Source organism: Pseudomonas sp. BF-RE-25 (assembly GCF_019956105.1).
In the GTDB taxonomy this organism is placed as follows: domain Bacteria; phylum Pseudomonadota; class Gammaproteobacteria; order Pseudomonadales; family Pseudomonadaceae; genus Aquipseudomonas; species Aquipseudomonas migulae.
In genome coordinates, this window is sequence record NZ_JAHBDB010000055.1 from 56,627 (window position 1) to 170,356 (window position 113,730).

111 protein-coding genes and 2 pseudogenes (2 of these 113 only partly in view) are annotated in these 113,730 nt (G+C 58.7%); 58 read left to right on the forward strand and 55 right to left on the reverse strand.

Features of this window, described 5'->3' with window-relative positions; genetic code table 11:
- Together KGB24_RS22405 and KGB24_RS22410 are read right to left on the reverse strand one after the other, a co-directional pair.
- Positions 1-250, reverse strand: partial view of a DUF2790 domain-containing protein gene (locus KGB24_RS22405; protein WP_008033362.1) — the 5' portion only. 29 nt of this gene lie to the left of the window's left edge; the window shows 250 of its 279 coding nt (coding positions 1-250); it begins with the start codon at positions 248-250; its stop codon lies off the left edge, out of view.
- Between the two features lie 374 nt (positions 251-624).
- Positions 625-966: a hypothetical protein gene (locus tag KGB24_RS22410; RefSeq protein WP_223416297.1), complete on the reverse strand. Its 342-nt coding sequence runs from the start codon at positions 964-966 to the stop codon at positions 625-627.
- A 214-nt stretch (positions 967-1,180) separates the two neighbouring features.
- On the opposite strand from KGB24_RS22410, the gene KGB24_RS22415 reads away from it, so the two are divergent.
- From KGB24_RS22415 to KGB24_RS22455, 9 genes and pseudogenes are all read left to right on the forward strand, one after another.
- Positions 1,181-1,456, forward strand: a complete 276-nt coding sequence (locus tag KGB24_RS22415) for a metal/formaldehyde-sensitive transcriptional repressor (RefSeq protein ID WP_008033367.1) — start codon at positions 1,181-1,183, stop codon at positions 1,454-1,456.
- Positions 1,457-1,472: 16 nt separating this feature from the next.
- Complete coding sequence (dmeF, locus tag KGB24_RS22420; RefSeq protein WP_223416296.1) at positions 1,473-2,387, forward strand: CDF family Co(II)/Ni(II) efflux transporter DmeF; 915 nt, start codon at positions 1,473-1,475, stop codon at positions 2,385-2,387.
- Between the two features lie 39 nt (positions 2,388-2,426).
- Positions 2,427-2,783: a hypothetical protein gene (locus tag KGB24_RS22425; protein ID WP_223416295.1), complete on the forward strand. Its 357-nt coding sequence runs from the start codon at positions 2,427-2,429 to the stop codon at positions 2,781-2,783.
- Positions 2,784-2,785: 2 nt separating this feature from the next.
- Positions 2,786-2,968: a DUF1289 domain-containing protein gene (locus KGB24_RS22430; RefSeq protein WP_008033373.1), complete on the forward strand. Its 183-nt coding sequence runs from the start codon at positions 2,786-2,788 to the stop codon at positions 2,966-2,968.
- Positions 2,969-3,474: 506 nt separating this feature from the next.
- Positions 3,475-3,651: pseudogene (locus tag KGB24_RS22435) on the forward strand (ubiquinol oxidase subunit II); the annotation flags it as partial.
- Positions 3,652-4,288: 637 nt separating this feature from the next.
- The gene (locus KGB24_RS22440; protein ID WP_223416294.1) at positions 4,289-5,440 is read left to right on the forward strand and encodes an efflux RND transporter periplasmic adaptor subunit; all 1,152 of its coding nucleotides are present in this window, start codon (positions 4,289-4,291) and stop codon (positions 5,438-5,440) included.
- Positions 5,437-6,123: an ABC transporter ATP-binding protein gene (locus KGB24_RS22445; protein ID WP_223416293.1), complete on the forward strand. Its 687-nt coding sequence runs from the start codon at positions 5,437-5,439 to the stop codon at positions 6,121-6,123. The genes KGB24_RS22440 and KGB24_RS22445 overlap by 4 nt, the downstream gene beginning before the upstream one ends.
- A complete protein-coding gene (locus KGB24_RS22450) occupies positions 6,123-7,334 on the forward strand; it encodes an ABC transporter permease (RefSeq protein ID WP_317846469.1) in 1,212 nt (403 codons plus the stop codon). Before KGB24_RS22445 ends, KGB24_RS22450 begins: the two co-directional genes overlap by 1 nt.
- Positions 7,334-8,530 carry an ABC transporter permease gene (locus KGB24_RS22455; protein WP_223416291.1) on the forward strand — a complete coding sequence of 399 codons (1,197 nt, stop codon included), beginning with the start codon at positions 7,334-7,336 and terminating at the stop codon, positions 8,528-8,530. The genes KGB24_RS22450 and KGB24_RS22455 overlap by 1 nt, the downstream gene beginning before the upstream one ends.
- Before the next feature lie 55 nt (positions 8,531-8,585).
- On the opposite strand, the gene KGB24_RS22460 is transcribed toward KGB24_RS22455, so the two are convergent.
- The 13 genes from KGB24_RS22460 to KGB24_RS22520 form a co-directional block, all read right to left on the reverse strand.
- On the reverse strand, positions 8,586-9,281 hold the full coding sequence (locus tag KGB24_RS22460; protein WP_317846468.1) for a tRNA (adenine(22)-N(1))-methyltransferase: 696 nt from the start codon (positions 9,279-9,281) through the stop codon (positions 8,586-8,588).
- Between the two features lie 161 nt (positions 9,282-9,442).
- Positions 9,443-9,901, reverse strand: coding sequence for a MarR family winged helix-turn-helix transcriptional regulator (locus KGB24_RS22465; protein WP_008033385.1), 459 nt, complete (start codon positions 9,899-9,901; stop codon positions 9,443-9,445).
- 223 nt (positions 9,902-10,124) lie between these two features.
- Positions 10,125-11,522: an MFS transporter gene (locus KGB24_RS22470; protein ID WP_008033386.1), complete on the reverse strand. Its 1,398-nt coding sequence runs from the start codon at positions 11,520-11,522 to the stop codon at positions 10,125-10,127.
- 574 nt (positions 11,523-12,096) lie between these two features.
- Positions 12,097-13,080 carry a GlxA family transcriptional regulator gene (locus KGB24_RS22475; protein ID WP_223416289.1) on the reverse strand — a complete coding sequence of 328 codons (984 nt, stop codon included), beginning with the start codon at positions 13,078-13,080 and terminating at the stop codon, positions 12,097-12,099.
- A 114-nt stretch (positions 13,081-13,194) separates the two neighbouring features.
- Complete coding sequence (locus tag KGB24_RS22480; RefSeq protein WP_223416288.1) at positions 13,195-14,193, reverse strand: 4-hydroxyproline epimerase; 999 nt, start codon at positions 14,191-14,193, stop codon at positions 13,195-13,197.
- A 12-nt stretch (positions 14,194-14,205) separates the two neighbouring features.
- Positions 14,206-15,057, reverse strand: coding sequence for an ABC transporter permease (locus tag KGB24_RS22485; RefSeq protein WP_192415871.1), 852 nt, complete (start codon positions 15,055-15,057; stop codon positions 14,206-14,208).
- Positions 15,054-15,902, reverse strand: coding sequence for an ABC transporter permease (locus KGB24_RS22490; RefSeq protein ID WP_223416287.1), 849 nt, complete (start codon positions 15,900-15,902; stop codon positions 15,054-15,056). The genes KGB24_RS22485 and KGB24_RS22490 overlap by 4 nt, the downstream gene beginning before the upstream one ends.
- Positions 15,899-17,017 carry a glycine betaine/L-proline ABC transporter ATP-binding protein gene (locus tag KGB24_RS22495; RefSeq protein WP_008033396.1) on the reverse strand — a complete coding sequence of 373 codons (1,119 nt, stop codon included), beginning with the start codon at positions 17,015-17,017 and terminating at the stop codon, positions 15,899-15,901. Before KGB24_RS22495 ends, KGB24_RS22490 begins: the two co-directional genes overlap by 4 nt.
- 74 nt (positions 17,018-17,091) lie before the next feature.
- Positions 17,092-17,940 (reverse strand): glycine betaine ABC transporter substrate-binding protein, encoded by an 849-nt coding sequence (locus KGB24_RS22500; RefSeq protein WP_008038804.1) that lies wholly within the window; start codon positions 17,938-17,940, stop codon positions 17,092-17,094.
- Positions 17,941-18,012: 72 nt separating this feature from the next.
- Positions 18,013-19,359, reverse strand: coding sequence for an NAD(P)/FAD-dependent oxidoreductase (locus KGB24_RS22505; RefSeq protein ID WP_223416286.1), 1,347 nt, complete (start codon positions 19,357-19,359; stop codon positions 18,013-18,015).
- Positions 19,356-20,873, reverse strand: a complete 1,518-nt coding sequence (locus KGB24_RS22510) for an aldehyde dehydrogenase (protein WP_223416285.1) — start codon at positions 20,871-20,873, stop codon at positions 19,356-19,358. Before KGB24_RS22510 ends, KGB24_RS22505 begins: the two co-directional genes overlap by 4 nt.
- The gene (locus tag KGB24_RS22515; protein WP_223416284.1) at positions 20,866-21,777 is read right to left on the reverse strand and encodes a dihydrodipicolinate synthase family protein; all 912 of its coding nucleotides are present in this window, start codon (positions 21,775-21,777) and stop codon (positions 20,866-20,868) included. The genes KGB24_RS22510 and KGB24_RS22515 overlap by 8 nt, the downstream gene beginning before the upstream one ends.
- Positions 21,774-22,487, reverse strand: coding sequence for a GntR family transcriptional regulator (locus KGB24_RS22520; protein WP_008033405.1), 714 nt, complete (start codon positions 22,485-22,487; stop codon positions 21,774-21,776). Before KGB24_RS22520 ends, KGB24_RS22515 begins: the two co-directional genes overlap by 4 nt.
- A gap of 414 nt (positions 22,488-22,901) precedes the next feature.
- On the opposite strand from KGB24_RS22520, the gene KGB24_RS22525 reads away from it, so the two are divergent.
- The 5 genes from KGB24_RS22525 (at position 22,902) to KGB24_RS22545 (ending at position 29,103) form a co-directional block, all read left to right on the forward strand.
- Entirely contained in the window at positions 22,902-23,840 is a 939-nt protein-coding gene (locus KGB24_RS22525; protein ID WP_192415860.1) for a LysR substrate-binding domain-containing protein, read from the forward strand.
- 138 nt (positions 23,841-23,978) lie between these two features.
- Entirely contained in the window at positions 23,979-25,235 is a 1,257-nt protein-coding gene (locus KGB24_RS22530; protein WP_223416283.1) for an aromatic ring-hydroxylating oxygenase subunit alpha, read from the forward strand.
- A gap of 3 nt (positions 25,236-25,238) precedes the next feature.
- On the forward strand, positions 25,239-26,387 hold the full coding sequence (locus KGB24_RS22535) for a 2Fe-2S iron-sulfur cluster-binding protein (protein WP_411736632.1): 1,149 nt from the start codon (positions 25,239-25,241) through the stop codon (positions 26,385-26,387).
- A 139-nt stretch (positions 26,388-26,526) separates the two neighbouring features.
- Positions 26,527-27,432 (forward strand): alpha/beta fold hydrolase, encoded by a 906-nt coding sequence (locus KGB24_RS22540; protein ID WP_223416282.1) that lies wholly within the window; start codon positions 26,527-26,529, stop codon positions 27,430-27,432.
- A 183-nt stretch (positions 27,433-27,615) separates the two neighbouring features.
- Positions 27,616-29,103 carry a sensor histidine kinase gene (locus KGB24_RS22545; RefSeq protein WP_223416281.1) on the forward strand — a complete coding sequence of 496 codons (1,488 nt, stop codon included), beginning with the start codon at positions 27,616-27,618 and terminating at the stop codon, positions 29,101-29,103.
- Here KGB24_RS22545 and KGB24_RS22550 read toward each other — a convergent pair whose 3' ends face one another.
- The gene (locus KGB24_RS22550; protein ID WP_223416280.1) at positions 29,104-29,802 is read right to left on the reverse strand and encodes a response regulator; all 699 of its coding nucleotides are present in this window, start codon (positions 29,800-29,802) and stop codon (positions 29,104-29,106) included.
- Between the two features lie 513 nt (positions 29,803-30,315).
- Between KGB24_RS22550 and KGB24_RS22555 the strand changes: the two genes are divergently transcribed.
- Both KGB24_RS22555 and KGB24_RS22560 read left to right on the forward strand, forming a co-directional pair.
- Positions 30,316-30,717, forward strand: a complete 402-nt coding sequence (locus KGB24_RS22555; RefSeq protein ID WP_223416279.1) for a GFA family protein — start codon at positions 30,316-30,318, stop codon at positions 30,715-30,717.
- A 246-nt stretch (positions 30,718-30,963) separates the two neighbouring features.
- Positions 30,964-31,545: a hypothetical protein gene (locus KGB24_RS22560; RefSeq protein ID WP_223416278.1), complete on the forward strand. Its 582-nt coding sequence runs from the start codon at positions 30,964-30,966 to the stop codon at positions 31,543-31,545.
- Positions 31,546-31,764: 219 nt separating this feature from the next.
- Here KGB24_RS22560 and KGB24_RS22565 read toward each other — a convergent pair whose 3' ends face one another.
- A complete protein-coding gene (locus KGB24_RS22565; protein WP_008038831.1) occupies positions 31,765-32,193 on the reverse strand; it encodes an Rrf2 family transcriptional regulator in 429 nt (142 codons plus the stop codon).
- A 141-nt stretch (positions 32,194-32,334) separates the two neighbouring features.
- Between KGB24_RS22565 and KGB24_RS22570 the strand changes: the two genes are divergently transcribed.
- The gene (locus KGB24_RS22570; protein ID WP_223416277.1) at positions 32,335-33,222 is read left to right on the forward strand and encodes an NAD(P)/FAD-dependent oxidoreductase; all 888 of its coding nucleotides are present in this window, start codon (positions 32,335-32,337) and stop codon (positions 33,220-33,222) included.
- 44 nt (positions 33,223-33,266) lie between these two features.
- Here KGB24_RS22570 and KGB24_RS22575 read toward each other — a convergent pair whose 3' ends face one another.
- Complete coding sequence (locus KGB24_RS22575) at positions 33,267-34,223, reverse strand: AraC family transcriptional regulator (protein WP_223416276.1); 957 nt, start codon at positions 34,221-34,223, stop codon at positions 33,267-33,269.
- Between the two features lie 198 nt (positions 34,224-34,421).
- Between KGB24_RS22575 and KGB24_RS22580 the strand changes: the two genes are divergently transcribed.
- The 3 genes from KGB24_RS22580 (at position 34,422) to KGB24_RS22590 (ending at position 36,477) form a co-directional block, all read left to right on the forward strand.
- Complete coding sequence (locus tag KGB24_RS22580; RefSeq protein WP_223416275.1) at positions 34,422-35,375, forward strand: diiron oxygenase; 954 nt, start codon at positions 34,422-34,424, stop codon at positions 35,373-35,375.
- Positions 35,376-35,447: 72 nt separating this feature from the next.
- Positions 35,448-35,870: an MAPEG family protein gene (locus tag KGB24_RS22585; RefSeq protein WP_008033431.1), complete on the forward strand. Its 423-nt coding sequence runs from the start codon at positions 35,448-35,450 to the stop codon at positions 35,868-35,870.
- A gap of 187 nt (positions 35,871-36,057) precedes the next feature.
- The gene (locus KGB24_RS22590) at positions 36,058-36,477 is read left to right on the forward strand and encodes a hypothetical protein (protein ID WP_008033437.1); all 420 of its coding nucleotides are present in this window, start codon (positions 36,058-36,060) and stop codon (positions 36,475-36,477) included.
- A 41-nt stretch (positions 36,478-36,518) separates the two neighbouring features.
- Here KGB24_RS22590 and KGB24_RS22595 read toward each other — a convergent pair whose 3' ends face one another.
- Positions 36,519-36,821, reverse strand: coding sequence for a helix-turn-helix domain-containing protein (locus tag KGB24_RS22595; RefSeq protein WP_223416274.1), 303 nt, complete (start codon positions 36,819-36,821; stop codon positions 36,519-36,521).
- A gap of 7 nt (positions 36,822-36,828) precedes the next feature.
- On the opposite strand from KGB24_RS22595, the gene KGB24_RS22600 reads away from it, so the two are divergent.
- Positions 36,829-36,921, forward strand: coding sequence for a hypothetical protein (locus tag KGB24_RS22600; protein ID WP_317851196.1), 93 nt, complete (start codon positions 36,829-36,831; stop codon positions 36,919-36,921).
- Between the two features lie 199 nt (positions 36,922-37,120).
- Positions 37,121-37,234 (forward strand): annotated as a pseudogene (locus KGB24_RS29480) (hypothetical protein); the annotation flags it as partial.
- A gap of 23 nt (positions 37,235-37,257) precedes the next feature.
- Here the strand turns inward: KGB24_RS29480 and KGB24_RS22605 are convergent.
- The 3 genes from KGB24_RS22605 to KGB24_RS22615 form a co-directional block, all read right to left on the reverse strand.
- Positions 37,258-39,144, reverse strand: a complete 1,887-nt coding sequence (locus KGB24_RS22605; protein ID WP_223416273.1) for an LTA synthase family protein — start codon at positions 39,142-39,144, stop codon at positions 37,258-37,260.
- A 277-nt stretch (positions 39,145-39,421) separates the two neighbouring features.
- Positions 39,422-40,213 carry a type I methionyl aminopeptidase gene (map, locus tag KGB24_RS22610; RefSeq protein WP_223416272.1) on the reverse strand — a complete coding sequence of 264 codons (792 nt, stop codon included), beginning with the start codon at positions 40,211-40,213 and terminating at the stop codon, positions 39,422-39,424.
- Positions 40,210-40,476: a ParD-like family protein gene (locus tag KGB24_RS22615; protein WP_223416271.1), complete on the reverse strand. Its 267-nt coding sequence runs from the start codon at positions 40,474-40,476 to the stop codon at positions 40,210-40,212. Before KGB24_RS22615 ends, map begins: the two co-directional genes overlap by 4 nt.
- A 553-nt stretch (positions 40,477-41,029) precedes the next feature.
- Here KGB24_RS22615 and KGB24_RS22620 point away from each other — a divergent pair.
- From KGB24_RS22620 to arsH, 3 genes are all read left to right on the forward strand, one after another.
- Positions 41,030-41,329: a hypothetical protein gene (locus KGB24_RS22620; RefSeq protein ID WP_223416270.1), complete on the forward strand. Its 300-nt coding sequence runs from the start codon at positions 41,030-41,032 to the stop codon at positions 41,327-41,329.
- Between the two features lie 282 nt (positions 41,330-41,611).
- Complete coding sequence (locus KGB24_RS22625) at positions 41,612-42,082, forward strand: arsenate reductase ArsC (protein WP_008033448.1); 471 nt, start codon at positions 41,612-41,614, stop codon at positions 42,080-42,082.
- An 11-nt stretch (positions 42,083-42,093) separates the two neighbouring features.
- Positions 42,094-42,786 carry an arsenical resistance protein ArsH gene (arsH, locus tag KGB24_RS22630; RefSeq protein ID WP_008033450.1) on the forward strand — a complete coding sequence of 231 codons (693 nt, stop codon included), beginning with the start codon at positions 42,094-42,096 and terminating at the stop codon, positions 42,784-42,786.
- A gap of 107 nt (positions 42,787-42,893) precedes the next feature.
- Here the strand turns inward: arsH and KGB24_RS22635 are convergent, their stop codons facing one another.
- Complete coding sequence (locus tag KGB24_RS22635; RefSeq protein WP_192228256.1) at positions 42,894-43,355, reverse strand: hypothetical protein; 462 nt, start codon at positions 43,353-43,355, stop codon at positions 42,894-42,896.
- Between the two features lie 358 nt (positions 43,356-43,713).
- Between KGB24_RS22635 and KGB24_RS22640 the strand changes: the two genes are divergently transcribed.
- Positions 43,714-44,454, forward strand: a complete 741-nt coding sequence (locus KGB24_RS22640) for a Mut7-C ubiquitin/RNAse domain-containing protein (protein WP_223416269.1) — start codon at positions 43,714-43,716, stop codon at positions 44,452-44,454.
- Between the two features lie 545 nt (positions 44,455-44,999).
- Here KGB24_RS22640 and KGB24_RS22645 read toward each other — a convergent pair.
- The 5 genes from KGB24_RS22645 to KGB24_RS22665 form a co-directional block, all read right to left on the reverse strand.
- Positions 45,000-45,869, reverse strand: coding sequence for an SGNH/GDSL hydrolase family protein (locus KGB24_RS22645; RefSeq protein ID WP_008033460.1), 870 nt, complete (start codon positions 45,867-45,869; stop codon positions 45,000-45,002).
- An 803-nt stretch (positions 45,870-46,672) separates the two neighbouring features.
- Positions 46,673-48,091: an efflux transporter outer membrane subunit gene (locus tag KGB24_RS22650; protein ID WP_223416268.1), complete on the reverse strand. Its 1,419-nt coding sequence runs from the start codon at positions 48,089-48,091 to the stop codon at positions 46,673-46,675.
- Positions 48,088-51,282, reverse strand: coding sequence for an efflux RND transporter permease subunit (locus KGB24_RS22655; protein ID WP_008033464.1), 3,195 nt, complete (start codon positions 51,280-51,282; stop codon positions 48,088-48,090). The genes KGB24_RS22650 and KGB24_RS22655 overlap by 4 nt, the downstream gene beginning before the upstream one ends.
- 12 nt (positions 51,283-51,294) lie before the next feature.
- Positions 51,295-52,539 carry a multidrug efflux RND transporter periplasmic adaptor subunit MexE gene (mexE, locus tag KGB24_RS22660; protein WP_223416267.1) on the reverse strand — a complete coding sequence of 415 codons (1,245 nt, stop codon included), beginning with the start codon at positions 52,537-52,539 and terminating at the stop codon, positions 51,295-51,297.
- 140 nt (positions 52,540-52,679) lie between these two features.
- Positions 52,680-52,958, reverse strand: a complete 279-nt coding sequence (locus KGB24_RS22665; protein ID WP_008033468.1) for a LysR family transcriptional regulator — start codon at positions 52,956-52,958, stop codon at positions 52,680-52,682.
- A gap of 172 nt (positions 52,959-53,130) precedes the next feature.
- On the opposite strand from KGB24_RS22665, the gene KGB24_RS22670 reads away from it, so the two are divergent.
- On the forward strand, positions 53,131-53,697 hold the full coding sequence (locus tag KGB24_RS22670) for a TetR/AcrR family transcriptional regulator (protein WP_223416266.1): 567 nt from the start codon (positions 53,131-53,133) through the stop codon (positions 53,695-53,697).
- A gap of 28 nt (positions 53,698-53,725) precedes the next feature.
- Here the strand turns inward: KGB24_RS22670 and KGB24_RS22675 are convergent, their stop codons facing one another.
- The 3 genes from KGB24_RS22675 to KGB24_RS22685 all read right to left on the reverse strand — a co-directional run bounded on the left by KGB24_RS22675 (position 53,726) and on the right by KGB24_RS22685 (position 54,964).
- Positions 53,726-53,911: a hypothetical protein gene (locus KGB24_RS22675; protein ID WP_008033472.1), complete on the reverse strand. Its 186-nt coding sequence runs from the start codon at positions 53,909-53,911 to the stop codon at positions 53,726-53,728.
- Between the two features lie 102 nt (positions 53,912-54,013).
- On the reverse strand, positions 54,014-54,208 hold the full coding sequence (locus KGB24_RS22680) for a hypothetical protein (protein WP_008033474.1): 195 nt from the start codon (positions 54,206-54,208) through the stop codon (positions 54,014-54,016).
- 291 nt (positions 54,209-54,499) lie between these two features.
- Positions 54,500-54,964, reverse strand: coding sequence for a nuclear transport factor 2 family protein (locus tag KGB24_RS22685; RefSeq protein WP_008033476.1), 465 nt, complete (start codon positions 54,962-54,964; stop codon positions 54,500-54,502).
- A 94-nt stretch (positions 54,965-55,058) separates the two neighbouring features.
- On the opposite strand from KGB24_RS22685, the gene KGB24_RS22690 reads away from it, so the two are divergent.
- Positions 55,059-55,466 (forward strand): winged helix-turn-helix transcriptional regulator, encoded by a 408-nt coding sequence (locus KGB24_RS22690; RefSeq protein WP_008033478.1) that lies wholly within the window; start codon positions 55,059-55,061, stop codon positions 55,464-55,466.
- Between the two features lie 9 nt (positions 55,467-55,475).
- Here the strand turns inward: KGB24_RS22690 and KGB24_RS22695 are convergent, their stop codons facing one another.
- The 3 genes from KGB24_RS22695 to KGB24_RS22705 are packed head-to-tail and all read right to left on the reverse strand — an operon-like array spanning position 55,476 to position 57,611.
- Entirely contained in the window at positions 55,476-56,453 is a 978-nt protein-coding gene (locus KGB24_RS22695) for a saccharopine dehydrogenase family protein (RefSeq protein ID WP_223416265.1), read from the reverse strand.
- The gene (locus tag KGB24_RS22700) at positions 56,450-56,851 is read right to left on the reverse strand and encodes a VOC family protein (RefSeq protein WP_223416264.1); all 402 of its coding nucleotides are present in this window, start codon (positions 56,849-56,851) and stop codon (positions 56,450-56,452) included. Before KGB24_RS22700 ends, KGB24_RS22695 begins: the two co-directional genes overlap by 4 nt.
- A 16-nt stretch (positions 56,852-56,867) precedes the next feature.
- On the reverse strand, positions 56,868-57,611 hold the full coding sequence (locus KGB24_RS22705; protein ID WP_223416263.1) for an SDR family NAD(P)-dependent oxidoreductase: 744 nt from the start codon (positions 57,609-57,611) through the stop codon (positions 56,868-56,870).
- Between the two features lie 136 nt (positions 57,612-57,747).
- Here KGB24_RS22705 and KGB24_RS22710 point away from each other — a divergent pair, with 136 nt between their 5' ends.
- Positions 57,748-58,641 carry an AraC family transcriptional regulator gene (locus KGB24_RS22710; RefSeq protein ID WP_223416262.1) on the forward strand — a complete coding sequence of 298 codons (894 nt, stop codon included), beginning with the start codon at positions 57,748-57,750 and terminating at the stop codon, positions 58,639-58,641.
- Positions 58,642-58,673: 32 nt separating this feature from the next.
- On the opposite strand, the gene KGB24_RS22715 is transcribed toward KGB24_RS22710, so the two are convergent.
- Positions 58,674-61,697 (reverse strand): FAD-binding and (Fe-S)-binding domain-containing protein, encoded by a 3,024-nt coding sequence (locus tag KGB24_RS22715; protein ID WP_223416261.1) that lies wholly within the window; start codon positions 61,695-61,697, stop codon positions 58,674-58,676.
- Between the two features lie 156 nt (positions 61,698-61,853).
- Here KGB24_RS22715 and KGB24_RS22720 point away from each other — a divergent pair, with 156 nt between their 5' ends.
- The gene (locus KGB24_RS22720) at positions 61,854-62,747 is read left to right on the forward strand and encodes a LysR substrate-binding domain-containing protein (protein WP_223416260.1); all 894 of its coding nucleotides are present in this window, start codon (positions 61,854-61,856) and stop codon (positions 62,745-62,747) included.
- A gap of 685 nt (positions 62,748-63,432) precedes the next feature.
- On the opposite strand, the gene KGB24_RS22725 is transcribed toward KGB24_RS22720, so the two are convergent.
- Genes KGB24_RS22725 through KGB24_RS22745 form a run of 5 tightly spaced genes read right to left on the reverse strand, consistent with a single transcriptional unit; the run spans position 63,433 to position 68,145 of the window.
- The gene (locus KGB24_RS22725) at positions 63,433-63,891 is read right to left on the reverse strand and encodes a metallophosphoesterase family protein (protein WP_223415529.1); all 459 of its coding nucleotides are present in this window, start codon (positions 63,889-63,891) and stop codon (positions 63,433-63,435) included.
- A gap of 41 nt (positions 63,892-63,932) precedes the next feature.
- Positions 63,933-65,057, reverse strand: a complete 1,125-nt coding sequence (locus KGB24_RS22730; RefSeq protein WP_223415528.1) for an agmatine/peptidylarginine deiminase — start codon at positions 65,055-65,057, stop codon at positions 63,933-63,935.
- Between the two features lie 23 nt (positions 65,058-65,080).
- The gene (locus KGB24_RS22735; protein ID WP_192415795.1) at positions 65,081-66,178 is read right to left on the reverse strand and encodes an extracellular solute-binding protein; all 1,098 of its coding nucleotides are present in this window, start codon (positions 66,176-66,178) and stop codon (positions 65,081-65,083) included.
- Position 66,179: 1 nt separating this feature from the next.
- A complete protein-coding gene (aguB, locus tag KGB24_RS22740) occupies positions 66,180-67,088 on the reverse strand; it encodes an N-carbamoylputrescine amidase (RefSeq protein ID WP_223415527.1) in 909 nt (302 codons plus the stop codon).
- Positions 67,089-67,092: 4 nt separating this feature from the next.
- Entirely contained in the window at positions 67,093-68,145 is a 1,053-nt protein-coding gene (locus KGB24_RS22745) for an agmatine/peptidylarginine deiminase (RefSeq protein ID WP_223415526.1), read from the reverse strand.
- Between the two features lie 134 nt (positions 68,146-68,279).
- On the opposite strand from KGB24_RS22745, the gene KGB24_RS22750 reads away from it, so the two are divergent.
- Positions 68,280-69,134, forward strand: coding sequence for a LysR substrate-binding domain-containing protein (locus tag KGB24_RS22750; RefSeq protein WP_223415525.1), 855 nt, complete (start codon positions 68,280-68,282; stop codon positions 69,132-69,134).
- 91 nt (positions 69,135-69,225) lie between these two features.
- Complete coding sequence (locus KGB24_RS22755; RefSeq protein WP_192228278.1) at positions 69,226-70,119, forward strand: LysR family transcriptional regulator; 894 nt, start codon at positions 69,226-69,228, stop codon at positions 70,117-70,119.
- Here KGB24_RS22755 and KGB24_RS22760 read toward each other — a convergent pair.
- From KGB24_RS22760 to KGB24_RS22780, 5 genes are all read right to left on the reverse strand, one after another.
- Positions 70,107-71,279 carry a cupin domain-containing carboxymuconolactone decarboxylase family protein gene (locus KGB24_RS22760; protein ID WP_223415524.1) on the reverse strand — a complete coding sequence of 391 codons (1,173 nt, stop codon included), beginning with the start codon at positions 71,277-71,279 and terminating at the stop codon, positions 70,107-70,109. The genes KGB24_RS22755 and KGB24_RS22760 overlap by 13 nt on opposite strands.
- A gap of 13 nt (positions 71,280-71,292) precedes the next feature.
- Positions 71,293-72,348 carry an alpha/beta hydrolase gene (locus KGB24_RS22765; RefSeq protein ID WP_223415523.1) on the reverse strand — a complete coding sequence of 352 codons (1,056 nt, stop codon included), beginning with the start codon at positions 72,346-72,348 and terminating at the stop codon, positions 71,293-71,295.
- 60 nt (positions 72,349-72,408) lie between these two features.
- Positions 72,409-73,503 carry an alpha/beta hydrolase gene (locus KGB24_RS22770; RefSeq protein ID WP_223415531.1) on the reverse strand — a complete coding sequence of 365 codons (1,095 nt, stop codon included), beginning with the start codon at positions 73,501-73,503 and terminating at the stop codon, positions 72,409-72,411.
- Positions 73,504-73,750: 247 nt separating this feature from the next.
- Positions 73,751-74,131, reverse strand: coding sequence for a RidA family protein (locus KGB24_RS22775; RefSeq protein ID WP_008027160.1), 381 nt, complete (start codon positions 74,129-74,131; stop codon positions 73,751-73,753).
- 39 nt (positions 74,132-74,170) lie between these two features.
- On the reverse strand, positions 74,171-75,142 hold the full coding sequence (locus KGB24_RS22780) for a GNAT family N-acetyltransferase (RefSeq protein WP_223415522.1): 972 nt from the start codon (positions 75,140-75,142) through the stop codon (positions 74,171-74,173).
- 207 nt (positions 75,143-75,349) lie between these two features.
- Here KGB24_RS22780 and KGB24_RS22785 point away from each other — a divergent pair, with 207 nt between their 5' ends.
- The 17 genes from KGB24_RS22785 (at position 75,350) to KGB24_RS22865 (ending at position 96,785) form a co-directional block, all read left to right on the forward strand.
- Entirely contained in the window at positions 75,350-76,660 is a 1,311-nt protein-coding gene (locus KGB24_RS22785; RefSeq protein WP_032832474.1) for a flavin-containing monooxygenase, read from the forward strand.
- 21 nt (positions 76,661-76,681) lie between these two features.
- The gene (locus KGB24_RS22790) at positions 76,682-77,098 is read left to right on the forward strand and encodes a RidA family protein (protein ID WP_008038953.1); all 417 of its coding nucleotides are present in this window, start codon (positions 76,682-76,684) and stop codon (positions 77,096-77,098) included.
- 121 nt (positions 77,099-77,219) lie between these two features.
- Positions 77,220-77,897, forward strand: coding sequence for a DUF1028 domain-containing protein (locus KGB24_RS22795; RefSeq protein ID WP_223415521.1), 678 nt, complete (start codon positions 77,220-77,222; stop codon positions 77,895-77,897).
- Complete coding sequence (argE, locus tag KGB24_RS22800) at positions 77,894-79,045, forward strand: acetylornithine deacetylase (protein ID WP_223415520.1); 1,152 nt, start codon at positions 77,894-77,896, stop codon at positions 79,043-79,045. Before KGB24_RS22795 ends, argE begins: the two co-directional genes overlap by 4 nt.
- Before the next feature lie 487 nt (positions 79,046-79,532).
- Positions 79,533-80,948: a purine-cytosine permease family protein gene (locus KGB24_RS22805; RefSeq protein ID WP_223415519.1), complete on the forward strand. Its 1,416-nt coding sequence runs from the start codon at positions 79,533-79,535 to the stop codon at positions 80,946-80,948.
- 589 nt (positions 80,949-81,537) lie between these two features.
- Positions 81,538-82,848, forward strand: a complete 1,311-nt coding sequence (locus KGB24_RS22810; protein ID WP_223415518.1) for a nucleotide sugar dehydrogenase — start codon at positions 81,538-81,540, stop codon at positions 82,846-82,848.
- A gap of 57 nt (positions 82,849-82,905) precedes the next feature.
- Positions 82,906-84,387: a glycosyltransferase family 2 protein gene (locus KGB24_RS22815; protein ID WP_192228287.1), complete on the forward strand. Its 1,482-nt coding sequence runs from the start codon at positions 82,906-82,908 to the stop codon at positions 84,385-84,387.
- A gap of 64 nt (positions 84,388-84,451) precedes the next feature.
- Positions 84,452-85,666, forward strand: a complete 1,215-nt coding sequence (locus KGB24_RS22820; RefSeq protein ID WP_223415517.1) for an alginate biosynthesis protein Alg44 — start codon at positions 84,452-84,454, stop codon at positions 85,664-85,666.
- Entirely contained in the window at positions 85,663-87,063 is a 1,401-nt protein-coding gene (locus KGB24_RS22825; protein ID WP_223415516.1) for an alginate biosynthesis protein AlgK, read from the forward strand. The genes KGB24_RS22820 and KGB24_RS22825 overlap by 4 nt, the downstream gene beginning before the upstream one ends.
- 41 nt (positions 87,064-87,104) lie before the next feature.
- Entirely contained in the window at positions 87,105-88,493 is a 1,389-nt protein-coding gene (locus tag KGB24_RS22830; protein WP_223415530.1) for an alginate export family protein, read from the forward strand.
- A gap of 83 nt (positions 88,494-88,576) precedes the next feature.
- Complete coding sequence (gene algG, locus KGB24_RS22835; protein ID WP_223415515.1) at positions 88,577-90,091, forward strand: mannuronan 5-epimerase AlgG; 1,515 nt, start codon at positions 88,577-88,579, stop codon at positions 90,089-90,091.
- An 11-nt stretch (positions 90,092-90,102) separates the two neighbouring features.
- A complete protein-coding gene (locus KGB24_RS22840) occupies positions 90,103-91,500 on the forward strand; it encodes an alginate O-acetyltransferase AlgX-related protein (RefSeq protein WP_223415514.1) in 1,398 nt (465 codons plus the stop codon).
- Positions 91,500-92,612, forward strand: coding sequence for a mannuronate-specific alginate lyase (locus tag KGB24_RS22845; RefSeq protein WP_223415513.1), 1,113 nt, complete (start codon positions 91,500-91,502; stop codon positions 92,610-92,612). Before KGB24_RS22840 ends, KGB24_RS22845 begins: the two co-directional genes overlap by 1 nt.
- Before the next feature lie 105 nt (positions 92,613-92,717).
- A complete protein-coding gene (locus KGB24_RS22850; RefSeq protein ID WP_223415512.1) occupies positions 92,718-94,139 on the forward strand; it encodes a mannose-1-phosphate guanylyltransferase/mannose-6-phosphate isomerase in 1,422 nt (473 codons plus the stop codon).
- A gap of 119 nt (positions 94,140-94,258) precedes the next feature.
- Positions 94,259-94,891 carry a CGNR zinc finger domain-containing protein gene (locus KGB24_RS22855; protein ID WP_223415511.1) on the forward strand — a complete coding sequence of 211 codons (633 nt, stop codon included), beginning with the start codon at positions 94,259-94,261 and terminating at the stop codon, positions 94,889-94,891.
- A 112-nt stretch (positions 94,892-95,003) separates the two neighbouring features.
- Positions 95,004-95,879, forward strand: a complete 876-nt coding sequence (locus KGB24_RS22860; protein ID WP_223415510.1) for an alpha/beta fold hydrolase — start codon at positions 95,004-95,006, stop codon at positions 95,877-95,879.
- A 612-nt stretch (positions 95,880-96,491) separates the two neighbouring features.
- A complete protein-coding gene (locus KGB24_RS22865; RefSeq protein WP_223415509.1) occupies positions 96,492-96,785 on the forward strand; it encodes a fructose-bisphosphate aldolase in 294 nt (97 codons plus the stop codon).
- Positions 96,786-97,110: 325 nt separating this feature from the next.
- On the opposite strand, the gene KGB24_RS22870 is transcribed toward KGB24_RS22865, so the two are convergent.
- Positions 97,111-97,428: a hypothetical protein gene (locus KGB24_RS22870; protein ID WP_223415508.1), complete on the reverse strand. Its 318-nt coding sequence runs from the start codon at positions 97,426-97,428 to the stop codon at positions 97,111-97,113.
- A gap of 97 nt (positions 97,429-97,525) precedes the next feature.
- Here KGB24_RS22870 and KGB24_RS29305 point away from each other — a divergent pair, with 97 nt between their 5' ends.
- Entirely contained in the window at positions 97,526-97,909 is a 384-nt protein-coding gene (locus KGB24_RS29305; RefSeq protein WP_317846495.1) for a hypothetical protein, read from the forward strand.
- Positions 97,910-97,999: 90 nt separating this feature from the next.
- Here KGB24_RS29305 and KGB24_RS22880 read toward each other — a convergent pair whose 3' ends face one another.
- The 5 genes from KGB24_RS22880 to KGB24_RS22900 all read right to left on the reverse strand — a co-directional run bounded on the left by KGB24_RS22880 (position 98,000) and on the right by KGB24_RS22900 (position 103,935).
- A complete protein-coding gene (locus KGB24_RS22880) occupies positions 98,000-98,446 on the reverse strand; it encodes an NUDIX hydrolase (protein ID WP_223415507.1) in 447 nt (148 codons plus the stop codon).
- Positions 98,447-98,559: 113 nt separating this feature from the next.
- Positions 98,560-99,108: a cupin domain-containing protein gene (locus KGB24_RS22885; RefSeq protein ID WP_007946335.1), complete on the reverse strand. Its 549-nt coding sequence runs from the start codon at positions 99,106-99,108 to the stop codon at positions 98,560-98,562.
- 372 nt (positions 99,109-99,480) lie between these two features.
- Positions 99,481-100,764: an NAD(P)/FAD-dependent oxidoreductase gene (locus KGB24_RS22890; protein WP_008027204.1), complete on the reverse strand. Its 1,284-nt coding sequence runs from the start codon at positions 100,762-100,764 to the stop codon at positions 99,481-99,483.
- 52 nt (positions 100,765-100,816) lie between these two features.
- Positions 100,817-102,307 (reverse strand): aldehyde dehydrogenase, encoded by a 1,491-nt coding sequence (locus KGB24_RS22895; protein WP_223415506.1) that lies wholly within the window; start codon positions 102,305-102,307, stop codon positions 100,817-100,819.
- 251 nt (positions 102,308-102,558) lie between these two features.
- Positions 102,559-103,935, reverse strand: coding sequence for a glutamine synthetase family protein (locus KGB24_RS22900; protein ID WP_008027208.1), 1,377 nt, complete (start codon positions 103,933-103,935; stop codon positions 102,559-102,561).
- Positions 103,936-104,207: 272 nt separating this feature from the next.
- Between KGB24_RS22900 and KGB24_RS22905 the strand changes: the two genes are divergently transcribed.
- From KGB24_RS22905 to KGB24_RS22925, 5 genes are all read left to right on the forward strand, one after another.
- Positions 104,208-104,969, forward strand: coding sequence for a gamma-glutamyl-gamma-aminobutyrate hydrolase family protein (locus tag KGB24_RS22905; RefSeq protein WP_008027209.1), 762 nt, complete (start codon positions 104,208-104,210; stop codon positions 104,967-104,969).
- Between the two features lie 348 nt (positions 104,970-105,317).
- Positions 105,318-106,460, forward strand: coding sequence for a polyamine ABC transporter ATP-binding protein (potA, locus tag KGB24_RS22910; protein ID WP_008027211.1), 1,143 nt, complete (start codon positions 105,318-105,320; stop codon positions 106,458-106,460).
- Positions 106,461-106,489: 29 nt separating this feature from the next.
- Entirely contained in the window at positions 106,490-107,371 is an 882-nt protein-coding gene (locus KGB24_RS22915; RefSeq protein WP_162130729.1) for an ABC transporter permease subunit, read from the forward strand.
- A complete protein-coding gene (locus KGB24_RS22920) occupies positions 107,368-108,252 on the forward strand; it encodes an ABC transporter permease subunit (protein ID WP_008027215.1) in 885 nt (294 codons plus the stop codon). The genes KGB24_RS22915 and KGB24_RS22920 overlap by 4 nt, the downstream gene beginning before the upstream one ends.
- A 171-nt stretch (positions 108,253-108,423) precedes the next feature.
- Entirely contained in the window at positions 108,424-109,521 is a 1,098-nt protein-coding gene (locus KGB24_RS22925) for a polyamine ABC transporter substrate-binding protein (RefSeq protein WP_223415505.1), read from the forward strand.
- Positions 109,522-109,768: 247 nt separating this feature from the next.
- On the opposite strand, the gene thpR is transcribed toward KGB24_RS22925, so the two are convergent.
- On the reverse strand, positions 109,769-110,308 hold the full coding sequence (thpR, locus tag KGB24_RS22930) for an RNA 2',3'-cyclic phosphodiesterase (RefSeq protein ID WP_223415504.1): 540 nt from the start codon (positions 110,306-110,308) through the stop codon (positions 109,769-109,771).
- A 60-nt stretch (positions 110,309-110,368) separates the two neighbouring features.
- Here thpR and KGB24_RS22935 point away from each other — a divergent pair, with 60 nt between their 5' ends.
- On the forward strand, positions 110,369-110,563 hold the full coding sequence (locus KGB24_RS22935; protein ID WP_008027221.1) for a hypothetical protein: 195 nt from the start codon (positions 110,369-110,371) through the stop codon (positions 110,561-110,563).
- 13 nt (positions 110,564-110,576) lie between these two features.
- On the opposite strand, the gene KGB24_RS22940 is transcribed toward KGB24_RS22935, so the two are convergent.
- Together KGB24_RS22940 and KGB24_RS22945 are read right to left on the reverse strand one after the other, a co-directional pair.
- Positions 110,577-110,930: a DUF1428 domain-containing protein gene (locus KGB24_RS22940; RefSeq protein ID WP_223415503.1), complete on the reverse strand. Its 354-nt coding sequence runs from the start codon at positions 110,928-110,930 to the stop codon at positions 110,577-110,579.
- Between the two features lie 20 nt (positions 110,931-110,950).
- Complete coding sequence (locus KGB24_RS22945; protein WP_223415502.1) at positions 110,951-112,018, reverse strand: hypothetical protein; 1,068 nt, start codon at positions 112,016-112,018, stop codon at positions 110,951-110,953.
- A 393-nt stretch (positions 112,019-112,411) separates the two neighbouring features.
- Here KGB24_RS22945 and KGB24_RS22950 point away from each other — a divergent pair, with 393 nt between their 5' ends.
- Positions 112,412-112,672, forward strand: a complete 261-nt coding sequence (locus tag KGB24_RS22950) for a hypothetical protein (RefSeq protein ID WP_008027230.1) — start codon at positions 112,412-112,414, stop codon at positions 112,670-112,672.
- A 16-nt stretch (positions 112,673-112,688) separates the two neighbouring features.
- On the opposite strand, the gene KGB24_RS22955 is transcribed toward KGB24_RS22950, so the two are convergent.
- A complete protein-coding gene (locus KGB24_RS22955) occupies positions 112,689-113,579 on the reverse strand; it encodes a LysR family transcriptional regulator (RefSeq protein WP_223415501.1) in 891 nt (296 codons plus the stop codon).
- A gap of 135 nt (positions 113,580-113,714) precedes the next feature.
- Between KGB24_RS22955 and KGB24_RS22960 the strand changes: the two genes are divergently transcribed.
- On the forward strand, positions 113,715-113,730 hold the 5' end (the start) of the coding sequence (locus KGB24_RS22960) for an MFS transporter (RefSeq protein ID WP_223415500.1). The gene runs 1,403 nt beyond the window's last position; the window shows 16 of its 1,419 coding nt (coding positions 1-16); its start codon is at positions 113,715-113,717; its stop codon lies off the right edge, out of view.

Below are 113,730 nucleotides of genomic sequence, written 5' to 3' on the forward strand. Positions count from 1 at the left end.
TTGCGCCCCATTCGAGGAAACGGATCTTGTGAACCTCACCCAGGCTGTCTTCATAGACCAGGGTCACCGGTACCACGCCTGTCTTGTTGGATGTATCAGTGCGCTGCAGTACCCGCTTCACATCGATTTCCATACCGTAGTGGTAATCGACGGCTGAGACATGCGCGCCGGGTTCTTGCAGGCCGTTCTGGTCGAAGACAGTTGGCGCGAGACTGGAAATCACGGCACTGACAATTGTGGCCATGTTCATAAGGCTATACCTCCACTGAAGTTCTCTTAACGAGGACTTAATGTGACACGTGATCAAAGTGAAGTTCACTTCACCGCGACGAACGCGCCGATCTGAGTCGCCTGTAGTGGCTTCAGGCCCCTAGCAATTCCCCGCGCTTGACGCCTTACGACCATTCGTCCATTAAACGCCGTATTTGTTGGGCCAAACGGCATTTTTGAGTGAGGTCATAACATGTTATGACGGATTTTCGAGCAAGATTTCACGTGCTGGCTGTGACGGCACATGGACCGAAAACGTCTGCGAGCCAGGGTGAGAAATATCGGGTATTGGCCGATTTCTGCCGTCCATGACTGACCGAAATCGGCCAGTTTCCGCCGTTCGAGCGTCCAGGTTCAGTACTTGATATCCCGGGCTTTTTGACGTCCTTCCTGCTTCGTTTGTCGCTTGTCTTGTCGGCAACCGGGATTGCTCTTGGCATCGGCCGCTCGACAATCCTGTTTCGTCTCACGCGCACCCTGGCGCGTCTCCTGCCTGACATCGCGCGCGGAACGACGCGTCTCGGCTCGTTCGGTGGCCGCCCAAGCTGCCCCGTTCGCCACCAGAAGAAAAATCATGGCTACCCAACCAAACGTCCTGTGCTTTCTCATAATCTGATCTCCAGGAACTCGATGTCGGAATTTAAGTACAGCTGATTTCCAGACGTCCCGCAGGCTGAGGAACTGCCATTCATCCAAGCGATATCCATTGCTCGAGTCCAAGGGGGCAGCTGGTGAGCATCAGTGTCGATGGTGAACGGCAACAATCAGCCAGAAGCGCTCATTCCAGGTCCTCTCGATTGCCCCCTCGCAAATTCCTGCCAGGGGTTATAGATGCCCTCTCCGCCCCTGACATTGCATAGGTATAGGGGTATGCCTATCATGCACAATACATAGGTAGGGGGGGTATCCCATGGGCCATATTGCAGCAAACAAAGGCGATCTTCTCAAACGCGTAAAACGTATCGCCGGGCAAATCCAAGCCGTTGAACGGGCATTGGAATCGGATCTCGATTGTGCCAAAACACTGCACCTTGTTGCCGCCACTCGCGGAGCCATCAACGGTTTGATGGAGGAAATCATCGAGGACCACGCGCGGGAGCATGTCGCGAACCCTGCTCTCAGCGAAGAGGAGCGAAACAAGGGCGTCGAAGAACTTCTTGAGGCCATTCGCCGTTACTCCAAGTGAACGCAGGTACACACTCATGAGCAGCTCCAACATCAACTACACACACGACCACATGTTCCTTGGCTCAGCGCACGACGAAAACGCCAAGCGTACGCTTTGGGTTGTGATACTGACCGTTGTGATGATGGTCGGCGAGATCACCGCCGGGTATATGACGGGCTCGATGGCGTTGCTGGCCGATGGCTTTCACATGGCAACCCATGCCGGCGCATTGGGCATCGCGGCGGCCGCTTATGGATACGCAAAACGCCACGCTTTCAGCCAGCGCTACAGTTTCGGTACCGGAAAGGTTGGAGACTTGGGCGGGTTCGCCTCGGCGCTGATTCTCGGTATGGTCTCCCTGGGAATTGGCGTTGAGTCCGTCATACGTCTCTTGCAGCCAACGGAAGTTCAGTTCGGCACCGCTACGCTCATCGCGATTGCCGGCTTGATCGTCAACATTGTCAGCGCCCTGCTGCTGGGTCACGGGCATAGTCATGGGCACGATCACGATCATGGCCATGACCATCATGGGAACGACAACAACCTGAAATCGGCCTACGTCCACGTCATCGCGGACGCGCTGACTTCGGTTCTGGCCATTGCTGCACTGCTCGCCGGCCGGTATCTCGGTTGGGTGTGGCTGGACCCGGTCATGGGCATTGTCGGCGCTATCGTTATCGCGCGCTGGGCGTGGATCTTGATGGGGGTCACCGCAGGTGTACTGCTGGATCAGACAGACGCACACGTTGCCGAGGAAATCCGTGAACGGGTTGAGAAACCTGGGGATGCCACCATCACCGACTTGCACGTCTGGCGAGTTGGACCGCAAGCTCATGCGGCCATCGTCAGCGTCCTTGGTGAAGCCACTGCGAACGCCGACAGCATTCGTGAACGTCTGAAGCCGGTTCATGAAGTCAGCCATCTGACGGTCGAGTTTCGACCGGCCTGATTCAGCGCCTCCCCTCCACTGCCTCCAAAGGAAACCGTAATGCCCCCAGGGAAACGTGAACTGGCGCGGATCGAACGCCGATTGATTGCCACGCTCACTGATGCGTGCGAAACAGCAAAAGGTGAAATCAAGGGTTTTACCTGGCTCACCCACATCACTGACCTGAGCGCATTGGCTGAAACCCTGAAGGTGATCTGGGTGTTCGAAACCCTGGCTGACAAAAAGCTCGCCCAGGTTAACGCGAAGACGCGCATCTTTGAGTTGACGGCCATCGCCTTGAATGAGGCCAACATCAATCTGAGCCCTTCAGACCTCAATGTCCGCTTTGACTCCGAGGAAGAATGCCAGCGCACTCACGGTGGTGATTGGCAGAAGCGCCTGGCCAAGGGTTATTGACGATGGCTAAAGAAATCGAAAACCCCTGCATCTCGGTTTGCCAACTGAGTGGCGATCTGTGTGTGAGTTGTGGGCGGAGCAAGGAAGACATCAGAAAGTGGAAACGCATGAAGCGGCCTGAAAAAATGGCCGCTGTGCAACGGGCGAATGTGCGCTTGAAAGGGCTGAAGAAAGCGCAGGGGTAGTCGCTTGAACTGGATGACTACATTGGGTCGTTGGCTACTCCTCGCGATAGGTCGCTACGATCTCCATAAATGGGGAATTACACCCACGCAACCGGGCGTTTACCACCTGATTTGAGGATTATTCCCCACTCACCTTTTCTCTAACTCGAAACGCCCGGAAGCAGTTTATTAATTAAGTTGAACTTTTTTCGCTCTATTGAAATGGCTCATTAGTTGCACCGCCCCCTCGTACCCGCAATAGCTGTCGTCCCGGACATCATGCAGACGACAGGGCTTGCCAGATTCGGCATGACGGGAGGGGTGAAAAATGAAACGCGCGACACCACCATGCCGCTCCGTCGCCTTTCTGCTCGGGTCAAGCCTGCGCTGTCCGATGCGCCTTACCCTGACCACCGCCAACGCCATGCCGCTGGATGATTTCGGTCCGCCACCACCGACGGCCCCTTCGGCATCTACTAACCCGCCGGCCGCCCCCAAGGCCGCGCCGGATGCCTTGCTGACCTTGCTGGCCGGACATCATCCCGCCATCCGTCAGCCTGCGGGCGGCGACATCACCGGCCACCAGTTAGCTGTTCGTCTTGATTGGCACACTGTTCATCCTGCCGGTGATTCTGATGTACACCTTCAGGAGCTATTGGGTGTTCTGCGCAAAAGTGAGGATTGGTGATGTCTTCCACTGTTAAATCAATTGCTCGAATCACGAATAGGCCGATACCCCGTTATAAGCAGGTCGCTCATTTGAGCCTAATGTTTATAGCGTTGCTGATTATGTTGGCGTTGAGTACTTTCGTGGCGATGGAGTTGCCCCTCGGAACGCTCTGACGGTGGATGAGGCCGATCGCCCTCCGGACTGAACCACAGTGTTACCCGTAACGACCCGAACCGAAGTGAGAAAATCCCCCTTCGCTCAACCAGAAAGCCCTCACACTTGAGCCGAGTGCGGGGGCTTTTCTTCGAGCACGAAAACCAGTCGCGCCTACCCGGTCTACCTAGACCTGCGTCACTAGTTTGAGACCTTGAGTCCAACACGCAGCTATCGGCCAATTTGAGCCAATGCTGACCGACAGCCTGGGCTGCTTGAAGACATTCGGGTATGAGCAAAGCGTGGCACAGTTTCCGGGGATATTTCGACGTCGTAGCGTCGTCGCGGCAAGGAGTTTTATTGAGTTGCCACGGCTGGGGAATAGCTGTTGCGAGAGAAATAAATCTCATTCGCCATTTTTCTGACGTTCGTCTGAAAATCGTCGGATAAATGGCGCTTCGCGTTGAGCTTTTACCTTCCTGACCTAGGCTCAAGCCATGTGGGAGGAGGTGCAGTCCATGCGCAAATTATTGATTGGCTCGTCGATGCTGGCCTGTCTGATGGTGCTTGGCGGCTGGTTGAGTCGACCACAGCCGTTGCCGGTCAGGCTGCTAGAGGTTGAGCGGGGGCCGGTGGAGACGCTGGTGGCCAACACTCGCGCGGGTACGCTGAAGTCCTGTCGACGCTCGCATCTGTCCTTCAATGTCGGCGGCCAGGTTGCCGAGTTGCTGATCGGCGAGGGCCAGCGGGTTCAGCCGGGTCAGGTGCTCATGCGCCTGCGACAGGACGAGCAACAGGCCCGGCTGCAGGAGGCCGAGGCGCGGCTGGAGGCCCAACGCAACGCCCGCGAACAGCGCTGCCAGCAGGCTAATCTGGACCGGCGCGACCTCGATCGCCTGGGCCTTCTGGCCGACCGCAAGTTGGTTGCCGCCGATCGCCTCGATCAGGCCGAGACCAAGGCTCACCTGGCGAAGCTGATGTGCAGTGCCACTGCCGTGCTGATCCGCGAGGCCGACGCCAGCCTGCAGTTGCAGCGTTCACTGCTGGAGCAGACGACCCTGCGTGCGCCATTCGCCGGCATAGTCGCAGAAATCAACGGCGAACTCGGCGAGTTCGTCACCCCTTCGCCGCCGGGTATTCCCACGCCGCCGGCGATCGACCTGATCGACGACAGCTGCCTGTATGTCGAGGCGCCGATCGATGAGGTGGACGCTGCCCGGGTTCGCCCCGGAACCGCCGTGCGGATTAGCCTGGATGCCTTCCGTGGCCAGCATTTCGCCGGCCGCGTCAGCCGCATCGCGCCCTATGTGCGTGAACTGGAGAAGCAGGCGCGCACCGTCGATGTCGAGGTGCGCTTCGACCAGCCGCCGGCCGATCTGGTCCTGCTCACCGGCTATAGCGCCGATGTCGAGATCCTCTTGGAGCAGCGCGCACGTGCTTTGCGCATCCCCACCGAGACCCTGCTGGAGGGGCAGCACGTGCTGCGATATGACCCGACCGCCCGGGTGTTACGCGAGGTGGAGGTGCAAACCGGGTTGAGCAACTGGCGCTGGACCGAGGTGCTCGCAGGGCTGGACGAGAACGCGCGGATAGTCGCCAGCCTCGAGCAGGAAGGGCTCAAGGACAACGTGGCTGTGATCCCGGTGGATGCGGCGGAGACTGAGCAATGATCCGTCTGCGCGGCGGTAGCCGCAGTTTCCAGTTGGGCGAGCAGCAGGTGATGGGGCTGGACGGCCTGGATCTGGACATCGCCGCCGGTGACTACATGGCGGTGATGGGCCCGTCGGGCTCGGGCAAGTCGACCCTGCTGAACATCCTCGGTTTGCTCGATGCGCCGAGCGCCGGCGAATACTGGCTGCAGGGCGAGGCCACGGCGACGCTGAGCGAGGCGCGGCGCGCCCAATTGCGCAGCCAACTGATAGGTTTCGTGTTCCAGTCCTACCACCTGATCGCACGGCTGACGGTGCTGGAAAACATCGAGCTGCCAATGGTCCTCGCCGGCATCGGCGCGGCGCAACGGCACAAGCGCAGCAGCCAATTGGTGGCGCGCCTGGGGTTGGGCGATCGCATTGCCCACCGCCCGGCCGAGCTGTCCGGTGGTCAGCGCCAGCGCGTCGCCATCGCCCGGGCGATGGTCATGCAACCGGCGCTGTTGTTGGCCGACGAGCCCACCGGCAATCTCGATAGCCAGGCCGGTGCCGAGGTCTTCAGCCTGCTGGAGGAGCTCAACGGCGAGGGCCTGACCCTGATAGTGGTGACCCACGACGCCAGCCTGGGCGCCCGCGCGCAGCGCCAGTTACACATGCGTGACGGGCGAATCCACACTGCTGCGCCGCAACGGGCGCTAACCTGATGCGCGCTGCCGATGCCCTGGGCTTCTGGCTCGGCGCCTTGCGTGGGCATCGCTCGCGCAGCCTGATGCTGCTGCTGGCCATCGCTATCGGGGTGGTTGCGGTCAATCTGCTCACCGGTCTCGGCGCGGGTGCGCGGGCCTTCGTCCTGAACGAGTTCTCGCTGCTCGGGCGCGACATCCTTATCGTTTTCCCGGGCCGCAAGGAAACCACGGGGCGCTTGCCGCCGCTCACCGGCCTGACGCCGCACGAGTTGACCTTGCAGGACGTCCAGGCCATCACCCAGTTGCCGGGCATCCGCCGGGTCGCGCCGCTGCAGGCCGGGCAGATGGAGGTGATAGTCGGCAACCGCAATCGTGAGGTACTGACCCTGGGCACCACCCGGGACTTCTTCGCCATTCGCCAACTGACGGTCGTCCAGGGCCAACCCCTGCCGGCGCTGGACCCTGAGCAGGCCGAGGCCGTCTGCGTGATCGGCGGCAAACTCCGGCGCGAGCTATTCGGTGCGCGCCCGGCCCTGGGTGAATGGTTGCGCGCCGGCGACCGGCGCTTCCGGGTGGTCGGCATCCTCGGTGAGCGGGGCGAATCCCTGGGGATGGATTTCGCCGAGATGTTGATCATCCCGGTGGCCAGTGCCCAGGCCTTGTTCAATCGCGAGGGGTTGTTGCGGGTGTTTGTCGAGGTGCGTGGTCCGGGCTTTCTCGACCGTAGCAAGCGGCTGATACTCGCCGCGCTCAAGGAGCGCCACGAGGGTAAGGAAGACATCACCCTGATCAGTCAGGACAGCCTGCTCAGCGCCTTCGACGACATACTCGGGGTGCTGACCCTGGCGGTCGCCGGGATTGCCGCGATCAGCCTGCTGGTGGCAGGCATCCTGATCATGAACGTGACCTGGATTGCGGTGAGCCAGCGCAGCGCCGAGATCGGCCTGCTCAAAGCCATAGGTGTGACGGCGGCGCAGCTGCGCCTGCTGTTCCTCGGCGAGGCGGCGCTGCTCGCCCTGACAGGGGCGCTAGCGGGGCTACTTCTGGCCGAAACCTTGCTCTGGCTGGGGCGCCTGGCGTTCGATCTGCCGCTCTATGCACCCTGGTGGGCGCGGGCTAGCGCGGTGCTGCTGGCACTCGGCACGGCGCTGCTGTTCGCCTGGCTGCCGGCCGCTCGGGCCTCGGCGCTGGAGCCGGTGGCGGCGCTGCGCCCGCCGGGAGCGCACTGATGCGCTGGCGAGATGGTTTCCGGCTGACCAGCTCGGCGCTGACCTGTCGCCCCTTGCGCAGCCTGCTGACCCTGCTCGGGGTAGCGATCGGGATAGCCGCTGTGGCGCTGCTCACGGCCATAGGCGAAGGCGCGCGCGGCTATGTGCTGGAGAACTTCTCGCAGTTTGGTACGCGGATCATCACCGTGCGCCCGGGCAAGACCCAGACCAGCGGCCTCGGCGGTCTGCTCGGCAGCGTACGGCCACTGACTATCAGTGATACCGACGCCCTGCGGCGCTTGCCACATGTCGAGGCGGCGGTGCCGATCATTCAGGGCAGCGGGGATATCCAGTTCGGTCAACTGAGCCGACGCAGCGACATTCTCGGTGGCGGCCATCAGATGGCGCAGGCCTGGCGCATGCAGCTGAGCCTGGGCGAGTTCCTGCCCGTGGCCCGTGACGGTCGTTCGCCGCCCTATGTGGTGCTCGGCCATCAGCTGCGTGTCGAGCTGTTCGGTGCACGCAATCCGCTGGGCGAGCTGATCCGCGTCGGCGGCGTGCGTTTCCGGGTGATCGGCGTGATGGCGGAGAAGGGCCAGTTGCTCGGCTTCAACCTCGACGATATCGCCTACATCCCGGTGGATTGGGCAGAAAGCCTGTTCAACCACACCGGGGTGGTCAAAGTCCATGTGGTGTTCGGCGCCGGCACCACTTCTCGGGCGTTGAGCCGGCAGATTCGCCAGGTGCTCGGCGAACGGCACGGCGTGGAGGACTTCAGTCTGAGCACCCAGGACGACATGCTGCGCAGCTTCAACCGCGTTCTCGGCACCCTGAGCCTGGCCATCGCTGCCTTGGGGGGCATTTCCCTGTTGGTCGGCGCCGTCGGCATTCTCACCATCATGACTACCACTGTGGGCGAGCGCACGGCGGAAATCGGCCTGTTGCGGGCGATTGGTGCCAGCCCGCGGCAGGTGCTCGGGCTGTTTCTCGCCGAAGCGACGCTGCTGTCCCTGGCCGGTGGTCTACTTGGTCTGCTGTTGATGGGCCTCCTGCTCGGACTACTGCATCTGGCCATGCCGAGCCTGCCCTTGGCGCTGCAGCCGCTGTTTCTGCTGCTGGCGCTGCTGCTGGCGGCGGTGCTCGGCATTCTCGCCGGCTTGGCTCCGGCACTGCGGGCGGCCCGCCTGCATCCGGTGGCGGCTCTGCGCAGTGAATAGCGGCCAGGTCAATGAGCCTGACGGGCTAACTTGCGTACAAACCCCAGAAACGTACTCAAGCCAGCAACTCACTAATCCACCGCGCCTGCCGGGCAACATCCTGCACCTTCTCCTCAGGCACAGCCTGCCGCGCGCGGGCGAACTGGGTCAGGGTCTGTTGCTTGTGGCGCAGGATGCGCTGCCATTTGACCAGGAACGCCGGGGTGCGTGCCTGCATCTGCAGCGGGCCGAAGTACAGTTCTTCGGCAGTGTACGTCACCGGTCCGGCGCGCTCGGCGACGATGATTTCGTAGTCGAAACGGTTTTCGCGCAGCACTTCTTCGCAGAGGATGCGGTAGCCATTTTCCATCAGCCATTGGCGCAGTGGCTGTTCGCCGCCGTTGGGCTGCAGGATCAAGCGTTCCTGGCCGCTCAGTTGCGCCTTGCCGCTGTCGAGGATGTCGCGGATCGTCTCGCCGCCCATGCCGCAGAGGCTGATCGCGGTGATCCCGTCTCCCGGTTCGATTGCCGCCAGGCCATCGGCCAGGCGCACGGTGATGTGCTGGTCCAGACCGTTTTCGCGCACGGTGCGTTCGGCCGAGTGGAACGGCGTCAATGCCACCTCGCCCGCCACCGCCGACGCGATGGCGCCACGGCGCATCAACGCCACCGGCAAATAGGCATGATCCGAGCCGATATCGGCCAGGCGCGCACCGGCTGGCATATGCGCAGCCACACGCTCCAGGCGCATGGACAATGTCTGTTCGTTCAACTGCAGTTCCTTTTCACCACGGATGTCCGGCACCGTTGGCATAAGTGCGAGCCGCACATGATGCTTGGTGAGGGTGGCAGGGTAAAGCGCCGGCGCGGGTTGTGTGATGAACTGCCTGTCGTCTTGCCTTCGGGTAGACAGGCTCGAACGGTTGAATCGCCCTACTCCCGGTCTTTCGTCGTACGGATGAGGTTGCCCCGTAACTTGACGATTGCCTGCTGCAATTGCACGAAGTCGTCGGCATCCAGACCGGTTTGCGGGAAGCCGTCTTCGGAGAGACCTTCACGCAATTTTCGCCCCTCTTTTGTGAGGCTGATCCGCACCTGGCGTTCGTCTTCCGGATCGCGCTGGCGCAGCACATACCCCATGGCTTCCAACTTCTTCAGGATCGGAGTGAGGGTGTTGGATTCCAGGAACAGTTTTTCGCCGAGGCTACCAACGGTCTGGTTGTCTTCCTCCCACAGCGCCACGAGGGTGATGTATTGCGTGTAGGTGAGTCCGAGCCGTTCGAGCATTGGCTTGTAAGCCTTGCCGAAGGCGAGGTTGGAGGAATAGACCGCAAAACACAGGAAGTCGGAAAGTTTCAGGTCGAGGGCGGATGTCTTTTCAGTGGGTTTCATGAGCATTCTCCGGGCCAAAGACAAATGGATCGCAAGGCCCGACTATACATCGCATGCGATGGTGTCGGAAGTGCTCGTTCCTCTGATGTTCGTTATCCACGTGCCGCCGGCCCCGTCGGGTGTCACCCCTCACCCGGGTGACACAAGAACTGACCAGCATGCGAAACGGAACCGGTGACGGCTACAAGCGCCGTCTACCGGTTCAACCTCTCAAGCCAGCCGATTACAGATCGGTGATTTCCTTGTGGCGCGGTACCAGCAATTTCATCACGCTCCACGCCACCAGGTAGGCCACCGCACAGATGGCGAACATGATCATGTAGCCGGTGTGAATATCGTTGATCGATTTGTAGTAGTCGAACACCCAACCGCCAAGCTTCGTCATCGCAACCCCGCCCATGCCGCCGGCCAAACCGCCAATGCCGACCACTGACGCGATGGATTTTTGCGGGAACATGTCAGACACGGTAGTGAAGATGTTGCACGACCACGCCTGATGCGCCGACGCCCCGATGCCGATCAATATCACCGGTACCCAAAAGCTGATGTAACCCAGTGGCTGAGCCAGCAACACCAGCAGCGGGAAGAAGGCGATGACCAGCATGGCTTTCATCCGGCCGTCATACGGCGCATCGCCACGTGCCATGAAATAGCTCGGGAACCAGCCGCCGCCGATACTGCCGACCATGGTCATGCTGTACAGCACGGCCAAAGGCAACACGATGGCCGCGCCCTTCATGCCGTACTGCGCCGACAGGTAGGTTGGCAGCCAGAACAGGAAGAACCACCACACACCGTCGGTCATGAATTTGCCGAAGGCGAACGCCCAGGTCTGGCGGTAGGTCAGCAACTTGAACCACGAGACTTTTTTCTCGGCAACGCCCGGTGCCGGGGTGGCAATCACCTGCGCATCGCTGCGAATGAAGGCCAGTTCCTCAGCCGAGAGGCGTTTTTGATTTTCAGGTTTTTCGTACAGCGCAATCCACACGGCCACCCAGACAAAGCCCAGCATGCCGATCACGATGAACGCCGCTTCCCAACCCCACAGGGCGGCAATCAGCGGCACGCAGATCGGCGCCAGGATCGCGCCCACGTTGGCACCGGAGTTGAAGATACCGGTGGCGAAGGAGCGTTCCTTCTTCGGGAAGTATTCGGCCGTGGCCTTGATCGCGATCGGGAAGTTACCCGCCTCGCCTATCGCCAGCACCGCGCGGGACAGCATGAAACCGGCAATCGAGACCGGGATCACCGCAAGACCGAACGCACTGCTCACCGCCGCGATGCCCTCGCCCATCGGCACTGAAAAGGCATGCATCATGGCGCCGGTCGACCAGACAGCGATCGCGATGATGTAGGCCTTCTTGGTGCCGATCTTGTCGACGAAACGGCCGGCAAACAGCATGGATATCGCGTACACAAACTGGAAAACGGAAGCGATGTTGGCGTAGTCGCTGTTGCTCCAGCCAAATTGCGTCGACAGATCCGGCGCCAACAGGCTGAGCACCTGGCGGTCGAGGTAGTTGACGGTGGTGGCGAAGAACAACAGTGCACAGATCGTCCAGCGATATTTGCCGACGGACTGGCCGACACGTTGCGCATTGATGGGCTCGTTCAGATTCATGGCATCACTTTATTATTGGATTGTGGTGATGATCTCTCGGTTTCAAGCGAGATCAATTCTTACGCGCAGCGAACTGCTCTGTGGCTATCGTCAGACGAGTAGCACGTGCAATCGGGAGGTTGCTACAGATAACGGGGATGACTGAGCGCCTGGGCAGGCAATCAGGACCGGACCACAAGAAGCGGTATGCGGGAAGGCTGGAAAGCGGATTGAGTTCATGATGGGACCCGGTTTTTGTTTTTAGGGGTGTAACATCGTATGTCGTCGTACAACTGCGCCTTTTATAACGACTCCCCTACCCGGCTGTCAATCCGGAAAATGGCCGTTCGTCTCGACAGACAACACGCCGAACGGCAAAGGCTGTGCCGCCCTTGAAGAGATTAGTGGTCCGGGTGTGGCCGTGGGTATTTGAAAACCAGATAGTCGTACGACAACGCATGTCGTGACAAACACTTCAACTGTAGGAGCGAGCCTGCTCGCGATGGACGTAAACGAAAACGCGTGTTATCTGGCTAAACGCGGTGTTCTGGAGTCCTTCGCGAGCAGGCTCGCTCCTACAATTTTCGAGGGGGGCTTATTTGACCAGCCGTTTTTCCTTCGACGGCCTGTACCCGAAATACGAGCTGTAGCACTTGCTGAAATGACTCGGTGACACAAAACCACAGGCCACCAGCACATCCACCTGGGACAGTTCCGTGTGTTGCAGCAGGCGACGCGCTTCGGTAATGCGCAATTCCATGTAATAGCGCTGAGGCGTGGTGCCGAGCTGTTCCTTGAACAGACGCTCGAGTTGGCGCCGAGAACGGCCTGCGTAAACGGCCAACTGCTCCAGCTCCAGAGGCTCTTCGAGGTTGGCGTCCATCAGTTTCACCACCTCGCGCAAGGGTGCGCTCACGCAGACATTTTCCGTCGGTTTGATCCGCCGGTAACGCGACTCTTCGAACGCGAGGATGTCCTCGATCCCTTCGACAAGAGCCTTGTCGTGCAAGCTCTTGATCCAGTCCAGCGCCATGTGGAACGCGCCCGAAGGACTGGACGCCGTGAGCCGGTCCCGATCAATGACAAAAGGCTCACTGGTGACATGCGTCGCTTTCGCCACTTCCGCGAGCGCGGGGCGATGTTCGGGGTGAATCGCGCAGCGATAGCCGTCGAGCAAGCCGGCACTCCCGAGGAACCAGGCGCCATTCCACAAACCGGCCAGGCTCACGCCATGGTCGGCGGCCGCTCTCAACAGACTGGTCAACTCGTCAGAGGCCTTCAGCTCGGTCCTGTAACCACCGCAAATGACCAACAGATCGAGTTCGTGCACGACGGAGCAATCGATGCGCGCATCCGGCCGGATGACCAGCCCCAGATCGCTGACGACCTCCCCGTCGTGCAAGCCGAACGTGCGCGACGAGAACAGTTTTGGCCGTAGCAGATTCGCCGTGACGATCGTATCCAGCGCCTGCGTAAACGCCGGCAGCGAAAAATGTTCGAGCAGCAAAAAGCCTGTCCGTGTCAGCTGAACAGGCTCGTCGGGGTTGTCGTTCAGATAGCGAAGATTTTTCCCCTTCATGCCTCCGCTAAATTGGCGTCGTTCGATCAAAGTTTTTGGCACTCGGTTACGGCGTAGATAAAACCTAATGCTACCTGCTGACGCTCAAAACACCCTAGCGCCATTTACACCTGATCATGCCAACTGAAAGCCATGACGAAGCGGGTCCTTGTCATCGACAAAAATGGTGTTGTGCCCGGTAATCTGCGCCCAGCCACCGATGCTGGGGCGAATGCCGTAGAAAGGGCCGACTTTCTCCGCAGACTCGACTTTGCCTTCGAAGATCGTGCCGATCAGGCTCTCATTGCGGAACGTCTCGCCCACGCGCAACCGGCCCTTCCCCACCAGCTGCGCCATCCGCGCCGACGTCCCGGTGCCGCCGGGAGAGCGGTCAATCGCCTTGTCGCCGTAGAACACCGCACTGCGGCCATCGGCGGCGGTGCCGTGTTCGTCGTCGCACCAGATGACATGGTGGACGCCACTGATCCGGTTGTTTTCGGGATGCACGGGATCACACACGCCTGCCAATGCCGAGCGAAGTTTCTGACTCAGGCTGACGATGTCTGCGGTCGTCATCCCTGTCAGGCCGGCCCAACTTTCTTGTGGTTCAACCACTGCATAGAAATTGCCGCCATAGGCAATGTCGACGGTGAAGGTTCCAACGCCCGGCACCTCGACCACCACGTCGGCGCTGTGCAGGTAGCTGGCCACGTTGAACAGTCGGATCGAGTCCACGTATTCGCCGCTCATGACGTAATCGACATCGACGCGCCCGGCCGGTGTTTCGATGGCCAGCCGACCCGGTTCGCGCGGCGTGACCAGGCCCTCTTCGATCACCACGGTGGACAAGCCGATCGTACCCGCCCCGCACATTGGCAGGCAGCCGCTGACTTCGATGAACAACGCGCCAAAATCGCAATCGTCGCGGTTCGACGGGTAGATGATCACGCCGGACATGATGTCGTGCCCACGGGGTTCGAACATCAGCGCGGTGCGAACCCAGTCATGGTCACGCACGAAAATCTCACGGCGTTCGGCCATCGAAACGGATGGCAGCAGAGGCCCACCGCCGGTCACGACCCGCACCGGATTTCCGCACGCATGGGAGTCGACACAAAAAAAGCTACGTCTCATTCTGAAGGTCTCTCAAAGAAGTGCGCGTGGGGAGTGACGCTGCAACGCGCCGCGTGTCAGCCGGTCCAGCAACAGTGCAACTGCGACGATCGCCAGACCGGCGCGCAGCCCCAGGCCCATCTCCATTCTGGAGAGACCTCGTGTCACTTCAGCACCGAGACCTCCGGCACCAACCAGGCCCGCCAACACCACCATCGCCAGGGACATGAGGATGCATTGGTTGAGCCCGACCAACAGCGTCGGTGCGGCCGTCGGCAGTTCGATCTTGAACAGAATGTCCCGGGGTGAAGCGCCGGACGCCTGGCCCAGTTCCAGCAGGTCTTTCGGCAACTGTTTGAACGCCAGGGTGGTCAGCCTGAGCATCGGCGGAATGCCGTAGACGATGGTCGCGATGATTGCCGGCACTCGCCCGAGGCTGAACAGCATCACGGCGGGAATCAGGTAAACCCACGGTGGCACGGTTTGCATGATGTTGAGGATCGGCAAGAAGGCTTCATCCACGCGCTTTACCCTTGCCGCCAGCACACCGAGCGGAAAGGCGATGGCCACCGAGATCAACACCGCCACCGAGACCAGCGCGATGGTTTGCATGGAGGCCGCCCAAAGGCCGGCGAACAGGCAAAACGCCAACATCAAGGCGGCAAACACCGCGACGCGTTTGTTGGCGAAAAAGAACGCGCCGACCACGACGATGGCGATGAACAGATAAGGATGCGGCGCCAGCAACGTGGACTCCACCGCGCCCAGCACCGCCTCGATGACTTGGCTGATGCCTTTGAACACACCGTGCAGATTGGCGTTCAGCCAATCGACTGCGGGCGCCAGGAATTCGCCCGGGGAAAATTGCAGTTCTGAGGCACTCATTGGCTTTCTCCCATCCGCGAGCGGGCAGCGTGCTGCGCCAACCGATCCAGGATCATGGTCAGAATGACGATGGCGATGGCCGCGTTGATCGACTTGGCGATATCCAGTGTGCGAACGGCGCCGTAGATCGACTCACCCAGCCCGCCGGAGCCGACGATGCCGGCGATAACCACCATGCCGAACGCCATCATCAAGCTCTGGTTCACCCCGGCCATGATGCTGGGCTTGGCGAACGGCAGGCGAATCTTGAAGAACATTTGCCAGCCAGTGACACCACTGGCATCGCCCAGCTCGATGAACTCTCGCGGGGTCATCCGAATCCCCAGGGATGTCAGGCGTATCGCCGGCGGCACGGCCACGATAAAAGTCGCCAGCAGTGCGGTGGCCGGGCCGTAGCCCAGCAGCGCGATGGCCGGCAACAGGTAGATGTAGGGCGGCATGGTCTGGATCAGGTCCAGCACCGGATCGACCACGCGATCAACCGACGGCGCGAGGCCGGCCAGCACGCCCAATGGAATCGCGACCACCAGCGCCAGTACGGTGGCCGTCAGCACCAGCGCAAGCGTACTGACCGTCTCTGGCCACAAGCCGATCACGTCGCAGAACACCAGCGCGAGGCCCGCGAGAATCGCGAACCGGGCGCCCACCACCCGCCATCCGATCAGGGCGATGGCCAGCGCGACGAGGTAATACGGCGGATAGGCAATGCACCAGAGCACACTTTTGTAGACGCCCGTCAGCAGTGCATTGACGCCGTCGAACAAAAACTCGCCGTGATCCGACAGCCATTCCAGACTCGAGTCGATGGTCGTGTCGAATTGATCGGAAAAGTCCGGAATGCTCATGTCGATGCCTCCAGAACGGTGTCGGTTGTTGAAGCCGAGAATTCATTCGGAATGCCCTGAACGCCGCGAAGCAAATCGCGCGGCGTAATGATGCCCACCACCACGCCGTTGTCGATGACTGCCAGCGCGTCGCGCTCGGACTTCATCGTCAATCCGATCAGTTCGTTGATGTCTGCGCCCAGCGAAGTCTTGCTCAGCCTGGAAATGTCGCATCCCGGGTTTGCGACCTTGAAAGGCTCGACCGGCGTCATGACCGAGTGCGCCTTGACCAGGTGCAGCCGGGAAATACCTGCCACAAATTCCGCGACATAATCGTCCGCCGGGTTAAGCACGATTTCCTCGGCGGTGCCGACCTGGATGATCACGCCATCCTTCATGATCGCGATGCGATCACCGATGCGGATGGCCTCGTCCAGGTCGTGAGTGATGAAAACCGCGGACTTGCCAAGCTCCTTGGTCAGCTGGCGAAACTCGTCCTGCAACTGCCGGCGAATCAATGGATCAAGCGCACTGAACGGCTCATCCATCAAAATCACTTCAGGGTCGGCAGTAATGGCGCGGGCCAGGCCGACACGTTGCTGCATGCCGCCAGACAACTCCGTGGGGTAACGCGATGACCATTCGCTCAGCCCTACTTTGGCCAGTGCCTGCTCGGCCACTTTGTACCGCTCAGCCTTGCCGACGCCCTGCACTTCCAGACCGAATGCCGTGTTCTCCAGCACCGTTCGATTGGGCAACAACGCCACACTCTGGAAGACCATGCCGATGTGACGCGCCCTCACCTCTCGAAGCTGTGCCGGCGTCAGGGAAGACAGGTCCTTGCCTTTGACCAGCACTTTGCCTGAGCTCGGTGTGATCAGTTTGTTGAGGAGCCTGATCAAGGTGGATTTGCCACTGCCGGACAAGCCCATGATGCAGAAGATTTCGCCTCGTCGAACCTGGAGGCTGACGTCGGAGACCCCGACCACACAGCCGTAGTTTTGCAGGATCTGAGTCTTGGTCAGCCCTTGCTGAGTGACAGCGTTCATCGCTGCCGGTGCGGCTTTCCCGAAGATTTTCCAGACTGACTGGCAATCTATCAGCACTTCGTTAGTGTCTATTTTGGCCGTTGTCATTTTCGTAACCCGTGAACCAGTTTTCTGGTTTCTCTAATGAATCAAAGGGCGGCAGTGGCGTAAGGCATCAGCAATCAGTTCTTGATATTTTCCCAGCGCTTTAGCAGCTCGCTGTGGCTATCGGTCCAGCCCTTGATGGCCTGTTCCATGGTCTTGCCATCTTTGACTTCGGCGTTCATCGCGGTGATGTCGGCGATTGGCACGTACACGCTCGCCATCAGTTCACGCGCACGCGGATTGCTTTCAGCGAAGCCTTTGTGGCCGATCCAGTAGTAGCCTTGCAGCGGCGGGAAAATGCCTTTTGGATCTTTCAGGAATTTGAGATCGAATTTCTTGGTCATCCAGGACGGATCCCAAACGGTGACGACCACCGGCTCTTTACGGTCGACTGCCGATTTCAACGCCGCCGTCATTGCCGTGGTACTGCCTTCCACCAGTTTCAGCTTGAGGTCATAGGCCTTAACCACATTGGTCGCATCGTTCATCAGGCCGGAACCCGGTTCGATACCGATGATCTTGCCGCCCAGTTTTTCCGAATTGGCGTTCAACTGGTCGATGGAATCGATGTCGACATAACTCGGTACCGCAAGCCCTTGGTAGAGGCCAAACGAAACCGGCGAGAGTTTCTCGATTTTGTTCTTGTTTTTGTTCCAGTAATCGTTTGCCGCATAGTCCGTTTGCGACGCCAGCACTTGAACATCACCTTTGCTTAATGCCGCATAAGCGATGCCCCACTCGGAGAACTCTACAACTTTTACGGTATAACCAGAGTCTTCAAGCACCTTCTTGGTAATACCTGTAATTGGCGTCAAGTCCTCCCACGTCATAGTACCCATGGTGATATTTTTTTCTTCGGCGTGAACTGGCAAACACATAACGCCGGCCACAGCGACAGCGCAGACTGCCTTCCAAATCTTTTTCATGGCGTGCTCCGATCTACGGTTAAAACTAGAGATTAGGCCTTTATGAAATAAAAGCCGGTGGTTTGAAACTATTCAGCCTTCTCGCCCTGCTCTGAGCGCCTGCCAGCGAATAACCGAGTTGACACCCAACATCGTCAATATCTTTGGTGGAAGCCGGCTAGGCCCTGGCAGTTGACTGAAACTTTGCAAAACCTGTGAATGGTGACCGCTGGCCAACTCGGCAGCCATCACGCCTGCCAATGTGCTTTTAACCGTGCCCAGCCCGTTTTCGCAGCAAGCGGAATAGAGGTTTTCCTCGATTTCGCCAAAGGCGGGAGCGCTGTTGCGACTCAGGCAAAGCCGCCCTGCCCAGCTGAATTCCAGCGGCGTCGATTTCAACTCCGGGAAACGCGCATCCAGAGAGTGCCGTTGTTCTTCGGCCACCGCTGCGACACGCATCGGTGTGACTTGAATACTCGGGTCATAGGTAAACTTGGTGCGGATAACAATCCGCGAAAGTCCATTCGAAGTTATCTTGCGAACTGTCGCGCCCATAGGGTCCGCTGGCAATAAGGCCCAACGATCTTTACCGGTAACCGGCCTTGAAAACTCATCATGACTATAAGCAGCCGTCATTGAGGCGTAAGTAAAGACATGCAGCAACCGGCCTTGAAAGTGACCGAAGTCTTCAATATGACCATTGACCGCAAGAATGACTTTAGGCGCACTAACGGAACCACGATGAGACTTCGCCTTCCAGCCAATTCCCGCCCGGGACAATTCCACAATCGGTGAACGCTCATACAGTTCAATCTGCCGATCAAGTCCGTTTGCAAGATCCCGAATATATTGCGCTGGCTGAATCATCACCGCACCAGGCGTATACAGCCCGTTGTGGTAATAAGTGGAACCGGTGATGTCTCGCATCTGCGCGGCGTCCAGCACTTCAAACCGCTCGCCAATGCCTTTTAGCGATTTGGCATAGTTGTCATTGAGTTTCATCCCCCGCTCGGTGGCGGCGGCGTTGATCTTGCCGGAAGGGTCGAACGTCTGCGCAGACATGCCATATTCACGTGCAGCGTCGGCGGCAAACGCAATGGCAAAACGGTTCTGGGCAATTTCCAGTGCCGTTGCCGACTCACCGCCCACCGAATACTCCCCGGAGGAAAGGCTGTGCGGCACATCGATCATGAACCCCGAGTTCCTGCCCGCCGGCCCCTTGGCGATTTCATGGGCGTCCACCACCGCGATGCGGCAACCCGGATGCAGTTGAGCCAGCCTGCGAGCCGCAGACAGCCCGGCAAAACCCGCACCGATAATCAGCCAGTCCGCCGTCACGTTGCCATCAAGCAGGCGAACAGGCGCAGTGCGTACGGAAATTGCCTCCCAACCTGAAACCCCGGTGTCTACCGGAAGGCGCTTGATGGTATGGGTGCTCATTTTTCGTTCTCTTCATCCGACCGATCAGACACATCGATCCAGATGGTTTTGATTTCGGTGTATTGATCGTGGGCAAAAATCGATTTGTCCCGACCGCCGAACCCGGACTCCTTGTAGCCGCCAAACGGCGTGGAAGCATCGCCCTCGCCGAAGCAGTTCACGGTGACGATCCCGGCGCGAATCTCCCTCGCCAACTTGATGGCACGACGCAAACTGCCGGTGTAAACCGAGGCGGCCAAGCCGTACACCGTGTCATTGGCGAGGGCAATGGCTTCAGAAATCGAGCTGAACGTGGTGACCGACAGAATCGGACCGAAGATCTCTTCCTGGAACAACCGACTCTCTGGCGCGACACCGTCAATCACGGTCGGCTCGACGAACGCACCGTCTTCAGTGCCACCGCCGTACACAACGTCAAGTTTGCCGACGCTGGCATGCTCAAGGTACGACTTCACTTTCGCGAAATGTTCGGGGCTGACCAACGCGCCGACGCGGTTTTGCGGGTCGAGTGGATCACCCATTTTCCATTCGCGGATGTAGGCGCCCATGCGTTCCAGCAGTTCATCTTTCACAGACGCGTGGACGATCAGCCGCGAGGTTGCGGAGCAGTTTTCGCCCATGTTCCAGAACGCGCCGTTGACGACATGCTGAGCGACAAGGTCGAGGTTTTGCGCATCGTCCATCACCACGGCCGGGTTTTTCCCGCCGCACTCGAGAACGATGCGTTTCAGGTTCGAATCGGCTGCGTAGTGCAGGAAACGGCGGCCGGTTGCGGTGGAGCCGGTGAAGCTCACCATGTCGACGTCGTGATGCAGGCCGATCGGCTCGCCGACCTCTTTCCCGGTACCGGTGACAATGTTGAGCACACCGGCGGGGACGCCCGCCTCGAACGCGAGTTGCGCCACACGCAGCGTCGTCAGCGTGGTCTGCTCGGCCGGTTTGACGATCACCGAACAGCCTGCGGCGAGTGCCGGGCCGATTTTCCAGGCCAGCATCAGCAGCGGGAAGTTCCAGGGCAGCACGCAGCCCACCACCCCGATAGGCTCACGCACGACCATGGTCAGCGCGTCACTGCCCACAGGGGCGGTGTTGTCATAAATCTTGTCGATCAACTCGGCGTGCCAGCGCAGCGTATGAATGGTGTCCGGCACATCGACCAACTGGCACTCGCTGACTGGCTTGCCGCTGTCGAGGCTCTCAAGGACCGCCAGTTCGTGGCTATGCCGTTCAAGCAAATCGGCAAACTTCAACAGGACGGTTTTGCGCTCTTTTGGAGAAATGGATCTCCAGCGGCCATCCTCAAACGCTTCCTTGGCGTTGCTGACCGCGAGATCGACATCTGCCGACGCGCAAGCGGCGACGTCTGCCAGAAACTCACCGGTCGCCGGATTGTTCGTGGCGAAGGTATTGCCCGAGATCGCGGGTTTGAACGCGCCGTTGATGAAGGCATTGCAGGGGAACGAAATGTCTTTGGCGATGGCGGCGTATTCGGCCTTGGTCAGGAGATCACCCATGGCTGGCTCCTGATGTGATGCGTGCAACGTCGCGCTTCACATTGGCAATGATGGTTTGCAGGCTATGCTTTTCTTCCAGGTCGAGAGGTTGCAGCGGCAAGCGCACGTCCCCTACTTTCAGCCCGGCCAGTTCACAACCGTATTTGATCGACTGCACAAACTTGCCGCCGTCCAGGGCATTCATCAGCGGCATCATCGCCGACATGATCCGGCGGCCCTTGTCGAAGTCCTTTTCGAGCACACAGGCTTCATAAAGCGCCACGTGTTCGGTTGGCAGGAAGTTGGAGCCGGCACACACCCAGCTTCTGGCGCCCCAGGCAAAAAACTCCAGTGCCTGATCATCCCAACCGCAGGACAGCGCGATGTTCGGGAACTCACGGGCCAGCAGATGAACGCGGCCCATGTCGCCGGAGCTTTCCTTGATGGCAACTACATTCCTGGAGGTGCTCACACGGGTGAGGTATTCCTCGTCCATCGAAACCGACATGCGGCCGGGGTAGTTGTAAAGCATGATAGGCAGGTCGGCAGCGCGATCGATGGTCAACGCGTGGATTGCGTTTTCCTGGGAAGTCGGCAGCGCGTACGGCGGGCTGGTGACGAGAATGGCGTCCGCTTTGATCGCTTTGGCATCCTTGGCGTATTGCACCGAATCTTCGGTACGAATGGCCCCGGTGCTGACGATCAACTGGACCCGGCTGCCGATGACATCCTTGGCATAAGCGGCAAGCTCGGTACGCTCTTCCGAGGTCTGCGCATAATATTCGCCGGTCGAGCCGCCGATGATAATGCCGTGCACTTTCGCCTCGATCAGCGACTCCAGTACTTCGGAATACACGCTCCAGTCTATTTCCCCATCCGGTTTATGAGGTGTCACTGCGGGTGTGTAGATGCCTTCAAATTTCAAGATGATTTCTCCGGAAATGAATTGCGTGGAAGATCAACGAGCGCGTCCGCCTTGATGCCTTGGGGCGCGATAAAAATCTCCATGTTTTCCCGGGACAGTTCCCAGTGTTCAAACACGAGATCGACTACTGCAGATTCATCGCGGCGTTCAATCGCCTCGATAAACAAATCGTGGTGCCCCGCCGACAGCTCAAGACGCTCTTCCATGTCCTCGTTTTGAGGCCGGAAAAAGGTATTGCCGATACGGGAGTGATCAATCAGCAATCTTTCCAGGCTGGGCTGGAGGTATTGATTGCCGGCCATTTCGCCCATGATCGCGTGGAAGCGGTTGTTCTCGACGACCATGGCCAGCGCATCCCTTGAGGTGGTGGCGATGCGGAACCGATGCTGCGTGTCCTTCAAGTCGACCAGTTGGCGCGGCTTGTAGTTTTGAACGGCCAGACGGCCAACGGCTGCGTAAATCATCGGTGCGACGAGGAAGAAATTGCGTAGGGTCGAGTGATTCATTGGAATCACCCGGGCACCGCGGTTTTCCCGAATGTCGACATAACCTTCACCGGCCAGGCGTCGGAATACTTCCCGGACCGGCGTGCGGGACAAGCCATATCGCTCGCTGAGAATGACCTCATCCAGCGCTTCGTCAGGGTCCAGTTCCATCGTCAGGATTTGACGTTTCAGATCTTCGTAAAGACTGGTTTTGCCGTTTTTCACAACGACCTCCAAGGGCAGTTTTGCGGTCAGGTGCGGCTGACTGATGAGTCGAGACTCGCACGGGTTTTTGGGTCGGTCAATAGATTGTATTTCTTGTGTATACATATAAAACACAGGAAAAACACAACGTAATTTCTAATAATTTCTTTTTAATTCATTTAGTTATGCGTTCACCTCAAAAATGAACTAGTCGGTTACAGAAAAGAAACACGTCGTTTTTGGAATGCTTATTTCTAGATCATTCCATCATAAAGCTTATTGCCAAGCGCACTTTGCCAGCAGCCCGGTTGACCCGTAGCGACATGGCGCAAGGCGTTTGCGACACGGCTTTGCGAGCACTTCCCGGCGAGCAACGGAACGAGCGATAGTGTGTCGCCGGTTGAGCGGCTCCGTTCTCCTTCAGGATCGACCAAGATGGGCAGTGAAGAAACCAGTAAGAAGGTCAAGGGCTACCGCCGACTGATACCGTCCATGACGGCCTTGATGGAATTCGAGGCCGTTGCGCGGTTGAGCAGCTTCACGCTGGCGGCGCAAGAATTGGGCGTGACCCAGGCGGCCGTCAGCAAGCAGGTCAAATACCTGGAGGAAACCCTCGGCACCCGTCTGTTTCATCGACTGCACCGGGCGATCAAACTGACCAGCGAAGGCTACGTGCTGTATTCGGTGGTCGCCGAATCGATGCAGCGCATGGCGAATGTGTTCGACAAGATTTCCGAGGGGATTCCCGAGCAGGAACTGGTGCTCGCCTGCACTGCGGCGTTTTCACACCTGCGCATCCTGCCCCGGCTGGCTGCATTGCGCCTGTCGCAACCCAAGCTGCAATTGCGCCTGATCACCCAAGTCCACAATCCGGACGTGCACCGACAGGACGTCGACATCGCCGTGCGCTTCGGCAATGGCAAATGGGAAGACGGCACGGCGATTTTCCTGTTTGACGAAGAGGTGTTCCCGGTGTGTTCCCCCGCCTGGCTGACCACGCACCCTGCCCCGCTGTCGGTCGACGACTTCCTGCACATTGACCTGATCGATTCGGACACCACGCTCGAAGGCTGGATGACGTGGAACAGCTGGTTCAAGGAGCTGGGCGAGAGTCGTCCCAAGGTGAATTATTGCCTGCGCTGCAGCAGTTACAACGACACAGTGCAGGCCGCGTTGCAGGGCTATGGCGTCGCGCTGGGCTGGAACCGCTTGTTGCGTCCGCTATTGCTGAGCGGCGAACTGGTGCGGATTACTGACTATGCGGTGAAACCGAAAGATGCCTATTACCTGATTGTTCCGAACGGCCGGGAAATAACCCCGCTGGTGCACGCCATCGTCGATTGGCTGCGGGATGAGTCGCTACTTTCACACTAAGGTCAGTTGTCGATTCTTCGCATAACTTTTAGCTATGCGAGGGTGAAATTAAAGCGCATTGACGCAAATCCGGACCATTTTGATACTTGCCTCACCGTCACTTGCTGACGATTCAACATCGCCCCCGTGAGGCAACAGATGACAAACACCGTCGCGAAATCCCAACAAGAACTGGTGACTGCACGCACCCCCGGTCATGGCATGCAGGGCGCGTTGTTCGGGCGTCAGGATATTTTCGACAGCGACGTCGATATCTTTTTCACCCGGCACTGGATTCTGGTCGGCGTGACGGCGGACATCCCGGAGCCTGGGGATGTTTCGACCATAGACATCGGCAAATCCTCGATCATCCTCGTGCGCGATGACGACGAGCAGGTGCAGGCGTTTCGCAACGTTTGCCGCCATCGCGGGGCACGCCTGAAGCAGGCCGGCAAATCAACGGTGGGCATGCTCGTGTGCCCGTATCACCAGTGGACCTACGACCTTGATGGCAGCCTCAAGCATGCCGCTCACATGGGCAAGGATTTCGATCCGACCTGCAAAAGCCTGACTCGTGTTCATACGAAAGTCGTCGGCACTCATGTGTTTGTTTGCCTGGGTGACCAACCACCGGCAGACATCACCTACCTGGAACAAACCATGGCGCCCCGGCTCGCGCCCTACAACCTCACGTATTCGAAGATTGCTTATGAAGCCGAGATCATTGAGGACGGTAACTGGAAGTTGGTCATCGAAAACAATCGCGAGTGTTATCACTGCTCTGCGACGCACCCTGAATTAACCGCTTCATTCCTCCCGGAAGATTTTGGGTTCTGCGCTGAAGGTCTGAGTGAGGAATCGCTGCAAGCGCTGGATGAGTATGAAGAACGCAATGCGGCGGCCAAACGCAGTTGGGAACGTGACGGTTTTATCTGCGACGCAGTGGAGCACCTGGACACAGACGCGGTGACCCAGTTCCGCACGCAGCGGCTGGTCATTGCCGGCAATGGCGAATCGCAAACGCTCGACACACGAGTGGCTTGCACGCGGCTGTTTGGTGACCTGACCCGCCGCGATCTCGGCGACGTGCACCTGTGGACTCATAACTCCTGGACGCATGTGATGAGCGATCACGCCGTCATTTCGTACATCATCCCGCTCGCGCCCGACAAGACGTTGGTGCGCACCAAATGGCTGGTCCATGCCGACGCCATCGAGGGCGTGGATTACGACATCGAGAAACTGACCGAAGTGTGGAAAGCCACCAACCAGCAGGACGCCAACCTTGTCGCGATCACCCACAGCGGTACGCAAGATCCCGGCTACTCGCCAGGACCCTTCTCGGCATTTACCGAATCCTACGTGGATCAATTCTCTCGCTGGTACGCCGCGCGGCTTGCCGCACAGGGTGTGTGAGCAATGACCATGACCCTCCTTGAAAAGCCGCCGGTTACAGCGAGCGCAGTGTCTGCACCGAACGTATTCACCCATCCGGACACGTGGGCCACCTACGGTGCGCAGTGGAACAGTGGCGAGCAAAAAGCGCTGCACTGTTGCGCCGTACGCGACGAAACCCACGACGTAAAAACCTTTACCTTTCGAAGTGCGGATTTCAGCGCCATCAGTTTTGAGCCAGGGCAGTTCATTACGGTATCGCCGACCATCTCGGGGCAACGCGTGTCGCGCTGCTACACGTTGTCATCGTCGCCCACCCGCCCCTTTGCGCTGTCGATCACAGTCAAGCGTGTTCCCGGCGGGACCGTATCGAACTGGCTGCACGATCACTTGCGCGAAGGCGACAGGCTGCTCGCCTCCGGCCCTGCGGGCAGCTTCACACCGACAGGCCGTCCAGCCGACAAGCTGCTTTATCTATCGGCGGGCTCCGGCGTGACACCGCTGATGTCCATGACCCGTGCGGGTTTCGACCTGGCAGCCCGACTGGATATCGTCTTCGTGCACAGTGCTCGAACCCCCGACGATATTATTTTCCATGAAGAACTGACACGGATGCAGGCCAGCATGCCGGGACTTCGTGTCGTGAATATCTGCGAAGGACGCGGCGACAGCACGGATTGGGCCGGGCCGATTGGCCGCCTGGATCTGGCCTTGCTCAGCGAACAGGTGCCGGACTTCAAGGAGCGGGAAGTGTTCACTTGTGGGCCGCAAGGCTACATGAGCGCGGTCAAGTCGCTACTCAAACAGGGAAGCTTTGATTTCCAGCACTATCACCAGGAAAGCTTCGATATCACGGCGCTGGATGAGGCCCCTCTGATCGAAACGGCCTGCGCGCTCGATCAGCCGGAGAGCCTGTTTACGATCACGCTGTCCCGCTCCGGTAAAACCTTCAGCATGCCGGGCAACCAGACCGTGCTGACCGCAGCGAAGAAGGCCGGCGCCATCATCCCCTCCTCCTGCAGCCAAGGAGTCTGTGGCACTTGTAAAACGGCGGTGCTGCAAGGCACGGTGGCGATGAACCACAACGGCGGCATCCGCCAGCGTGAAATCGACAAGGGATTGCGCCTGCTGTGCTGCAGTAAGCCAACGTCAGATCTGGTCATCGATTTGTAGGGTCCATCAGAACCTTTCAATGTGGTCTACGCTCCAGCCTTGGGTACCTTGTTCTGCCCCGGGCGACGTGCGTTTTCGGCACGGTGGTTTGCAGCGGATGCGGTACGCAACTCTCCACGCATCCTTCCGGGAAAACCACATGATCCGCACCTTGCTGACTGCTTCTTTGCTGCTTGCACTAACCCTACCCGCCCATGCCGGCGTCACGCCATTCCCCACTTCGTTCCGCACCCAGGACATCGCCGTGGAAGGCGCGAAAATCCACGTGCGCGTCGGCGGCAAAGGGCCTGCCGTGGTGCTGTTGCACGGCTTCGGCGACACCGGCGACATGTGGGCGCCCCTTGCTGCCGACCTGGCCAAGGACCACACGGTCGTGGTGCCGGACCTGCGCGGCATGGGCTTGTCGTCGATCCCGGACGGCGGCTACGACAAGAAAACGCAAGCGGGCGACATACGCGCGGTACTCGCAGCCTTGAAGATCGACCACTCGGTGGTGATCGGCCACGACATCGGCACCATGGTCGCCTTCGCCTACGCCTCGCGTTATCCGCAGCAAACCGATCGCCTGGTGGTCATGGATGCCCCCGTGCCAGGCATTCCGCCGTGGAACGAGATTGTGCGTTCACCGATGCTGTGGCACTTCGATTTTGGCGGTCCGGATGGCGAGCGCCTGGTGGCCGGTCGTGAGCGCATCTACCTCGACCGTTTCTGGAACGAGTTCGCCGGCGACCCGACCAAAGTGGACGAAGCCACCCGTCAGCATTACGCCAAACTCTACGCCCGCCCCGGCGCGATGCACGCGGCGTTCGCACAGTTCCGCAGCATTCGCCAGGACGCGGTGGACAACGAAGCATCGATGAAGACACGCCTGACCATGCCCGTACTGGCCGTCGGCGGGGAAAAATCCTTTGGCAACAACGAAGCCATCGTCATGCGCAACGCCGCGGACAATGTGACGGAAGTGGTGATTCCGGGGGCAGGACATTGGTTGATGGAAGAGGCGCCTACGCAGACTATTCGGGCGATTCGCGACTTTTTGCAGTGACCGCCTCTAGCAGGTCAACAACGAATTGCATCCCGCGCCTGCGAAGTGATTAGCGGGCTGGATGTTGGTTTGGGATCATATAGCCGTAGAACGGATCACCGGCGCTGCTGTAACCGATGACATGAAGGGTCGCAAAGGGGGTTTTCCAACCCACTTATCATGATGTTCATGGGAACCTGATCGATGGCAAGAGATGCAAAAGTCGATTCAAAAAACGAGACTTTTATCACGCAGGAGATTGAGGCCCTGGTCGAACCAGCCCCCGATGACAATGTGGTTCGCAATGGAATCTGGCACGCACGGCTCAAGGTCCAGGCGCGCAAGCTGAGTCACTCGACCCAGTTTGTCATTGCCGCTGCGGTGATCCTGGGACTTACCATGTTCTTCGTCGGCAAACTGGTAAGCGAACGAATAGAAAATGCCGCGGTAAATAGCGCAGCAGAAGCCGGCGCCCAGTACATGGACACGTTTCTGGAGCCTTATGTGCAGGAGTTGAGCCGAGACAACAACCTCTCGGCTGCAAGCATTCAGTCCCTGGACCTTCTCACGCAAAGTCGTGCGTTAAAACAGCACATTGTCTCGATCAAGATCTGGCGAGCGGATGGCACGGTGGTCTACAGCACGAACAAAGCCATCACCAACCACAAATTCCCAATGGATGAGATCACCGAGGCACTCAAGGGCAAAGTGGTCACCGACCTTGAAGAGTTGAACCAGGATGAGAACGAGTTCGAGCGTATGCTCAACATGCCGCTCTATGAGATCTACGCGCCCCTGCGGGATTCCAACTCCAGGAAAGTCATTGCGGTGGGCGAATTTTATGAAAAGGCCGATAGCCTCAAGCGCGAGATCAATCGCGTCCGACTGCAGGTATGGGTGGTCGTTGGCGCCGCGACGCTGGCAATGCTGACGCTGCTTTTCTTCATCGTGCGACGCGGTGACAAGATTATCCAGCGTCAACAAATCGCACTACGCCTACGGCTGCTGGAGCAAACCCGCTTGCACATCAGCAACGCCGAACTCCAGCGCAAGATGGCGACCGCTACCCAGGAGTTTTCCCGTGTCAACGAACTCACCTTGAGGCGCATTGGTGCAGACCTGCACGATGGACCGGCGCAGTTGTTGACCTTGATTCTGATCCGGCTCGACGACTTGGCCGAAAACTGCTCCGCTGTGGATCAGGAGTCGCTGGAAACCATTCGTGGCGCCGCCACAGATGCATTGCGTGAGGTCCGCGATTTATCACGAGGCCTGGCACTGCCGGAAATTAACGACTTGAGCCTGGTGGAAGAGTTGCAACTGGTGGCGCAACGGCACGAGCAACGCACTGGCACCAAGGTCACATTGACCCTGGGCCTGCTACCGAAGGCCGCGCCACTGCCGCTCAAACTCTGTTTGTACCGTTTTGTGCAGGAAGCCCTCAACAACGCATACCGTCATGCCAACGGCGAGGGTCAGGTCATCCAGGCGCAATACATTGATGAAGAATTGAACATCAGCGTCAGGGACAGTGGCCCAGGCATGGCGGAGGACGCCATGCTGCTCGATGCGTCCGGCAGAACCCGATTGGGGCTCGCCGGTTTGCGTTATCGCGTTGAATCTCTGGGCGGGTTGTTCAGCATCGAGTCCTGCGCCTCCGGCACGTCGGTAAATGCTCAGTTCAAACTCTAGTCAGGAACCGCTCCAGGCATCCATTTGTGTTTGCGCAGCTCCGATGTGAAGTCGCCCGACAGCTTCGCGCTCCCTGTAATGCCGTAGAGCGGTGACTGCTTCAACACGATTTCGGGCGTGGAGTTTCTGCATCACGCAGCCCATGTGGTGCTTGACGGTTTTTTCACTGATCAACAGCTTTGACGCAACTTCCCTATTGGTCAGCCCCATTGAAACTTCACGAATGACCTGCTCCTCGCGATGAGTCAAACCACACATGTGAATTTCCGCTTCGTGTTTTTTGATGTTATTCAGCAGCTTGTTGGCAAACTCAGGGGTGATGTACGTCTCCCCCTTGGCAACCGACCTGATCGCCTGGACCAGTTCCGGTCCGCTGACACCTTTCAACACATACCCTCGCGCGCCGGACTCCAGCGCCATAAAGGCGTCATCTTCGGATTCTGAAACGGTCAGCATCAGCACCTTCACATCTGACAGCTGAGTGGAAATGAACCGCACCGTGGCGAAAACATCGCCCGGCATATTGACGTCCATCAACATCACGTCCGGACGCACCCTCTGGGCAATATCCCTGGCCTCTTGCGCATTGGCGCCCTGCTCCACGACCTGAAGGTCCGCCCGTTTTCTCAAGGTATTGGCTACGCCCTCACGCAACAACGGATGATCGTCAGCAATGCCAATGCGAATGAATGGACTCATGACGCGCTCCCCCAAAGGATTTGCACTCGAACACTTATTGATTAATAGCAGGGAACCTGGAAAGACGCCGGTCGTCAGTCGTGCATCCCAGGCTACCGGCGCTCGGAAATCAGACTTAGGTCGGATGAAATCCGGTCATCAACACGCGATCATTGTTACAAGACCTCAGGCATTTATAACCCAACCCATTGTTTTAAAAGAACTCTGAACACGTCAGAACACAGTCAGCCTCATAAAACCCGGATCCATCTTTCATCCGACCAACAGTCGCTCTCCGGTCAGCACCTGGCTCAACTGTTCGGCTTGGAAACAGCCTCATGAAAACCCTTCTGATTCTGAGGGTGCCATCGTTACCATCGACACCGGTTCGACAGGAGGAATGCAATGGAACTGAAGTTCAGCGACCACAATGCTGCTCCAGTATTGCGCCCTGCCTGTTCGACGGGCAGTCGCTCGACACTGCATCTGCCTACCGCTTAAAGTGCCGCCCCCTCAACCGTGGATCGCCACCAAATGACTGAGACCTTCCAGGGCAGTTGCCTTTGCGGCGCCATCCAATACCAACTCCGGTCACGTCCCAAAGCTGTTTCGCACTGCCATTGCAGCCAATGCCGCAAAAGCCATGGCGCTGCATTTGCGAGCTACGGCAGTGTCTTGCGGGGCGACTTTGATCTGGTACAGGGTAATGACGACATCCGTTCTTACCCATCCTCTGAATCTGTCGAGCGCCAGTTTTGCGCTCGCTGCGGCTCGTCGCTCTTCTGGTCAAATAACCAGGGCGGATACTCCGACTGGATCTCCATAGCCCTCGGTACGCTGGACACGCCCTTTACTTGCGATAAACAGAAGCATGTCGAGGTGACGTCCAAGGCTGTATGGCATGACATTCAGGATCACTGGCCGCAGTCCGGATAATCGCTTTGTGGCTCGATCGACAGTATCAAATCGTCGATCCGTCACCTCAAAGGCCGAGCGAGAAGCTCTGGCTCAAAAGCTTCGAAACCTGGCCGCAACAGGACTCATCGGCAGCGACAACGTAGCCCGTGTTGCATCGACCGGTTGAATCCCCAACCAACAGCTGACTTTGCAGGTCATCTGCCAGACGACCAATTTTCCACTGCTATGCTGATAAGACCTGTTTCTGCACTGGGGACGAGTAGCATGGCAGCACAAGGCAAGCATTCCCCATTCACGTTCAAGGCTATGGCCTGTTGGGCTGGGATTTTCCTTGTCGCTTGGGCTGCCATAAAGCTGCTCGACACTCACCTCGACCTGAGATTGTTGGCAGATAGCACGAGCTGGCCGCAACGTTTTTCCGATTGGCTTTCGCTGGAAACGCCAATGCCGAATTGGTCGCTGCTGATGATTATCGCGATTTTAATCAGCACTCTGTCTGTAGCGATTTACTACGCCCGCAACACTGATGGAGATTACGACGAGCTACATGAGATAGAACGAAAAGTTTACAAAATGAACAACCCTCAGTTTCCACGACTGACAGATAACCAAACGCTACTGATGGAGGCGCTGGCTTATCATGCAAACTTCAGGAAAGTTGCAAACCTGAACTCAATTTGCAAACTTGTCTCACTCAGCACATCAGAAGTTGAAGCCGATCTAAAGCAACTTCAAGACAAACGTCTCATCAAACAAAAAGTGACACGGGGTACGTTTGGCGCCACCACTTTTGAACTTACCTTGGCAGGCAAGGATTATGCGTTAGAGCGATTTCAGCTAACGTAGGACAGACAAAGTGGAGGTAGGCTGGAGGTGCTTTTTCGAGCAACATAATTTGCCCACCGGGCGAAATTATTCATCTTTTCACAAGATCAAGTGGCCAAATTGGAAATGCCCAAGGATGCGATTCTTAGTCTACTGGACCGTCGCTTTCCGGCTAGAACTAAACATCCACACAAGCCATCCGGCCATGTACTTCCAGACGCCGCTTTGTAGACCACAGGTTTACAGACGTTGATAGCGCCGTTCGAAATCACTGGCCAACTGTTCAAGCGTGACGCTTCCCAAGCGATCTATAAGCAGTGCCTGCGCCGCATCAAACGCTTCAGTCAGCGCAGCATTCACCGCTTGCTCAACCAGACATTCTGGATGGTCGGTCGACAGACCGATGGCGAAGAGCGAGGACGAGCCCAAGGCCTGATGGATGTTCAACAGTGTTATATCCGCTAACGGTTTCGCCAGCGTCCACCCCCCACGGTGCCCCTTTTCCGAGCGCACATAGCCCCCATCCTTGAGCAGCGCCATGGTCCGCCGGACCACCACCGGGTTGGTACCGAGCATCTGCGCGATGGTATCGGACGTGGCGGGCTGTTCGTGGCGAGCCATGTGGATCAGCACGTGCAGCATGCGGGACAAGCGAGTGTCATTTCTCATGGATGGCGGTTTCCTGAAATTGCGTGTGCCGAGTATCGCTCGACACAGCATAAGTTACGAGACTGTTGACACCCCGACATCACGTAACTTACGTTGTATCTAGAGTTTTCGAGCAGGTCGAAGACCCAGGGAGACTGATCAATGGTTTACGACGTGATCATCGTTGGCGGCAGCTATTCCGGTATTTCCGCAGGCTTGCAACTGGCACGGGCGCGCCGAAAGGTGTTGGTGATCGATGCAGGTCAGCGCCGTAACCGGTTTGCTCACAATTCACATGGATTTCTTGGGCAGGACGGTCGTGATCCCGGCACGATAGCCAGCGAGGCACGTGCCCAGTTGCTGGCTTATCCAACAGTCGAGTGGCTTTCGCAACCCGCCATCCAGGCAAAGACGAGTAGTGGTGGATTTGTGATAACAGCCGCAAACGGGGAACAATTCGCAGCGAGGCGTCTGATCCTGGCCACAGGGGTGGTGGATGAGTTGCCTGAGATTCCCGGGCTGTCAGAGCGCTGGGGGCAGCGAGTGTTTCATTGTCCGTATTGCCATGGATATGAACTGTACGGCGGACCGATTGGAGTATTGGCGGCATCGCCAGTTGCTATCCACCAATCGCTGATGTTGCCCGACTGGGGGCCAACGACACTCTTCCTCAACGAGGTATTCGAGCCTGATGCCGAGCAGCTGGCGAAGTTGGCCAGCCGTGGGGTTGCGGTGGAGCGCGAACCTGTGTTGTCGGTTGGCGGGGAACAAGCCGATGTGACACTGGCCAGCGGCCGTGTGATCAAACTCGCTGGGCTGTTCACTCAGCCTCTCACGCGTATGGGCAGCCCGCTGGCAGCGCTGCTTGGTTGCGAGTTTGAAGCCGGGCCGACAGGTGAGTTCATCAAGGTCGATGCGATGCGCGAAACCAGTGTACCCGGCGTGTTTGCCTGCGGGGATGCAGCAATAGCCGCAGGCAATGTGGCCGTCGCAGTGGGTGACGGTGCACGCACGGGCGGCGCGGCACACCAGTCGCTGATCTTTCGCTGAATACGAGTCGCAAGCGGATTAAGCGCGTCCCTCGCCCTCCGTTCTCAAGCCGATTGCCTGCGCCAGGTGCCGGGTGATGTGCCGAACTGGCGCTTGAATGCGCGACTGAACGCGGCTTCAGATTCGTAGCCCACTGCAAAGCCGATTTGCGCCACATTGCCGCGACCTTCGCGCAGGTGTTGAGCCGCCACGTGCATGCGCCAGAGCGTCAGGTATTGCATCGGTGGCTGGCCGACCAATGCCGTGAATCGTTCCGCGAAAACCGAGCGCGACATGCCCACTTCAAGCGCCAGGGCTTCTGCCGTCCAGCCCTCGGTTGGGCGAGCATGAAGCAGCGCCAATGCGCGTCCGATGTGCGGATCCCGCAAACCCGCCAGCCACCCGCGCCGCTCAGCGGGGAGGCTCGCGACATACTGGCTGACGGCTTCGACGAAGAGCAATTCCGATAGCTTGGCGATGACCGTTGTCGAGCCGACGCGCCCCGCTGCGATCTCACTGACAGCAAACCGGAATGAGCTTTCAATCCAGGCACCCGAAGCCGTCGCGCGCACGTCCAGTTTCAATAAAGATGGCAGCGACGAGAGCAACGGACTGAAAGGGGTTTCAGTGCCGAGGAACCCACACAATAACTGCGTGACCTCGCCGCCTCCGCCGCACTTGATACGTGAAATGCCGCCGACTTCCGGCGGCTGAATAACGTCGCGCGCCGACATGGGAGCAACGCTCAGGTCGCTGCCAAACGTATGAACGTCATTGCGCGGAAGCAGAATGAGTTCGCCTGCCCGCACGTCGAGGGGGGCTTCACCGTCGATTCTTAATTGCATGTGCCCCGCAGCGACAAAATGCGACGCAATGACATGTCGAGGGGCCGCCAGGAACGGTTTGCAATCGTCCGCAGAGATTTTTCCGCTGAGGCACCAGGGCGCAGTGAATTCCGCCTCGAGGAAGACTCCTCCAGAGAGCCGAATGACACGCAAGACATCAGAAAGCGCATCCAGCAATTGCCAGCCCTCCTTTCCGGAGTCCGGAGCATGTAATCAGGCGCACCGGTCATTCTGCGCCTGAACGGCGAGGCCTAGATTAGCACCAACGCGGACTCAGTGATCGGGACGCTCCCCCAGAGGTTTCACCCAGGGTCACTGGCTCCGACGTTAACCGTAATGGCCCCTTCCCACTCGATCAGGAAGCAGGAGATCGATATGAACACCGTCGCTACCCTACCCGGCGCAGATTCAGGCAACGCCGCCCGTTATGCTCAACTCGTCAAGTCTTCGAAGAAAGCCGAATGGCAGATCGATCGCGATTTGCTCCAGGACCGCCGCTTCGACTTCTCGCGCAAATTCTTGCCCGACGGACTCTCGCGGATCGACCGCCTGACCTTTCTCTCCCTGGAAGAAGCGCGCCTGCTCAGCCAGATTCAGGGCCGAACCTATGCGTATATCTTTGGCCTGGTCGAGCGTTTTATCAGTGCCAAAATGCTCGATCAAGGTCGGGCTCATGTCTTTGACGATCAGCTCGCGCTTGAAGCGCTGGTGCGTTTTTCCAATGACGAGATCAAGCATCAGGAGCTGTTCCGGCGCATAGAAACGATGATGGATGCGCAATTGCCGGCGGGATATCGTCAAGTGGCCGATCCGAACGATGTGGCGCGTGCGGTACTGGCGGCCAGCACCTGGTCGGTGCTGGCGCTGACCTGTCATATCGAGCTGTTTGTTCAAACGCATTACGCAAAAAGCATCGCCCCGCGCGAGGAGTTGTGCCCACTCTTCAAGGATGTCTTCAAATTTCACTGGAAGGATGAAAGCCGGCACGTCGTACTCGATGAGCTGGAATGGAAAGCGGAGCACGCGAAACTTTCGCCAGTCGAACGCGACCAGGCAGTGAACGATCTGATTGCGCTGGTGGCAGCCGTCGATGCAATCCTGCAGGCACAATCGGCATCCGATGCCGACTACTTCATTCGCAATGTTCCACGCTCGTTCAGTGTTGACGAGAGCGAGCAAATCAAAACCTCCGTGCTGGACGCCTACCGCTGGCAATACATTATCTCGGGCGTGCAGCACCCACACTTTGGCCAACTGCTTGCGCGCATGACAACGCCCGCGCAGATGTCCAGGATTCAGACCGCACTGGCTCCCATCATGAGCAACTGATCTACAGGGTGCGGCCGACCTCGCGTCGGTCGTGCGGGTGTGCAATGACGTGCTGGATTGAGGATGGCAGCCATGACGATACCGATGTGGATGTTGCTGGGATTCGCGACCTGGACTTTGCTGCTGTTGATGGCAACCGTCGGGGTGTATCGCTGGGTCAGAATCCTGTTCTCGAATGTTCCGATTGCCTCTTTCCGAAGCGATCAGCCCGATGGCGAGGATTGGTATCGGCGCGGAACACGAGCGCATGCGAACTGTGTGGAAAACCTGCCGGTCTTTGGCGCCATCGTGTTCGTGATTTCAGCCCTTGGTATCAACACACCGGCCGTTGACTACTTGTCCATGCTCGTCCTGATCGCTCGTGTGTGCCAGTCTCTGGTTCACGTATCTCATGTGCAGACAAACAGGTTCGTGGCGGTGCGGTTTACCTTCTTTTGCGTTCAGTTGGTCTGTTTCCTTGCGCTCATTGTGATAGCGGCGAGTTACGGCGTATGAGTAAGGGATGAATCCAGGACTCGACGTGCTTGCTTGCCGCAAACGTCGAGGGCAATGCTTTGCCGCTCTCGGCAAGCATGTGCCACCGACTCATCTCAGCGCCCCGCCAACGCCCTGAAGGACAAGGCACTCAGCGAATGGCCTGACTTTTGCCTTGCTACTCGGTCACCAACCAAGGAGTGTCAACATGATCGGAAGCAACTTACCTCCGCTGCCTTACGTAGATGCGCTCAAAAGGTCTTTGGCGAGCGGCAACGTGACCGCCGGCAAGATCCAGGTCGCCAATGCGACAGCGGAAATCCAGGCACAGATCGACAAAAATTTTCGTGAGACAGAACGCGATCTGGAGCAGCTGAAAGCCCACTATAAACCTGATCAAAACCTGGCAACGTTCGACGCGAAAAGCAACGCTATCGAACGGCCCAACGTGCAGTCCCTCAGCAAAAGCGCCGCTTCGCCTGTGCAGGAAAACCTCCAGCCTCTGATCGAGGCCGGAAGCCATGAAGAGAACACAATCAACGCTAACCAAGGCGACTTTTCGATTGATAGCGCTGCGGTCTATCAGGAGTGGCTGCTGGCTCGTGGGAGCGTTGATGTAACTGTGTAGGCAATTGTGAGGGGCACCCAAGTAACCCTGCGAATGCTAGATCACACGGTTGAAAACCGCTTCCGATAGTCACTCGGCCCCACCCCGAGACGTCGCATAAATGCCCTTCTGAACCCGTCCCTATTGGCATAGCCGACGGTATCGGCCAAGCGCTTGAGTGAAACGTCCGAACCTTCGATCAGCCGCCTGGCCTCATCGATGCGCGCCAATTCGACAAGTTCGGCCGGGGTCGAGCCGGCTTCGGCTTTGAAGGTACGGGCGAATGTTGACGATGGCGTTGCGGGTGCTGCCCGTAGGAACCGCTTTGCGGTCTGGACCGGAATCGGCGCCGCCGGCACAGCCATTGTCGGAATGTATTGGTTGGGTGATACGGTATCGTTCTGGAAGCTTGTCTGGATCGCCTTGATCCTGTTGAGTGTCGCCAGCCTACGCTGGGCGACTTGAACACCCATGCTACTTACAGCCTTCAGCCTTGGAATAACTGGAGCTGTTCAGGCAGGAATCCCCCGCTCCGAGTCAGAGATTTCCGGACCATTCGGGCAACTGATCCGCCGCACGGAGCGGACACCTTCGTGCCGGGGGTCATAACAACACCCATGGGTTACAAATTGATCCGGCAACCACGTCACATTGCGCGACGTGATTGAAACGCTTTGTTCAAGGTGAACATCAAGGCCAAGGCCCCCTGCTTCCCGAGAGCCTCGACGACTACGTCAACGTCTCAGAGGTTGCCAAAGACGGTCCCGTACAGGTAATCGCCAAGTATTGCATGACAGAAAGTCATTCCGTTTGTTCAGGCTTTTTTGCAAAAAAGATCTTTTGGTACACGTTATAAGAAATCAATCTGTTTTTAATCGTATTGAACTCATTACCAAGAACGGCTTGAGGTGCTTTCTCTTGCGGATCGTCTTCAAGATTATATTTCGCAATAGTATCCGGACTGTACTCGTATATGTATTTATATGGATGATCAACCAGTGCCGATGACAATTCATCAAAAAATGTAGACATAAAAAACACTCGCTTCCCTTGTTCTCGCAACAAACTAACACCTTGGACATTGAGAGAAGAGTCAGCAACCCCAAAAAAATCAGCAATTGTTGGTGCGATGTCAGTCTGATGACTTGTTGTCGATGTGTTTCTAGGCAGTATTTTGCCATTCGCCCAAAATATCAAAGGCACAGTAACCTCCTCTTCGTGCATGGAGGAATTATGAATAAACATCCCATGCTCGCCAAAAGATTCTCCATGATCGCCAACAAGCACAAATAATGTTGAATTCAAGATACCTGTCTTGTCAAATTCATTTAGCATCCCACCTATCAGGGTGTCTATTTTCATTATGCACTCTTCATATCTTTCTATCTCTGCCTGCGAAGCTGATTTATCAGTGCAATTGTATGGATAATGTGCTGCGCTTGGGAAATATAGTGCAATGAACCCTTTGCCTTCTTTAGCAATATCCTTCAAGTACGGAACACTTGACGAAAATAGATACTCATCACCTTCTCCGAAGCTACTATTGTTCCGGGAGTGATCTTTATCTCGGGCAATGTCAGAAACAGCATATGAATTCGACACGCCTATGGATTTTAAAAAACCGCCCATGTTTTCAAATTGTAGAAACAATGAACTAAAGGCAACCGCCTCCATATTTTTTTTCTTCTTCAGCTCATGAATTACGCTGGGCTGATATAGGTGCATCGCCTCTTTGACTTCAATATCCGGGTACGCATGCAACCCGGTAAATATTGAGTAATAGCCTTTAGATGAATGAGGCACTGACACGTACGATTTAGAAAGCATTCCTTCCTGAGAAAGCTTTTCAAAGACTGGATATTTTTCACCGGTTTTTACACCTGCACCAAAAATGCTATTCCATCGAACCGACTCCAGCACAATAAACACCAGGTTCTGAAAGTCTGGAACAGGCTGAGTGCCAAGCTTTTGAATGTCGTTGATTGCTGACAAAGGGTAAGCGGGCTGTTCGAATTTCTGTATCGTTTTAGCTTGAGTGGCATCTAAAGAAACGACATCTTTAAAAGTAGCAACCAAAGGATCCACAAATATATTTTTATTCAAATCATAGCGAGCGTCTTTTGTATAAATCGACCACAAAAACATGGCAGACAAGAACAACACGAATACCACCCTGTACTTGCCTCTCCCTTCTTTATCTGTCATTTGGCTTTTAGGTGTCTTGTATGCTGCCAGTCCAACCAGAAACCAAGCCGCGAGATAGGCAATAAAGAGAACAAATACAATAAATCGAAAAGTCAGCCCAAAACCAGATAACTGATTTAAAAATATTTCCACCCCCGAAATCAAATCACTTGAATGCTGCAGACTGTATTGTATCAGTGAAAAATCCAGAGGTTTGAGCCATAGCTCTCTGACTCTCATATCCAGCAGCAGACACAGTAAAATAGCCCCTGAAAAAACACTCAACAAGAAAAAATACAACCGACCCTTGCTTATTAAAGTTATTGCCACCAGATATACAACTACCGAAAGGATCAAGTCTTGCAACAAAAACAAAAAAACACTGGACACCCCGGTATCAATCCACCTATTAGAAAAAAACTCTATCAAAATAATCTTAGGCACAAGAAAAAGAGAAACAGCCAGAAGGAGAGTTATTTTTAGTAGATATGCTCTTTTCCACATATTATTCAGCCCCTGAATTCATAGAACAAGTGCTAACCTTTGAAACGAGAAATAAGCAGGGAGCCGGCCACCTGCAGAATCCACATGTCATCAACTTAAGCACCCAGTCTCTGTTTAGGCAAGTAAACCCAAGGCTTGAGTGAGCAGTGACATCAAGGCCCGCATCGTTATTTTTGCCAATTGACGGGCCATCGCGTATCGCAAAGGCCAAAAGGGACTGATTTATTTAACCCGTGAGCGCAATTGCGCAAATATTAAAAGCCCCTCCAGGGCCAGGTTATCGGATAGCCGGGAACTCTTCGACGCTGTCAGGCCAGGCAGATAGAACCTCAAAGCCATCGTCAGTGACCGCCACCATGTGCTCCCACTGGGCCGAAAGGGAGTGATCCTTGGTGACAACGGTCCAGCCGTCCGCAAGGGTTTTCACATGACGCTTACCCGCATTCAGCATGGGCTCAATGGTGAAAATCATGCCCGCTTTCAACTTCAATCCCTGGCCGGGATAGCCGTAATGGAGGATCTGCGGTTCATCGTGATAGACCTTGCCAATACCGTGACCGCAGTATTCGCGCACAACACTGAATCCATCCCTTTCGGCGATCGACTGAATGGCATAACCGATATCGCCCAGCGTGGCGCCGGGGCGAACGACTCGAATACCGGCGCACAGCGCTTCGTAGGTGGTCTTGACCAAATGCCGAGCCTGCGGACTGGGTTCACCCACGAAATACATTCGACTGGTGTCGCCATACCAACCGTCCTTTTTGACAGCGACGTCGATATTCACAATGTCGCCGTCCTTCAGGACAGTGGCCGAAGGCAGGCCATGGCAGACCACCTGGTTGACGGACGTCAGCACGGTTTTCGGGTAGCCGAGATACCCGATATTCCCCGCAATGGCCTTTTGCACATTGACGATGTAGTCGTGACAGCGCCGATCAAGCTCGTCGGTGGTGACACCCGCTTTCACATAAGGCGCAATCATGGCCAGCACCTCGGCGGCCAGCGTTGCAGCGACACGTGACCTGGCGATGTCTGCCGCGGTGTTGATACGCACGTTTGCCCTCATTTCCTGGCTCCGATGGCTGCATGAATCTGAGAGGTTTGCGAACTGTCCGCGAGGGCGCAGAGCTGCTTCAAATCAAGACCGCCTTGCAGTTCTGCACGAATCAGCATGCGGCAAATCTCACTGTGATCGAGGTTTGGGTGTAATTCGGCAAGCATCCCGATACGCATCCAGTGCTCGGCCTGAGCGTTGATCGAGCGACTCAACGCGTCGCTGGCGACGCGCAGATGCTCATGCATGTCTTCAGAAATTTTTACGATCCCCATGAGCTTCACTATATGAAATGGATATGGAACGTATATTAACCGGTTAGAGCTTGAAATCAAATTTGCGTAATGGATTCGGGATGGATTAGAAGCGTTATGACGGATTTTCGTAGCGTTTTAGCGCAGCAGTAGCCAAAGCCAAAGCCAAAGCCAAAGCCAAAGCCAAAACTGATGGTGCCTGCCAATAGCAGGGGGAGTGAATATTTCGCAGGTACAGAATCTCGACGTCTGTTCAGAAACGGGTGCCAGACAGATCCGGATCAGATTTTCTCCCACCTCATGATCGGCAACGAGCTACCGCCACGTTATTAGTGGTCAGTGGCGTCCCTGGCCATAGACCTGACAAAGAGGTCTGCTTTGGTTCGAGAATTGCCGTCAATCATCACCGCTATTGAAAAAAGAGGGAGTGGTCACGATCTCAGCTTGCAAAGGGTTAAATGCCGCTATCAGCCTGAGACTGGCTTCGATGCATTTCTCAACCTCAACCAACCGACTAATCTGATAAGTACACGACTACACACACGCTGCTAGCCGCCTCTTGCAGGAAAACGCCATGACCGGAAAAACAACACGCCAATATTCGTCATGGATCCTGCCCTCCCTGCTTGCCATCAACCTGGCGATGATGGCGGGATGTTCCGGCAAAGCTGCCACGGCTCGCTACTCGGCCTCAAACGCAGGCTCAAGCTGTTATGCCAAAGCGCTGCCTACTTCCGGCGAGGGCGGTCTCGCTTGGGGAGACACCTTGGACATGGCGCGCCAGAAGTCCTTGAGTAACTGCATTCGCTATGCCGGCCGCTCCGGTGGCACGCCGGATACCTGCCAGGTTGTGTTGGCCGAGTGCAGGAATTAGTCGGGCAGCCATGTGTGCTCGCGCAAATTAAGCATCTGCGGAAGGCGCGTGTTTAAGCGCCCTCATGCTGACTTCCTGAAAGCTACAAGACCTTGCGCCGTTGCCAACGGTTACGCCAGAAAGGAATGAATCAGCCCTGCGGGCTGTGCAGCGGTCTCTTTCTCAGAGACCGCATTTCTGCAATGACCCTGACAGGGACTGAATTGCCAATCAGGCAGCGTTTGACCACCCCATATGGAAAAACGTATATTCGATTAACCATATGTACCAAGAGAAGTCATCATGCGCGTTTTGTTCATGTGCACCGCCAATAGCTGCCGCAGCATCCTCTCCGAAGCGATGTTCAATCATCTCGCGCCGCAAGGTTTTCAGGCAGTCAGTGCCGGCAGCTTCCCCAAGGGCCAGGTTCTGCCGCGCAGTCTTGTGACGCTGCAAGAAGCCGGCATCGCGATTGACGGGTTGAGCAGTAAAGGCAACGACGCCTTCGAAGCCAACCCACCGGACATTGTCATCACCGTCTGCGACAAGGCTGCCGGCGAGGCATGCCCGGTTTACTTCGGGCCGGCGCTGAAAGCCCATTGGGGATTGGAAGATCCATCCGAGGTGAAGGGCGACGAAGCGGTCGTGACCGCAGCCTTCCACTCGACCCTGGCCCGCATCGAAACACGCTGCCGGGCCTTCCTCGCCCTGCCCTTCGGCGAACTTGATCGGGATGCCTTGAAGCGCGAACTCGATCGCATCAGCACCCTGTAACCGGAGCCCTCATGTCCCACGAACTGCCCAATCTCGACGCCTCCCTGATTCAATCCATTGCTGGTGGCGACACCCCGCACAAGCCGCGAATCCTGCTGTTGTACGGATCGACCCGACCGCGTTCATTCAGTCGTCTGCTGATCGAGGAAGCCGCCCGATTGCTCGAACATTTCGGCGCTGAAACACGGATCTTCAATCCATCCGGCCTTCCTCTGCCGGACGATGCACCGACCGATCACCCGAAAGTCCAGGAACTGCTCGAACTGATGCAATGGTCCGAAGGACAGGTCTGGTGTTCACCCGAGCGTCACGGCTCGATGTCGGCCGTGTTCAAGGCGCAGATTGACTGGGTGCCGCTCGCGCTAGGCGCCATTCGCCCGACCCAGGGCAAAACCCTCGCGGTCATGCAAGTCAGTGGTGGCTCTCAGTCGTTTAACGTGGTGAATCAACTGCGTGTGCTGGGTCGCTGGATGCGGATGTTCACCATCCCCAACCAGTCTTCCGTGCCGAAGGCTTATCTGGAATTCGACGAAGACAACCGCATGAAACCGTCCGCGCTTTATGACCGGGTGGTGGACGTCATGGAGGAACTGGTGAAGTTCACCCTGTTGCTGCGGGAGCGCCCGGACCTGGTTGACCGTTACTCGGAACGCAAGGAGTCGGCAGAGGAACTGACCCGGCGGGTGAATCAGCGGTCGATTTGAAGCTCCCCAACGCTTTATAGATCGCAACGAATAAAACATCGGTGTGGCGAGATAGAGAAAACCCTATCTCGCCACACCGGTGTTGTCGTAGTCGGCACCCCCCACTATCAGCCCTGCGCTTTGCTCATTTTGGTGAACAGCTCGGTTGGCACTTTCTTGCCGTTGGAGGTGAACTGGTTGGTGCGGAATTTGTAGACCTCGCCTTCGGAAAGGAAACCGTCGTTGTTGGTGTCCATCGCCTTGAACTCTTCAGCACCCTTTGGGGCCACGGTCAGCAATTCTTTCAGGGAAACGCGGCCGTCGTGGTCAGTGTCGGTACGGGCGAAGGAAGCGTCGCCGCATTTGCCTTCACCGCACTTGCCTTCACCGGCCTTGGTGACTTTGGCGCCGGTTTCGCTGGCGCCGCACTTGCCTTCGCCACACTTGCCTTCACTGGTCTTTTCCGCCGCGGCGAGTTGGTAGCCTTGAGGCAGTGCATCAGCGGCGAAGGCGGACGAAGCGAGGTTCATGCAGCCGACCAGTGAAACAGCGATCAGGCCAATACGGGATTTGTTCGAAAGACGGGACATGGTTATTTCTCCGGATACTGTGTGCGGTAAGGCCGCTCGGGGTCATGCCACCAGGGCGATAAGCCGTGGTGCGAGGTGCGTTTGCTTTCTCGCTAAGGCCAGGCTATTTGACTGCAACCGTGTATCCCGGATGTATCCGGATCGAGGGGCATTTGTACGCCAGCATCTTTACAGCGGGTCTGGATACACAGCGATACATTTGGCCCACTGTTTTTTATCCTGGTGGCCTGGAAGACCCTGAACAAATCGGCATCAAACCTATCCCTGAGCAATATCAACACGATCGTAGTCGGGGCCCCGCCGCAGAAGATGTCCGGGCCAGACTCGCTCATCCTGCAGCCCTGCCATACTGTTCATCATGGCCAGTGCAACCTTCCGCTTCTACGAGGAGCTCAACGATTTCCTGCCGGCCGAACGGCGGCGGCAGTCATTCACCTGCAAGTGCGCGCGAGGGGCGACGGTCAAGCACATGATCGAGGCGCTCGGGATACCGCACACGGAGGTCGAGCTGGTGCTGCTCAACGGCGAGTCGGTGGGTTTCGAGCGGATGATCTTCGACGATGACCGGTTGGCGGTGTACCCCAAGTTCGAAACGCTGGACATCAGCCCGCTGTTAAAGGTTCGGGCTCAACCTTTACGGGTGCTGCGCTTCGTCGCGGATGCGCACCTGGGCGGGCTGGCCAACCTGCTGCGCATGAGCGGCTTTGACACCCTCTACAACAATGGCTTCGAGGATGGCGAGATCGCTGAGATCGCCGCGCAGCAAGGACGTATCGTGCTCACCCGTGACCGCGAATTGCTCAAGCGGCGGATCATCAGCCATGGCTGTTACGTGCATGCCCTGAAACCGTCGCTGCAACTGCGCGAATTGTACGAGCGCCTCGACCTGGCGCGTAGCGCGCGGCCATTCAGCCTGTGCCTTCATTGCAACCTGCCGCTGCACGAGATCAGCCCGGAACTGGCCCGGCCGCAGGTGCCGCCACGCGTTGCCACCCTCTATTCGCACTTCCTGTGCTGCGACGCCTGCCAGCGGGTTTACTGGGAGGGTTCGCACTGGCGCAGCATGTGTGCACTGCTGGCACCTCTGCTGGACCGATAGCCGAACACATCGGCCGGGGAGGGATTGCGAGGACCGTCTACTCGGGAATTCCGGTCACCGTATGCACTACGCACATCGCACAAGGAGGTCGGGCCCCTCCGGGGTCGAGCTGTTCGCATTTCTTCAGCAGCGGATAGGCATCGGCAAACTTCATGGCTTGCCTAGCCGTCCAGTTCCATCACCACTGCCGCCATCCTCATCAGTGTTTCGGAGCGTGTGACTGATTCCCAAAAGAAGTCGCAACCCCCGCGACGCTTCAGGGCTTGCAACTAATTGCCGATACGTCCTTCAAACTCTCGAACGTTTGCTACGGGTATGCCTGCCGTGTTCATTGCGGAACGTGCAGGCCTAGTTTTGCACCTCAACCACATCGATATCCGGGGCGTCCGCCACATCCTCTCCGGCTGCGTTTGCCTCAACCTTGGCAGCGTCCCTCGGCATGTTCACCAGCCCTGCTCGGGTTGAAGTCGCCTATCGCCAAGGCGAATGGCGACCTCTGTGAGGGCCAGGAAAACAAGTCACGCTGTGGCTCTACTGGGCTGATTTCAGATCTGCGGTAACGAACTTAGTGCTTCTGCATATTTTGCAGCTATAGCTCGGTACCCACGCTTCGTGGGATGCAGTTCGTTATCCCACCAATCTGTGTATGTGTTGTCGTTTTTCAGTGTGCCGCGCAAGTCTAAATGGCGCACATGCCCTAGCCCGTTGACATTACCTAGTGACGCCAGCATTTCGTTCAACCGATCAATCAGTTGAGTCACAATCTGCTGGCGCTGATACGGATCCTCATAGCCTTTTTCCCGAAATCCAGGTTCCAGCCATGGTCCCGGTAACGGTCCCCAACCGCCTAAGTAGCCCCTGCCGTCTGCGACGGCATAATCGTAGCCATGTAAAAGAATGGGTACGGGATATCCCAACTGCCGTTTGGTTATTTCCGTCACAGCCGAGAGGATAGTTATGTAGGCTGAGCGAATTCGCACATCCAAAAAACCGCTCACTACCTGTTGGTTAAGACCCGGAGTCCCGCTTTTGGCATGATTCAAAAGTGCTGCAAAAGACTCCCCCGCCACATCATTTCCGCCTCCCGAAATCAGGATGGCTTTCGGCGTCTTGTTGGACCGAATCATTTTCTCCAACTTGCGCACTAACGGAACGAGCTGCCCCGTGTTGTAGGCCATATCCTCAATCCGGTCGCCTCGATGGCTGACAGAATCGACATCGAAGCCGTGATGGTCTTCGAGCTCCGATAGGACATCGTGCCACGGATAATCAAACCAAGAGTCGCCCTCAGCCAGGAGAGTCCCTGCTTCAGGAGGGGCTAGTCCCATTGGATGAATCTGCTGACTGCGGTACTCGTAGGCTTCTTCCGCCTGCCGCGACCCAATTTCGATAGCATCTTTGTCTGGCGTACTCATGTGTCCCTCCTTGTGTCTTGGTCAAGTATCGAATTCCAGTAGAAGACTGTCGGGAAACGGTCCGTCGTATTTCCTGGAACGGATATTGCGATGACCTGCTGACTATAGAAGGAATTATTCGTCATACCTTTAGTACAGGCGCGCACGTTTAAACAGACATACTAATGGCGGCGCAACAACCTTAATAGGCATCGACAACTTCATAAATCCCTTACCAGCCAATACCAATGGACGCTCAGCAGGCCATTCATCTACTTACCAGAATACTTTGCACCAAAAACCTTAATAAATAATTTCCAACTTTCTTAGTTAAAAAACCATCACTTTAATAAGTCACCTGAAGCGTAGCGCAGGGGTTATATATTGCAAACTGTAATTCAAAAAATCAGCATCGAACCCTCCTTGAAGGAGCATACTCACTCACTTCCACGGACAATCCAATGGTTACTGAATCATGGTAAAGATTCCGGACTGGGTCCACCGGAAATCGGCTGCCTTAGAGCAGACAGCCTCAGGTTAAACAGCTAAACGCGATAGCTATTAAAATAAAAAAATATAAATTCTTCCACCCTGCCAGCAAATCCTCTCCGCACATTTTTAGCTTAGGCTTCTCTGAAAATGGTTCAGACTTGTCCCTACTTCTATTTTCCATGCAGTCGAGGAATGCAAATTACGGAATGAGATTCGCGGCGCGCCCAAAAGCCGTCGCTCATTGAAGCTGCTTTCGACCCAAGCCAAACATCCGAAATATCCGACCGGCCGCCCCACACCGTCAGCGTAGGGCGACAGATCTCACGCCAGCATCAGTTCGTGGCTACCACTTTTTTGCCGCCACTGTCCCACCCTCCTCCCAACGCCTTGTAGATCGCGACGATGCCCCGGTACTGATCAATCTCACCCAACGCCTGCGCATCCTCGGCGTTCAGGCGTTCACGCTGCGCATCCAGCAACACCAAATAATCCACGGTGCCTTCCTTGTACTGGATCGCCGCCAGGTCTGCCGCAGCTCGGCTGGATTCGCTTTGCCGGATCAACGACAGCAGCCGCTGCTGGCGTTTGCCGTAGTCGCTGAAGGCGTTTTCCGACTCTTCCAGCGCCAGCAGCACTTGCTGTTCGTAGGTGGCCAAGGCGCCTTCGGCATTCGCGTCGGCACCCCGGATGCGCGCTCGCACACTGCCCAGGTCAAAAGCAGCCCAGGTAATGCTCGGTCCCAATCCCCAGGCTCTGGCGGCACTGGAACCAATCTGCGAACCACGGCCAGCGGTGAAACCGAGGAAGCCGCTCAAGCTCACTCTTGGGAACAGGTCGGCGGTGGCCACGCCGATTTCCGCCGTGGAGGACGCCAGCCTGCGCTCGGCGGCCAGCACATCGGGACGCCGGCGCAGCAGCTCGGCGGGATCACCGATCGGCAACGCTTTAGCGATGGCGGGCAACTGCGCAGGGCTCAACGACACGCTCAACGTATCCGGGCGTTCACCCAACAGCGTGGCGATGCGGTTTTTCTGCCGCACCTGTTCCGCTTGCAGTTGCGGAACCGTCGCCTCGACAGCCGCCAAACGTGCGTCGGCACGCACCACGTCGAGCTCATTGCCCACGCCGGCATCGCGCAGGCTGACCGTTACGCTGCGCGAATCCTGCTGATTTTTCAGGTTGGCCAAGGCAATTTTTTCCCGCAACTGCGCGCCGCGCAATTGGCCGTAGGCATCTACCAGCTCGGCGATCATTGTCACGCGAAGCTGATACAAGTCTGCGGCGGCAGCGTCTTCCTGGGCGCTGCTGGATTCCAGTTGACGCTGGATCCGGCCGAACAGATCGACTTCCCAAGCCATGTCGAGGCCCAGGTCGTAGCGTTCGATATTGACGCGGCTTTCGGTCAGGCCAGGCACTTGCGACTTGCCCTGCTGGCTGCTGACGCGGCTGGTGACGACCGGCAAATTGTCATTGCTGACGTCATCACGAATCGCCCGGGCCGCTTTCCAGCGCGCAAACGCGACGCGCAAGTCGCGGTTGCCCTCCAGGGATTTGCTCACCAACTGATTGAGCGTGGGGTCATCAAACTGTTGCCACCACACCGTTTCAAATCGCGATTGATCGTAGGCACTGCCTTGGGCAGACACGACGTTGGCAGGCGCGGTGTCAGGCGTTTTGTAGTCCGGGCCTACCGTGCAGGCGCCGAGCGCGACGACCAGGAGGCTGGGTAAAAAAAGCTTCAAGGTGTTCATGAATGTGCCTCCTGATTGAGCGCGTTTGCCTGATGAACCTTGGTGACCTTGCGCGCGTTTTTGCGCTCGATGTAGCGACGAATCAGCACGAAGAACACCGGCGTCAGCAGCAACCCGAAGAAGGTCACGCCGAGCATTCCGGAGAACACCGCGACGCCCATCGCACGACGCATTTCCGAGCCGGCACCCGTGGACGTCACCAGCGGAATCACCCCCATGATGAACGCGAAGGACGTCATCAGAATCGGCCGCAGACGCATGCGGCAAGCGTCCAGCACTGCATCCAAAGGCGACATGCCCTGGTCCTGTTTATCCTTGGCGAACTCGACGATCAGGATCGCGTTTTTGCAGGCCAGGCCGACCAGCACGATCAGGCCGATCTGGGTGAAGATGTTGTTGTCGCCCTTGGAAATGATCACCCCGGCAATCGCCGACAGCAGGGTCATCGGCACAATCAGGATCACCGCCAATGGCAGGCTCCAGCTTTCATACAGCGCCGCCAGCACCAGGAACGCCAAGAGCACGCAGAGCGGGAACACCAGCAGCGCCGTGTTGCCAGACAAAATCTGCTGGTAGGTCAGGTCGGTCCACTCGTACGTCATGCCGTTGGGCAATTCCTCTTTCAGCAGTTTTTCAATCGCGGCTTGTGCCTGTCCGGAGCTGTAGCCAGGGGCTGCACTGCCGTTGATTTCTGCGGTGAGGAAGCCGTTGTAGTGCGAGACCCGGTCAGGGCCTGACGTCGGGCTGACCTTGACGAACGTGGCCAGCGGGATCATCTCGCCGCGATCATTGCGCACCTTCAACTGACCGATCTGTTCAGGCTCCTGGCGGAACTGCTGCTCGGCCTGCACGTTGACCTGATAGGTCCGGCCAAAACGGTTGAAGTCGTTGGCGTACAGCGAGCCCAGGTAGACCTGCAAGGTGTCGAAAATATCGTTGATCTTCACCCCGTGAGTCTTGGCTTTTTCCCGGTCAATGGCGGCTTCGACCTGCGGCACGTTGACGGTGTAGCTGGTGAACAGGTTGGCCAGCTCCGGCGTGCTACGGCTCTTGGCGATGATGTTCATCGTCTCTTTGTACAGCTCGTCGTAGCCCAGGTTGCCACGGTCTTCGATCTGCAGACGGAAGCCACCGATGGTGCCCAGGCCTTGTACCGGAGGTGGCGGGAACACGGCGATGTAGGCGTCCTGAATGCCGCCGAACTTGCCGTTGAGCGAGGCGGAAATCGCCTTGGCAGACAGGCTCGGGTCTTTACGCTCTTCGAACGAACTCAAGCCGATGAACGCAATACCGGCGTTCGGGCTGTTGGTGAAGCCGTTGATTGAAAGGCCCGGGAATGCCACCGCACTGTCGAAACCCGGCTCGTTCATGGCGATGGTGCTCATGCGACGGATCACCGATTCGGTGCGGTCGAGACTCGCGGCGTCCGGCAGTTGCGCGAAGGTCACCAGGTACTTTTTGTCCTGGGTCGGCACGAAGCCGGTCGGCGTGGTGCTGAAACCCATCCAGGTCATGGCGATCAGACCGGCGTACACCAACAACGCCACGCTGCTGCCACGAATGACTTTGGCCACGGCAACCATGTAGCCGTGACTAGCCTTTTCGAAGAAACGGTTGAACGGTTTGAACAGCCAGCCACCGAGCAAACGATCCAGCACTCTGGAGAACCGGTCTTTCGGTGCGCCATGAGCCTTGAGCAACACCGCTGCCAACGCCGGTGACAGAGTCAGGGAGTTGAACGCCGAGATCACCGTGGAGATCGCGATGGTCAACGCGAACTGTTTGTAGAACTGTCCCGTAAGACCCGAGATGAAAGCCGCAGGCACGAACACCGCGCACAGCACCAGCGCCGTGGCGATGATCGGCCCGGTCACTTCGCCCATGGCTTTCTTGGTCGCTTCGACCGGTTCCAGTCCGGATTCAATGTTTCGCTCGACGTTCTCCACCACCACAATGGCATCGTCGACCACGATCCCGATGGCGAGTACCAGGCCGAACAGCGACAGCGCGTTGAGCGAAAACCCGAGTAGGTGCATCACGGCAAACGTACCGATCAGCGACACGGGCACGGCCACCAATGGAATGATCGAAGCACGCCAGGTTTGCAGGAACAGGATGACGACCAGCACCACGAGAATCAGTGCTTCAAACAGCGTGTGCACCACCGCCTCAATCGAGCTGCGGACGAAAATCGTCGGGTCGTAGACGATCTCGTAATCCATGCCTTCCGGGAAGTTCTTCTTCAGCTCGGCCATCTTCGCCCGCACCTGATCGGAGACGTCGATGGCGTTGGAACCTGGCCGCTGGAAGATCGGCATCGCCACCGCTTCCTGGTTGTTGAGCAAGGCGCGCAAGGCGTACTGGTTGGAACCCAGTTCGATCCGGGCAATGTCCTTCAGGCGCGTGATTTCGCCGTTCGGGCCACTGCGCACGATCACGTTTTCAAACTCTTCTTCGCTGACCAACCGTCCCTGGGAGTTGATCGACATCTGAAAGCTGGTGGCATTCGGTGCGGGCGGCGAACCCAGTTGGCCGGCGGCGACTTGACGGTTCTGTTCACGCACCGCAGTGACCACATCAGTGGCAGTCAGATTGCGCGAGGCGGTTTTGTCCGGATCGAGCCAGATACGCAGCGAGTAATCGCCGATGCCGAACATCTTCACATCGCCGATCCCCTCCAGACGCGACAGCTCGTCCTTGACGTTGAGGATCGCGTAGTTGGACAGGTAGAGCATGTCGTAGCGTTTGTCCGGCGACACCAAGTGCACCAGCAACGTCAGCTCGGGTGATGCCTTGTCGACGGTGATACCGATACGCGTCACTTCCTCGGGCAGCTTGGGCTCGGTACGGGTCACGCGGTTCTGGACCTGGACCTGGGCGTTGTCCAGGTCGGTGCCCAACGCGAAGGTCACGGTCAGGGTCAGCCGGCCGTCAGCCGTGGATTGCGAGGACATGTACAGCATGTTCTCGACGCCGGTGATGGCTTGCTCCAAAGGGGCTGCCACGGTTTCGCCGATGACTTTCGGGTTGGCGCCCGGGTAGTTGGCGTGAACAACGACGGTCGGTGGAACCACTTCCGGATATTCACTGATCGGCAACTGGAACAGCGAGATCGCGCCAGCGATCAGGATCAGCAGCGACAGCACCGCCGCGAAGATCGGCCGCGTGATAAAGAACTGGGAGAACTTCATGTCGGTGCTCCTTTATCCGCGAGGTGCAGCGGCAGAATCCGCTTTCACCAGGGCAGGTGATTTAGCGGCTGCCGGCTGATTGGAGGCTTCGATGGCCTGACGTTGGCGAGCCAGTGTGGCGACGGTTTCCGGGCTGGCCATCGGCGCATCCTGCGGGTCGATCACGGCGCCGGGCCGCACGCGCTGCAAGCCGTTGATGACGATGCGATCGTCTTTCTGCAAGCCGCTGCGCACGATGCGCAAGCCTTCAAGCTTCGGCCCCAGATCGACGCTGCGATACACGGCTTTGTTGTCCTGATCGACCACCAGCACGAATTTTTTGCCGAGGTCGGTGCCCACCGCTTCGTCCTTGATCAACAGGCCGGGATAGGCAGCGCTGCCCACCAGTTTCAACCGGGCATACAGGCCGGGGGTGTACTGACCGTCTGCGTTGTCGAACACCGCACGACCACGGATGGTGCCGGTTTTCGGATTGACCTGGTTGTCGACAAAATTCATCTGCCCGAGGTGGCTGTTGCCCTCCTCGTTCGACAGGCCCATGTACACCGGCGTGGCTTGACCGCGCTGCCCCTGACGGGAAAGCAGGCTGTACTTGAGGAACATGCGCTCGTCCGCATCGAAATAGGCGTAGACCTTGTCCGTGGAAACCACGCTGGTCAGCGCTGTTGTGTCGGCGGTCACGATGTTACCGGCGGTGATTTCCGCACGGCTGACGCGGCCGGTGATCGGTGCGGTAACGCGGGTGAAGCTGAGGTTCAAACGCGCCAGATCCAGCTGCGCCTGAATGGCATCCACACCAGCCCTGGCTTCTTGCGCAGTGGTCGTGCGGGTGTCGGCCAGCTCGGCGGAGATCGCGTTGCTGCTCAATAGACGTTGGCCGCGCTGCGCTTCGTTGCCGGTGCGGACCAGGGTGGCGCGTGCCTGTTGCAGCTGCGCCTCGATGCGATGCACCTCATGTTCGAACGGCCGTGGGTCAATTTGGAACAGCAAGTCGCCCTTCTTCACCAGCGCGCCATCGGTAAAGGTCACGCGTTCGATCTGGCCCGACACCCGTGGACGAACCTCGACGGTTTCCGGTGCTTCCAGGCGAGCGGTGACTTCATCCCACTCGGTAATGGGCTGTTCGAGTACTTTGGCGACGGTGACGTGCTGCGCCCCCGGAGCCTGTGCGGCGCTGGGTGTACGTTCACACGCGGCAAGCATCAGCAGCGCCAACGCAGCCAAGGGATAACGCAAAGGTTTGAGTGACTGTTCCATGGGTTGTGTCCGCCAGACGGTTTGGGAGTTTGCGGATTCTCGGCCTCGCGCGAGGTCACGACGAATCGAACGGAGTGAAGTTGGCTATCATCAATAATGATAGCCATCATGTTTAATGACAAAAAAAGGAACCGGTCCGCTTAACCCCTCGTGTGAGCGATTGCCGAACACACGCAATCCAGCGCCGGCCCCAGCGTCTGCGCCGCACTCAATGCCCGTGGGGTGGGCACCATCCGGCGACCGATGCGCTCGAACAAAGGGTCGTTGAACAACTTGCGCAAACGCACCAGCGCCGCGCTGATGGCGGGCTGGCCCAGCGACAGTTTCTCAGCAGTGCGGGTGAGGTTTCGCTCCTGAATCAGCGTGTCGAATACCACCAGCAGATTCAGATCGATACTGTGCAGATCATTACGTTTCATGGGGCAGGTCCACGTAGAGATTTTTGACTTGAGCCACAGGCGGGGAATCCGCCAGACTTGAGTCGATACCGGAAAAGCCATTGCAGCGACTTTATATGACGCGCATCATCAATACCAGCCTCTCAGCACAGCTTTTCCCAAGCGATGCCGACCTGGCGACAGGAGCAGTCTCATGAAAGTCACGAAAGACCAGGCCGCCGCGAACAAAGAGGCGATCCTCACGGCCGCGTCCCGGCTGTATCGGGAAAAGGGAATCGACGGCATCGGCATTGGTGAACTGTCCCGTTCCGTGGGCCTGACCCATGGCGGCTTTTACGGGCAGTTTCCGGGCGGCAAGGAGCAGTTGGCTTCAGAAGCCGTCACCCGGACATTCGAGTCCAATATCCAGGACTGGCAGGACGCCAAATCCATTCCCGAGCTCATCAAGGGTTACCTGACGCAAGGGCACCTGGATAACTGGACCGAGGGCTGCCCCATCCCGGCACTGGGCGCCGATGTTGCCCGCGCCGGCGGGACCGTCAGCAACTCCTTCACCAAAGGCGTCGAGCGCTTGATCGACACGCTGATGGCGCTGGTCGAGGGGAAAAGTCACGAGGAGAAATACCAGGAATCGCTGCGCATCCTGTCATCGATAGCCGGGGCGATGCTGATTGCCAGGGCGTTGGACAACCCGGAGTTGTCCGGGCAGTTCCTGCAATCGGTGATCAGTGCCTGGCCTGCTGCTCAGAAGGACGAATGAGGGCAATAAAGAGAGGGGCGATGGCAGATCAGATCAGCTTCGCCACCAGGGCGACGGCGATAAACGTGGTCAAAGCTAACGCAGCGCCGATGCTAAACGGGACTACCGTAGTACGGAGTGCGGTCGGGGTGGGGCTGCGCATTTCTTCAGCCAGAGCAGCTACTTCACGGTGCAATTGCTCAATGCTGTCTTGATTACTACGTTGTATTGGCATGCTGCATTTCCTTTGACGGCACAAATCAAATCTGAACATAAATCTTTGTTAGCAATGTGGACTGCGCAACCGCAAAGCTCAAGCGCTTGCGATGTATGGCGCCTATAACTTAAACCAAAAGCCCGCAGCGGCTACGATGGCGGTCACCATACCTGCCCCCACTGCAAACGGGTACCAGAAGGCATCCTGCTTCAGCTTGGTTTCTTCCGCCTTGAGTTTACGAGACTCAACCAGGAGTTTTCGAATTTCGACTTGTATTTTATCGAGCTCCAGATTGTCGCGGTCGTTTTGGAGCATGAATCCATCCTTTCACTTTTTTGCGAGCAGCCTATGAGCAGCTATCCGGATAGCCGCTGAACGTGGGTGAATATCCATCGCCTGCAACCGCTCACTTCTCCCGCTCTGTCCTCTTACTATTCACTGCCCATCAAGATCCGGATAGCAGGTAACTCCTGAACGTTTGTAGGCAAACGCCAAGAGTCGCGTGCGAAAGTCTGGGCACCTCTAATTTGACCTACAGCGCGTCACAATTGCTTTTTTCGCCGGTAAACATGTGTCATGAAGACTCTGCTTGGAACGCTTTCGATGCTAAACGCCCGAGAGAACACCCGGATCACCCGTGCGCCAGACATTGTCGACCGTAACACGCTCAATAAGCCAAACCGCACCCCGCCGCACCAGTTCGGCGTCGTAGCGGTTTTTCATCAGGTAATGGCGCGAATGATCGTTTTGAGGCAGATGTTGTGCTTCAACGATCGCTTCCAGATGCGCCTTGTCACCTTCAACGCTGACCCGGGGATTGCTCACCGAATGCGTCGTGTCGATCTGGGCGAGCGAATCGGACAGCGCTGCGACGATCAACTCCCGGCCTTCCAGCACCGGATAATCGAAACCGGCTTTTGCCGCGGCAGGCCGGAAGTCGGAGACCGCGTCTTCGACGAAAGCTGACGCCAGCAAATCTCTGTCACGCAGGTCGATGCCCGCGGCGAATCGGTAAAGGGTCTCGACCACAGCCAGTTTGTCTGCGGTTTCCGTCGGGTTTGTGAATGACATGGGTGACTCCTCGAAATGAGCTCGCATGGTATCTTTCGTATACCAGATATCAATTACGCACTTTGAAGTCATCAGGTATATCGGAGGAAACCCCATGCTCGAAAATGGCGATCGGACGGGGGCTCAAGACGAGCCCGACTCCGGAAATAACGGCGTCGATTGTTCCAGCCGATTCCTGCTGGATCAGATCGCTGATAAATGGTCGGTACTGATACTCGCCGCGCTGTGCGAGAAGCCGCTGCGCTTCAATGAACTCAAGCGCTGCCTGGACGGCATTACCCAAAAGGCGCTGACCCAGACCCTGCGTCGCCTGGAGCGCAACGGCATCCTTGCCCGGCGGGTGATCCCGTCCTCGCAGATCGCGGTGGAATACAGCATCACGCCATTGGGGCGCACGCTGGAAGAACCGTTCCGCGCGTTGTATCTCTGGACGTTCAATCACCTGGACGCGGTCATGCAGGCGCAGACAGCGTTCGATGAACGTGAGATCGAGTTGCAATGAACCGCGATTCTAACAATCACTGATCGTCGTCCCGGCGATCGTCTGTGCGAAGCCCATCCCGAGCAGTCGTGCCGGCGTTTCGAAGCCCGGTCGCCGTTCGTTATTCAATACCCGACGCGCAACCTCCACCGCCGCCAACGGCGTGTAGGTGTATCCGTTGACGGTCTCTATGACCGAACGTGCAACGCTGCCATCCGCACCGGTGACTTCGGCGACTGCCCGGGCTCGATGAGCTTCACGCTGCTGTGCACTCGGGCCGTCGGGAAGTTGAGACAGATCGCCTTCGGGGAAAGCATCACCCGTGATGTGCACGAACATGGCGATATCGGGGATGCCGGTGGAGTGCCACCCGGTAACCAGATCGCCGAACGACAGCGGCGCACACAGCACCGGGCCATCGCCGAAGTCGAAGTGTTCCGGTTGTGCATCGGGGGTCGAAACCAGTTCACCGCCGACACGCGCCAAAAGGCCCGCGCCCATGATCTCGCTGACACTCAAGGCTGATCCGCGTGACATGGAGCCTGCGACCTGAAGCGCCACCCGCAGTGACTGCGGACCCTGCACACGGCGAGCGACATGCATCGCCAGGCAGTCTGTCGGCACCACGTCCCAACCCACTCCGGGCAACAGCATCACGTCCGCCTCGGCAGCTTGCGCGCCAAGCCGTTCCGCCAGCCGATAGACATTGATCTCGGCCGTGATATCCAGATAGTCGACCCCTGCCTCGATACAGGCCAGCATCAATGGCCCCGCTGTCTGTGCAAAAGGCCCGGCGAAATTCAGCAGAACGCCAATACCTTCCAGGGATTGCACTGTCAGCATGTCGGGCGCAAAGACCCGGTAAGTAACGTCCAGTTGCGCAGCGAGCGGCATCAACCTGTCGGCATTTCGCCCAGCGATCACAACGTCCAGCCCCAGCGCCTTGGCATGCTCGGCAGCCATGTGTCCGGTATAACCGGTCGCGCCGTAGATCATTAATTTTTTCATTGAGTGTGCTGCCAGTTCTTGTAGACAAATTCGAGGCTGTAACCGTCCGGATCAAGGACGTTGGCCGCGTAATAGTTCGGGTCGTAATGCAGGCGTGCGCCGGGTGCGCCATTGTCGATTGCGCCATGCTTCATGGCGGCGGCATAAGCTGCGTCGACCTCGGCTTTGCTGCTCGCCACGAACCCCACGTGCACCGCCCGCCCTTCGACGACACCCTCGCGCAACCAGAAAAACATCCGTCCGTTGGCGCCGAAACCCTTGAGGTCCGGATGGCCTGGCGGACCGTCCTTGCCGTCGAAATCGAGCCGCGCAGTAATACCAAGCGGCATGAGTGCGGCGTCGTAGAACCGGATCGAGCGCTCGATATCAGTGACGGAAATGAAGATGTGATCAAGCATGTATCAGTCCCCCTGTTCAGATGATGTAACCGCCGGCGACTTCGATAGTCTGGGCATTGATCCAGCGCCCTTCCTCCGACAGGAGCATGGCGATCACCCGCGCCACGTCTTGCGGTTCGCCCACCCGGCCAAGCGCCGTTTGCGAGGCCAGCAACGCCTCGAACTCGTCATTCAAGCCACCACCCAACTCGGTTCGGATCGCCCCGGGCGAGACGGCATTGGCCCGAATGCGGCGGGCGCCGAATTCCTTGGCCATGTACCGGGTGAGCACGTCCAGCCCACCCTTGAAGGCGGCGTAAGGTGCAACGCCCGCCGTCGCCACACGGGTGGTCGCACTGGTCAGATTGACGATGCCGGCGCCCTCCTCCATCAATGGGAGCAAGGCTTGGGTGAGGAAGAACGGGCCCTTGAGGTGGACGTTCAGCAAACTGTCGAACTGTGATTCAGTGACCGATTCAAGCGGATTGAACAAGCCGTGGCCCGCGTTGTTGACCAGACCACTCAGGGTGCTCACGCCCCAGGTCACCTGCAATGCCTGCACGACGGCAGTACGAAATGTCCCAAAGCTACTGACATCGGCGACATCCAGTTCCAGCGCCACCGCCTTGCCACCCGCCAGCTCGATGCGACTTGCAACAGACTGTGCGGCCTGCCCATTAGTCTTATAGGTGAGGATGACGCCCATGCCCTGCCGCGCACACTGTTCGGCGGTGCTGGCGCCGATGCCACGGCTGCCTCCGGTGATGACCATAACGCCCATGTGATGCTCCGCTGTCGATGAGATGAGCGACCACAGTAACCATGACCCACGTCGAGCACGCAGCCGTTCCTGCCCGATTCCTGCCTGTTTCTGCTTTTTACTTGCGCCCGTGTGCCCCACAGATCAGCATGCGCCCATGAACACACAACTGATCGAACTTCGGGCGTTGGCGTCAAAGGCCGAGAACCGCCGCACTGAAACGGGTATCCCGCGCGTGGCCATGGTCCAGGGCGAAATTCCCGAACACATGCTCGCTGCCGTCTACGATCCGATGATCAACCTGATCCTCCAGGGCAGCAAATCGATGACCGTCGGCGATCGCACGCTGCACTACGACCCGGCGACGTATTTTGTGATGTCCATCGAATTGCCTGCGGTGGGAAGCGTGCACCCGGCGGTCTCGGGCGAGCCCTATCTTGCGGTCAGCCTGACACTTGACCCGATGGTGCTCTCGACGCTGCTGGCCGACCTGCCAAAACCCGTTGGACGTTACGAGAACGACCCGGGATTTTCAGTGGCCGCCGTCACTCCGCAATTGATGGATGCATGGGTTCGCATGCTGCGACTGATGGAAAGCCCCGAGGAGATTGCAGCGCTCGCTCCCGTTTACGAACGGGAGATCCTGTACCGTGTGCTGCAAGGTCCTCATGGCTGGATGCTGCGTGAAATTGCGGCACCGGATACCGCCATGGCACGGGTCAGCCTGGCCATCCAGTGGATTCGGCAGTACTTCGCCGAACCCATTCGAGTGGAGGCACTGGCGCAGAAGGCGGCGATGAGCGTGTCTGCCTTTCACCGTCACTTCAAGGCGGTGACGACGCTGAGCCCCTTGCAGTACCAAAAGCGAGTGCGATTGCTTCAGGCACGCACGCTGCTGGTGTCCAGTGCGAAGAGCGTCACGAGTGCGGCATTCGATGTCGGCTACGAAAGCGCCACTCAATTCAGCCGTGATTACGCCCGCGTATTCGGATTGCCGCCGGCGCGGGATGCCGCTCGCATTCTGGCCGAGACTCGAGGACGTGAGCGGTAACCCGGCCATCCAACGGACGACGCAATCCCCCTTCACTCAACGAGCACATGCTCCAACACCACCTCCAGCGGGTGACGCAGTTGCTTGCTGGCCAGGCGCTTGACCTGGTTGCGGCACGAATACCCCGTCGCCAGCGCTTCACCCGCCTTGTCCAGCTTGCCCGCCCATGATTGCTCGAAAATAGTCCGCGAGGTCTCCTGGTTACGCGCTTCATGGCCGTAGGTGCCCGACATGCCGCAACAGCCGGTTGCCTCGGTCACCAGCTTCAGCCCAAGCCTGGCAAACACGGTTTCCCATTGCGAGGTGCTGGCCGGGACGTTGGTCTTCTCGGTGCAGTGCGCCATCAAACGGAACGTCTTATCAGCGTGACGGGACCTTTCGGGCAACGCATCAACCAGCCACTCCTGGGGCAGCAAGACTTTCGGGCAGCCGTCGAGGCCCGGCACTTTCTGATATTCCTGGCGATAGACCAGCGTCATCGCCGGGTCCAGGCCAACCAACGGCACGCCACAGTCGGCCAGGGCCTTGAGCTGATTGGCGTTGCGGATCGCCGCTTTGGCGAATGCACCGAGGAAACCCTGCACGTGCAAAGGCTTGCCGTTGGCACTGTAGGGCGCCAGAAACACGCGGTAGCCCAACTGATGCGCCAACTGGATATAGCTCGCCAGCAGCGGTGTTTCAAAGTAGCGGGTGAAGGCGTCCTGCACCAACACCACGCTTCGCTCACGTTGTGCGGCAGTCAGTTCGCGCAGGGCGGGCACGCTGGCGACAGCGACTTTGCAGCGGGTCAACGTGTTCTGCAGGTCGAAGCGGTGGATCAGCGGACTGTCGAGCATGCCGACGTGTCGCTCCAGCAAACGACTCACCCATTTCGACCCCATCACCGCGTTGTACAGGCCCGGCGCGTAGGCCATGTAGGGAATGGTGAACTCCAGCGAGCCGATCAGATAATCGCGCATCGGGCGTTGATAGCGACCGTGATACAGCTCGAGAAAACGCGAGCGGAATTCCGGGACATTGACCTTGACCGGGCATTGTCCCGCGCAGGATTTGCAGGCCAGGCAGCCGGCCATGGCGTCGTACACTTCATGAGAGAAATCCGCCTCGCCGCGCGAGCGCGCCAGGTTGTTGCGCAGTCGCGTCGGCAACCCGCTCAACCACGTCAACTTGCCCCGGGCCGCTTGCAACACATCAATATTGGCCGCGCCTTGCAGACGCAACCACTCGCGAATCAATGACGCCCTGCCCTTCGGCGAATGCTGGCGCTCCCGGGTGGCTTTCCACGACGGGCACATCGCATCGTTGGGGTCATAGTTGTAGCAAGCGCCGTTGCCGTTGCAGTGCACGGCGCTGCCGAAACTCTGCCACACGCGCTCGTCGATTTGCCGATCCAGATCACCGCGCAGCGTCACTTCGTTGACCTTGAGCAAGCCTTGGGCCGCATCCGGCGGGGTGCAGATCTTGCCGGGATTGAGCTGATTGTGCGGGTCGAACGCGCCCTTGAGCGATTGCAGCGCCGGGTACAGTTCGCCAAAGAAATCGGGGACGTATTCCGAGCGCAAACCCTTGCCATGCTCGCCCCACAACAGCCCGCCATAACGCCGGGTCAGCTCGGCCACGGCATCAGAAATCGGCTTGACCAGCGCGGCCTGCTTCGGGTCTTTCATGTCCAGCGCCGGACGCACATGCAACACGCCGGCATCGACGTGGCCGAACATGCCGTAGGCCAGGCCATGGCTGTCGAGCAATGCGCGGAACTCGGTGATGTAGTCGGCGAGTTTCTCAGGCGGTACGGCGGTGTCTTCAACAAACGGCTGCGGGCGGACTTCCCCTTCGACGTTGCCCAATAACCCGACGGAGCGTTTACGCATGGTGTAGACACGGGTCACCGCTTCAGCACCTTCGGCCAGCGTGTGGCCCAGCCGTTCGATCGTCGTATCGGCCTGCAAATGCGTCACGAACGACGCCACGCGAGCGTTCACCTCCGACAGGTCTTCGCCGCTGAATTCAACCAGGTTGATACCCAGCGTCGGGCGCTCGGCATCCGTCGGAAAATACTCGGCGACGCTGTGCCAGACGATGTCTTTCATCGCCAGCAGCAACACTTTGGAGTCCACGGTTTCGATGGACAGCGGCTTGTGCGCCAGCAATGCATTGGCATCGCGCAGCGCATCCATGAAGCTGCTGTAGCGCACGTTCACCAGCACCGAATACTTGGGAATCGGCAGCACGTTGAGTTTGGCTTCGACGAGGTAACTCAACGAACCTTCCGCACCGCACAGCACGCTATTGAGGTTGAAACGCCCCTGCTCGTCGCGCAGGTGCGCCAGGTCGTAACCGGTCAGGCAGCGATTGAGTTTGGGGAACACCGCCTCGATCAGCTCGGCCTGGGTTTCCTGGATCTGCCGTGCGGTGCGGTACACCTCGCCGATACGGCCGAGCTGCGCACACGCCGCTTCCAGCTGTGCGTCGGACAGCGGCTGGCTGTGCAGGCGCTCACCGCCGAGCAGTACGCTGTGCAGTTCCAGCACATGATCGCGGGTCTTGCCGTAGGTGCAACTGCCCTGGCCGCTGGCGTCCGTGTTGATCATGCCGCCAACGGTGGCCCGGTTGGACGTCGACAGTTCCGGGGCGAAAAACAATCCATGAGGTTTGAGCGCGGCATTGAGCTGGTCTTTGACCACGCCGGCCTGCACCCGCACCCAACGTTCGGCGACGTTGATTTCGAGGATGGTGTTCATGTGTCGCGACAGGTCAACCACGATGCCGTCGGTCAGCGACTGGCCGTTGGTGCCGGTGCCGCCGCCTCGCGGGGTTAGCTTGATCTGGCGAAAGCGCGGTTCGGCCATCAATGTCGCGATGCACACGATGTCGTCTGCATCCAGTGGGAACACCGCCGCTTGCGGCAGACGCTGGTAAATCGAGTTGTCGGTCGCCAGCACGGTGCGGGTGGCGTAGTCGGCACTGAGCTGACCGCGGAAACCGGCGGCACGCAAGGCCTGGAGGAATTCCGGGTACTGTGCGGCGGGTGCAGCGGTAGGCAACTGGGCGATCATCGCTGGAGAATCTCTTGTAGGTCTAATCACGGAAATCAAAATACTTGTCGCCTGAGCATTAATAGGTCAGCCTCAGGTCGTCGGCCAAGCCAATGATCCTGCAGGTTCCGACGCCGAACAAACGGATAATCCTGCCGCTATCGATGACTTTTACGAATGAATTACCGCCATCTCACCCCGTCCATGTCCTTGCTGCTGGCGTTTGAAGCCGCCGCCCGGCATGAAAGCTATACCCGCGCCGCGCTGGAGCTGTCACTGACCCAAAGCGCCGTCAGCCGGCAAGTCCAGGCGCTGGAGCAGCAACTGGGCCTGACGCTGTTTCGTCGCGAAGGTCGGCAGGTGCAATTGACCGACGTCGGTCGTCTTTACCAGCGGGAAATGAGCGACGCGCTCGGGCGCATCCGCAGCGCCACATTGCAGGCGCTGGCTTACCAGTCAGGCAGCGGCACCTTGCGCCTGGCCACATTGCCCACGTTCGGTTCGAAGTGGTTATTGCCGCGTCTTCATGACTTCTACAAAACCCATCCCGGCATGCTGGTGCACATCAACTCCCGGATCGAAGCCATCGACTTCGAAACCAGTGGCATCGATGCCGCGATCGTCGTCGGCACGGCCGACTCGCCGGGCCTGATCAGCCATCGCCTGCACACGGAAGAGTTGATGGTGATCATTTCTCCAGAAGCGGCCGAGGCCCATGACGCCTGGACCCCGGAACGCATTGGCGGGCAGACGCTGCTCAACGTCGCGAACAACGCCAACGTCTGGGGCGAGTGGTTCAGCCACCACGGCCTGCCCCATCGAATGATGCGGCTGGGGCCGAGTTTCGAACTCACTTCACACTTGATCCAGGCCGTGAGAGCGGGCATTGGTATCGGTCTGGTGCCGCGCATCCTGGTGACCGACGAACTGGCCAACGCCGAGTTGATCAGCCTGGACCAACCCTTCGCCAGCCAGCGCAGTTACTACCTGACCTATCCACCGCGCAACGAAAGGCTGCCGTCGCTGATCGCGTTCCGTACCTGGTTGCTGGCGATGGTCGTTAACGATTAAGCGTTTCTACAGGGTAAACGCGGCGCCTGTGAGTCCATCGCTGGCAAGCCAGCTCCTACAGTGCAGCGGTGTATGCAAGACCGGGCCTCACCCAAACCCTGTAGGAGCTGGCTTGCCGGCGATGGTCGTTAACGATTAAGCGTTTCTACAGAATAAACGCGGCGCCTGTGAGTCCATCGCCAGCAAGCTGGCTCCTACAGTGCAGCGGTGTACGCAAGACCCAGCCTCCCCCAAATCCTGTAGGAGCCGGCTTGCCGGCGATGGTCGTTAACGATTAAGCGTTTCTGCAGAATAAACGCGACGCCTGTGAATCCATCGCCAGCAAGCCAGCTCCTACAGTGCAGCGGTGTACGCAAGACCCAGCCTCACCTAAACCCTGTAGGAGCCGGCTTGCCGGCGATGGTCGTCAACGATTAAACGTATCTACAGGATAAACGCTTAATCGTTAACGACCATCGCCGGCAAGCTGGCTCCTACAGTGCAGCGGTGTACGCAAGCCCCAGCCTCACCCCAATCCTGTAGGAGCCGGCTTGCCGGCGATGGTCGTTAACGATTAAGCGTTTCTACAGAATAAACGCGGCACCTGTGAGTCCATCGCCAGCAAGCCGGCTCCTACAGTGCAGCGGTGTACGCAAGACCGAGCCTCACCCAATCCCGTAAACGAGCCATTGTTGCTTCGCGCACTTCACTCCAGCAGCGAGACCAGGCGCGGTTCTAAAGCAGTCTCGAATACCTCCAGCAACGCCAGCGTCACCGGCAGTTTGAAGCGCCTGCGTCCCGCACTGCCGGGATTGAGATAAAGCACTTCACCGCGCCATTCGATGCGCGGCTTGTGCGAATGGCCGGTGATCACCAGTTTGACCGTCGCATCAAGCACGGCCGGGACATCGGCGAGGTCATGCACCAGCAATGCCTCCCACCCGTTGAGGTCGAAACGCAGGCAATCTGCAAGATCCTTTGCCCAGGGAGCATCAAGATCATTGTTCCCGCGCACGACGTGCAATGGAGCGATTGCCCCCAGCTGCTCAAGGATTTCAGAGCTACCGATGTCGCCCGCATGAATGATCCGTTCACACCCCTCCAAAGCCGCAAGGGCCTCAGGGCGGAGCAATCCATGGGTATCGGAAATCACGCCAATCTTCATACAAAGCTCCCGACCAGGCTCAAGCAGTGGAGCATCGCAGACTAAACCAACGGCTGATGACTGGTCACACAATGAATACCGCCACCACCAGCGGAAATTGCGTCGATGTTGAGCTGCACCACTTCTCGATCCGGATAGAGCCCGGACAACAGATCAAAGGCTTTTGCATCTGCCGCCTTGTCACCAAACTCCGGCGCAATCACCGCGTCGTTGATCACGAAGTAGTTGATATAGCCCGCTGCAAAGTCCGGGTTGTTGCGGTTGAACCTGCTCTTTCGTGGATTGAGCGGCGGCGACACCGTATGCACCTGCAGCTTGCGGCCATCCGCATCCGTGGCATTTTTCAGAATGTCCAGATGAGCCCGCGTGACCTTGTAATCGTATGACTCGGGATCATTGTCGAGGTTGGCGATTACCACGCCGGGCTTGACGAAACGCGCGTAGAAATCGACATGCGCATCGGTAATGTCCTTGCCTTTGATACCCGGCAGCCAAATGATTTTGCGCAGGCCGAGTCGATCCTTCAGCTCCTGCTCGACCTCGGCCCTGCTCCAGTCCGGGTTGCGATTTTTATTGATCCAGCTGCTCTCGGTCATGATCCCGGTGCCGTGACCATCCACTTCGATGCCGCCGCCCTCGCCCACCAGTTCGCTGCGCAGGTAACGCGCATCCGTGGCATCGGCCACCTGTGCCGCCAGCTGCGCATCTTCGCTGTGCTGCTGTTTGTTGCCCCAGCCATTGAAGTTGAAATCCACGGCGCCAAGTTCGCCCTTGTCATCAATGACGAAGTTGGCGCCGATGTCGCGCATCCAGATGTCGTCGAGTTCGGTGACGACATAGGTGATGTTGCTCTTGCCGCAATGCTCCTCGGCCAGACGTCGCTCGTGCTCGCGACAGAAAACGGTGACCGGTTCATGGCGGGCAATGGTGCGCGCAATCAGGCCAATGGCCGCTTGCACGTCAGCGGTGAAATCCTCCCAGATCGCCTCTTGTGCACCAAAAGCGATGAAGGCCCGCTCGTGGCGATCACCCTCATCCGGCATGCGCCAACCGACTTGGGTGGCTGCGTGCGCGGACAAAGGCGTCAGGCCAAAACCGATGGAGGCAACCGCCCCCATCCCCGCCACGACCGAAACCTGCTTGATGAACTCGCGACGCGTCGACATGTATTGATCCTTGGAAAGTGAACTCATTTCGCGGTGGCCGTCTTGAACTTGGTCCAGGTGCGCATCCGCGCGCGCATATCGGATTGTGGGATGTCCTTGCCCGGAATCAGCCGCGCATAGGTGGCTTCATCAAGATAGATGTCCGGGTTGTTGCGCATTGTCGCATCGACGCTCGGCCGCGCCTTGGCATTGGAGGTCGGGTAGCCAGTGAAGTTACTGATGTCGGCCATGTTCTGCGGGCGCATGACGAAGTTGATGAACGCATAAGCGTACTCCGGATGTTTCGCATCGACCGGAATCGCCATGGTGTCCATCCACACGGTGGTGCCTTCACGGGGGATGCGGTACTCGAATCGGGTGCTTTTTCCGGCGCTGTCTGACGTCCGTTGCGCCTGGGTCATGTCGCCGCTGTAACCGAGCGACACGCACAGGTTGCCATTAACCAGATCGGTCACTGGCTGCGACTGGAACTTGCGAATGTGTGGCCGCAATTTCATCAGCAATTCACTCGCCGCCGCGAGGTCTTCGGGCCTGGCGCTGCGCGGTTCCCGACCGAGGTAATTGAGGACCACGGCGAGCACTTCGTCCGGTGAGTCGATCATCGAAATACCGCAGTCGGCAAACTTTCCGGCCAGCTCCGGCTTGAACAACATATCGAGGCTGTTGACCGGAGCATCGGGCAAGCGCTGTTTGATCTGCTCATCATTGTAGGTCAGGCCGATGGTGCCCCACGTGTAAGGCACGGTGGCCTGACTCGAGGTTTCATACTGCCTGCGCAGTTTCTGCAAACCGGGCTCGATGTCGTCCAGCGCGGTGAGTTTGCTGCGGTCCAGCGGCAGCAGGCTGCCGGCGCGCATCAAGCGTTCGGCCACCGTGTCGCCGGGGAAGATCAGGTCATAACCGCTGCCACCGGCGAGCATCTTGGCTTCCAGCGTTTCGCTGCCATCCATGACGTCATAGATCACTTTGATCCCGGTTTCAGCGGTGAATTTCGCCAGCGTGTCCTCGGCAAAATAATCGGCCCAGTTGTACAGCCTGAGGGTTTTCTCTTCGGCGTGCAGCGACGACGAGGCCAGTGCCAACCCCAAGGTGCCGAGCAACAACGTGTGCGCAATGCCCATATCAAACTCCTTGAGTGTTCCAGCGTGCATGAAGGTGACGACCGTCCTGACTCAACAGCGCCCCGTACATCTCAGGGCGACGGTCGCGGTAGATGCCCCAGCTCAGGCGCTCTTCGCGCATGGCGCTCAAGTCCAGGCTGTGCACCAGCACGCCGGTGCTGTCACGGTCGGCCTCGGCGAGCAGTTTGCCCTTGTGATTGCAGATGAACGACGAGCCATAGAAGCCCATTTGCAAGGTCGGATCGGTGGTCGCCGCTTCTCGACCGACGCGATTGGCGGCCACCACCGGCAGGATGTTCGCGGCCGCATGGCCACGCATGGTCATCTGCCAGTGGTCACGAGAATCCAGCTCGGCGCAGCCAGGTTCAGAACCGATGGCGGTGGGAAACAGCAAGACTTCAGCGCCCATCAACGCCAGGCAACGCGCGGTCTCGGGGAACCACTGATCCCAGCAGATCCCCACACCGAGGCGCCCGAACGCGGTGTCCCAGACCCGGAAACCGGTATCGCCGGGGCTGAAGTATTCCTTCTCCTGATAACCGATGGCGTTGGGGATGTGGGTCTTGCGATACACGCCCAACAAGCGCCCGTCGGCATCGGCCACGCTCAGAGAATTGAAATAGGCATTGCCGGCCTTCTCGAACCAGCTCAGCGGCAACACCACGCCCAACTCCTTGGCCAAGGCGGCAAAGCGTTTGAGTACACGGCTGTATTGATATTCTTCGGCCAGTGCCAAGTGTTTGTGGCTTTGCTCGATGCAGAAATACGGCGTGGCAAACAGCTCCTGCAACAGGATGACCTGAGCGCCCTTCGCCGCGGCCTCGCGAACCAACTGCTCGGCAAGGTCGAGGTTGTGCGGCAAGTCCCAGGTGCAGGGCATTTGGGTGGTGGCAATCGTCAATAGAGTCATGGCATCAACCCTTCACTGGCCAGGCAGGCTGTTGCTGGGTGATGCAATGTACCCCGCCGCCGCCATGGGCCAGATGGTTGATCCGCACCGGCACCACTTCACGCCCAGGGAACGCCTGGGCCAACACTTCGGCCGCTGCGTGGTCGGCATCGATGCCGTAGGCCGGCATGATGATCGCGTCGTTGGCGATGTAGAAGTTGGTGTAGGAGGCGCAGAACACTTCAGCTTCAGTGTCCACTGCGTCAGTGGCTTCATAGAGTTCGATCAGCTCGAACTTCCGGCCTTGGGCATCGGTGGCCAGTTCCAGCGCACGGCGATTCTCGCGAGCCACTTCGGCATACACCGACTGTTTGTCGTGTGTCGCGTCCACCAGCAACACGCCGGGGCGTGCGAATGCGCAGACACCATCGACATGGCCGTCAGTCATGTCGCCGGTCACGTAGTCCGGATCACCCGGCAGCCAGATGGTTTTCTTCACGCCCAGCAGACGCGTGAAAATCTCCTCCATCTCAGCCTTGGTCATCCCGGGGTTGCGATTGGGATTGAGCAACACCGACTCGGTGGTGATCAGCGTGCCCTCGCCATCGACATGGATCGCCCCGCCTTCGTTACTCAGCGGTGTGCCGAAGCACGGCAAGCCCAGGTGATTGAGTGCACGGCGCGCCAGGCCTTCATCCAGATCGTGCGCCGACTTACCGCCCCACGCGTTGAAGCGCCAACTCACACCGGCCAACCCTTGCTGCGGGTGGCAGATGAAGCTTGGGCCGGAGTCGCGGCACCAACTGTCGTTTACCGCCAATTCGATAAGCTCGATGTTCGGACCACAAAGCGCCTTGGCACTCGCGACAGCCGACGGATCAACGACCATTTTCACCGGTTCGAAACGGGCGATGGCGTTGGCTACGCCGGCGAAGTCCTTTTGCACTTGGGCGAGGGTGACGCGCCAACCCGACTCCCAGAGTGCCTGATTGTGTGGCCAGACCATCCAGGTCGCTGCGTGCTTTACCCATTCTGCCGGCATCAACCAGCCGCTGTTCTGAAGTTCGTTCTGCTGCATGACAATCGCCCTTGAGTTAAGTCATTGTGTTCAATGAAAATGACCTTTGCGGTCTTGGCATGCATGCTACGACTGTAAAAACGGGCTAACAAACGATGGATTTTGCAGAAAAGTGATTAGAGGAACTTATCAATATGCTCAAGCACTGGCCCCCGCTCAGCACCCTTCGCGGCTTTGAAGCCGCTGCCCGCCTGGGCAGTTTTCACAAGGCCGCTGACGAGCTGCACCTGACCCAATCGGCGATCAGCCAGCAGATTCGAACGCTTGAGGCGTACCTTGAGCAGCCGCTGTTTTTTCGCAGTGGACGCAGCGTCAGCCTGACCGATGCCGGCCACGATCTGCTCAGCACCACGCAGGCGTTGTTGCAGCAGTTGTCGGTCGGCATTCGTCGCCTCGGGCAATACCAGAAACCCAATCAACTGGTGCTCAACACCACGCCGACGTTCGCTCGTCATTGGCTGCTGCCACGCCTGGGGGATTTTCGCCGGCAGCATCCGGAAGTCGATCTGTGGATTTTCAGCACCGATGAAGTCCCGGACATGACCACCCAGACCATCGACCTCGCGGTGCGCGATGACATCAGCTCCCAGGCCGAATGCAGCTTCAAGGTGCTGCACGCCGACCGCCTCTATCCCGCGTGTCACCCCGACGTATTGGCCGTGCCCATCGAACAGCGCACCACCCTGCACGGCGAGCGGGAAATGGACTGGAGCCATTGGGACGTCGAGGCCGGCATCGATGTGGGGCAGAAGGATCAGGGCTTGAATTTTTCCGACCCCGGGTTGCTACTGGACGCGGCGTGCACGGGGTTAGGGATTGCGCTGGTCAGCCAGTTGCTGAGTCGACAGGCGCGTGACAACGGACTGCTGCAACCGTTGGTGGAGGAAACCATTCGCGGGCCGAACTGGGCGTTGCTGACTCACCGGGACAGTGAGAACAATCCGTTGGCGCGCAGTTTTATCGAGTGGTTGCTGAACAACCTGACGTGACGCGGTCTTTTCGACATCCTGCAAAGCGCTTTCGCAGGCCTCAAGGTAAGCTCCTCGTTCCTCTTTGGAAACGTGACCCAGGGACGTACAAATGACCGTTGAAAGCTACGACCAACTCGCGATCTTCTCGGCCGTGGCGCAGGAGCGCAGTTTCACCCGCGCCGCTGCCAGGCTGGGCATGTCACAGCCCGCATTGAGCCGGGCCATGCGCCAACTGGAGGAGCGACTGGGCGTCAGATTACTGTCTCGAACCACGCGCAGCGTATCCCCCACGGAAGCGGGCGAACATCTGCTGAAAGTGATCGCCCCAAGGTTCGAAGAGATCGACATCGAGCTGGCATTGCTCAGCGAATTCCGCGACAAGCCCGCAGGCAAACTGCGTATCACGGCCGGCGAGCATTCCGCGATTACGGTCCTGCAACCGGTACTCGCGAAGCTGCTGCCCGACAATCCCGATCTCAATATCGAAATCATCGTCGACTACGGCCTGACTGACATTGTGGCGGAAGGCTTCGACGCTGGTGTTCGGCTGGGTGAACAGGTCGCCAAAGACATGATCGCCATGCGCATCGGTCCCGACATGCGCATGGCGGTTGTCGGCTCCCCGGCGTATTTCGCCCGGCATTCAAAGCCAGACATCCCAAGCGACCTCATGCAGCACAACTGCATTACGCTGCGCATGCCCACCTACGGCGGCCTCTTTCTCTGGGAGTTCGAGAAGGATGGGCAAGAACTGAACGTACGCGTCGAAGGCCAAATGGTGTTCAACAACATCGCCATGCGCATGGAGGCCGCCCTTCAGGGGTTGGGGCTGGCCTATATGCCCGAAGACCTGGTGCAGGAGCATGTTGCGCAAGGCCGGTTGATTCGCGTGCTCGCGGACTGGTGCGAGCCGTTCTCGGGGTACCACCTCTACTACCCGAGCCGACGCCAGAGCTCGCCCGCCTTCGCACTGCTGCGCGAAGCCCTGCGCTATTTGGGCTGATTTGCCTGGGCAGCATTCAGCGCCGCGTCGGCACGTTTGGCCGCATCCGCATGACCATGCTCAGCCAGCAGTCGGACCAATTGACGCAATTGCGAAACGCTCAGGCCGACCCGCAGGCTCGCGGCCATGTGCGAACGCAGCTGTGACTCCACACCGGGAGTGACGGCCAACGCTGCGACCGTGGCCAACTCACGACTTTGCCAGTCCAGGTTGTCGCGCTCGAAAATATCGCCGAACAAATGCGCCTGCAGGTACTGGTTGATGACAGGGGCGAAGTCGAACAGCGGGCCCTGAACAGGCGCACCGGCAATACGGGTCTGATTGGCCTTGCCCACCGACAGCAGTTCACCACCGGTAGGAATGACGCGACCGGGCCCACGCCCCGGATCGTCCTGGATGCCGTTTTTCTTGCGCGCCTCCACAACCCTCATCAGCTCGCCAAGTGCGTTGAGACTGCGTGGAAAACCGGTGTAAGCGTAGAGTTGCACCAGTATTTCCTTCGCCTCGCTGACGGTCAGGCCCGCGTCCAGCCCCTGATTCAATGCAGCATTCAGCCCCGGCATGTTGCTGCTGGCCATGTGGGCAGCAATCAGCGGGATGGCTTGCTGCCTCGCGGACAGCACCTCGGAAGCGAGATTTTCGGTGGACATTGATGTCGGCGTCACGGGTTCGTAGGCGCGGTATTGATCGTCGGTGACTTTCTCCAGCCAATCCACACTTTTGCCATTCACAGCACCGGTCACCGCCAGGTGGGTCATGGCACTTGACGGTGCGGCGCCGTGCCAATGCTTGACGCCCGGCGGGCAGACGATCACGTCGCCGGGGAGGATTTCCTGCACAGGCTTGCCCCACTCCTGGGTCAAACCCACACCGGAAACCACCACCAATCGCTGGCCTGCGGGATGGGTGTGCCAGGCCGAACGCGCCCCCGGCTCGAAGGTCACGTAGGCGCTGGACGCATTGATTTCATTCGTGACGGGGAACAAGGGGTCGACGCGCACTTGCCCGGTAAAATAATCCGCCGGTCCCGCTGTGGAAGATTGGGAGCCTGCGCGACTGATCTGCTGAACGGACCGGGACTCACCGGCATTTTCAGCACCCGCAGCGCTGGCGAAGGGCGCTGCGACGCAAACTGCGATACCCAAAAGAGTGTTTTTCATAATGCCCCCCAAGTCAGAGCGTTCTGGCGTAAAACGCGTTCAACTGCGCAATGGCGACGTCCACATACTCAGGCACCCAATAGGTTTCGATATGTGTTGCGCCATCAATCGTGAACAGCTTCTTGTCCTGAGTACCGGTGGCCTTGGCAAAGGCTTGCTCCGACATATACAGGCTGTCCGCCTTGCTGCCCGCGATCATCAGCAACGGCTTGTCGATGAGTTCGATCTGATCCGTCGCATCGAAGCTCATCAGGTCCAGCAGGCTGCTCAGGGTGTATCTGAAGGTCGAGTTGGGGTGAGCATGAGTCTTGCCGTAGTACTCAAAACCCTGCCGATACAAATCAAATGGCAGCTTGGCGATCTGCTCGTCGGTGAGTTTGGCATCGCCGGTGTAGAGAATTTCTCCGCCTGCCGCTTCCTGGGCACGGGCAGCCGAAGCCTGCCGTAAACGCTCCTGAACGGTGGACAGCTGCGAATCCCTGTAGCCATTGCGCCGTACCAGTCCGGAATTGAACATGCTCACCGTTGCGATGGACTGGAAGCGCTTGTCGGTTTGCGCCGCCTTCAATGAATAGCCGCCACCGCCGCAGATACCGAGCAAGCCCAAACGCGAGCCGTCGGCGCCCGGATAGCCAGCGATAAAATCCGCCATGCCATGGATGTCTTCAACGCGGTTCGCCGGTTTGTCGACGTTGCGCGGCTGACCGCCACTGCCTCCCTGATACGCCGCATCCGCAGTGATCGTGATGTAGCCCTGATCTGCCAGACGCTGTGCATACAGGCCTGCGACTTGCTCCTTCACCCCGCCATTGGGGTGTGCCACGACAACAACCGGGTACTTCTTCGCCGAGTCATAGTTCGCGGGGGTGTAAACGTTGGCGGCAATGTCCAGGCCATTGAGTTTGTAGGTGACCGGATGGATGTTGACCTTGCCGGGCTCGTTCTTCGTCAGCGCGCCACCGTAGGTCAATGTGAATGGATTCTGCTTGTAGTCCCCTGCCTCGACTTCGGCTCCGGACATCCCGATCATGGCGGCCAGGAATGTGGCCTTTATCGTGGTTCGCGTCATATGAATATTCCTGCCAATTCCTGTTTCCAAGGTGCACGGCAGCCATTGCCGCGCGCGTAATCAATCAAGATTTTTTTCTGCGAGAAAGGTCGAAACCAGGTCCGCGATCTCGATGTTGTTCATGTCCGAAAACGGGAAGTGGCTATTGCCCTTGATCCCGATCTCCGGCAAATGAATGAGCTTTACGTCACCGCCATGGCGATTCACCGCATCACGCCACAGGCGCGCCATCTCCAGACGGGCACGCCAGCTGTCCTGAGCAGGCAAACGAACCGGTTTGTCGGGGATGTTGTCGCCGTAGAAGATGAGGATAGGGATACGGGTCAACGCTTCGAACTGCTCCTTCGAGACGATCTGTGCCGAGACTGTGTCGAACGCGCTGGGGATCGGCGCGGGACCTTCCCCCTCGGGAAACACGAAGCTGCTGCCCGGTTCAAATGCGACGATAGCCCGCACATGGCGGCTCTTGATCGCCGTCAGCCAACCGGGCCCGCCACCTTGCGAGTGGGTAAACAGAATGGCCGGCCCCGTCTTTTCCAGCAGCGCGGATACGCCATCGGATACGACCTCAATGTCATAAGGGCCGGTGTTGGGTGTCATCGAGCGGAAGAACTGCTCCAGCGCCTGCGGCCCCCGAGGGAATTGGCTGCCCTCGAAAGTGTCGGGCCACAGGCCAATGCGGAACTGGTTGAACCACATCTGCTCGTCCGCCACCGGTTTGATCGTCGTTTCAACCAGACTGCGCCCTGCATCGCCACGGCGCGGCTGGTCGATCAACCAGGTGGAGAAGCCGCGACGCAAGAAGATGTTCTGAAACCCTTCGCGTCCGTCAGCCGTCGTTTCCCAGGATTTCGCAGACTGCCCCGCGCCATGCCACATGACAATCGGCAACGGGCGAGCGTCAACCGGGACCTGGTAGAACGCATACACATGGTCGCCATGGTAGCTTTGGCCATCAGACAGGGCAGGCTTGTACGGGTCAAAGATGCCCGGCTGAGTCTCAACCCTCCCGCCGGCAATCACGCTGCCCTGCTCCTTGATAACCAGCGGACTGCGCTCGTCCGCTTCGGCGACCGCAGAGGTGCACAGGGCAAAACACAGAGTGCCTGCCTTTGCCAGGGCTGAAACACGATAGAGAATAACGGGATGGGTCATGGGGTACTCTCGGCGAGAAACGCAGAGAAGCAACTTACCCTCAGACTATTGATTGATAAACAGTACTAATCGGATAGCACTAATACCAAAATCACATAAATATGATGAGAATGCCCAACACTTTCCCTGTAGGAGCGAGCCTGCTCGCGATGGAGGCCAACGATAACGCAGGTTTTCTGAATAAACGCGTTGCGCCGGAGTTCATCGCGAGCAATCGAGCGTCGACCGGCAGCTCCTACCATTTTGCTCAGCCCTTGGCTGCCATCGCGGTCACTTCCACACGCATGCCTTCAACCGCCAGCGAGGCCACGCCCACTGCCGCACGCACCGGCCACGGTTTGGCGAAGAAGCGCTTGTACACCTCGTTGAACGCGGCGCGGTCGGCCATGTCGGTGAGGTAGATGGTCAGGTGCATGACGCGGTCCATGGAACTGCCGGCGCGCTCCAGTGCGACCTTCAATGCCTGCAACGTGCATTCGCTCTGCAGGGTGATGTCGCCCAGTTCCAGGCTGCCGTCGGCGCGAGTCGGGATCTGCGTGGAGACCAGGATGCCGTTGAAGCCGGCCACGTCGGAGGAGATGGAATCCGCGTCGGGATCAGGGGTGAAGGTGATGTCTTGGTTCGCCATGGGGTTCTCTTGTTCGGGGAAGTAAAAAGTGTGGGGAGTTTACAGCTTCACCGGGTGACTTGCGCCTCCCCTGCGGCGGGTGAATTGCTGTTCAGTCACCACGCTGCCCCACTGACTGCCTTGCTGTTCGTGGGTCAGCTCAAAACCTGCGGCTTCATAAAGTCGACGCGCGGCGTCCAGGCCCTTGAACGTTGCCAGCTCAATCGCCTCGAAGCCGAACCGGTCGCAGAACTCCACGGCCTCGCGCAGCAACTGGCGGCCGACCCCGCCACCACGGCAACCGTCATCAAGGATGAACCAGCGCAGGTGGGCCTGGTTGTTGCCCAGATCCTGCCCGTCGATGGCGATCGAGCCGACGATGCGATCATTCACTGTCGCCACCCAGAGGTTATTGCAGGGCTGGTCCAGACGCCCCACGAACTCAGCGATGCCGCTGGCGACCTTGCTCTCGAAAAACTGCCCGAACCCTGAGTGCCTGGCGTAGAAAGCGGCATGCATTTCAGTCACACGCCCAACGACACCGGGACGGTAACCAGCGCTGATCTCGACGGGGTTGCCCGGCGCTTTTCTTTCGCCGGTACGGTGTGCATTCAGGGCGTGGGCATACGCCGCCAGCCCCTGGGCGACCGCTTGTTGTTGTGATGGATTCAAGTGCTCCAGCGCCGTTTGGACCTGCGTTCGTCCGTAAGCATGGATCGCAGCCACCGTGCGCCGGCCCTGCTTCGTCAATTGCAGACGCTTGACGCGACCATCGCTGTCGGCGCTTTCCACCAGCTCGCCGGCCTTGATGAGCTTGGCCACCATGCGGCTGACACTGGACTTGTCCAGATCGAGCAATTGCACGAGTTGAGCGGCGGTCAGCGCCAGGTGTGCCTCGATCTCCAGCAGCGCGTGTACGGCTGAAGGTGAGTAGTCGGTCGCCGCCAGTGTGGCGCGCATGAAGCCCAACTCACGCACCATCGTGCGCGACGCAGAGCGGACTTCTTCAACCAGAGCGGGATGAGTGGTCACTTCAGGCCTCCCCTGAAAAATAGTTGCACTATACAACCATATTTCGGCACGAGGGTTCAACAGGCGCTGAGTCAAACGCTCTGCATCAGTTATTTATACTCAAATGCCAGCTTAATAATATTTTACCGATAACAGGGTCATCCCTAGTCTTGAGCCCAAGAAATGGCAGGCCGTTCGCGACCTAAATCCAACTCGAAGGGTATAGAGATGACCACTGAAAAAATAAAAACAGATACGCTGATTGTTGGTGCCGGTCAGGCTGGCGTGGCCATGAGTGAACACCTGAGCAAACTCGGCGTGCCGCACCTGGTGCTGGAGCGCAACCGTATCGCCGAACGCTGGCGCACCGGGCGCTGGGATTCGCTGGTGGCGAATGGTCCGGCGTGGCACGACCGTTTTCCCGGCCTTGATTTTGACGACCTCAGCCCCGACGAATTTGCACCGAAAGAACGCGTGGCCGATTACTTCGAAGCCTACGCGAAGAAATTCAACGCGCCGATCCGCACCGGCGTGGACGTGCTGAAAGTTGAACGCAACGTTGGCCGCCCGGGCTTCACCATCGAAACTTCTGAAGGCGTGATTGAGGCCAACCGCGTTGTCGCCGCCACCGGGCCTTTCCAGCGGCCGGTCATCCCACCGATTGCACCGCAGGATCAGCCTTTCCTGCAAATCCACTCCGCCGATTATCGCAACCCACAGCAACTGCCTGAAGGCGCAGTGCTGGTGGTTGGCGCGGGCTCGTCCGGCGTGCAGATCGCCGATGAATTGCAACGGGCCGGCAAGCAGGTTTACCTCTCCGTCGGCGCCCACGACCGCCCGCCTCGCGCCTATCGCAACCGTGATTTCTGCTGGTGGCTGGGGGTGCTTGGCGAGTGGGATCAAGCGGCGATGAAGCCCGGTCGCGAACACGTGACCATCGCGGTCAGCGGCGCACATGGCGGCCGTACGGTGGACTTCCGCGGCCTCGCTCATCGCGGCATGACACTGGTCGGCCTGACTCAGGCGTTCAACGGCGGCGTGGCGACCTTCCAGCCGAACCTGGCCGAGAACCTGGCGCGTGGCGACGAAAATTATCTGGCGCTGCTCAACGCCGCCGACGCCTACATCGAACGCAATGGCCTGGACCTGCCCCAAGAACCGGAAGCGCGCATCACCTTCCCCGATCCGGACTGCGTGACCCATCCGATTCTTGAGCTGGACCTGGCCAAGGCCGGCGTGACCTCGATCATCTGGGCCACCGGTTTTGCCACGGACTACAGCTGGCTGAAGGTCGATGCCTTCGACGACAAAGGCAAGCCGCAGCATCAACGCGGTGTGTCGAGCGAACCGGGGGTGTATTTCCTCGGTTTGCCTTGGCAGTCCCGTCGCGGCTCTTCGTTCATCTGGGGCGTTTGGCATGACGCCAAGTACGTGGCGGATCACATCGCCATTCAGCGTTCGTACCTCGACTACCACGATGCGGCGCAACGCGAGGCGGAAGTTGTTTCGCTCGCCCCTAAAAAAACTGTCAGCGCTTAAGCCATTTTCCAGGAGCTTCACATGTCCACGCCAACCCATACCCGTATTCGCATGTTCAACACCAAGGAAACCTACCCGAACCAGAGCCTGGACAATGACCTGTGCCAGGCGGTCCGCGCCGGCAATACGGTTTATGTCCGCGGCCAGGTCGGGACTGATTTCGAAGGCCGTCTGGTGGGCCTTGGCGACCCGCGTGCGCAAACCGAGCAAGCCATGCGCAACGTCAAGCAGTTGCTGGAAGAGGCTGGCAGCGACCTCAGTCACATCGTCAAAACCACGACTTACCTGATCGATCCGCGCTATCGCGAGCCGGTGTATCAGGAAGTCGGGAAGTGGTTGAAAGGCGTGTTTCCTATTTCGACCGGGTTGGTGGTATCGGCGCTGGGGCAGCCGCAGTGGTTGATGGAGATTGATGTGATTGCGGTGATTCCCGAGTAGACCGCGTCGCGGCCTTCGCGAGCAAGCTTCGCTCCTACAGGTGATCCGGATTTCCTGTAGGAGCGAAGCTTGCTCGCGAAGAGGCCCGCCCAGACACCTCATTTGCCAAGGAGCAAAACCCATGACCTTCTCCATCGCCGCCCGTTGCCCCGAAACCGGTCAGTTCGGCATCGCCATCAGTTCCTCCAGCATCGCCGTCGGCGCCCGCTGCCCGTGGCTGCTGCCGGGCGTCGGCGCCGTCTCCACGCAAAACATCACCCTGCCCTCCCTCGGCCCGGACGTCCTCGCCCTGATGGAGCAAGGCCTCGCACCCTTCGATGCGCTGGACAAGGTCCTCACGCGCAACGGCTACAGCCAATACCGGCAGATCACCGCCATCGACCACCTCGGCCAGACCGCCCACTTCAGCGGCGCGCAAACCCTGGGCAACCACAACGCCGTGTCCGGCGAACAATGTGTGGCCGCCGGCAACATGCTCGCGAACTGGGGCGTGATCGAGGCGATGGTCGAGGCCTTCGAACACGGCGAAGGTCAACTCGCCGACCGTCTGCTCGCCGCAATGAAAGCCGCCATTGCCGCCGGTGGCGAAGCCGGGCCGGTGCATTCGGCAGCGATGGTGGTGGTCGGCGAACTGACCTGGCCGATCATCAACCTGCGGGTCGACTGGGCAGATGAAGACCCCATCGGTGGGTTGGAAAAACTCTGGGACGCCTACCGCCCACAAGTCCAGGACTACATCGACCGCGCCCTCGCCCCGGACAAATCCCCCGGCTACGGCGTCGCCGGAGACGACCGATGAGCAGCAGCCGCGACGTGCTGCAAACCCTGGTGGCGTTTGACACCACGAGCCGCGAATCGAACCTGCTGCTCATCGAGTTTGTCCGCGACTATCTCGCGAGTCTCGATGTGCCTTGTGAACTGATCTACAACGAGCAGCGCAGCAAGGCCAATCTGTTTGCCACGATCGGCCCGGCGGACAAGCCGGGCATCGTGCTGTCGGGGCATACCGATGTGGTGCCCGTCGATGGCCAGCCGTGGACCGTTGCGCCATTCGAACTGACCGAGCGCGATGGCAAGTTGTACGGTCGCGGTACGGCGGACATGAAGGGCTACATTGCTTGCGTGCTTGCCCTCGTTCCATCCTTGGTAAACGCTTCGCTGAGACTGCCGGTGCACATCGCGCTTTCGTACGATGAAGAAGTCGGCTGCCTTGGCGTGCGCTCGTTGCTGAAAGCGCTGGAACACCGCCCGGTCAAACCGATGCTGTGCATCATTGGCGAACCGACTGAGCTGAAACCGGTGCTCGGGCACAAAGGCAAACTGGCGATGCGCTGTGATATTCACGGTGAGGCGTGCCATTCGGCGTATGCGCCGCTTGGGGTCAATGCCATTGAGTACGCCGCCGAATTGATCGGTGAGTTGGGACGGATTGGCAACCGACTCAAAGCGCCCGAGCATCACGATGCGCGTTTCGATCCACCATTTTCCACCGTACAAACCGGTGTGATTTCCGGAGGTAAAGCGCTGAACATTGTCCCGGCCGATTGCCGCTTCGACTTCGAAATCCGCGCGTTGCCCTCGCATGATCCGAGTGAAGTCGCACAGGAACTGAAAACCTACGCCGAGCAGCAAGTGCTGCCGCGAATGCGTGCGGTCAGTGAACAGAGCGAGATTCGCTTCAGCGAGTTGTCGGCGTATCCCGGATTGGCGACGGATGCACACAGCGAAGCGGCTGAGTTGATCGCTGCATTTTCCGGTTCCAGGGAATTTGGAACAGTGGCCTTTGGCACCGAGGGCGGCCTGTTCGATGCTGCAGGAATCCCCACCGTTGTTTGTGGCCCCGGGAGCATGGATCAGGGCCATAAACCGGATGAGTTCGTCAGCCTCGAACAATTGAACCGCTGCGATGAAATGCTGCAACGAATGCTCGCGTTCATCAGCCAATAACGTCGCCCTTGTAGGAGCCAGCTTGCTGGCGATGGCGCCCCCAAAATCGCTATCGCCGGCAAGCCGGCTCCTACAGGTTACGTGGTGATGCAACGACCCCGAACACCCCAAATAACCCTGTAGGAGCCAGCTTGCTGGCGATGGCGGTCTCACAATCGCTATCGCCGGCAAGCCGGCTCCTACAGGTGGCGTGGTGATGCAACGATCCCGAACACCCCAAATAACCCTGTAGGAGTGAGCCTGCTCGCGATGACGGAGTGTCAGTCGACATTGTTGTTGCCTGACACTCCGCTATCGCGAGCAGGCTCACTCCCACAGGTTTTTTGGGCGACCCATGGGCCTACTTTTTTTAACGTCTGTACCAACAAAACTACTAATTTATCTATCCCACCCCACCGCACATCATCAACTCCAACAAGAAAAGCGTCGCCCCACGCGGCGCTCACCGAAGTACGTCCACGTACTCAAAATTGCCTTGGAGTCCGTCATGGTTACCGCAGCAACAACCCCCGCCCCACTCATCGAAAAACACACCATCGGCTACGTGCCACCCGAAGATCGCCACGGCAAAACCCGTGACTTGTTCACCCTCTGGTTCGGCGGCAACATCGCCCCGCTGCCCATCGTCACCGGCGCCCTCGGCGTGCAGATGTTTCACCTCAACCTGGTGTGGGGCATTGTCGCCATCCTCGTCGGCCACCTGGTCGGCGGCGTGCTGATGGCACTGCACTCGGCGCAGGGCCCGCAGATGGGCATCCCGCAAATGATCCAGAGCCGCGCCCAGTTCGGTTCCCTCGGCGCGCTGCTGGTGGTGCTGATCGCCGGCATCATGTACATCGGTTTCTTCGCCTCCAACATCGTCCTCGCCGGCAAGTCCCTGCATGGCGTGGTCGACAGCGTGCCGGTGCCGGTCGGCATCGTCATCGGCGCCCTCGGTTCCGGCATCATCGGCATCATTGGCTATCGCTTCATTCACGTACTCAATCGCATCGGCACCTGGGTGCTCGGCGCGGGTATCGTGCTCGGCTTCGGCTACATCTTCACCCACGTGCAGACCGCCGATTTCCTCACACGCGGCAGCTTCAACATTTCCGGCTGGCTCGCCACCGCGTCCCTTGCCGCGCTCTGGCAGATCGCTTTCGCGCCCTACGTCTCCGACTACTCGCGCTACCTGCCGGCCAACGTACCCGTCGCCGCAACCTTCTGGACGACGTATCTGGGCACCGTGCTCGGCTCCAGCCTCTCGTTCATTTTCGGCGCAGTCGCCGTCCTCGCCACGCCCGTCGGCATGGACACCATGGACGCCGTCAAACTCGCCACCGGCTCCATCGGCCCGTTGATGCTCGTGCTGTTCCTGCTCAGCGTCATCAGCCACAACGCCCTCAACCTCTACGGCGCGGTGCTGTCGCTGATCACCCTGGTGCAAACCTTCGCCTACCGCTGGATCCCCACCGCCAAAAGCCGCGCCATCCTTTCGATCATCCTCCTCGCCGCCTGCTGCTTCGCCGCCGTCGGCGCCTCCGCCAACTTCATCGGCCACTTCGTCGACATGGTGCTGGTGTTGCTCGTGGTGTTGGTGCCATGGACCGCGATCAACCTGATCGACTTCTACGCCATCCACAAAGGCCAGTACGACATCAACTCGATCTTCAAAGTCGATGGTGGCATCTACGGCCGGTACAACCCGCAGGCACTGTTGGCGTATGCGATCGGGATCGTGGTGCAGATTCCGTTCATGAACACGCCGCTGTACGTCGGGCCGATTTCGCAGCACATCAATGGCGCTGACCTGTCCTGGCTGGTGGGCCTGATCATCACCTCGCCGCTCTACTACTGGCTGGCCAATCGCGACACCGCGTACAAGCGCCGCCTCTCCACCGGGAAACTGGCCAATAGCCTCTAACTCCCCCACATTTCAACCGCAATAAAAAACCGCATTAATGCGGTTTTTTATTGCTTGATCATATTATGCAGCTCCAAGATATTGACTATCACGCATAATAAAAACGCCAATAAAACCGTTATTGAAAATTTGACATGTTTCAGCAACTTTACACTCTAATAAAAAATTGATCTGGCTGATTGCAAAATTGTAACGCTGGCGTTGCACCGCGCCAGTGCCGCTTCAAAAAAACGATATAGTCACCTGCCTGATATTGGTGCAAAAATACATATTCCACTCATATGACCAAACGAAATAAGTTAGATATCTATCTGTTTTTGTTGATATTTTTTATTCGCAATTCACATATTGTCTTTTGGCACTCTCCTTGTAACCCCCACTCTCTATATTGCTGGCGCGAACTGTTCGAAATTCCTGTTAAAAAAAATGACAGTGCCAGGAAGATGTTTGTCTACACTCTTGGTTCTGCGTTTGAGGACCCGAAAACAAGTTGAACCAAACTGCCGCTTAGTTAGCCAAATAGAGCAACTGTCGGCCTGTGTGGCATGCCGATGGCCATCCGAAATCCGGGTATATGGGGAACTTACCAATGCGTATCAGCATATTTGGTCTGGGGTATGTGGGCGCTGTATGCGCGGGCTGTCTCTCTGCTCGCGGTCATGACGTAATCGGGGTGGATGTCTCGCAAGTCAAGATTGACCTGATCAACCAGGGCAAATCGCCTATCGTCGAACCCGGCCTGGAACCGCTGCTCGAACAGGGGGTGAATTCGGGGCGGCTACGCGGCAGCAGTGATGTAAAGGCGGCCGTGATGGACACGCAGATGTCGTTCCTCTGCGTCGGTACACCCTGCAAGAAGAATGGCGATCTGGATCTGGTCTACATAGAGTCGGTCTGCCGCGAGATCGGCGAAGCCCTGCACACCAAGGACAGTTGGCATACGGTGGTGGTGCGCAGCACCGTGCTACCGGGCACCGTCAAGAATGTGGTGATCCCGATACTGGAAGACTGTTCCGGCAAGAAGGCCGGGGTCGACTTCGGTGTGGCGATCAACCCGGAGTTCCTGCGCGAAAGCACGGCGATCAAGGACTACAACTGTCCGCCCATGACAGTGATCGGTGAACTCGACCAACGCAGCGGTGACCTGCTCGCCTCGCTCTTTCAAGAGCTGGACGCGCCGCTCCTGCGCCGCAGTATCGAAGTGGCCGAGATGATCAAGTACACCTGCAATGTCTGGCACGCGACCAAAGTCACCTTCGCCAATGAGATCGGCAATATCGCGAAGGCTGCCGGCGTGGACGGTCGCGATGTGATGGACGTGGTCTGCCAGGACACCAAGCTCAATCTGTCGCGTTATTACATGCGCCCCGGATTCGCGTTCGGCGGTTCCTGCCTGCCCAAGGATGTGCGTGCGCTGAACTACCGCGCCGGGCAACTGGATGTCGAACACCCGCTGCTGGCGTCGATCATGCGCAGCAATGCGGCGCAGGTTCAGCGAGCCTTCGACATCATCACCAGCTACGGCAAGCGGCGTATCGCCCTGCTCGGCCTGAGCTTCAAGGCCGGCACCGATGACCTGCGCGAAAGCCCGCTGGTGGAGTTGGCCGAAATGTTGATCGGCAAGGGCTACGACCTGCATATCTTCGACCGCAACGTTGAATACGCGCGCATCTACGGGGCCAACAAGGACTACATCGAATCGAAGATTCCGCACCTGGCTTCGCTGCTACGCGCTGACCTTGTGAAGGTGATCGACGAGGCGGAGGTGATTGTGCTTGGCAACGGTGACGAGTCCTTCAGAGCCCTCGCGCTTGAGGTGCCCGAGGGCAAGCAGGTGGTTGACCTGGTGGGTTTCATGCCACACACCAGTGACGACCGGCTCGAAGGCATCTGCTGGTAAGAGAGTCACCGAACTGCAACCCGGGCAATACGGGTTTATCGAACAGGAGTCACAAGTATGGCTGGTGCCAGGGATTACTTGCGCGAAGCGGCGGGCTGGCTGTTTTACGTCACCGCGTTGCTGGGGCTTGCACTGCTGCTGCCGCGCTCAGTGTTCGATCCCCAATCCAGGGACTTTCTCCTGTTGCTGGGGGCGGTCGGCATCTGGCGCTACTCGATGGGGGCTGTCCATTACATACGAGGGTTACTGTTCCTTTATCTGGTGTTCCCCTACTACAGACGCAAAGTCACCCGGCTCGGCAGCATTGCCGACCCGTCGCACGTGTTTTTGCTGGTCACCAGTTTTCGGATCGAGGCGTTGACCACGGCGCAGGTTTACCGCTCGGTGATTGAAGAGGCCATCGGTTGTGGTTACCCGACCACGGTGGTCTGTTCCATCGTCGAGCTCGCCGATGAATTGCTGATCAAGGCACTCTGGGACAGCTATACCCCGCCAGAGCAGGTCAAGCTGAGCTTCGTGCGGATTCCCGGCACCGGCAAGCGCGACGGCCTGGCCCATGGTTTCCGGGCGATCTCCCGGCACGTGCCGGACGCCGATGCAGTGGTGGCCGTGGTCGATGGCGACACCGTGCTCTCCGCCGGGCTGGTACGTCAGACCGTGCCCTGGTTCAAGCTCTTTCCGAACGTTGGCGGGTTGACCACCAATGAGTTCTGCGAGGTGCGCGGCAGCTACCTGATGAGCGAATGGCACAAGCTGCGGTTCGCCCAGCGGCACATCAATATGTGCTCGATGGCACTGGGCAAGCGCGTGCTGACAATGACCGGGAGGATGTCGGTGTTCCGCGCCCAGGTGGTGACCGATCCCGGATTCATTCAAGACGTCGAGCGCGATTATCTGCAGCACTGGCGCCTGGGGCGTTTCCGCTTTTTGACCGGTGATGACAAGTCCAGTTGGTACAGCCTGATGCGGCTGGGCTACGACACCTTTTATGTGCCCGACGCGGCGATCAACACCGTCGAGCATCCACCGGAAAAGAACTTCATCAAGGCCAGCCGCAAGCTGATGTTCCGCTGGTATGGCAATAACCTGCGGCAGAACTCACGGGCCTTGCACCTGGGCGTGCGGCGGCTGGGCTGGTTCACCTCGCTGGTGCTGCTCGACCAACGCGTATCGATGTGGGCCAGCCTGCTCGGGCCGTCGGTGGCGATCATTGCCAGCCTCAAATACAGCATCGCCTACTTGCTGATTTATGTGCTCTGGATCGGCGTGACGCGCCTGATCCTGAGTCTTCTGTTGCTGGCGTCGGGGCACCCGGTCGGCCCGGCTTATCCACTGATTCTCTATTACAACCAGCTGGTCGGCGCCATGGTGAAGATCTATGTGTTCTTCCGTCTCGACCAGCAATCGTGGACGCGCCAGAAAACCAAACTCGACCGTGGGCTGGCGAGCTATCAGCGCTGGTTCAATACCTGGTCGTCGCGGGCCATGACGTTTTCGGCCGGCAGCGTGTTTTGCGCGCTGCTGATGTGGATTGTGTAGTGCAGGTGTCAGGGCCGTGGCAGGCCGTGCCGGATCGGACTCAATCGATGGGAAGGAACGCGTTATGAACACAGCTTTTGTTGCTGTTGATGACAATGTCGTGCACGAGTCGGAGGTGCAGCGTCAGCATGCGCGGCTGACTCTGCCGGCGAGGATCAAGTTTCACGGGCCGGACCGGGAGCCGTTCGATTGCGAGCTGATCGACTTGTCAGCCGGTGGATTCAGCCTGAGTCAGCCGGGTACAACGCTGATCGTTGGCCGGCAACACAAAGGCAAACTGGTGTTCCAGGTCGATGCGCTGGGGTTTGCCATCGACGTGGAGTTTGTCGTGCGCTCGATTAACGACGAGGGGCAGCGCATAGGTTGCGAGTTTCAAAACCTGCGCCCTCGTGCGATTTCCGCCTTGCGTTACGTGATCACCTCTTACCTCTCGGGCGGGGTGATCAGCCTGGGGGACATGCTCTCGACCCAGCAGCGCGACAACTTCACCAAGCCGCGAAAGCACGAAAGCGGCCACGGCATGGGCATTCTCGCTCGCGTGCGGGCCACCGCGGTAAGCCTGCTGATGTTCCTGGTGGGACTGTTTGCCTTTGGTTATGTGGTGCACCAGTTGTATGGCATTTATTTCGTCACCCATGCCGAATCGGCGCGGGTCAATGTACCCGGCCAGTTGATCGGCCTGCCGCGCGACGGCAGCGTCAACTCGTTAGTCAAAGTCGGGTCGGTGGTGGCCAAGGGCGCCCCGCTGGCGACCTTTTCCGCCTCGCTGCTGGATGTGATGAAAGGCAACCTGCCGCCCGGACAGGCGACCCCGGAAAACCTTGAGCGCCTGTTCAGCCGAACCCTGCAAGGTTCGCTGACCAGCCCTTGCGATTGCCGGGTAGTGTCGCAGTTGGTGCCGGACGGCCAGGTCGTCGGCAAGGGCACCACGGTGTACGAGTTGATGCCGATCGACGGTGTGGCGACCATCGAGGCGCGCTTCCCCTACAAGAATTTTGCCAAGATCCAGCCCGGCAAGGCGGTGAGCTTCCAGTTGATCGGCGAAGAACAGCCACGCGCGGGCAAAATCACTGCGGTGGCGCTGGACAACGGCGGCCTGGCTTCGGACCTGCGGGTCACCATTGAGCCTGACAGCCCGTTGCAAACCGATCAGGCCGGGCGGCCGGTGGAGGTCAGTATCGAAGACCTGCAAGGCAATGTCTGGGTGCAGAGTGCCTCGGCGGCCAATGCCTGGGTGAAAAACACCTGGGCGAATAAAGTCATGGCGGCCGGAAAATGAACGGCGCATGGCGATCGGGGCTGCGGTTTTCCGCGCTGGCCGCTGCCCTGACAATGATTCATGGGTGCGGCACCCTCCCCGATCAAGGCTTGGCGCGCGAGGCCATGGCGCGCGGCGATTATGAAACGGCTCGCAAGAACTTCGCGCCGCTGGCCGAGGACGGCTATGCCGACGCCCAGGCCGGAATGGGCGACTTGACGGCCTCGGCGGGCGACCCCGCGAGTCTGAAAGAGGCTGAGGGATTGTACCGGCAGGCCGCGCCGGAATCGGTCAAGGCGCAGTCACGTCTGGGCCGCGTGTTGCTGCGTCAGGGACCGACGGATCCCAAGCAAGTGCAAGAGGCCCGGCAATTGTTGGAAGGCGCACTGGACAAAGGCGAGTTCAGTGCAGTGGTGCCGCTGACCTTGTTGTACCTGGGTTACCCACAACTGACGCCGGGGGTGGATCCGCAGCAGAAGGTCAACAGTTGGCGCGCCCAGGGCATTGTCGAGGCCGACTTGGCGCAAATCCTGATTTACCGAAATCAGGGCACCTATAACGCTCACCTGCCGCAGATCGAGCAGATGTGCCGGGCGCGATTGGCATTACTCGATGCCTGTTATGTGGAGTTGGCCACCATCAACCGGATGCGCGCCCAGCCCAAGGCGCAAGCCGACTTGCTGGCGCAGTTGCGCCAGGGTTGGCGCGAGGGACGAGTCGCGCCCTTGCGGGTCGAGTCGGTGGCGCGCGTTCTGTCGACGCCGACACTCGAAGGCCCGGCCGATCCGCAAAGCGCCCAGCGCCTGCTCGAAGAACTGGCACCCGACTATCCACCGGCCTGGACCAGCCTGGCGCGGCTGATCGACGACTACCCCGCCCAAGGCGATGCGCCGCAATTGCTCTCGGCCTTGCAGCGCGGGCGCGAAGCGGGCGATCCACGGGCGGAACTGCTGACCGGGCGCCTGTATTACCTCGGCAAATGGCTGCCGCAGGACCCGCGCCTGGCGCAAGAGCACCTGCTCAAGGCGGCCGCCGCCGGTGAAGTCGGGGCGCATTACTACCTGGGCCAGTTGTACCGGCGCGGATATCTGGGCCAGGTCGAACCACAGAAAGCGCTGCAACACTTGCTGCTGGCAGCGCGCAACGGTTCGCCCAATGCCGACCTGGCGCTGGCGCACATGTTTTCCGACTCACGCGGGGTCAAGGTCAATCGAATCAATGCCTTTGTCTTTGCGCAACTCGCGCAACGCCAGGGCGTGGTAAATGCGGGGCCAGTGCTGTCGGCCGTGCAGTCGGGGATGACCCCGGCAGAGAGGAAAATCGCGCAGCCCTTACTTGAGGAAGAAGCTCAGGCCCGTCTGACGGGCGCGGCTCTCGCCAGGCTGCAAACTCCGGAAAATGGACAGGACTTACTATGAAACAAGCACTGTTGGCAGGTTATGGTCTGGGAGTTTCGCTGATGTGCAGTGCCGGTCTGGTGCTGGCGGCGGAAGTGGCGCCGAAGAATTTCGGCCTCGATGTGAAGATTACCGGCGAGTCGCAGGACGACCGGGACCTGGGCACTGCACCCGGTGGCACCCTCAACGATATTGGCCTCGACCTGCGCCCCTGGGCCTTTGGCCAATGGGGCAACTGGAGTGCCTATGTGATGGGCCAGGCGGTAGCGGCGACCGACACCATCGACACCGACACCGTGAACAACGGCGTCGACGACAGCAACACCCGTGAAGCGGATGACAGCTACCTGGCGCTTCGCGAATTCTGGGTCGACTATTCGGGCATCACGGCCTATCCGGGCGAGCATCTGCGCCTGGGGCGCCAGCGTCTGCGTGAGGACAGCGGCGAGTGGATGGACACCAACATCGAAGCGCTCAACTGGACCTTCGAAACCACGCTGCTGCGCAGCCACGTCGGCGCCGCTCAACGCTTTTCCGACTACCGCACCGACCTGGACGACCTGGCACCGGAAGACAAAGACCGCTCCCATGCCTTCGCCGACATCTCTACGCAATGGACGCCCAACAATTGGGTCGGCCTGCGCGTACATCACTCGGAAGACAGCGGCAATCTGCCGGACCCCGGTGACCGACTCGACACACTCGACAAGACCACCACCGGCAGCCTGACCTGGGTCGGCCTTGAAGCGAACGGTGACGGCTACAACTATCGCTCGACGATGCCGCTCAATTACTGGATCAACGCAACCTGGCTGACCGGCGATCGCGACAACCTCAACAGCGTGATCGTCCCTTCCGGCGATCGAATCGCGACAGGCCACACCAGCGGCGACGTCAATTCCTGGGCCGCGGACCTGGGCTTGCGCTGGAACATCGATGACGCCTGGCGCCTCGGTGCTGCCGCCGCCCGTGGCGATGGCGGCGGCAACGACCAGGAGAACCAGTTCCAGCAAACCGGCCTGCAAAGCAACCGCTCCAACTACACCGGCACGCGCTCACGGGTACACCGCTTCGGCGAAGCCTTTCGCGGTGAACTGAGCAACCTCCAGACAGCAACGCTGTTCGGCGCCTGGTCGTATCGCGAGGACTACGACGCCAGCCTCGTCTACCACCGCTTCTGGCGGGTCGACGACCAGACGGAAACCGGCGACGACGGGATCATCAATGCGGCGCTGGTGGACGGCGAGAAGGACCTCGGTCAGGAAGTCGATCTGGTCATGACCAAGTACTTCAAGCAAGGCCTGTTGCCCGCGAGCATGGTGGATTGGGTCGACGAACCCTCGGCACTGATCCGCCTGCGCCTGGGCGTGTTCTTCCCCGGTGACGCCTACGCCAACGACACCGATTCGAGCATGCACCGGGCGTTCATCGATTTCGTCTGGAAAATCTAGGACCCGGTGGCTGCCCGCGCTGAAGCCATCGCGGGCAACGGCGCATTGATCACAACCGGCTGCCTTTTGGATGAGTGAGACTTATGGACCGTGTCGTCAAGATAGGACTGTTGCTCGCCGCAATGCTGTTGATGCAGACGGCAGGTGCCACGGCGGGCGACGTCCTGATACCGCGCTACACCATCACCGAAGCTCCCGGAAAGCCTTTGCTTATCAAGGAACCGAAAATGCCCGACCTGTCCGGCTATACCGCCGAGGCAGTCGCCGCGAAGATTGCCTACAAGCCCGCCGGCCGTGCCTTGATCCAGCCGATGCTCAAGGAGAACGCGCTTGATGAGTTCATCGGCGGCCAGGACCGCTTCAAGGAATGGGTGGTGCGCCAGAAGCAAATGCCCGTGGCGATCTTCATCGACCGTGGCTACATGAGCCTGACGCAACTGGCACGCAGTCTGCCGCAGACAGCCCTGCGCGAGACCGCACCGGGGGTGTTTCTGGCGCGCTTGCCGATCGTCATTCGTCCCGGCGGGACGCTGCATATCGACAAATCGGTGAAGGAATTGCGCTTGTCCCAGGACGGCGGTTCCTTCTTGGTCAACGACGGCAAACTGTTCATTACCGATACCAAGGTCAGCGCCTGGAGCGAGAAAGATGACAGCCCGGCCTGGTTCAAAAAAGAGGAAACGTTTCGCCCGTTCCTGATTTCCTGGGGCGGCACCGAAACCTACATCGTCAACAGCACCATCACCAGCTTCGGCTACACCGAGAGCAAGAGTTATGGGGTGAGTATTTCCCAGTACAGCCCGAGCATGGCGCCGAAGATGAAGCGCAAAAAACCGACCGGCTGGCTGATCAATTCGCAGTTCATCGACAACTATTTCGGCTTCTATTGCTACGAGGCCGACGACGTGGTGATTCTGCGCAACACCTATCGCGCAAACATCGTATATGGCATCGACCCGCACGACCGTTCGCGCCGGCTGATCATTGCACATAACGATGTCTTCGATACCCACAAGAAGCACGGCATCATCCTCTCGCGCGAGGTCAACGACAGCTGGATCATCTACAACCGCACCTACAACAATCATCTGTCGGGCATCGTCCTGGACCGTTCCAGCGTCAATAACCTGCTGGCCTACAACGAAACCTACAAAAACCGCTCCGACGGCATCACCTTGTACGAGAGCGGCAATAACCTGATCTGGCGCAACCGCGCGGCGGACAATGATCGACACGGGATCCGTGTGCGCAACAGCACCGGCGTGCGCCTGTACGAAAACGAGCTGATGGCCAACGCCCTGACCGGGATCTATGGCCACACCAAGGATTTGCGTGGCACCGACCGCGATCTCAAGGAAGACCCTTACGAAGCCAAACTGTCGCTCACCGTGGTCGGCGGCAAGCTGATCGGCAACGGTTCCAGCCCCATCGCCGTGTTTTCACCCTCGCGCCTGGAACTCTATGACTTGACCTTTCTCGCGCCGCAGAAACAGGACGGCCTGGCCTTTACCGGTTTGCTGGGGGACGTCCAGGGCGACTTGATGGACATCCTCCTGCGCCGCCATGCCGCCGCATTGATTCTGCCCGAGACACTGTGAGGAGCCTGCCGATGAACACCTTTCATGGATTTGCCGCGCTTGGCCTGCTGTCCATGTCGATGGGGGCACAGGCGCAGCCGCAGTACACGGCCGAGGCCTGCTGCCAGCTGTGCCCGCAAGCGGCGCAGGCGACATATTACGAGCCACCGGAGCTGAAAAACTACGCGACGCTGGTGGAGGCCAAGGACCAATGGCTCTTCCGCACCCGTAGCGATTTGCGCACCGACTTCGGCCTCGATGAGAGCGGCTACAAAGCCCTCAAGCGCCTGCGCGACGGGCTCGCCCAGCGCGGGGTCGAACTGGTGTTGGTGATGCCACCCAGTCGCGGCCTGCTGCACGCCGACCGCCTGACGCCGCTGGAACTGGCCAGCTTCGATCAGGCCAAGGCCCGGCAAAACTACCTGCAAACCCTGGACCGGGTGCGCGGCCTGGGTATTCTGGCGCCCGACTTTGCCAACCTGCTGAGTTCGCCACAGCCCGCCGGGCAGCCCTTCTACTTCAAGGGCGATCACAACTGGACGCCCTATGGCGCCGACCGCAGCGCCCAATTGGTGGCCCAGACGCTCAAGGGCAACGATGTGCTCAAGGCGTTGCCGCATCAGGTCTTCGCCAGCCAACCGGCCGGCCTGTTGGGGCGCTCGGGCACGCTGCAAAAAGCTGCCGCACAGATCTGCGGCAACGGTTATGCGGCGCAGTATGTGACCCGATATCAAACCCGCGCCCAAGGCGATGCCAAGGGGCCGGCCAAGGTCGCACTGATCGGCACCAGCGCCAGCAGCGAGCTGTTCAACTTTCCCGGTTTCCTTGAACAATACCTGGAGACGCCGGTCCGCAACTTCAGCGTACCGGGCGGTGGCTACGATGATTCGTTGATCGCCTACCTGCTCGGCGACGACTTCCAGAACGCCCCGCCGGCGGTGCTGGTGTGGGAAACCGACAACCTCGACAGCCTTGGCAAACCCAGCTTCTACCGCCAGGCAATGGCGGCGCTGAGCGATGGCTGCGACAACCAGTCCCCGCTGCTCAAAAGCCAGGCGACCCTGCACAGCGGGCGCAATCAAGTGTTGTTCAACGGCAGTGGCGGCAACGTGTATCCGATCAAGGGCAATCGTTATCAGGTCGACCTCAAGTTCGCGGATCCTGGCGTGCGTCTGTTGAACGCGACCCTGACCTACCTGAACGGTCGCCAGGAAAACCTCAGCTTGAGCCGTTCGCCGACGGTCAATACCCAGGGCCGCTTCGCCTTCGAGCTGCGCGGCGACGGGGATTGGGGCGAACAGACGCTTCTTTCCATGGACGTGCAACCGCCGCCGGGTATGACCACCACAGGGCTTTCAACCCGACTGTGCGTCAAACCCGCCATTACGGCAGCACCGACCCTGCGCACCGCGCAGACGGAGGAAAACTGATGCGCCCGGCACACTGGGCCGCCATTGGCGTGGCCTTCATTCTGATGGGGCCGATCATGCAAGCGGCCGCACAACTTCGCCCACCACAGGGCTATTACGCACCGGCCACGGAGAAAAAGGGCGACGCGCAGAGCTGTCCGGCGACGCCCAAACCCTATACCGGCGACCTGTTGATCCCCAGCAAATACGAAGGTTCGGGCAAGGCTCGGGATCAGCTCAACGCAGAGTCCAACAAACGCTACAAAGAAATGTCCGGCGATATCAACGAACTGGAAAAAGGCGTCAACAAACAAGTCGCCGCCTATCTGCGGCTCGGCCGCCCCGGTCATGTGGACTGCACATTGAGCTGGCTGGGCGATTGGGCCAAGGCGCAGGCGCTGCTGAGCACCACCTACACCCACACCGGCAAGTCGATGCGCAAATGGGCGCTGGGCAGTATTTCTTCGGCGTACCTGCGGCTCAAGTTTTCGCAATCACAGCCATTGAAGGGCCGTGAAGCGCAGACCCGCCCAATCGAAGCCTGGATCGGCAAGCTCGCCGAACAGGTGGTGCGGGACTGGCGCGACCAACCGCTGGACCGCCTCAACAATCACCAGTATTGGGCGGCATGGTCCGTCATGGCGGCCTCGGTGGTGGTTGACCGGCGCGACCTGTTCGACTGGTCCGTCGCACAGTTTCGCATCGGCGCGTCCCAGGTCGATGCAGATGGATACCTGCCCAACGAATTGGGCCGCGACACCCGCGCACTGGCTTACCATAACTACGCGATGGGGCCGCTGATGATGATCGCCTCCTTCGCCCAAGCCAACGGCGTCGACCTGCGCGAAGAAAACCACGGCGCCATGCGGCGTCTGGCGACGCGCGTGGAAGAAGGCATCAAGAATCCAGGTTTGTTCGAACGCAAGACCGGCCACAAGCAAGCACTCGAAGACCTCAACGAGGATGGCAAGTTTGCCTGGCTGGAACCGTACTGCGCCCTATACGACTGCTCAGCGCAAACCAACCGCTGGCGCCAATCGGTCGAACCGATGAAAAACTACCGCCTGGGCGGCGACATCACCCAGCTGTTTGCAGACCAGAAAGACCAGGTGCAACAGCCGGCACGCCCCTGATTGCGGCCACTTTGAATTGAGCTTGTGTTTCAAATAATGGAAGGCAGTCCTTCGCTGTTCGAAGCGCCTTCATATCGAACGATGAAGGTGTGGGAGGAAAGAAAAATGATTCCAGTCATTCTGTCCGGGGGCAGTGGTTCCCGGTTGTGGCCATTGTCACGCAAGTTGTATCCCAAACAGTTCCTGAGCCTGGCCGGCGAAGGATCACTCTTTCAACAAACCCTGCAGCGCCTGGCGTTCAACGGTATCGGCAAACCGATCGTGGTGTGTAATCAGGAGCATCGCTTCCTGGTCAACGAACAACTTGCCGCCATCGGCTGCACGCCGCAGGCGATCCTGCTGGAACCCTTCGGCCGCAACACCGCACCGGCGGTGGCGCTGGCAGCCCTCAAGCTGATTGCCGAAGGCCGCGATGAGCTCATGTTGGTCCTTCCGGCCGACCATGTGATCAGCGACGTCCCCGCCTTGCGCGCCACACTGGAACACGCAGAGCAAGAGGCGCTCAAAGGCAATCTGGTGCTGTTCGGCATTCCGGCGACACGTCCGGAAACCGGCTTCGGCTACATCAAGGCCGACTGCAGCGATGCGGACGCCCATGCCTTCAAGGTCGAGCAATTTATCGAAAAACCGGACCAGCAAACTGCCGCCGAATTTGTCCGCTCCGGCGAATATTTCTGGAACAGCGGCATGTTCCTGTTCCGTGCCAGCCGCTACCTCGAAGAGCTGCGCACTCACGAACCGGACATGTACGACACCTGCGTGATGGCCCTGGAGCGCAGCCCCAGCAGCGAAGGCGTGACCAGCATCGATCGCGTCACCTTCGAATGCTGCCCGGACAACTCCATCGACTACGCGGTGATGGAACGCACCCACCGCGCCTGGGTCGTCCCGCTCAGCGCCGGCTGGAGTGACGTCGGTTGCTGGTCGTCGCTGTGGGATGTGCACGAAAAGGACACCGACGGCAATGTGCTCAAGGGCGATGTCGTCAGCTACAACAGCCGCAATTGCTTCGTCCATGGCAGCAGCAAACTGGTGACCCTGCTCGGGGTGGAAGACCTCGTCGTGATAGAAACCGAAGATGCACTGATGGTCGCGCACCGCGACACCGTGCAAGACGTGAAAAAACTGGTGAACGCACTCGACGCCCAAAATCGCTCGGAAACCCAGAACAACTGCGCGGTGTATCGCCCTTGGGGCAGCTACCACTCGGTGGACAACGGCATCCGTCACCAGGTCAAACACATCACCGTCAAACCGGGCGCGCAACTGTCCCTGCAAATGCACCACCACCGCGCCGAACACTGGATCGTGGTCTCCGGCACGGCCCAGGTGACGTGCAATGAAAAGGTCTTCCTGCTGACGGAAAACCAGTCCACCTACATTCCGATTGCTTCGGTGCATCGGCTGGCCAACCCCGGGAAAATTCCGCTGGAGGTGATTGAGGTGCAGTCCGGGAGTTATTTGGGTGAGGACGATATTGAGCGGTTGGAGGATGTTTATGGGAGGAATCAGCAGGTCAAGAATTGAGCCCATTCAGTAACCCCACCGAACACAACGAAGAGGTTACAAATAACATAGTAACTTGTCGAATGCATTTTGAGTGGTTACGCTAAACCTTATCAATCCAGGCTTTAGCGGACATCCTCATGAACAGCACTCCCCGTGGACCGGCCATTTTCGTCGCCGACGCCGCCGCTCTCGATTTTCTGAACTCGATAGCAACGCCGGTCGATGAACCCGTCGACTGGATCGACGACGGCAACAGCTGGCTTGAATGGCTGAAACAATCGGGCTGGGTGGAAGACGAGATACTGCAACGGCTTCAGGCACAAGCGATGCCTGGCGAGCTGGAAACCGTCGCAGCGCAGGCACGGTCATTGCGCGAATGGTTTCGCGGCTTTGTCCTGAAATACAAAGGAAAACCGCTTGAAGCCTCGGCCCTGACAGAGCTAGAGGCCTTGAATCGCCTGCTCGAACGGGACGAAAAATACACCCAGATCACGCTACAGCACGGCGAAACACCAAAGCTCGCCTGGGAACTGAAGCGCCGCTGGCGCAGCCCGGATTCCCTGCTGTTGCCACTGGGCGAAGTGCTCGCGCAGTTCGTCAGTGAGGAAGATTTCACCAACGTGAAATGTTGCGAAGGACCGAGCTGCACCCTGATGTTCGTCGATCACACCCGAGGCAGAAAACGCCGCTGGTGCAGCATGGCGGTCTGCGGCAACCGAGCGAAAGCAGCGGCCCACCGCGAGCGGCAAAAGAAAGTCATCGATGCTTGAGGGCGAAAAACAATAACCTATCAAAATCATTTTGACAGGTTACTTTGTTCGTGCCAGATTTAATCTCGAAAACCGGCTTGATCTCATCCATGCGGTTACGAGGCCAATCATCATGACCACCACCACTGCACCCATCCGCTACACATTTGCCGACGTCGACGGCGTTCGCGTCTTCTACCGGGAAGCAGGAGAACCGGCCAAGCCGACCCTCCTTCTGCTCCATGGGTTTCCCAGCTCGTCCCACCAGTTCCGCCAACTCATCCCGTTGCTTTCAGCCCACTTCCACATCATCGCCCCGGACCTGCCCGGCTTTGGATTCACCGAAGTGCCCGCCGAGCGCAAATACGCGTACACCTTCGACGCACTGGCAGAAACGCTGGGGCATTTCGTCGAGACACTGGGACTGAAACGCTACGCGATGTACGTCTTCGATTACGGCGCACCGACCGGCCTGAGACTGGCAGTCAAATATCCCGAAAGAATGACCGCACTGATCTCGCAAAACGGCAACGCGTATCTGGAAGGATTGGGCGATGCCTGGGCACCGATCAGAGCCTACTGGGCAGAACCGTCGGCCGAAAATCGCCAGGTCATCGCCGACGCAGTCCTGCACCTGGAAGGCACGCGCTGGCAATACGAACATGGCGTCAGCACGCCTGAACTCATCGCTCCCGAGTCCTACACCCTCGACGCGCTGCTATTGGAGCGGCCGGGCAACAAAGACATCCAGCTCGACCTGTTCCTGGACTACGCGAACAACCTCGAACGCTACCCGGACTTTCAGCGCTTCTTCCGCGAGACCCAACTGCCAACCCTGGCCATCTGGGGCCAGAACGACCCCTTCTTCATCCCGCCTGGCGCAGAGGCATTCAAACGCGACAACCCCAATGCCGTAGTCGAACTACTCGACACCGGACACTTCGCCCTGGAAACCCACGTCGACTACATCGCAAAGCGAATCATCGAAGTGATCGGTCACGCGGCATAAAGCAATCACAGGCGGACGCAACAATGCGCCCGCCTACCCCGCCCACCCTGTAGGAGTGAGCCTGCTCGCGATGAGGCCCTAACATTCAACACCAACATTCACTGTCACACCTTTCAGCCCACCCGATTTCACAAACCTGACATCCGAAAATCGTGTAGGAATTTACCTTTTGTAACGAGGGGAATTGTTCCCAGTAAGCAGCGAATCGACCCCAAAACCTGCCCCCGATTTCCCACGGCACTCCACCCCCCTCGGAATGCCGTGAAAACCCCGTAAACAGTGGCATTGAGCCTTGCTCCAAAGACCGCCAAAGCGTCCTACAGCCCGGTTGTGAGCGCCAAAATGGGCGCCTATAGTTTCGGCCAGTCGCAGATACAGGTCAGCGATGAGGGGTTTCGCAGCCTTTAAGATACGTGTAGAACGCAGCACCATAAATGGAATGACGGCCGCAACAGTGCCCGAAACCCGTTTTATGGTGGCTGTGTGTGGGAGGCCTTCGGGTCTGCCGGGCTCCTCGTATCCTTGGTCTGCGAACCCGCACACAGCTGCCACCCAATTCGTTTCGCAGCGAATGGCGGCAGCTCTTCTTTTAAATACGAGGAAGATTTACTTATGCCAATGAACAATCCGCCCCGCCGCTTCACCCCCATGTCCCAATTCGCCACCGACTACCCCGTACTAGTCATCGACAGCCACGCCCCAATCCGCGAACTGCACAACGTCGTCAGCGAACGCCTCAACGCGGTCCTCCCCTACCTCCAGCTCATGGGCTGCACCAGCCTCCCCGACTACGCCGAAAACGACATCAACACCGTCGCCAACATCGCCCGGATTTTGCTCCAGGATGTGAGTGATGTGTTTCGGGTGATTGAGCAGCGGGGGGTTGATACCTCCAATGGTCAGTGACTGAATTTCATCCCAAAAAACCCGCGTTGACGCGGGTTTTTGTTATCTCGTAACTCCTTATCTGCGGCTGTCCGGGACTTAACCCTGGCCTGTACTCAGTTAGCATCTACAAGGGGTAGCTAGTAAAAAAGGTGGCCGACCTATTCCTTTTTAGTCACCTTCTTACGCACGCTGTACAGCATGAATAGAGCACTTTCCTGGTTTTTTGACAGCCTCCTCAAATAGTTTTTCATCACGGAACTTTTGTGCAGAGTGATGTCGATATGATGGCGCGCAAATGAAAAAAAATTCGGGATCAATCAGCGTCAGGCTGCTTCCTGACAAATCATGGATGCCAATGATGAGAGCCATTCTTTTGATTTTGTTGATATTCAGTGGGTACACCTATGCCAACTGCGAAAACATCAAAGATAATGACGAGCGTGCCTATTGCAGGGCCCAGCAAAGTGGTAGTGGTTGCGACAACATCAAAAACGACGACATGAGAAATGCTTGCAAAGGAGAAACAACCGGTAGCGGGTGCAATAACATTCGCGATAGTGATAAACGTAATTTGTGCGAAGCCAAACAGAGCGGTAGTGGTTGCGACAACATCAAAAACGACGATATGCGCAATCAGTGCAGAACCCTTACGCAATGACATAGTGGCTTTAAACCCGAAAAAGGTGACAGATCTATTTAAAAAATAGATCTGTCACCTTTTTTTTCAGGCCTCACCCTCAGTGTTTCATAGCTTCGCATTGAACCCGCAGATCATTGCTGTTAATACCATAACAGCTGCCGCCCTTCCGAGCTTCACACATTACGCGCTGATCGTTATCGTTAATTCCATAGCAACTTCCATTACTGGTTTGCGCCTCACAACTTCTGCGAAGATCATTGTCATTAATACCGTAACAGCTCCCGCCACCCTTCTTGGCTTCACACAATATGCGCCGATCATTATCGTTAATACCATAACAACTCCCGCCACTGGTCTCTGCCTCACAACTTCTGCGAAGGTCATTGTCGTTGATACCGCCGCAACTGCCACCGCTATTCCTGGCTTCGCACAATATGCGCTGATCGTTGTTATCGATGCCGTAGCAACTGGCAAATGCCTGACCACCAAAACCAAGCATTAATAGCAACACTAAAACTCTCATCATTCATCCCCATGACTTATCAAGAAACAGCCTGATGCTGATTGATCCGAAGTTATCCGGTAACGGGTGTCAGTCCAAAAGCTCGACTTTCTTCAGCAGCTCGTATAGCCCATCAGGCACCAACGGCTGTTCGTCAGTAAAGCTCGCACAAGGAAGCCACTTCGCAACGAAGGCCGCACCATCGCTTTCTTGAGCATTCAAGTGCGACAACTCATAGACTCTGGCATCCACAAACTTCGCGTCGTACACCTGCACGATTTCGTGCCCTGGTGTGCCGTTATACGTAAATAGGCTTTCAAGCGTGCCGAGCAAGCGAACATCGGTGATGGGCAAACCGAGCTCTTCCTGTACTTCTCGTACAACGGCTTGGGCACTGGTTTCACCGAATTCGATTCCGCCACCGATTGGGCGGAAGAATGGCTTTTCAGTGATGGGGTCGCGGGCTTCGTTGACCAGTATCTTGCCATCGTGATGGAAGATGCAAAGTGCGAGGGGGCGGATGCGGGGTGTGGTCATGATGTGAAGTCCATTTACTTTGAAAATTCCTGAAGCAGCTGCTTCCATTCGGAATGGGTATTGATCGCGGACGCACCTCGGCACCTGCTAGAGGTTAGCGCCCGCTATTGATATCAGAAGTTCGCCGGAGTGTTGGCGCTGATGATTTCCGCCTCATCCTGGCCGATGTTGCGGAACTTGTGCGGCAAGGTTGTCGGGAAGTAATAGCCGTCCCCCGCGTTGAGCACACTGATTTGCCCATCCACCGTCAACTCAACAGTCCCACGAGTCACAAGCCCACACTCCTCACCTTCCGAATGCACAATCGGCTCTTCCCCTGAACTCGCCCCTGGCGCGTATTGCTCGCGCAGCAATCGCATCTGCCGGCTCGGCACCGAAGCGCCAATCAGCAGTAACCGCAGCCCATGACGCCCAAGATCCGGCTGTTCGTTAGCGCGGAACACGTATTGATGTTCACGCGGCGGCTGATCAAAGGTAAAGAAGTCCGCCAAAGACATGGGTATGCCTTCGAGCAGTTTTTTCAGGGAGCTGACGGAGGGACTGACGCGATTCTGTTCGATCAGGGAGATGGTGGCATTGGTGACGCCGCTACGCCGGGCCAGCTCGCGCTGGGACAGTTTGTAGCTTTCGCGTACTAATTTGAGTCGTGAGCCCGTGTCCATGACAGCCTTATGCAAGGAAAACTTAAGGGTTATGGGGGTGGATGGCGGGCGACTTTTGGCCGCGAAAGTACCGCTTCCCTGTCCCGTAATTTTGAAAGGCGGGTATTAAATCACGTTTGGGGGTGTTGCTGTAGGCGCATGGTTATTGGTGATGGTGGTGGGTCAGTTGGCATTGATGGGGAACCGGATGGCGTCATCGCGAGCAGGCTCGCTCCCACAGTTTTTGACCTCTGCTGCACGTACATTTTGTGCCTGCCATGGATCCAATGTAGGAGCAGAGCTTGCTCGCGAAGGCGGTGTGTCAGACAGCACCGATGTCGGATGTGCCGCCGTCTTCGCGAGCAAGCTCTGCTCCTACAGGGTTGTGTTGGGTTAGATGCCGAAACGGTCGCGCAGTGCGTAGTACGCGGCGCCCATGGCGGTGAGCGGGGCCTGGAAGGTGCGGCCGCCGATCATTGGCATGTGCGGCAAGGATGCGAAAGCATCGAAGCGTTCAGCGTCGCCGCGGATCATTTCCGAGATCAGTTTGCCGGCCAGGTGCGAGCAAGTGACGCCGTGGCCGCTGTAGCCCTGCATGTAGTAGGCGTTTTTCTCGATGCGGCCAAATTGTGGCATGCGCGACATGGTCAGCAGGAAGTTGCCGGTCCAGCGGTAGTCGATCTTCACGTCCTTCAGTTGCGGGAAGGTCTTGAGGATTTTTGGCTTGATCAGCTGTTCGATGTCATCCGGTTCGCGCGCGCCGTAGACCACGCCGCCGCCGTACAGCAGGCGGTTGTCGGCGGTGAGGCGGTAGTAGTCGAGCAGGTAGTTGCAGTCTTCGACGCAGTAGTTGTTTTTGATCAGGCTGCGCGCAACCTTCTCTGACAACGGTTCGGTGACGACGATTTGCGAACCGCACGGCATGCTTTTGGCGGTCACGCGATTGTCGAGGCCCTGCGGCAGGTAGGCGTTGCCGGCGATCAACAGGTATTTGGCGCGGACCACACCTTTGGCGGTGCGCACGGTGATCGGTTCGCCGTAGGTGATTTCCACCGCCGCCGATTGTTCGTAGATTTTGCCGCCCAGGCCGATGATGGCCGAGGCTTCGCCGAGGGCCAGGTTCAGCGGGTGGATGTGGCCGCCCTGCATGTCGAGCAGGCCGCCGACGTAGTTGTCGCTGCCGACTTCGCGCTTGATGTCCGCGGCGTCGAGCATTTTCAGGTTCTTGTTGCCGTAGCGCTCCCAGCTGCTTTTCTGCTCGGCCAGGCCTTTGAGCTGCTTTTTGTTCAGCGCAGCGAAGATGCCGCCCGGCTTGTAGTCGCACTGGATGTCGTAGTGTTGTATGCGCTGACGGATGATGTCGGCGCCTTCGAAGATCATGCTACCGAGGACTTCAGCGGTTCTGTCGCCGTAGCGCTCTTCGATGACATCGACGTCGCGGCTGTAGGAGTTGACCAGTTGGCCGCCGTTGCGACCGCTGGCGCCGAAACCGACTTTGGCGGCTTCGAGCACAGTCACGCTGTAGCCGGCTTCGGCGAGGAACAGCGCCGAGGACAAACCGGTGTAGCCGGCGCCGATGATGCAGACGTCGCAATCCACCGCTTGTTCCAGCACCGGGAAGTCGCCGGTGAAGTTGCGGGTTGCGGCGTAGTAGCTGTTTACATGAGTCTGTTTCATAGGTTTCTCCGATGGCCGCTGGCATGTGCCGGCGGCCGCCGTTGTAGAAGTATTAGAGCTTGATCCAGGTCGCTTTGAGTTCGGTGTATTTGTCGAACGCGTGCAGCGATTTGTCCCGACCGTTACCCGACTGCTTGTACCCGCCGAACGGCGCGGTCATGTCGCCGCCGTCGTACTGGTTGACCCAGACGCTGCCGGCGCGCAAGCCGCGAGCGAAGGTGTGAGCCTTGCTCAGGTTGCTGGTCCAGACACCGGCAGCCAGGCCGAAGATGCTGTCATTGGCTATGGCCAAGGCTTCTTCAGCGGTATCGAAGGTGATCAGCGACAGCACCGGGCCGAAGATTTCTTCCCGGGCGATGGTCATGGCATTGGTCACGCCGTCGAAAATCGCCGGTTCCACGTACAGGCCGCCGGTGGCTTCGAGGGTGCGGCTACCGCCCGCGATCAGTTGCGCGCCCTGGTCTTTGCCGACCTGGATGTAGCGCAGCACGTTGTCCAGTTGACGCTGATCGACGACCGCGCCGACGGTGGTTTGCGGGTCCAAAGCATGCCCCGGTTTCCAGGCTTGCAGCGCTTCCACCAGCAGCGGAATGAACTGCTCGCGGATCGAACGCTCGACCAGCAAACGCGAACCGGCGGTGCAGACTTCGCCCTGATTGAAAGCGATGCCGCTGGCCGCTGCCTGTGCTGCCGCGCGCAGATCCGGCGCATCGGCGAACACCACGTTCGGGCTCTTCCCCCCTGCTTCGAGCCAGACGCGTTTCATGTTGCTTTGACCGGCGTAGATCAGCAGTTGCTTGGCAATCGCAGTCGAGCCGGTAAAGGCCAGCACGTCGACGTCCATGTGCAACGCCAGCGCCTTGCCGACGGTGTGGCCGAAGCCCGGCAGGACGTTAAACACACCTTTCGGAATGCCTGCATCGAGTGCCAACTGCGCGATGCGGATCGCGGTCAGTGGCGACTTTTCCGAAGGCTTGAGGATGAACGAGTTACCCGCCGCGAGGGCCGGGGCGAACTTCCAGCTGGCCATGATCAACGGGAAGTTCCACGGCACGATGGCGGCAACGACACCGACAGGTTCGCGGGTGATGAGGCCGAGTTGGTCATGCGGTGTGGCGGCGACTTCGTCGTAGATCTTGTCGATGGCTTCGGCGCTCCAGCGGATCGCGTTGGCGGTCGCCGGGATGTCGATGTTCATCGAGTCGTTGATCGGTTTGCCCATGTCGAGGGTTTCGAGCAGGGCGAGCTCTTCCCGGTTGGCCAGGATCAGGTCGGCGAAGCGGATCAAAGTGCGCTTGCGCTCGGCCGGGGCGAGATTGGCCCAGACGCCGGATTCGAAGGTGCGGCGTGCGACGGCGACGGCTTCGTTCGCGTCGGCTTCGTCGGTGCTGGCGACGTTGGCCAGGAAGCGACCGTCGACCGGGCTGATGCATTCGAAGGTTTCACCGCTGAGTGCAGCGCGGTATTGGCCGTCGATGAAGGCGCGGCTTTCGATGGTTAGGGACTGGAAGCGTTGTTCCCAGTCGCTGCGAGTGTTTGTCATGGTTGTGACTCGACGCAGAGGAATGTTGGGTGGGCCGTGGACGTTGGTGGTGACTGAGCTGCCGCCATCGCCGGCAAGCCGGCTCCTACAGGGTTTTGTGACGTACACGAAAGCTGTGAACGACAGCGATCAACTGTAGGAGCCGGCTTGCTGGCGATGGCGGTGTGTCAGGCGGCATTTGTGTTGGATGTGCCGCCGCTATCGCCAGCAAGCCGGCTCCTACAAGGTTTGTGTCGTCGACGCAGATCTCGTCAAACCGTGTGCAGGTACCAGTTGTACTCAAGGTCCGAAATGGAGTTTTCGAACTCGGCCAGCTCGCTTTCCTTGCACGCCACGAACACGTCGATGTACAGCGGGTCGATGTATTTGGCCATGACTTCGCTGTCGTCCAGCTCGCGCAATGCATCGCGCAGGTTGTTCGGCAGGCTTTGCTCGTTTTGCTCGTAGCTGTTGCCTTCAACCGGGGCGCCCGGTTCGATCTCATTGGTCAGGCCATGGTGAATACCGGCCAGCACCGAAGCCATCAACAAGTACGGGTTGGCATCGGCACCGGCAACGCGGTGTTCGATGCGCACGGCATCGGAGGAACCGGTCGGCACACGTACCGCAACAGTACGGTTGTCGATGCCCCAGCTCGGCGAGTTCGGCACGTAGAACTGCGCGCCGAAACGACGGTACGAGTTGACGTTCGGGCAGAGGAAAGCCATCTGCGCCGGCAGGGTCTCGAGCACACCGCCGATCGCGTGTCGCAGCGCGGCGTTCTGCTCGGGATCCTCGCTGGCAAAGATGTTGTTGCCTTCTTTGTCGAGAATCGAAATGTGCACGTGCAAACCGTTGCCCGCCTGGCCCGGATATGGCTTGGCCATAAACGTGGTGTCCATCTCGTGGTCGTAGGCGATGTTCTTCACCAGACGCTTGAGCAACACCGCGTAGTCGCAGGCCTTGATCGGGTCGTTGACGTGATGCAGGTTCACTTCGAACTGCGCCGGGGCGCTTTCCTTGACGATGGCGTCGGCAGGAATGCCCTGCTCTTTCGCGCCTTCGAGGATGTCTTGCAGGCAATCGACGTATTCGTCGAGGTCGTCGATCAGGTACACCTGGGTCGACACCGGACGCTTGCCCGATACCGGCGAACGCGGCGACTGCGGACGACCGTTCACGTTGTCCTGGTCGATCAAATAGAACTCGAGTTCGAACGCGGCGCAGATGGTCAGGCCAAGTTCGTCGAACTTGCGCACCACATTGGCCAGCACTTCACGCGGGTCAGCGAAAAACGGCTCGCCTTCGAGTTCGTGCATGGTCATCAGCAACTGAGCGGTTGGGCGCTTCTGCCACGGCTCGATGCTCAGGGTGCCAGGGATGGGGAAGCAGATCCGGTCAGAGTCGCCGATGTCCAGACCCAGGCCGGTGCTTTCCACCGTGGAACCATTGATGTCCAGGGCAAACAGGGACGCCGGCAGGTTGATGCCTTTTTCGTAGACCTTATGAAGACTGGTGCGCTCGATGCGCTTGCCGCGCACCACACCGTTCATATCCGCAATCAGAAGGTCGACGTACAAAACCTCAGGATATTTCTTAAGGAATGCGTTTGCTTCGTTGAGTTGAACGGCACGCAGAGGGACCGACATGATGCACCTATTAGCTGTTAATTATTATGTTCACCGCACTTTCTGGAGCCCAGTCAACCCGAACGGCAAAGTGAAGTCAATAGCGAACACTTGGCCTTTCATCCTTTATTTTTGGGACTTTTCTGGGCACGAGAGTGCCATATAGGCCCTCAACACCGCGCAAAGACTAGGAATCGGACGTGCGGCGTTTAGAATTTTTTACATGAGAGTTGTTAATTAAAATCAACAAAGCTAAGCTCCTGAAAAACTCGTTCAAGGTCGAGGTGATAAAAATGGCATTCAAGCCATTGATCGGCGTTACAGCGTGCGTCAAACAGATTGGCCTGCACCCCTACCACATCAGCGGCGACAAGTACTTGCGTGCTGTCAGCGTCGCGGCTCTGGGGCTGCCCGTGGTCATTCCTTCCTTAGGCGAACTGACTGAAATCGAGGATGTGCTCGCGCATCTCGACGGTCTGTTGCTGACCGGTTCGCCATCGAATGTGGAACCCTTCCACTATCAAGGCCCGGCCAGCGCTCCCGGCACGGATCACGATCCGGCGCGGGACGCCACTACCCTTCCTTTATTGCGTGCAGCCATTGCGGCGGGCGTTCCGGTACTCGGCATCTGCCGTGGCTTCCAGGAAATGAACGTGGCGTTCGGCGGCAGCCTGCATCAGAAGGTGCATGAACTGCCGGGCATGCTCGATCACCGCGAAGCGGACAGCCCTGAACTGGCGGTGCAATACGCCCCGGCACATGCGGTGACAGTGCAACCGGGTGGCGTGTTCGAAGCGCTCGAGTTGCCGACCGAGTTCATGGTCAATTCGATTCACAGCCAGGGCATCGACCGCCTCGCTCCCGGCCTGCGCGCCGAGGCGATTGCGCCGGACGGTTTGATCGAAGCGATTTCGGTGGACCACAGCCCGACCTTCGCTGTCGGTGTGCAATGGCACCCGGAATGGCAGGTGCTTTCGAATCCTCCTTATTTGAGTATTTTCCAGGCGTTCGGCGATGCGTGCCGACGACGGGCCGCGCAGCGTAAAACCCGCTGACCCAAAACACCCATTTACTGCCCCCGCGAGTTTGGCGGGCGTGCCTTTGCGCGTCCGTGGCTCGCGAAAACAACACACTGCAATAACAACAAGTACGACCCAGGCAGCCAGGACGGCGGCGCCGAATAAGCCCGAGCGGTATGGATCAGGCGAGCGCAATCCTTTGTAGGAGCGAGGCTTGCCCGCGAAGGCGGTGTATCAGGCAACGATGATATCGACTGACATACCGTCTTCGCGGGCAAGCCTCGCTCCTACAGGGGGTTGCGCCAACCGAATGCCCCGGGCTTGCAATCCACTCTTAAGTCAGGCCGCGTTGGCCCGACGACTGAAACCTGTTGGGAGTTTCACATGGCAAACGCCTCCAGCATTTACAGGAAGGCTCTTGAAGGTCACCAGGCACCGAAAAAGGTCTTGGTGAAAGTCGACCGCGTCACCAAGAAATTCGACGAAACCACCGCAGTGGACGATGTTTCGCTTGAGATTCATCAAGGGGAAATCTTCGCCTTGCTCGGCGGTTCCGGTTCCGGCAAATCGACGCTGCTACGCATGCTCGCCGGCTTCGAGCGCCCGACCGAAGGGCGGATCCTGCTCGATGGCGTGGACATCACCGACATGCCGCCGTACGAACGGCCGATCAACATGATGTTCCAGTCGTACGCCCTGTTCCCGCACATGACCGTCGCACAGAACATTGCCTTCGGCCTCAAGCAGGACCGTTTGCCCGCCAGTGAAATCGACGCCCGCGTGGAAGAGATGCTGCGCCTGGTGCACATGACCCAATACGCCAAACGCAAGCCGCATCAACTCTCCGGCGGTCAGCGTCAACGTGTCGCCCTCGCCCGCTCCCTGGCGAAACGTCCGAAGCTGTTGTTGCTCGACGAACCGATGGGCGCGCTGGATAAAAAACTGCGTTCGCAGATGCAGCTTGAGTTGGTTGAAATCATCGAACGCGTCGGCGTGACCTGCGTAATGGTGACCCACGACCAGGAAGAGGCCATGACCATGGCCCAGCGCATCGCGATCATGCACCTGGGCTGGATCGCCCAGATCGGCAGCCCGGTGGACATTTACGAAGCCCCGGTCAGCCGCATGGTCTGCGAATTCATCGGCAACGTGAACGCCTTCGAAGGCACCGTTGTCGAGGACCTTGAAGGTCACGCGATCATTCACAGCAAGGATCTGGAGCAGAAGATCTACGTCGGCCACGGCGTCAGCACTTCGGTGGAGGACAAGTCCATCACCTACGCGATCCGTCCGGAAAAACTGCTGGTCAGCACCACCCAACCCGAGTCCCGCTACAACTGGTCCCAGGGCAAGGTGCATGACATCGCCTACCTCGGCGGTCACTCGGTGTTCTACGTTGAATTGCCTGGCGGCAAAGTCGTGCAGTCGTTCATGGCCAACGCCGAACGCCGTGGCGCGCGTCCGACCTGGGACGACAAAGTCTACGTGTGGTGGGAAGACGACAGCGGCGTGGTACTGCGCTCATGAAAACACTCAATCAGCGGTTCATGCGGCTGATGCCGAGTGGTCGAAAGCTCGTCATCGGGATTCCATTCCTGTGGCTGTGCCTGTTTTTCCTGTTGCCGTTCTTCCTGGTGATGAAGATCAGCTTCTCGGAAGCGGCGCTGGCCATTCCTCCTTACTCCGAGATCTACACCTTCGCCGAACAGAAACTCCAGCTGTTCCTCAACGTCGGCAACTACCTGATGCTGACCGAGGATGAGTTGTACATCTCGGCTTACTTCGGCTCGTTGAAGGTCGCGTTTTTCAGCACGCTGATGTGCCTGGTGATCGGTTTCCCGATGGCCTACGCGATCACCAAGGCAAGCAAGGAAGCGCAAAACGTCTTGCTTCTGTTGATCATGATGCCGACCTGGACTGCGATCCTGATCCGCGTGTATGCGTGGATGGGCATCCTCAGCAACAACGGTTTGCTCAACGCGTTTTTGATGTGGACCGGGCTCACCGATCACCCGATCGAGATCCTCAACACCAACACGGCCGTGTATATCGGCGTGGTCTACGCCTACCTGCCGTTCATGGTCTTGCCGCTGTACGCCAACCTGGTCAAGCACGATCAAAGCTTGCTGGAAGCGGGTTCGGACCTGGGGTCGAGCAACTTCAACAACTTCTGGAAAATCACCGTGCCACTGGCCAAGAACGGGATCATCGCCGGCTGCATGCTGGTGTTCATTCCGGTGGTCGGTGAGTTCGTGATTCCGGAACTGCTGGGCGGCCCGGAAACCCTGATGATCGGCCGTGTGCTGTGGCAAGAGTTCTTCAACAACCGCGACTGGCCGGTGGCGTCTGCCCTGGCGGTGGTGATGCTGTTGATCCTGATTGTGCCGATCCTGTTGTTCAACCGTAGCCAGGCCAAAGAGATGGAGGGTCGGGGATGAAACGCTTCGGATTTTCAAAGTTCATGTTGATTTTCGGCTTGTCGTTTATCTACCTGCCGATGCTGATCCTGGTGATCTACTCGTTCAACGCCTCCAAACTGGTGACGGTGTGGGGCGGCTGGTCGGTGAAGTGGTACGTCGGCTTGCTCGACAACTCGCAACTGATGGGCTCGGTGGTGCGCTCGCTGGAGATTGCCTGCTACACCGCGATTGCGGCGGTGGCGCTGGGGACTTTGGCGGCGTTCGTGCTGACTCGCGTCACGCGCTTCAAGGGTCGTACGCTGTTTGGTGGCCTGGTCACCGCGCCGTTGGTGATGCCTGAAGTGATCACCGGTCTGTCGCTGTTGCTGCTGTTCGTGGCCATGGCGCAGTTGATCGGCTGGCCGATGGAGCGTGGCATCGTGACCATCTGGATCGCCCACACCACGTTTTGTGCGGCCTATGTGGCGGTGGTCGTCTCCGCCCGCCTTCGTGAGCTGGACCTGTCCATCGAAGAAGCGGCCATGGACCTCGGGGCGAAGCCGTTCAAGGTGTTTTTCCTGATCACCATCCCGATGATCGCGCCGTCACTGGCGGCCGGCGGCATGATGTCGTTTGCCCTGTCGCTGGATGACCTGGTGTTGGCGAGTTTCGTGTCCGGCCCAGGCTCGACGACCTTGCCAATGGAAGTGTTCTCGGCGGTGCGTCTGGGCGTGAAGCCTGAGATCAACGCCGTGGCCAGCCTGATTCTGCTCGCCGTTTCGATTGTGACCTTCATGGTCTGGTACTTCAGCCGCCGCGCCGAAGCCAGCCGCAAACGGGCGATCCAGGAAGCGATGGACCAGACCGCCAGCGAATCCTGGCAGCAACCTGAAAAGCAAATGGCAGGAGCGACGGCCTGATACCCGTCCCTGTGGGAGCGAGCCTGCTCGCGATGGACTTCAACGATAACGCGGGCTGTCTGATTGAGCGCGGCGTCCTCAGGTTTTTCGCGAGCAAGCTCGCTCCTACAAGGAACGTGCAAGCTTTCTTGCTGTGTGATTTTGAATAAAAAGAGAAATGGAGTTGTACCGATGAAAATGTTTGGCAGGACTCTGCTGACACTGTCCTTATTGGGCGCGATGGCTACCGGCGCCCAGGCCAATGACAAGGTACTGCGCGTCTACAACTGGTCGGATTACATCGCCCCGGACACCGTCAAGAAGTTCGAAGACGAGACCGGTATCCGCGTGACCTACGATGTGTTCGACAGCAACGAAACCCTTGAGGCACGCCTGCTCGCAGGCAAATCCGGCTATGACATTGTCGTGCCGTCCAACAGCTTCCTGGCCAAGCAGATCAAGGCTGGCGTCTATCAGGAACTGGACAAGTCGAAGCTGCCGAACTGGAAAAACCTCAACCCGGTGTTGCTGAAAAACGCTTCGGCCAGCGACCCGGAAAACGGTCACGCCTTCCCGTATATGTGGGGCTCGATCGGCATCGGGTTCAACCCGGCCAAGGTCAAGGAAGTGCTTGGTGCCAATGCGCCAACCAACTCGTGGGACTTGCTGTTCAAACCGGAAAACGCCGAGAAGCTGAAAGCCTGCGGCATCAGTTTCCTCGACTCGCCGACCGAAATGCTGCCCGCCGCCCTGCACTACCTGGGTTACCCGGTGAACTCGCAGAACAAGGCGCAGATCGCCGAAGCTGAAGCGCTGTTCATGAAAATCCGGCCGTCGGTGGCGTACTTCCATTCGTCGAAGTACATCTCCGATCTGGCCAACGGCAACATCTGCGTCGCTGTCGGTTATTCCGGCGACGTGCTGCAAGCCAAGGCTCGCGCACAGGAAGCGGGCGACAAGGTGAAAATCGAATACAGCATTCCGAAAGAAGGCGCCGGCAGTTTCTACGACATGGTCGCAATCCCACGGGATGCGGCGAACGTCGACAACGCCTACCTGTTCATGAACTTCCTGATGCGCCCGGACATCATCGCCGAGATCACCAACAACATCGGCTACAGCAATGCCAACGCGGCGGCAACGCCGTTGGTGGATGAAGCGATTCGCGATGATCCGGGCTCGTATCCGCCCTTGGCCGTGATGGCGACGTTGTATGCGATTCCGGACATGCCGATCGGGGTTCAGCGGGTGATGACCCGGGGCTGGACGCGGGTGAAGCTCGGGAAATAATCGCGCCCCCTTGTAGGAGCGAGGCTTGCCCGCGAAGGGTCCGTCACATTCAACATTGATAGCGACTGACACACCGTCTTCGCGGGCAAGCCTCGCTCCTACAGGGGGGAGGCCAGACACAAACATGTGGTTTTTACTGTTTACCGTTCACGCAGCGCCTTACCACCGCCGCACTCCTCTCTGACGAACGGCCTCACCTGGCTTCCTCGGTTAAGGTGAGTTCGGCGCCCTCCTCGGGCGCCTTTTTTTATGCCGGCACCAGCGGCCATTCGGCCAGCGCCCGGTAACGACCCTTGTGGGATTCAAACAACACAAATCGATCCGCCCGCAGAAAAAATTCCGGCGGCGTCGTCGACTCAGGCACCGGCGCCCGATAGTCACGCATCAACGTCAGATGCGGCCTGAATTCCTTGTGTGCCTCTTCAAACCCGAACGGCAACATCGCCTGCTCCAGCGCATACACCAGCCGCAGCAACTCTGGCGGCGCCTGTTCCGGCGCGAGCACCAACACCCCGGCCCTGCGCCACACATCCAGACGATCCAGCGCCAACCGCAACGCCGCACCCGGCACGCGCACCTTTGCTGCCGCCGTGCAGATTTCGGTAATCTGCGCCACCTCCACAGCGCCCAAAAACAGCAACGTCAGATGGAAGTTTTCCACTGGCACCGGACGCCCGATGCGCAATTGCAGCGCGCTGCGCCATTGGGCAATCGCCTTGCGCTGTTCGGGTGGGCAATCCAATGCAAAAAACAGCCGTTTGACCGGCTCCGGGGTTTCGTCGCTCACGCCTGGCACCTCCTGACATGCACGTTATAGTTGAACCAACCGAATAAACGGGACGGGGCCATGCGAGAGATCATCAGCAAAGAGCCATGGTGGGCCGTGCCACCGAAACCGGGTCAGGATGAGTCAGAGCTGGAATGGGGCTGGCTGGTTCACTATAGCGAAGGTGAACCGCGTTTCGAGTTTGTCAAAGAACGACCGACGGACAGCGAGATCCGCAATCGAAAAAGTTGCAGGATCACCCCGACGCCGGAGTGATCCTGCCACACACTCAGACCTGCAAAAGGATGTTGAAGCCGCCGAAAATCATCCGCTGACCATCGAACGGCATCGGGTTGACGTCCTGCTGCATACGCGGGTCGGCCATCAATTTCTGCATGCCGGCATCGCGGGTGGGCTTGTCCGGCCAGACGATCCAGGAAAACACCACGGTTTCGTCGTCCTTGAGTTTCACCGCCAGCGGAAACGAAGTCACTTTGCCATCGGGTACGTCATCACCCCAGCATTCGACAACACTCAGGGCGCCGTTTTCCTTGAAAATCACAGCGGCGGATTCCGCGTGTTTCTTGAATTTTTCGCGGTTGGCACTGGGCACCGCAAAGACACAGCCATCGACGTAAGACATGGTCATTCTCCTGCCGGGGGTTAAGGGTCGATCTGCGGTTTAGTCGGTTCGGACGGGCTCCAATCGACAGCGCCGCTGCCCGAACTGACCGACGGTACGTCGGCACTCCCCGCCAGGTTGCCCTCGATCTGCCCTGCCATGTACAACGTCCCCGCCATCACACCGGAGGTCGGGTTCTGCACCATTTTTATCCAGGCCTTATCGAACGTGTTGCCCAGGCTGCTGCGAATCAGCGCCTCGCTGTCCGGTCGGTCGTTGGCCTGAATCAGTGCGCGAATTCCCGCCACGCCCAAGGTAATCAAGCCTCCGGCGATTTTTCCCGCCGCTGCGGACACCGCGCTGGCGGCACCGCGCGGGGCCATTTCGGCTTCCATCCGCTGGCTGGCGCGCTTGGCCACCGGCGCCATGGCTTGGTCGGTGGAATCAACGCCCTTGCTACCGCCGGCCTTGTGGATCTTGTCGATCAGCGCCGCGTACGCCGGCAGGGTGTTGAGCGGCTGGGTGTGCACGACCTGGTACAGCGAAGCGTCCCGCGCGGGCGGCGGTCCGAGGGCGATGGCCGGGATTTTCTGGATACGGCCATTGAGCTGGGCCATGGGCACGCCGTGACGCTGGGAGATTTTTTGCAGTTCTTCCTGAAGAATATCCACGTAGAACGCCGTGGCCAGAGCGAGGATCTGGTCGGGATCAATCTCGACCGCGACCGGGGCCAGCACGCGCTTCTGGTATTGCTCCAGCAGATAGGCCGCCAGGCGTTTCGACGAGGCGTCCTGCTCACCCTGGGCGCTGAGGCTGTACCAGCTGACTTTCATCGACAGCCATTCCTGGGTCCAGTAACTGCTGAACCAGGGAATGAATTTTTCTTCGGTCAGTTGATAGACCCGGGTTCGCCAGTAATCCATGGCGCCGCGCGAATAGATTTTTGCCTGCTCGGTGGCGGACTGGGATGCCACAACGATGTCCCGATCCACCTGCTGCCAGGTGCTCTGGGAAATGACCACGGGCGGCGCAGGCGCCGGGGCACGCACAGGCGTGACGCATCCCGCCAACACCAGCAGCACGGCGACGATCAGCGAACGCAGGTTCAAGATCGCGGTTCTCTAGGGTTGAAATCAGATTAAGGGTTTCTACCTGAGTATAGGTGTTTGCCCGCAAGAGCATCGCGAGCAGGCTCGCTCCCACAAGGGATCAGCGTCGTTCACAAAATAACATCTCAATACCGGCCCCTGTAGGAGCGAGGCTTGCCCGCGAAGGGTCCCTCAAGAACACCACAAAAACCCGACCATCACTGACATCGATATTCACCATCGCCGCGAATGCCTTCCGCTCATGAATCGTCAGCGTAGGATCAACTTCAACCCGACACACAACCCCGAACCGGAGGGGCAAATCATGTTGATCCATCTGCTGACCTGCCTGGCCCTGACAGCCTTCACGCTGACCGTTTTTTCGTGGTACGTCCTGACCGAGGAGCGCACATCATGATCCACACCGTCACCCTCGCCGTGAGCTTTCCGGTGTTCGGCAACAACTACTACTCGCAGCAGGCCGTCTCGCGCAAAGTGCTGTCGCTGGTGTTCGACAAGAACTTCGAAGCGCTGCTGATGCCGGCCGCCGGCAACCACTTCAGCAACGAAGTGGTCGGCCTCAACGATCAATTCCGCTTCTTGAATGATGTGCTGGCCGAGCATCTGCTGGATGCCGAGCTGGCCCAACACACCTCGCGGTCGTTCAGTTTTTGAGACTGACCGTCACTGGCTATTGCGCACAGACCTCACGAACACACCCGCGTAACCAGCGATGCACCGGATCGGCGTCCAGACGCGGATGCCAGAGCATCGCGACGGTGAATTCCGGCAAGCTAACCGGCAGCGCAAAACTGTGCATGCCCGCCCGCAGGTTTTCGGTGTGGCGCTCAGGAACGGCAGCGATCAAATCGGTGGCTCGGGCAAGCGCCAACGCGGTCGAGAAACCGGCAACGATGGTCGCGACCTGCCGTTCCAGTTGCAGCGCCGCCAGCGCCTCATCGACAGGCCCCTTGTCGAGCCCGCGTCGCGAGACGCTGATGTGACCACCCGCCGCATAACGTTCCGAAGTGATCTCGCCCTGACTCAACGGGTGACCCGTGCGCACTACGCCGATGAATCGGTCACGAAACAAACCCTGGGTCCTTAACTCAGGCCCGGCAGCCTTCCCCACCACACCGGTTTCCAGATCAACGGTCCCGTCCCGCAGCGACGTGCTGTCCTTGTCAGGTTTGTGCATGAAGCGCAGCAGCACGCCCGGCGCTTGCTCGGCGACCCGGGCGATGAGCGGCGCGCCAAAGGTCTCCACAAAGCCCTCGCTGGTACGCAACGTGAACATGCGGGCCAATTGTTTCAGGTCAGGCTGTTGCGCCGGGCGCAGCACCGCTTCGGCGTCCTGCACCAACTGGCTGACCCGCTCGCGCAATTCCAGCGCCCGAGGCGTGGCGACCAGTCCGCGCCCGGCCCGGACCAACAACGGGTCACCGGTGGTTTCGCGCAACCGCGCCAACGCCCGGCTCATCGCCGACGGACTCAGCCGCAAGCGTTTGGCGGCCCGCGCCACGCTGCCTTCGGCGAGCAGTACATCAAGGGTGATCAGCAAATTGAAATCGGGAGTCGACATGCGTTGCCCCACGGCCGGGTGAGATGGCGTTTGACGCACGAGTAGAGTGCAACCCATGCGCCTTCCGCCATGTTAGGCGCCAGCGTAGATTTCTGATAGCTCCACTTCGGGAGTGGCCAGATCCAGAGGGACAGCATGAAGCCGACTATCG

Coding starts and splice junctions, on each gene's coding strand:
- KGB24_RS22415 (WP_008033367.1), top strand. CDS start 1,181: ATGGGCCATATTGCAGCAAACAAAGGCGATCTTCTCAAACGCGTAAAA.
- dmeF (WP_223416296.1), top strand. CDS start 1,473: ATGAGCAGCTCCAACATCAACTACACACACGACCACATGTTCCTTGGC.
- KGB24_RS22425 (WP_223416295.1), top strand. CDS start 2,427: ATGCCCCCAGGGAAACGTGAACTGGCGCGGATCGAACGCCGATTGATT.
- KGB24_RS22430 (WP_008033373.1), top strand. CDS start 2,786: ATGGCTAAAGAAATCGAAAACCCCTGCATCTCGGTTTGCCAACTGAGT.
- KGB24_RS22440 (WP_223416294.1), top strand. CDS start 4,289: ATGCGCAAATTATTGATTGGCTCGTCGATGCTGGCCTGTCTGATGGTG.
- KGB24_RS22445 (WP_223416293.1), top strand. CDS start 5,437: ATGATCCGTCTGCGCGGCGGTAGCCGCAGTTTCCAGTTGGGCGAGCAG.
- KGB24_RS22450 (WP_317846469.1), top strand. CDS start 6,123: ATGCGCGCTGCCGATGCCCTGGGCTTCTGGCTCGGCGCCTTGCGTGGG.
- KGB24_RS22455 (WP_223416291.1), top strand. CDS start 7,334: ATGCGCTGGCGAGATGGTTTCCGGCTGACCAGCTCGGCGCTGACCTGT.
- KGB24_RS22465 (WP_008033385.1), bottom strand. CDS start 9,901: ATGAAACCCACTGAAAAGACATCCGCCCTCGACCTGAAACTTTCCGAC.
- KGB24_RS22470 (WP_008033386.1), bottom strand. CDS start 11,522: ATGAATCTGAACGAGCCCATCAATGCGCAACGTGTCGGCCAGTCCGTC.
- KGB24_RS22475 (WP_223416289.1), bottom strand. CDS start 13,080: ATGAAGGGGAAAAATCTTCGCTATCTGAACGACAACCCCGACGAGCCT.
- KGB24_RS22480 (WP_223416288.1), bottom strand. CDS start 14,193: ATGAGACGTAGCTTTTTTTGTGTCGACTCCCATGCGTGCGGAAATCCG.
- KGB24_RS22485 (WP_192415871.1), bottom strand. CDS start 15,057: ATGAGTGCCTCAGAACTGCAATTTTCCCCGGGCGAATTCCTGGCGCCC.
- KGB24_RS22490 (WP_223416287.1), bottom strand. CDS start 15,902: ATGAGCATTCCGGACTTTTCCGATCAATTCGACACGACCATCGACTCG.
- KGB24_RS22495 (WP_008033396.1), bottom strand. CDS start 17,017: ATGACAACGGCCAAAATAGACACTAACGAAGTGCTGATAGATTGCCAG.
- KGB24_RS22500 (WP_008038804.1), bottom strand. CDS start 17,940: ATGAAAAAGATTTGGAAGGCAGTCTGCGCTGTCGCTGTGGCCGGCGTT.
- KGB24_RS22505 (WP_223416286.1), bottom strand. CDS start 19,359: ATGAGCACCCATACCATCAAGCGCCTTCCGGTAGACACCGGGGTTTCA.
- KGB24_RS22510 (WP_223416285.1), bottom strand. CDS start 20,873: ATGGGTGATCTCCTGACCAAGGCCGAATACGCCGCCATCGCCAAAGAC.
- KGB24_RS22525 (WP_192415860.1), top strand. CDS start 22,902: ATGGGCAGTGAAGAAACCAGTAAGAAGGTCAAGGGCTACCGCCGACTG.
- KGB24_RS22530 (WP_223416283.1), top strand. CDS start 23,979: ATGACAAACACCGTCGCGAAATCCCAACAAGAACTGGTGACTGCACGC.
- KGB24_RS22535 (WP_411736632.1), top strand. CDS start 25,239: ATGACCATGACCCTCCTTGAAAAGCCGCCGGTTACAGCGAGCGCAGTG.
- KGB24_RS22540 (WP_223416282.1), top strand. CDS start 26,527: ATGATCCGCACCTTGCTGACTGCTTCTTTGCTGCTTGCACTAACCCTA.
- KGB24_RS22545 (WP_223416281.1), top strand. CDS start 27,616: ATGGCAAGAGATGCAAAAGTCGATTCAAAAAACGAGACTTTTATCACG.
- KGB24_RS22550 (WP_223416280.1), bottom strand. CDS start 29,802: ATGAGTCCATTCATTCGCATTGGCATTGCTGACGATCATCCGTTGTTG.
- KGB24_RS22555 (WP_223416279.1), top strand. CDS start 30,316: ATGACTGAGACCTTCCAGGGCAGTTGCCTTTGCGGCGCCATCCAATAC.
- KGB24_RS22560 (WP_223416278.1), top strand. CDS start 30,964: ATGGCAGCACAAGGCAAGCATTCCCCATTCACGTTCAAGGCTATGGCC.
- KGB24_RS22565 (WP_008038831.1), bottom strand. CDS start 32,193: ATGAGAAATGACACTCGCTTGTCCCGCATGCTGCACGTGCTGATCCAC.
- KGB24_RS22570 (WP_223416277.1), top strand. CDS start 32,335: ATGGTTTACGACGTGATCATCGTTGGCGGCAGCTATTCCGGTATTTCC.
- KGB24_RS22580 (WP_223416275.1), top strand. CDS start 34,422: ATGAACACCGTCGCTACCCTACCCGGCGCAGATTCAGGCAACGCCGCC.
- KGB24_RS22585 (WP_008033431.1), top strand. CDS start 35,448: ATGACGATACCGATGTGGATGTTGCTGGGATTCGCGACCTGGACTTTG.
- KGB24_RS22590 (WP_008033437.1), top strand. CDS start 36,058: ATGATCGGAAGCAACTTACCTCCGCTGCCTTACGTAGATGCGCTCAAA.
- KGB24_RS22595 (WP_223416274.1), bottom strand. CDS start 36,821: ATGGCTGTGCCGGCGGCGCCGATTCCGGTCCAGACCGCAAAGCGGTTC.
- KGB24_RS22600 (WP_317851196.1), top strand. CDS start 36,829: ATGTATTGGTTGGGTGATACGGTATCGTTCTGGAAGCTTGTCTGGATC.
- KGB24_RS22605 (WP_223416273.1), bottom strand. CDS start 39,144: ATGTGGAAAAGAGCATATCTACTAAAAATAACTCTCCTTCTGGCTGTT.
- map (WP_223416272.1), bottom strand. CDS start 40,213: ATGAGGGCAAACGTGCGTATCAACACCGCGGCAGACATCGCCAGGTCA.
- KGB24_RS22615 (WP_223416271.1), bottom strand. CDS start 40,476: ATGGGGATCGTAAAAATTTCTGAAGACATGCATGAGCATCTGCGCGTC.
- KGB24_RS22620 (WP_223416270.1), top strand. CDS start 41,030: ATGACCGGAAAAACAACACGCCAATATTCGTCATGGATCCTGCCCTCC.
- KGB24_RS22625 (WP_008033448.1), top strand. CDS start 41,612: ATGCGCGTTTTGTTCATGTGCACCGCCAATAGCTGCCGCAGCATCCTC.
- arsH (WP_008033450.1), top strand. CDS start 42,094: ATGTCCCACGAACTGCCCAATCTCGACGCCTCCCTGATTCAATCCATT.
- KGB24_RS22635 (WP_192228256.1), bottom strand. CDS start 43,355: ATGTCCCGTCTTTCGAACAAATCCCGTATTGGCCTGATCGCTGTTTCA.
- KGB24_RS22640 (WP_223416269.1), top strand. CDS start 43,714: ATGGCCAGTGCAACCTTCCGCTTCTACGAGGAGCTCAACGATTTCCTG.
- KGB24_RS22645 (WP_008033460.1), bottom strand. CDS start 45,869: ATGAGTACGCCAGACAAAGATGCTATCGAAATTGGGTCGCGGCAGGCG.
- KGB24_RS22650 (WP_223416268.1), bottom strand. CDS start 48,091: ATGAACACCTTGAAGCTTTTTTTACCCAGCCTCCTGGTCGTCGCGCTC.
- KGB24_RS22655 (WP_008033464.1), bottom strand. CDS start 51,282: ATGAAGTTCTCCCAGTTCTTTATCACGCGGCCGATCTTCGCGGCGGTG.
- mexE (WP_223416267.1), bottom strand. CDS start 52,539: ATGGAACAGTCACTCAAACCTTTGCGTTATCCCTTGGCTGCGTTGGCG.
- KGB24_RS22665 (WP_008033468.1), bottom strand. CDS start 52,958: ATGAAACGTAATGATCTGCACAGTATCGATCTGAATCTGCTGGTGGTA.
- KGB24_RS22670 (WP_223416266.1), top strand. CDS start 53,131: ATGAAAGTCACGAAAGACCAGGCCGCCGCGAACAAAGAGGCGATCCTC.
- KGB24_RS22675 (WP_008033472.1), bottom strand. CDS start 53,911: ATGCCAATACAACGTAGTAATCAAGACAGCATTGAGCAATTGCACCGT.
- KGB24_RS22680 (WP_008033474.1), bottom strand. CDS start 54,208: ATGCTCCAAAACGACCGCGACAATCTGGAGCTCGATAAAATACAAGTC.
- KGB24_RS22685 (WP_008033476.1), bottom strand. CDS start 54,964: ATGTCATTCACAAACCCGACGGAAACCGCAGACAAACTGGCTGTGGTC.
- KGB24_RS22690 (WP_008033478.1), top strand. CDS start 55,059: ATGCTCGAAAATGGCGATCGGACGGGGGCTCAAGACGAGCCCGACTCC.
- KGB24_RS22695 (WP_223416265.1), bottom strand. CDS start 56,453: ATGAAAAAATTAATGATCTACGGCGCGACCGGTTATACCGGACACATG.
- KGB24_RS22700 (WP_223416264.1), bottom strand. CDS start 56,851: ATGCTTGATCACATCTTCATTTCCGTCACTGATATCGAGCGCTCGATC.
- KGB24_RS22705 (WP_223416263.1), bottom strand. CDS start 57,611: ATGGGCGTTATGGTCATCACCGGAGGCAGCCGTGGCATCGGCGCCAGC.
- KGB24_RS22710 (WP_223416262.1), top strand. CDS start 57,748: ATGAACACACAACTGATCGAACTTCGGGCGTTGGCGTCAAAGGCCGAG.
- KGB24_RS22715 (WP_223416261.1), bottom strand. CDS start 61,697: ATGATCGCCCAGTTGCCTACCGCTGCACCCGCCGCACAGTACCCGGAA.
- KGB24_RS22720 (WP_223416260.1), top strand. CDS start 61,854: ATGAATTACCGCCATCTCACCCCGTCCATGTCCTTGCTGCTGGCGTTT.
- KGB24_RS22725 (WP_223415529.1), bottom strand. CDS start 63,891: ATGAAGATTGGCGTGATTTCCGATACCCATGGATTGCTCCGCCCTGAG.
- KGB24_RS22730 (WP_223415528.1), bottom strand. CDS start 65,057: ATGTCGACGCGTCGCGAGTTCATCAAGCAGGTTTCGGTCGTGGCGGGG.
- KGB24_RS22735 (WP_192415795.1), bottom strand. CDS start 66,178: ATGGGCATTGCGCACACGTTGTTGCTCGGCACCTTGGGGTTGGCACTG.
- aguB (WP_223415527.1), bottom strand. CDS start 67,088: ATGACTCTATTGACGATTGCCACCACCCAAATGCCCTGCACCTGGGAC.
- KGB24_RS22745 (WP_223415526.1), bottom strand. CDS start 68,145: ATGCAGCAGAACGAACTTCAGAACAGCGGCTGGTTGATGCCGGCAGAA.
- KGB24_RS22750 (WP_223415525.1), top strand. CDS start 68,280: ATGCTCAAGCACTGGCCCCCGCTCAGCACCCTTCGCGGCTTTGAAGCC.
- KGB24_RS22755 (WP_192228278.1), top strand. CDS start 69,226: ATGACCGTTGAAAGCTACGACCAACTCGCGATCTTCTCGGCCGTGGCG.
- KGB24_RS22760 (WP_223415524.1), bottom strand. CDS start 71,279: ATGAAAAACACTCTTTTGGGTATCGCAGTTTGCGTCGCAGCGCCCTTC.
- KGB24_RS22765 (WP_223415523.1), bottom strand. CDS start 72,348: ATGACGCGAACCACGATAAAGGCCACATTCCTGGCCGCCATGATCGGG.
- KGB24_RS22770 (WP_223415531.1), bottom strand. CDS start 73,503: ATGACCCATCCCGTTATTCTCTATCGTGTTTCAGCCCTGGCAAAGGCA.
- KGB24_RS22775 (WP_008027160.1), bottom strand. CDS start 74,131: ATGGCGAACCAAGACATCACCTTCACCCCTGATCCCGACGCGGATTCC.
- KGB24_RS22785 (WP_032832474.1), top strand. CDS start 75,350: ATGACCACTGAAAAAATAAAAACAGATACGCTGATTGTTGGTGCCGGT.
- KGB24_RS22790 (WP_008038953.1), top strand. CDS start 76,682: ATGTCCACGCCAACCCATACCCGTATTCGCATGTTCAACACCAAGGAA.
- KGB24_RS22795 (WP_223415521.1), top strand. CDS start 77,220: ATGACCTTCTCCATCGCCGCCCGTTGCCCCGAAACCGGTCAGTTCGGC.
- argE (WP_223415520.1), top strand. CDS start 77,894: ATGAGCAGCAGCCGCGACGTGCTGCAAACCCTGGTGGCGTTTGACACC.
- KGB24_RS22805 (WP_223415519.1), top strand. CDS start 79,533: ATGGTTACCGCAGCAACAACCCCCGCCCCACTCATCGAAAAACACACC.
- KGB24_RS22810 (WP_223415518.1), top strand. CDS start 81,538: ATGCGTATCAGCATATTTGGTCTGGGGTATGTGGGCGCTGTATGCGCG.
- KGB24_RS22815 (WP_192228287.1), top strand. CDS start 82,906: ATGGCTGGTGCCAGGGATTACTTGCGCGAAGCGGCGGGCTGGCTGTTT.
- KGB24_RS22820 (WP_223415517.1), top strand. CDS start 84,452: ATGAACACAGCTTTTGTTGCTGTTGATGACAATGTCGTGCACGAGTCG.
- KGB24_RS22825 (WP_223415516.1), top strand. CDS start 85,663: ATGAACGGCGCATGGCGATCGGGGCTGCGGTTTTCCGCGCTGGCCGCT.
- KGB24_RS22830 (WP_223415530.1), top strand. CDS start 87,105: ATGTGCAGTGCCGGTCTGGTGCTGGCGGCGGAAGTGGCGCCGAAGAAT.
- algG (WP_223415515.1), top strand. CDS start 88,577: ATGGACCGTGTCGTCAAGATAGGACTGTTGCTCGCCGCAATGCTGTTG.
- KGB24_RS22840 (WP_223415514.1), top strand. CDS start 90,103: ATGAACACCTTTCATGGATTTGCCGCGCTTGGCCTGCTGTCCATGTCG.
- KGB24_RS22845 (WP_223415513.1), top strand. CDS start 91,500: ATGCGCCCGGCACACTGGGCCGCCATTGGCGTGGCCTTCATTCTGATG.
- KGB24_RS22850 (WP_223415512.1), top strand. CDS start 92,718: ATGATTCCAGTCATTCTGTCCGGGGGCAGTGGTTCCCGGTTGTGGCCA.
- KGB24_RS22855 (WP_223415511.1), top strand. CDS start 94,259: ATGAACAGCACTCCCCGTGGACCGGCCATTTTCGTCGCCGACGCCGCC.
- KGB24_RS22860 (WP_223415510.1), top strand. CDS start 95,004: ATGACCACCACCACTGCACCCATCCGCTACACATTTGCCGACGTCGAC.
- KGB24_RS22865 (WP_223415509.1), top strand. CDS start 96,492: ATGCCAATGAACAATCCGCCCCGCCGCTTCACCCCCATGTCCCAATTC.
- KGB24_RS22870 (WP_223415508.1), bottom strand. CDS start 97,428: ATGTCATTGCGTAAGGGTTCTGCACTGATTGCGCATATCGTCGTTTTT.
- KGB24_RS22880 (WP_223415507.1), bottom strand. CDS start 98,446: ATGACCACACCCCGCATCCGCCCCCTCGCACTTTGCATCTTCCATCAC.
- KGB24_RS22885 (WP_007946335.1), bottom strand. CDS start 99,108: ATGGACACGGGCTCACGACTCAAATTAGTACGCGAAAGCTACAAACTG.
- KGB24_RS22890 (WP_008027204.1), bottom strand. CDS start 100,764: ATGAAACAGACTCATGTAAACAGCTACTACGCCGCAACCCGCAACTTC.
- KGB24_RS22895 (WP_223415506.1), bottom strand. CDS start 102,307: ATGACAAACACTCGCAGCGACTGGGAACAACGCTTCCAGTCCCTAACC.
- KGB24_RS22900 (WP_008027208.1), bottom strand. CDS start 103,935: ATGTCGGTCCCTCTGCGTGCCGTTCAACTCAACGAAGCAAACGCATTC.
- KGB24_RS22905 (WP_008027209.1), top strand. CDS start 104,208: ATGGCATTCAAGCCATTGATCGGCGTTACAGCGTGCGTCAAACAGATT.
- potA (WP_008027211.1), top strand. CDS start 105,318: ATGGCAAACGCCTCCAGCATTTACAGGAAGGCTCTTGAAGGTCACCAG.
- KGB24_RS22915 (WP_162130729.1), top strand. CDS start 106,490: ATGCCGAGTGGTCGAAAGCTCGTCATCGGGATTCCATTCCTGTGGCTG.
- KGB24_RS22920 (WP_008027215.1), top strand. CDS start 107,368: ATGAAACGCTTCGGATTTTCAAAGTTCATGTTGATTTTCGGCTTGTCG.
- KGB24_RS22925 (WP_223415505.1), top strand. CDS start 108,424: ATGAAAATGTTTGGCAGGACTCTGCTGACACTGTCCTTATTGGGCGCG.
- KGB24_RS22935 (WP_008027221.1), top strand. CDS start 110,369: ATGCGAGAGATCATCAGCAAAGAGCCATGGTGGGCCGTGCCACCGAAA.
- KGB24_RS22940 (WP_223415503.1), bottom strand. CDS start 110,930: ATGTCTTACGTCGATGGCTGTGTCTTTGCGGTGCCCAGTGCCAACCGC.
- KGB24_RS22950 (WP_008027230.1), top strand. CDS start 112,412: ATGATCCACACCGTCACCCTCGCCGTGAGCTTTCCGGTGTTCGGCAAC.
- KGB24_RS22955 (WP_223415501.1), bottom strand. CDS start 113,579: ATGTCGACTCCCGATTTCAATTTGCTGATCACCCTTGATGTACTGCTC.